General features: G+C 41.3%; 115 protein-coding genes (2 of these 115 cut by a window edge). 61 read left to right on the top strand and 54 right to left on the bottom strand.

Annotated features, from left to right (window positions below):
* Positions 1 to 679: the 3' portion of a Sir2 family NAD+-dependent deacetylase gene (gene cobB, locus MHN79_RS11815; protein ID WP_239173053.1), read on the top strand. Its footprint begins 44 nt before the window's first position; only the last 679 of its 723 coding nucleotides appear in the window; its start codon lies beyond the left edge, outside the window; its stop codon occupies positions 677 to 679.
* Positions 680 to 746: 67 nt separating this feature from the next.
* On the opposite strand, the gene MHN79_RS11810 is transcribed toward cobB, so the two are convergent.
* The 4 genes from MHN79_RS11810 to potA all read right to left on the bottom strand — a co-directional run bounded on the left by MHN79_RS11810 (position 747) and on the right by potA (position 4,833).
* A complete protein-coding gene (locus MHN79_RS11810) occupies positions 747 to 1,784 on the bottom strand; it encodes an extracellular solute-binding protein (RefSeq protein ID WP_114785663.1) in 1,038 nt (345 codons plus the stop codon).
* 307 nt (positions 1,785 to 2,091) lie between these two features.
* Positions 2,092 to 2,856 (bottom strand): spermidine/putrescine ABC transporter permease PotC, encoded by a 765-nt coding sequence (gene potC / locus MHN79_RS11805; RefSeq protein ID WP_239173052.1) that lies wholly within the window; start codon positions 2,854 to 2,856, stop codon positions 2,092 to 2,094.
* Positions 2,856 to 3,716 carry a spermidine/putrescine ABC transporter permease PotB gene (gene potB / locus MHN79_RS11800; RefSeq protein ID WP_239173051.1) on the bottom strand — a complete coding sequence of 287 codons (861 nt, stop codon included), beginning with the start codon at positions 3,714 to 3,716 and terminating at the stop codon, positions 2,856 to 2,858. The genes potC and potB overlap by 1 nt, the downstream gene beginning before the upstream one ends.
* Positions 3,697 to 4,833 (bottom strand): spermidine/putrescine ABC transporter ATP-binding protein PotA, encoded by a 1,137-nt coding sequence (gene potA / locus MHN79_RS11795; protein ID WP_239173125.1) that lies wholly within the window; start codon positions 4,831 to 4,833, stop codon positions 3,697 to 3,699. Before potA ends, potB begins: the two co-directional genes overlap by 20 nt.
* Before the next feature lie 361 nt (positions 4,834 to 5,194).
* Between potA and MHN79_RS11790 the strand changes: the two genes are divergently transcribed.
* The 4 genes from MHN79_RS11790 to ttcA all read left to right on the top strand — a co-directional run bounded on the left by MHN79_RS11790 (position 5,195) and on the right by ttcA (position 8,544).
* Positions 5,195 to 5,998: a hypothetical protein gene (locus MHN79_RS11790; protein WP_239173050.1), complete on the top strand. Its 804-nt coding sequence runs from the start codon at positions 5,195 to 5,197 to the stop codon at positions 5,996 to 5,998.
* Positions 5,991 to 6,824, top strand: coding sequence for a glucosaminidase domain-containing protein (locus tag MHN79_RS11785; RefSeq protein ID WP_239173124.1), 834 nt, complete (start codon positions 5,991 to 5,993; stop codon positions 6,822 to 6,824). The genes MHN79_RS11790 and MHN79_RS11785 overlap by 8 nt, the downstream gene beginning before the upstream one ends.
* A 16-nt stretch (positions 6,825 to 6,840) precedes the next feature.
* A complete protein-coding gene (locus tag MHN79_RS11780; protein ID WP_239173049.1) occupies positions 6,841 to 7,500 on the top strand; it encodes a DUF2987 domain-containing protein in 660 nt (219 codons plus the stop codon).
* Between the two features lie 150 nt (positions 7,501 to 7,650).
* Positions 7,651 to 8,544, top strand: a complete 894-nt coding sequence (gene ttcA, locus MHN79_RS11775; RefSeq protein ID WP_239173048.1) for a tRNA 2-thiocytidine(32) synthetase TtcA — start codon at positions 7,651 to 7,653, stop codon at positions 8,542 to 8,544.
* A gap of 37 nt (positions 8,545 to 8,581) precedes the next feature.
* Here the strand turns inward: ttcA and uspE are convergent, their stop codons facing one another.
* From uspE to ccoN, 10 genes are all read right to left on the bottom strand, one after another.
* On the bottom strand, positions 8,582 to 9,535 hold the full coding sequence (uspE, locus tag MHN79_RS11770; RefSeq protein ID WP_239173047.1) for a universal stress protein UspE: 954 nt from the start codon (positions 9,533 to 9,535) through the stop codon (positions 8,582 to 8,584).
* Between the two features lie 130 nt (positions 9,536 to 9,665).
* Positions 9,666 to 10,415, bottom strand: coding sequence for an FNR family transcription factor (locus MHN79_RS11765; RefSeq protein WP_152430435.1), 750 nt, complete (start codon positions 10,413 to 10,415; stop codon positions 9,666 to 9,668).
* A gap of 90 nt (positions 10,416 to 10,505) precedes the next feature.
* Positions 10,506 to 11,177, bottom strand: coding sequence for a sulfite exporter TauE/SafE family protein (locus MHN79_RS11760; RefSeq protein ID WP_239173046.1), 672 nt, complete (start codon positions 11,175 to 11,177; stop codon positions 10,506 to 10,508).
* On the bottom strand, positions 11,174 to 11,338 hold the full coding sequence (gene ccoS / locus MHN79_RS11755) for a cbb3-type cytochrome oxidase assembly protein CcoS (RefSeq protein ID WP_239173045.1): 165 nt from the start codon (positions 11,336 to 11,338) through the stop codon (positions 11,174 to 11,176). Before ccoS ends, MHN79_RS11760 begins: the two co-directional genes overlap by 4 nt.
* 5 nt (positions 11,339 to 11,343) lie before the next feature.
* A complete protein-coding gene (locus MHN79_RS11750; RefSeq protein ID WP_239173044.1) occupies positions 11,344 to 13,740 on the bottom strand; it encodes a heavy metal translocating P-type ATPase in 2,397 nt (798 codons plus the stop codon).
* The gene (locus MHN79_RS11745) at positions 13,724 to 14,203 is read right to left on the bottom strand and encodes a FixH family protein (RefSeq protein ID WP_239173043.1); all 480 of its coding nucleotides are present in this window, start codon (positions 14,201 to 14,203) and stop codon (positions 13,724 to 13,726) included. Before MHN79_RS11745 ends, MHN79_RS11750 begins: the two co-directional genes overlap by 17 nt.
* An 82-nt stretch (positions 14,204 to 14,285) precedes the next feature.
* Positions 14,286 to 15,272, bottom strand: a complete 987-nt coding sequence (gene ccoP, locus MHN79_RS11740) for a cytochrome-c oxidase, cbb3-type subunit III (RefSeq protein ID WP_160927537.1) — start codon at positions 15,270 to 15,272, stop codon at positions 14,286 to 14,288.
* A complete protein-coding gene (locus tag MHN79_RS11735) occupies positions 15,269 to 15,445 on the bottom strand; it encodes a cbb3-type cytochrome oxidase subunit 3 (RefSeq protein WP_114785677.1) in 177 nt (58 codons plus the stop codon). Before MHN79_RS11735 ends, ccoP begins: the two co-directional genes overlap by 4 nt.
* A gap of 15 nt (positions 15,446 to 15,460) precedes the next feature.
* A complete protein-coding gene (ccoO, locus tag MHN79_RS11730) occupies positions 15,461 to 16,081 on the bottom strand; it encodes a cytochrome-c oxidase, cbb3-type subunit II (protein WP_152430430.1) in 621 nt (206 codons plus the stop codon).
* A gap of 13 nt (positions 16,082 to 16,094) precedes the next feature.
* Positions 16,095 to 17,528 carry a cytochrome-c oxidase, cbb3-type subunit I gene (gene ccoN, locus MHN79_RS11725; protein WP_114785679.1) on the bottom strand — a complete coding sequence of 478 codons (1,434 nt, stop codon included), beginning with the start codon at positions 17,526 to 17,528 and terminating at the stop codon, positions 16,095 to 16,097.
* Between the two features lie 251 nt (positions 17,529 to 17,779).
* On the opposite strand from ccoN, the gene MHN79_RS11720 reads away from it, so the two are divergent.
* The 6 genes from MHN79_RS11720 (at position 17,780) to MHN79_RS11695 (ending at position 21,946) form a co-directional block, all read left to right on the top strand.
* Positions 17,780 to 18,148 (top strand): hypothetical protein, encoded by a 369-nt coding sequence (locus MHN79_RS11720; RefSeq protein ID WP_239173042.1) that lies wholly within the window; start codon positions 17,780 to 17,782, stop codon positions 18,146 to 18,148.
* Between the two features lie 128 nt (positions 18,149 to 18,276).
* Entirely contained in the window at positions 18,277 to 18,927 is a 651-nt protein-coding gene (sctR, locus tag MHN79_RS11715) for a type III secretion system export apparatus subunit SctR (protein WP_239173041.1), read from the top strand.
* A complete protein-coding gene (locus MHN79_RS11710) occupies positions 18,924 to 19,193 on the top strand; it encodes an EscS/YscS/HrcS family type III secretion system export apparatus protein (RefSeq protein WP_114785682.1) in 270 nt (89 codons plus the stop codon). The genes sctR and MHN79_RS11710 overlap by 4 nt, the downstream gene beginning before the upstream one ends.
* A complete protein-coding gene (sctT, locus tag MHN79_RS11705) occupies positions 19,194 to 19,976 on the top strand; it encodes a type III secretion system export apparatus subunit SctT (RefSeq protein ID WP_239173040.1) in 783 nt (260 codons plus the stop codon).
* A 2-nt stretch (positions 19,977 to 19,978) separates the two neighbouring features.
* A complete protein-coding gene (locus MHN79_RS11700; protein ID WP_239173039.1) occupies positions 19,979 to 21,028 on the top strand; it encodes an EscU/YscU/HrcU family type III secretion system export apparatus switch protein in 1,050 nt (349 codons plus the stop codon).
* Positions 21,029 to 21,295: 267 nt separating this feature from the next.
* The gene (locus MHN79_RS11695; protein ID WP_239173038.1) at positions 21,296 to 21,946 is read left to right on the top strand and encodes a two component system response regulator; all 651 of its coding nucleotides are present in this window, start codon (positions 21,296 to 21,298) and stop codon (positions 21,944 to 21,946) included.
* A 72-nt stretch (positions 21,947 to 22,018) separates the two neighbouring features.
* On the opposite strand, the gene MHN79_RS11690 is transcribed toward MHN79_RS11695, so the two are convergent.
* Positions 22,019 to 22,597 (bottom strand): hypothetical protein, encoded by a 579-nt coding sequence (locus MHN79_RS11690; RefSeq protein WP_239173037.1) that lies wholly within the window; start codon positions 22,595 to 22,597, stop codon positions 22,019 to 22,021.
* 232 nt (positions 22,598 to 22,829) lie between these two features.
* Complete coding sequence (locus tag MHN79_RS11685) at positions 22,830 to 25,616, bottom strand: two component system sensor kinase (RefSeq protein WP_239173036.1); 2,787 nt, start codon at positions 25,614 to 25,616, stop codon at positions 22,830 to 22,832.
* Between the two features lie 188 nt (positions 25,617 to 25,804).
* Between MHN79_RS11685 and MHN79_RS11680 the strand changes: the two genes are divergently transcribed.
* From MHN79_RS11680 to MHN79_RS11550, 27 genes are all read left to right on the top strand, one after another.
* Positions 25,805 to 26,194 (top strand): hypothetical protein, encoded by a 390-nt coding sequence (locus tag MHN79_RS11680; protein WP_239173035.1) that lies wholly within the window; start codon positions 25,805 to 25,807, stop codon positions 26,192 to 26,194.
* A complete protein-coding gene (locus MHN79_RS11675; protein ID WP_239173034.1) occupies positions 26,191 to 27,642 on the top strand; it encodes an EscC/YscC/HrcC family type III secretion system outer membrane ring protein in 1,452 nt (483 codons plus the stop codon). The genes MHN79_RS11680 and MHN79_RS11675 overlap by 4 nt, the downstream gene beginning before the upstream one ends.
* A gap of 12 nt (positions 27,643 to 27,654) precedes the next feature.
* The gene (sctD, locus tag MHN79_RS11670; RefSeq protein WP_239173033.1) at positions 27,655 to 28,860 is read left to right on the top strand and encodes a type III secretion system inner membrane ring subunit SctD; all 1,206 of its coding nucleotides are present in this window, start codon (positions 27,655 to 27,657) and stop codon (positions 28,858 to 28,860) included.
* Between the two features lie 12 nt (positions 28,861 to 28,872).
* Positions 28,873 to 29,061 carry an EscE/YscE/SsaE family type III secretion system needle protein co-chaperone gene (locus tag MHN79_RS11665; protein ID WP_160927513.1) on the top strand — a complete coding sequence of 63 codons (189 nt, stop codon included), beginning with the start codon at positions 28,873 to 28,875 and terminating at the stop codon, positions 29,059 to 29,061.
* 29 nt (positions 29,062 to 29,090) lie between these two features.
* Positions 29,091 to 29,438: a hypothetical protein gene (locus MHN79_RS11660; protein ID WP_160927511.1), complete on the top strand. Its 348-nt coding sequence runs from the start codon at positions 29,091 to 29,093 to the stop codon at positions 29,436 to 29,438.
* A gap of 265 nt (positions 29,439 to 29,703) precedes the next feature.
* On the top strand, positions 29,704 to 30,267 hold the full coding sequence (locus MHN79_RS11655) for a secretion protein EspA (protein WP_160927509.1): 564 nt from the start codon (positions 29,704 to 29,706) through the stop codon (positions 30,265 to 30,267).
* Between the two features lie 10 nt (positions 30,268 to 30,277).
* The gene (locus tag MHN79_RS11650; RefSeq protein ID WP_239173032.1) at positions 30,278 to 30,754 is read left to right on the top strand and encodes a SycD/LcrH family type III secretion system chaperone; all 477 of its coding nucleotides are present in this window, start codon (positions 30,278 to 30,280) and stop codon (positions 30,752 to 30,754) included.
* Positions 30,744 to 32,159, top strand: coding sequence for a type III secretion system translocon subunit SctE (gene sctE / locus MHN79_RS11645; protein ID WP_239173031.1), 1,416 nt, complete (start codon positions 30,744 to 30,746; stop codon positions 32,157 to 32,159). The genes MHN79_RS11650 and sctE overlap by 11 nt, the downstream gene beginning before the upstream one ends.
* Before the next feature lie 15 nt (positions 32,160 to 32,174).
* The gene (locus MHN79_RS11640; protein ID WP_239173030.1) at positions 32,175 to 32,780 is read left to right on the top strand and encodes a pathogenicity island effector protein; all 606 of its coding nucleotides are present in this window, start codon (positions 32,175 to 32,177) and stop codon (positions 32,778 to 32,780) included.
* 60 nt (positions 32,781 to 32,840) lie between these two features.
* Positions 32,841 to 33,329 carry a tetratricopeptide repeat protein gene (locus MHN79_RS11635; protein WP_160927501.1) on the top strand — a complete coding sequence of 163 codons (489 nt, stop codon included), beginning with the start codon at positions 32,841 to 32,843 and terminating at the stop codon, positions 33,327 to 33,329.
* 11 nt (positions 33,330 to 33,340) lie between these two features.
* On the top strand, positions 33,341 to 34,339 hold the full coding sequence (locus MHN79_RS11630; RefSeq protein ID WP_239173029.1) for a hypothetical protein: 999 nt from the start codon (positions 33,341 to 33,343) through the stop codon (positions 34,337 to 34,339).
* A gap of 197 nt (positions 34,340 to 34,536) precedes the next feature.
* On the top strand, positions 34,537 to 35,238 hold the full coding sequence (locus MHN79_RS11625; protein WP_160927497.1) for an AraC family transcriptional regulator: 702 nt from the start codon (positions 34,537 to 34,539) through the stop codon (positions 35,236 to 35,238).
* Between the two features lie 9 nt (positions 35,239 to 35,247).
* Entirely contained in the window at positions 35,248 to 35,463 is a 216-nt protein-coding gene (gene sctF / locus MHN79_RS11620; protein ID WP_160927495.1) for a type III secretion system needle filament subunit SctF, read from the top strand.
* Entirely contained in the window at positions 35,460 to 35,765 is a 306-nt protein-coding gene (locus MHN79_RS11615) for an EscG/YscG/SsaH family type III secretion system needle protein co-chaperone (RefSeq protein ID WP_239173028.1), read from the top strand. Before sctF ends, MHN79_RS11615 begins: the two co-directional genes overlap by 4 nt.
* A complete protein-coding gene (gene sctI, locus MHN79_RS11610; RefSeq protein WP_239173027.1) occupies positions 35,755 to 36,060 on the top strand; it encodes a type III secretion system inner rod subunit SctI in 306 nt (101 codons plus the stop codon). Before MHN79_RS11615 ends, sctI begins: the two co-directional genes overlap by 11 nt.
* The gene (sctJ, locus tag MHN79_RS11605; RefSeq protein ID WP_160927489.1) at positions 36,057 to 36,791 is read left to right on the top strand and encodes a type III secretion inner membrane ring lipoprotein SctJ; all 735 of its coding nucleotides are present in this window, start codon (positions 36,057 to 36,059) and stop codon (positions 36,789 to 36,791) included. Before sctI ends, sctJ begins: the two co-directional genes overlap by 4 nt.
* Positions 36,792 to 36,793: 2 nt before the next feature.
* Positions 36,794 to 37,372: a type III secretion system domain-containing protein gene (locus tag MHN79_RS11600; RefSeq protein WP_239173026.1), complete on the top strand. Its 579-nt coding sequence runs from the start codon at positions 36,794 to 36,796 to the stop codon at positions 37,370 to 37,372.
* Positions 37,369 to 38,031: a type III secretion protein gene (locus tag MHN79_RS11595; protein ID WP_239173025.1), complete on the top strand. Its 663-nt coding sequence runs from the start codon at positions 37,369 to 37,371 to the stop codon at positions 38,029 to 38,031. Before MHN79_RS11600 ends, MHN79_RS11595 begins: the two co-directional genes overlap by 4 nt.
* A 2-nt stretch (positions 38,032 to 38,033) precedes the next feature.
* Positions 38,034 to 39,047: a TyeA family type III secretion system gatekeeper subunit gene (locus MHN79_RS11590; protein ID WP_160927483.1), complete on the top strand. Its 1,014-nt coding sequence runs from the start codon at positions 38,034 to 38,036 to the stop codon at positions 39,045 to 39,047.
* A gap of 24 nt (positions 39,048 to 39,071) precedes the next feature.
* Positions 39,072 to 39,503: a chaperone SicP gene (gene sicP, locus MHN79_RS11585; RefSeq protein WP_160927481.1), complete on the top strand. Its 432-nt coding sequence runs from the start codon at positions 39,072 to 39,074 to the stop codon at positions 39,501 to 39,503.
* On the top strand, positions 39,493 to 43,146 hold the full coding sequence (locus MHN79_RS11580; RefSeq protein WP_239173024.1) for a type III secretion system effector BopA family protein: 3,654 nt from the start codon (positions 39,493 to 39,495) through the stop codon (positions 43,144 to 43,146). The genes sicP and MHN79_RS11580 overlap by 11 nt, the downstream gene beginning before the upstream one ends.
* 101 nt (positions 43,147 to 43,247) lie before the next feature.
* Positions 43,248 to 43,610 (top strand): hypothetical protein, encoded by a 363-nt coding sequence (locus tag MHN79_RS11575; protein ID WP_160927476.1) that lies wholly within the window; start codon positions 43,248 to 43,250, stop codon positions 43,608 to 43,610.
* Positions 43,607 to 45,652 (top strand): EscV/YscV/HrcV family type III secretion system export apparatus protein, encoded by a 2,046-nt coding sequence (locus MHN79_RS11570; RefSeq protein WP_239173023.1) that lies wholly within the window; start codon positions 43,607 to 43,609, stop codon positions 45,650 to 45,652. The genes MHN79_RS11575 and MHN79_RS11570 overlap by 4 nt, the downstream gene beginning before the upstream one ends.
* On the top strand, positions 45,636 to 46,955 hold the full coding sequence (locus MHN79_RS11565) for an EscN/YscN/HrcN family type III secretion system ATPase (RefSeq protein WP_239173022.1): 1,320 nt from the start codon (positions 45,636 to 45,638) through the stop codon (positions 46,953 to 46,955). The genes MHN79_RS11570 and MHN79_RS11565 overlap by 17 nt, the downstream gene beginning before the upstream one ends.
* Positions 46,956 to 46,961: 6 nt before the next feature.
* Positions 46,962 to 47,357, top strand: a complete 396-nt coding sequence (locus MHN79_RS11560; protein WP_239173021.1) for a hypothetical protein — start codon at positions 46,962 to 46,964, stop codon at positions 47,355 to 47,357.
* Entirely contained in the window at positions 47,347 to 47,793 is a 447-nt protein-coding gene (locus MHN79_RS11555; RefSeq protein WP_239173020.1) for a hypothetical protein, read from the top strand. Before MHN79_RS11560 ends, MHN79_RS11555 begins: the two co-directional genes overlap by 11 nt.
* Positions 47,786 to 48,613 carry a hypothetical protein gene (locus tag MHN79_RS11550; protein ID WP_239173019.1) on the top strand — a complete coding sequence of 276 codons (828 nt, stop codon included), beginning with the start codon at positions 47,786 to 47,788 and terminating at the stop codon, positions 48,611 to 48,613. Before MHN79_RS11555 ends, MHN79_RS11550 begins: the two co-directional genes overlap by 8 nt.
* A gap of 48 nt (positions 48,614 to 48,661) precedes the next feature.
* On the opposite strand, the gene MHN79_RS11545 is transcribed toward MHN79_RS11550, so the two are convergent.
* From MHN79_RS11545 to MHN79_RS11535, 3 genes are all read right to left on the bottom strand, one after another.
* Positions 48,662 to 49,702: a hypothetical protein gene (locus tag MHN79_RS11545; protein WP_343283928.1), complete on the bottom strand. Its 1,041-nt coding sequence runs from the start codon at positions 49,700 to 49,702 to the stop codon at positions 48,662 to 48,664.
* A gap of 90 nt (positions 49,703 to 49,792) precedes the next feature.
* Positions 49,793 to 51,406 (bottom strand): D-arabinono-1,4-lactone oxidase, encoded by a 1,614-nt coding sequence (locus MHN79_RS11540; protein ID WP_239173017.1) that lies wholly within the window; start codon positions 51,404 to 51,406, stop codon positions 49,793 to 49,795.
* Positions 51,407 to 51,475: 69 nt separating this feature from the next.
* The gene (locus MHN79_RS11535) at positions 51,476 to 53,317 is read right to left on the bottom strand and encodes a carotenoid oxygenase family protein (RefSeq protein WP_239173016.1); all 1,842 of its coding nucleotides are present in this window, start codon (positions 53,315 to 53,317) and stop codon (positions 51,476 to 51,478) included.
* Between the two features lie 365 nt (positions 53,318 to 53,682).
* Between MHN79_RS11535 and MHN79_RS11530 the strand changes: the two genes are divergently transcribed.
* The 3 genes from MHN79_RS11530 (at position 53,683) to MHN79_RS11520 (ending at position 56,922) form a co-directional block, all read left to right on the top strand.
* On the top strand, positions 53,683 to 55,314 hold the full coding sequence (locus MHN79_RS11530; protein ID WP_239173015.1) for a methyl-accepting chemotaxis protein: 1,632 nt from the start codon (positions 53,683 to 53,685) through the stop codon (positions 55,312 to 55,314).
* Between the two features lie 23 nt (positions 55,315 to 55,337).
* Positions 55,338 to 56,510, top strand: a complete 1,173-nt coding sequence (alr, locus tag MHN79_RS11525; protein ID WP_239173014.1) for an alanine racemase — start codon at positions 55,338 to 55,340, stop codon at positions 56,508 to 56,510.
* Positions 56,511 to 56,706: 196 nt separating this feature from the next.
* Positions 56,707 to 56,922, top strand: coding sequence for a hypothetical protein (locus MHN79_RS11520; RefSeq protein WP_239173127.1), 216 nt, complete (start codon positions 56,707 to 56,709; stop codon positions 56,920 to 56,922).
* Between the two features lie 82 nt (positions 56,923 to 57,004).
* Here the strand turns inward: MHN79_RS11520 and MHN79_RS11515 are convergent, their stop codons facing one another.
* From MHN79_RS11515 to MHN79_RS11485, 7 genes are all read right to left on the bottom strand, one after another.
* The gene (locus tag MHN79_RS11515; protein WP_239173013.1) at positions 57,005 to 57,373 is read right to left on the bottom strand and encodes a hypothetical protein; all 369 of its coding nucleotides are present in this window, start codon (positions 57,371 to 57,373) and stop codon (positions 57,005 to 57,007) included.
* Positions 57,374 to 57,602: 229 nt separating this feature from the next.
* Positions 57,603 to 57,815: a YgdI/YgdR family lipoprotein gene (locus MHN79_RS11510; protein WP_239173012.1), complete on the bottom strand. Its 213-nt coding sequence runs from the start codon at positions 57,813 to 57,815 to the stop codon at positions 57,603 to 57,605.
* Positions 57,816 to 58,206: 391 nt separating this feature from the next.
* A complete protein-coding gene (locus tag MHN79_RS11505; protein WP_239173011.1) occupies positions 58,207 to 58,698 on the bottom strand; it encodes a hypothetical protein in 492 nt (163 codons plus the stop codon).
* 159 nt (positions 58,699 to 58,857) lie between these two features.
* Entirely contained in the window at positions 58,858 to 59,376 is a 519-nt protein-coding gene (locus MHN79_RS11500; protein WP_239173010.1) for a hypothetical protein, read from the bottom strand.
* Positions 59,377 to 59,562: 186 nt separating this feature from the next.
* Entirely contained in the window at positions 59,563 to 60,012 is a 450-nt protein-coding gene (locus MHN79_RS11495; RefSeq protein ID WP_239173009.1) for a DUF302 domain-containing protein, read from the bottom strand.
* A gap of 137 nt (positions 60,013 to 60,149) precedes the next feature.
* Positions 60,150 to 60,293 (bottom strand): hypothetical protein, encoded by a 144-nt coding sequence (locus tag MHN79_RS11490; RefSeq protein WP_239173008.1) that lies wholly within the window; start codon positions 60,291 to 60,293, stop codon positions 60,150 to 60,152.
* 199 nt (positions 60,294 to 60,492) lie between these two features.
* A complete protein-coding gene (locus MHN79_RS11485; protein WP_239173007.1) occupies positions 60,493 to 61,020 on the bottom strand; it encodes a Dabb family protein in 528 nt (175 codons plus the stop codon).
* A 257-nt stretch (positions 61,021 to 61,277) separates the two neighbouring features.
* On the opposite strand from MHN79_RS11485, the gene MHN79_RS11480 reads away from it, so the two are divergent.
* The gene (locus tag MHN79_RS11480) at positions 61,278 to 61,817 is read left to right on the top strand and encodes a DUF2726 domain-containing protein (RefSeq protein WP_239173006.1); all 540 of its coding nucleotides are present in this window, start codon (positions 61,278 to 61,280) and stop codon (positions 61,815 to 61,817) included.
* Positions 61,818 to 61,830: 13 nt separating this feature from the next.
* Here MHN79_RS11480 and MHN79_RS11475 read toward each other — a convergent pair whose 3' ends face one another.
* Positions 61,831 to 62,838, bottom strand: coding sequence for a substrate-binding domain-containing protein (locus tag MHN79_RS11475; protein WP_239173005.1), 1,008 nt, complete (start codon positions 62,836 to 62,838; stop codon positions 61,831 to 61,833).
* A 239-nt stretch (positions 62,839 to 63,077) separates the two neighbouring features.
* Here MHN79_RS11475 and MHN79_RS11470 point away from each other — a divergent pair, with 239 nt between their 5' ends.
* Entirely contained in the window at positions 63,078 to 63,410 is a 333-nt protein-coding gene (locus MHN79_RS11470) for a hypothetical protein (RefSeq protein WP_239173004.1), read from the top strand.
* Positions 63,411 to 63,421: 11 nt separating this feature from the next.
* Here the strand turns inward: MHN79_RS11470 and MHN79_RS11465 are convergent, their stop codons facing one another.
* Both MHN79_RS11465 and MHN79_RS11460 read right to left on the bottom strand, forming a co-directional pair.
* On the bottom strand, positions 63,422 to 63,733 hold the full coding sequence (locus tag MHN79_RS11465; protein WP_114785725.1) for a hypothetical protein: 312 nt from the start codon (positions 63,731 to 63,733) through the stop codon (positions 63,422 to 63,424).
* Between the two features lie 85 nt (positions 63,734 to 63,818).
* Complete coding sequence (locus tag MHN79_RS11460; RefSeq protein ID WP_239173003.1) at positions 63,819 to 64,592, bottom strand: transporter substrate-binding domain-containing protein; 774 nt, start codon at positions 64,590 to 64,592, stop codon at positions 63,819 to 63,821.
* 609 nt (positions 64,593 to 65,201) lie between these two features.
* On the opposite strand from MHN79_RS11460, the gene MHN79_RS11455 reads away from it, so the two are divergent.
* Positions 65,202 to 65,384 carry a hypothetical protein gene (locus MHN79_RS11455; RefSeq protein ID WP_114785727.1) on the top strand — a complete coding sequence of 61 codons (183 nt, stop codon included), beginning with the start codon at positions 65,202 to 65,204 and terminating at the stop codon, positions 65,382 to 65,384.
* 103 nt (positions 65,385 to 65,487) lie between these two features.
* Here MHN79_RS11455 and MHN79_RS11450 read toward each other — a convergent pair whose 3' ends face one another.
* Together MHN79_RS11450 and matP are read right to left on the bottom strand one after the other, a co-directional pair.
* Entirely contained in the window at positions 65,488 to 65,799 is a 312-nt protein-coding gene (locus tag MHN79_RS11450) for a DUF3634 family protein (protein ID WP_239173002.1), read from the bottom strand.
* A gap of 10 nt (positions 65,800 to 65,809) precedes the next feature.
* The gene (gene matP / locus MHN79_RS11445) at positions 65,810 to 66,256 is read right to left on the bottom strand and encodes a macrodomain Ter protein MatP (protein ID WP_114785729.1); all 447 of its coding nucleotides are present in this window, start codon (positions 66,254 to 66,256) and stop codon (positions 65,810 to 65,812) included.
* A gap of 168 nt (positions 66,257 to 66,424) precedes the next feature.
* On the opposite strand from matP, the gene MHN79_RS11440 reads away from it, so the two are divergent.
* Positions 66,425 to 68,068, top strand: a complete 1,644-nt coding sequence (locus MHN79_RS11440; protein ID WP_239173001.1) for a Lon protease family protein — start codon at positions 66,425 to 66,427, stop codon at positions 68,066 to 68,068.
* A gap of 91 nt (positions 68,069 to 68,159) precedes the next feature.
* Complete coding sequence (fabA, locus tag MHN79_RS11435; protein WP_239173123.1) at positions 68,160 to 68,678, top strand: bifunctional 3-hydroxydecanoyl-ACP dehydratase/trans-2-decenoyl-ACP isomerase; 519 nt, start codon at positions 68,160 to 68,162, stop codon at positions 68,676 to 68,678.
* Between the two features lie 72 nt (positions 68,679 to 68,750).
* Here the strand turns inward: fabA and rmf are convergent, their stop codons facing one another.
* The 14 genes from rmf to MHN79_RS11365 form a co-directional block, all read right to left on the bottom strand.
* A complete protein-coding gene (gene rmf / locus MHN79_RS11430) occupies positions 68,751 to 68,924 on the bottom strand; it encodes a ribosome modulation factor (protein WP_114785731.1) in 174 nt (57 codons plus the stop codon).
* Positions 68,925 to 69,087: 163 nt separating this feature from the next.
* Positions 69,088 to 70,722 carry a DUF3466 family protein gene (locus MHN79_RS11425; protein ID WP_239173000.1) on the bottom strand — a complete coding sequence of 545 codons (1,635 nt, stop codon included), beginning with the start codon at positions 70,720 to 70,722 and terminating at the stop codon, positions 69,088 to 69,090.
* 6 nt (positions 70,723 to 70,728) lie between these two features.
* Positions 70,729 to 72,648, bottom strand: a complete 1,920-nt coding sequence (locus MHN79_RS11420; protein WP_239172999.1) for an ABC transporter ATP-binding protein — start codon at positions 72,646 to 72,648, stop codon at positions 70,729 to 70,731.
* Positions 72,626 to 72,868: a glutaredoxin family protein gene (locus tag MHN79_RS11415; protein ID WP_239172998.1), complete on the bottom strand. Its 243-nt coding sequence runs from the start codon at positions 72,866 to 72,868 to the stop codon at positions 72,626 to 72,628. The genes MHN79_RS11420 and MHN79_RS11415 overlap by 23 nt, the downstream gene beginning before the upstream one ends.
* A gap of 10 nt (positions 72,869 to 72,878) precedes the next feature.
* Positions 72,879 to 75,002: a bifunctional 23S rRNA (guanine(2069)-N(7))-methyltransferase RlmK/23S rRNA (guanine(2445)-N(2))-methyltransferase RlmL gene (gene rlmKL / locus MHN79_RS11410; protein WP_239172997.1), complete on the bottom strand. Its 2,124-nt coding sequence runs from the start codon at positions 75,000 to 75,002 to the stop codon at positions 72,879 to 72,881.
* Positions 75,003 to 75,517: 515 nt separating this feature from the next.
* On the bottom strand, positions 75,518 to 76,069 hold the full coding sequence (locus tag MHN79_RS11405; RefSeq protein ID WP_239173122.1) for a cell division protein ZapC: 552 nt from the start codon (positions 76,067 to 76,069) through the stop codon (positions 75,518 to 75,520).
* 178 nt (positions 76,070 to 76,247) lie between these two features.
* On the bottom strand, positions 76,248 to 77,258 hold the full coding sequence (pyrD, locus tag MHN79_RS11400; RefSeq protein ID WP_239172996.1) for a quinone-dependent dihydroorotate dehydrogenase: 1,011 nt from the start codon (positions 77,256 to 77,258) through the stop codon (positions 76,248 to 76,250).
* Positions 77,259 to 77,341: 83 nt separating this feature from the next.
* A complete protein-coding gene (locus tag MHN79_RS11395) occupies positions 77,342 to 82,183 on the bottom strand; it encodes an NAD-glutamate dehydrogenase (protein WP_239172995.1) in 4,842 nt (1,613 codons plus the stop codon).
* 188 nt (positions 82,184 to 82,371) lie between these two features.
* On the bottom strand, positions 82,372 to 82,590 hold the full coding sequence (locus tag MHN79_RS11390) for a DUF2835 domain-containing protein (RefSeq protein WP_152430378.1): 219 nt from the start codon (positions 82,588 to 82,590) through the stop codon (positions 82,372 to 82,374).
* Between the two features lie 90 nt (positions 82,591 to 82,680).
* Entirely contained in the window at positions 82,681 to 85,287 is a 2,607-nt protein-coding gene (gene pepN / locus MHN79_RS11385) for an aminopeptidase N (RefSeq protein ID WP_239172994.1), read from the bottom strand.
* A 284-nt stretch (positions 85,288 to 85,571) separates the two neighbouring features.
* Positions 85,572 to 86,234 carry a hypothetical protein gene (locus tag MHN79_RS11380; protein WP_239172993.1) on the bottom strand — a complete coding sequence of 221 codons (663 nt, stop codon included), beginning with the start codon at positions 86,232 to 86,234 and terminating at the stop codon, positions 85,572 to 85,574.
* A gap of 132 nt (positions 86,235 to 86,366) precedes the next feature.
* The gene (gene prc, locus MHN79_RS11375; RefSeq protein WP_239172992.1) at positions 86,367 to 88,382 is read right to left on the bottom strand and encodes a carboxy terminal-processing peptidase; all 2,016 of its coding nucleotides are present in this window, start codon (positions 88,380 to 88,382) and stop codon (positions 86,367 to 86,369) included.
* Between the two features lie 17 nt (positions 88,383 to 88,399).
* Entirely contained in the window at positions 88,400 to 89,029 is a 630-nt protein-coding gene (proQ, locus tag MHN79_RS11370; protein ID WP_114785742.1) for an RNA chaperone ProQ, read from the bottom strand.
* A 99-nt stretch (positions 89,030 to 89,128) separates the two neighbouring features.
* Positions 89,129 to 89,602 (bottom strand): GAF domain-containing protein, encoded by a 474-nt coding sequence (locus MHN79_RS11365; RefSeq protein ID WP_239172991.1) that lies wholly within the window; start codon positions 89,600 to 89,602, stop codon positions 89,129 to 89,131.
* An 85-nt stretch (positions 89,603 to 89,687) separates the two neighbouring features.
* Here MHN79_RS11365 and MHN79_RS11360 point away from each other — a divergent pair, with 85 nt between their 5' ends.
* The 4 genes from MHN79_RS11360 to rsmF all read left to right on the top strand — a co-directional run bounded on the left by MHN79_RS11360 (position 89,688) and on the right by rsmF (position 96,925).
* Positions 89,688 to 91,484, top strand: a complete 1,797-nt coding sequence (locus tag MHN79_RS11360) for an ABC transporter ATP-binding protein (RefSeq protein ID WP_239172990.1) — start codon at positions 89,688 to 89,690, stop codon at positions 91,482 to 91,484.
* A 48-nt stretch (positions 91,485 to 91,532) separates the two neighbouring features.
* Positions 91,533 to 92,792 carry a paraquat-inducible protein A gene (locus tag MHN79_RS11355; RefSeq protein ID WP_239173121.1) on the top strand — a complete coding sequence of 420 codons (1,260 nt, stop codon included), beginning with the start codon at positions 91,533 to 91,535 and terminating at the stop codon, positions 92,790 to 92,792.
* On the top strand, positions 92,785 to 95,418 hold the full coding sequence (locus MHN79_RS11350; RefSeq protein WP_239172989.1) for an MlaD family protein: 2,634 nt from the start codon (positions 92,785 to 92,787) through the stop codon (positions 95,416 to 95,418). Before MHN79_RS11355 ends, MHN79_RS11350 begins: the two co-directional genes overlap by 8 nt.
* Before the next feature lie 82 nt (positions 95,419 to 95,500).
* Positions 95,501 to 96,925: a 16S rRNA (cytosine(1407)-C(5))-methyltransferase RsmF gene (rsmF, locus tag MHN79_RS11345; protein ID WP_239172988.1), complete on the top strand. Its 1,425-nt coding sequence runs from the start codon at positions 95,501 to 95,503 to the stop codon at positions 96,923 to 96,925.
* A 60-nt stretch (positions 96,926 to 96,985) separates the two neighbouring features.
* On the opposite strand, the gene MHN79_RS11340 is transcribed toward rsmF, so the two are convergent.
* Entirely contained in the window at positions 96,986 to 97,822 is an 837-nt protein-coding gene (locus MHN79_RS11340) for a S1-like domain-containing RNA-binding protein (RefSeq protein ID WP_239172987.1), read from the bottom strand.
* Positions 97,823 to 97,913: 91 nt separating this feature from the next.
* On the opposite strand from MHN79_RS11340, the gene MHN79_RS11335 reads away from it, so the two are divergent.
* On the top strand, positions 97,914 to 99,299 hold the full coding sequence (locus tag MHN79_RS11335) for a hypothetical protein (protein WP_239172986.1): 1,386 nt from the start codon (positions 97,914 to 97,916) through the stop codon (positions 99,297 to 99,299).
* On the opposite strand, the gene MHN79_RS11330 is transcribed toward MHN79_RS11335, so the two are convergent.
* Positions 99,268 to 99,747: a DUF4442 domain-containing protein gene (locus tag MHN79_RS11330; RefSeq protein ID WP_114785748.1), complete on the bottom strand. Its 480-nt coding sequence runs from the start codon at positions 99,745 to 99,747 to the stop codon at positions 99,268 to 99,270. The genes MHN79_RS11335 and MHN79_RS11330 overlap by 32 nt on opposite strands.
* A gap of 214 nt (positions 99,748 to 99,961) precedes the next feature.
* Between MHN79_RS11330 and MHN79_RS11325 the strand changes: the two genes are divergently transcribed.
* A complete protein-coding gene (locus tag MHN79_RS11325) occupies positions 99,962 to 101,014 on the top strand; it encodes a 3-deoxy-7-phosphoheptulonate synthase (protein ID WP_239172985.1) in 1,053 nt (350 codons plus the stop codon).
* Between the two features lie 17 nt (positions 101,015 to 101,031).
* The gene (locus MHN79_RS11320; RefSeq protein ID WP_239172984.1) at positions 101,032 to 101,517 is read left to right on the top strand and encodes a YajQ family cyclic di-GMP-binding protein; all 486 of its coding nucleotides are present in this window, start codon (positions 101,032 to 101,034) and stop codon (positions 101,515 to 101,517) included.
* 56 nt (positions 101,518 to 101,573) lie between these two features.
* Here the strand turns inward: MHN79_RS11320 and MHN79_RS11315 are convergent, their stop codons facing one another.
* Positions 101,574 to 102,509: a bifunctional precorrin-2 dehydrogenase/sirohydrochlorin ferrochelatase gene (locus MHN79_RS11315; RefSeq protein ID WP_239172983.1), complete on the bottom strand. Its 936-nt coding sequence runs from the start codon at positions 102,507 to 102,509 to the stop codon at positions 101,574 to 101,576.
* Positions 102,510 to 102,970: 461 nt separating this feature from the next.
* Here MHN79_RS11315 and MHN79_RS11310 point away from each other — a divergent pair, with 461 nt between their 5' ends.
* From MHN79_RS11310 to MHN79_RS11285, 6 genes are all read left to right on the top strand, one after another.
* On the top strand, positions 102,971 to 103,999 hold the full coding sequence (locus MHN79_RS11310) for an amino acid ABC transporter substrate-binding protein (RefSeq protein ID WP_239172982.1): 1,029 nt from the start codon (positions 102,971 to 102,973) through the stop codon (positions 103,997 to 103,999).
* A gap of 64 nt (positions 104,000 to 104,063) precedes the next feature.
* Entirely contained in the window at positions 104,064 to 105,266 is a 1,203-nt protein-coding gene (locus MHN79_RS11305) for an amino acid ABC transporter permease (protein WP_239172981.1), read from the top strand.
* A 1-nt stretch (position 105,267) separates the two neighbouring features.
* A complete protein-coding gene (locus MHN79_RS11300) occupies positions 105,268 to 106,365 on the top strand; it encodes an amino acid ABC transporter permease (protein ID WP_239172980.1) in 1,098 nt (365 codons plus the stop codon).
* A gap of 21 nt (positions 106,366 to 106,386) precedes the next feature.
* Positions 106,387 to 107,133, top strand: a complete 747-nt coding sequence (locus MHN79_RS11295) for an amino acid ABC transporter ATP-binding protein (protein WP_239172979.1) — start codon at positions 106,387 to 106,389, stop codon at positions 107,131 to 107,133.
* Between the two features lie 197 nt (positions 107,134 to 107,330).
* Positions 107,331 to 107,999, top strand: coding sequence for a Bax inhibitor-1/YccA family protein (locus tag MHN79_RS11290; protein ID WP_152430360.1), 669 nt, complete (start codon positions 107,331 to 107,333; stop codon positions 107,997 to 107,999).
* Positions 108,000 to 108,127: 128 nt separating this feature from the next.
* A complete protein-coding gene (locus MHN79_RS11285; RefSeq protein WP_114785757.1) occupies positions 108,128 to 108,457 on the top strand; it encodes a TusE/DsrC/DsvC family sulfur relay protein in 330 nt (109 codons plus the stop codon).
* Here MHN79_RS11285 and yccX read toward each other — a convergent pair.
* On the bottom strand, positions 108,452 to 108,724 hold the full coding sequence (yccX, locus tag MHN79_RS11280) for an acylphosphatase (RefSeq protein WP_239172978.1): 273 nt from the start codon (positions 108,722 to 108,724) through the stop codon (positions 108,452 to 108,454). The two genes, MHN79_RS11285 and yccX, sit on opposite strands and share 6 nt — an antisense overlap.
* 175 nt (positions 108,725 to 108,899) lie before the next feature.
* On the opposite strand from yccX, the gene MHN79_RS11275 reads away from it, so the two are divergent.
* Together MHN79_RS11275 and MHN79_RS11270 are read left to right on the top strand one after the other, a co-directional pair.
* Positions 108,900 to 110,093 (top strand): class I SAM-dependent methyltransferase, encoded by a 1,194-nt coding sequence (locus tag MHN79_RS11275; RefSeq protein WP_239172977.1) that lies wholly within the window; start codon positions 108,900 to 108,902, stop codon positions 110,091 to 110,093.
* An 80-nt stretch (positions 110,094 to 110,173) separates the two neighbouring features.
* Entirely contained in the window at positions 110,174 to 110,527 is a 354-nt protein-coding gene (locus tag MHN79_RS11270) for a DUF2750 domain-containing protein (RefSeq protein ID WP_160927333.1), read from the top strand.
* A gap of 55 nt (positions 110,528 to 110,582) precedes the next feature.
* Here the strand turns inward: MHN79_RS11270 and queC are convergent, their stop codons facing one another.
* From queC to prpF, 5 genes are all read right to left on the bottom strand, one after another.
* Positions 110,583 to 111,275: a 7-cyano-7-deazaguanine synthase QueC gene (gene queC / locus MHN79_RS11265; RefSeq protein WP_239172976.1), complete on the bottom strand. Its 693-nt coding sequence runs from the start codon at positions 111,273 to 111,275 to the stop codon at positions 110,583 to 110,585.
* Positions 111,276 to 111,289: 14 nt separating this feature from the next.
* Positions 111,290 to 111,958 (bottom strand): 7-carboxy-7-deazaguanine synthase QueE, encoded by a 669-nt coding sequence (gene queE, locus MHN79_RS11260; RefSeq protein WP_239172975.1) that lies wholly within the window; start codon positions 111,956 to 111,958, stop codon positions 111,290 to 111,292.
* A 161-nt stretch (positions 111,959 to 112,119) separates the two neighbouring features.
* A complete protein-coding gene (locus MHN79_RS11255; protein WP_239172974.1) occupies positions 112,120 to 112,596 on the bottom strand; it encodes a GNAT family N-acetyltransferase in 477 nt (158 codons plus the stop codon).
* 90 nt (positions 112,597 to 112,686) lie between these two features.
* Positions 112,687 to 114,564: a propionyl-CoA synthetase gene (locus MHN79_RS11250; protein WP_239172973.1), complete on the bottom strand. Its 1,878-nt coding sequence runs from the start codon at positions 114,562 to 114,564 to the stop codon at positions 112,687 to 112,689.
* Between the two features lie 60 nt (positions 114,565 to 114,624).
* Positions 114,625 to 115,343, bottom strand: partial view of a 2-methylaconitate cis-trans isomerase PrpF gene (gene prpF, locus MHN79_RS11245; RefSeq protein WP_239172972.1) — the 3' portion only. The gene runs 466 nt beyond the window's last position; 719 of the gene's 1,185 nt are visible here — the last part of the coding sequence; the start codon falls outside the window, past its right edge — the gene reads right to left on this strand; it ends in the stop codon at positions 114,625 to 114,627.

The following is a 115,343-nucleotide window of genomic DNA, read 5'->3' as shown; positions in this document are numbered from 1 at the left end:
AATCTCAGCAGAATCTGGGATTCAAACTTTCAGAGCTCAGGATGGCTTGTGGGAAGATCATCGAATTGAGGATGTTGCAACGCCTGAAGGGTTTGACCGTGATCCAGAATTGGTGCAGAAGTTTTATAACCAAAGGCGTGCAAAGCTACAAGAAGATTGGGTTAAACCTAACCCCGCTCATCTGGCTCTTGGGCGTTTAGAAAAAGAGTTAAAGGGCAGAGTAACAATCATCACGCAAAATATTGATAATCTTCACGAAAGAGCAGGAAATAAAAACATCATCCATATGCATGGTGAACTCTTAAAAGCAAGATGCAGTGGGTCGAATCAGACAGTTGAGGAAAAAGGGGACATTCATACTGGTGATTTATGTCATTGTTGTCAGTTTCCAGTTCAGCTCCGCCCACATATCGTTTGGTTTGGAGAAATGCCATTGAGAATGGCCGAGATATATGAGTCTCTAGAAAATGCAGATTTATTTATATCAATAGGTACTTCAGGGGTGGTTTATCCTGCGGCTGGTTTTGTTCATGAAGCAAGGGCAAACGGTGCCTATACGATGGAATTAAATCTAGAGCCAAGCGCTGTTGAAAGTGAGTTTGAAGAAAAACGTTATGGTAAGGCGAGTATAGAGGTGCCAAAGTTGGTTGATGAATTACTGAAAGCTGATGAGCTATAGATATAGTAACACTGAGTAAAAAAAGCGGCAGTAGCCGCTTTTTTAATTGAGTAAGCAAACCGGACTATTAGTTGCTTACTTTTAGTTTTTGGAAGTACTCGTCATAAATTACACTTGCTTCGCCGACATCATCTGTCCAAGTACCACTTTCCATAGCGGCTTTTGGTGGATAAATATTCGGATCATTAGCAAATTTCTTCGGCAATAATTTATTCGCAGCAGCCACTGGTGTTGGGTAACCAATCTCTAGCGCAATTTTTGCTGCATTTTCTGGGCGAATAAGGAAGTTTATCATCTTATGCGCAGCTTCAATATTTTTAGCGCCTGATGGGATAGATAGGCTATCCATCCATAAAACAGGCCCATTTTCTGGCCAAATAATATCAATAGGTGCGCCTTCTTGGCGTGCCATATATGCAGAACCATTCCAAAGCATACCAAGAGACACTTCTCCTGCTAGGTATGGGTTTGCAGGAAAGTCAGAGTTAAACACCAATACGTTTGGCATAAGCTTCTTCAACTCCTGATAAGCTGCTTTAATTTCATCAGGGTTGGTTGAGTTTGGTGAGTAGCCAAGTTTAGCTAATGCCATATGGAATACTTCTCTAGAGTCATCCATGAGCATCAGTTGGCCTTCCCATTTGCTGTCCCACAAATCATCCCATTTAGTGATAGAAGATTTGTCGAGCATGTCCGAATTGATGGCAATACCTGTCGCGCCCCAAATATAAGGGATAGAGTAACTGTTGTCTGGGTCGAAAGGTTTATTTAAAAAGTTGCTATCAAGACCAACATAGTTGGAAAGCTTCTTATGATCGATTTTCTGCAACATACCTTCTTTACGCATTTTGGAAACAAAATAAGTAGAAGGAACGACTAGATCATAGCCAGAGCCTTGGGTCTTGAGTTTGGCATACATGCTTTCATTTGACTCATAAGTTGAGTAGATGACTTTGATGCCTGTTTCTTTGGTAAAGTCCGTTAATACTTCGCTAGGAATGTACTCAGACCAATTGTAAAAGTAGAGCTCTTGATCCGCAGCCATTGCTGGAGATGCGATTAAAGACGCGGCGCATAAAGCGCTAGAGAAAAATTTATTTTTCATTGTTATTAGTTTTGCCTTTGAGTAATTTGCCAATGAGGCGTTTATAAAAATTAAGCCTAATTATGAGTTGATTGTACAATCATCTCGGCCAAGGATTATATCAATCAAATCACTGAATAGGCATAAAATGAATCTAAATTATGAGAAATGACAGTGATTTTTTATGCATCAGTATAAATATGAAAGTTTGCGTTTAGTTTTTATCCATATAGTACAATCTATGCCATTTATTGGATTTGATTTATATGTTCATATAACCACCAAGTAGCTATAACCACCAAGTAGCTATAACTACTTGGTAGTTTAACTATTTTTGCCTTGCCAAGCATTGAGAAATAGCCACTAAGGTTAGAGATATTATCAACATGATTGTTGCTAAAGCATTGACTTCTGGCGAGATCCCGACTTTTACCATGGAGTATATCTTCAATGGTAAAATCTCATATGTTGGACCTGTTACGAATGAGCTAACGATAACGTCGTCTAACGAAAGGGTGAAACTTAGTAGCCATCCCCCAGCGACAGCTGGTTTGGCGAGGGGCAACAAGATTTGCTTGAGAATAATCCATTCATTTGCCCCGAGGTCTTTTGCAGCCTCGAGCATTTTAACGTCAAACCCATTTAATCGACTGTAAACAGTGATCACGACAAAGGGTAAACAGAACGTGATATGTGAAACTAATAAGGTTAGGAAGCCTAATTGAGCGCCTAAAAGTAAAAATAGCGCTAATAAAGATATCGCCATCACAATGTCGGGTGACATCATAACCACGAATAGCAATCCATTAACCAAAGGTTTTCCTTTGAACGAATAACGAAATAGTGCCACTGCAGTAAGGCTACCAATAATGGTGGCTGCGGTTGCTGAAAAAACCGCAACATTAAGTGAATGCCAAGCGGCTTGTACTAGGCTGTCGTTGTTTACCAGTGCTTGATACCACTTGGTTGTAAAGCCTCCCCATTTGATACCGAATTTACTTGCATTAAATGAGTTGATTATCAACACAATAATCGGTAGATAGAGAAAGGCGTAGACCAGACTGAGGAAGCCAAACTTAATACTTTTCTCCATTAGTCTAACTCCACGTTTTTATTCAATAGTTTGCCTGCCCGATAATAGGCATAAAGCATTATCGCCATCACTAAAGTAAGTGAAATACTTGTTGCGGCACCAAACGGCCAGTCTCTTGCGTTAAGTACTTGGCTTTTGATGACATTACCGATTAAGAGGTTTTTTGCACCTCCGAGTAAGTCAGAAATATAAAACATTCCTAATGCTGGAAGAAGAACTAGTAGACATCCACCAATAATACCCGGCATGGTAAGCGGTAGAATGACTTTGGTAAAAGTATGAAATTTATTGGCACCAAGATCTCTTGCTGCTTCTATGAATGTCCTGTCTAACTTTTCAATGGTGGAATAGAGAGGCAGAATCATAAAGGGAAGCAGGATATAGATAAGTCCAATCATGACGGCTGCTTCCGTATACATAATACGAAGCGGTTTATCAATAATGTCGAGAGCCAGTAAAGACTTGTTCACAATTCCTTGTGTACCAATGACGATCTTCAGCCCATAAGTACGAATTAAGGAATTGGTCCAAAAAGGAACAATGACTAAGAATACCATTATGGGACGTATTTTGACTGGCATTGATGCCATTATGTACGCAAATGGATAGCCAATAACTAGACACAATATGGTCGCAACAGACGCCATATAAAATGAATGCCAGATTACTTTGGCGTAAAGAGGGTCGAGTAGGCGCGTGTAGTTGCTGAATGTTATCGTCAGATCAATGAGATTTGATTCATCGCGAGTGAGGAAACTTGTGCCTATGATCATGATGTTGGGGACCATTACAAATAGAGTAAGCCACCCAATCACAAGAAAGATAATTGCACTTTGTAGGTTAAGTTTCTTGCTTATCATCTAGGACGACCTCCCAACTCTCAACCCATGTAACCGACACTTTTTGTCCGATAGAATGATCGACATCTGGATCGTCCTCATTGAAGAACTCACTGACCATTACACGCATTCCAGATGTTAGCTGAACGATTGAATCTAAAGTCATACCTTTATAAGTGCGTTCCAAAATATGGCCGACAATGCCTTTTTGTTCTGATTCACTTATTTCTTCAAGACGTAGATCTTCCGGACGCAAAAGAACCTTGAGTGCATCTCCTTGATGAGCGGTATCTTTATCGTGATAAACAATCGACTCGACACCTTCTATTTTTGTCAATACACGTTTTTCGTCTAATCGCTCGATCATAGTTGCTTCGAAAACATTTATTTCACCAATAAACCGAGCAACGAAGAGATTTTTAGGTTCCTCATAAATCTCCTTTGGTGAACCGTCTTGCTCGATGACACCATCACGTAGCACTATGATGCGATCTGACATCGACAATGCCTCTTCTTGATCATGAGTGACAAAAATAAATGTGATACCTAGCTGGCGTTGAAGTTGCTTTAATTCCACCTGCATCTGCTTACGCAGTTTGTAATCTAGAGCAGACAGTGATTCATCTAGCAACAGAACTTTAGGTTTATTGACTACTGCGCGGGCGATTGCGATACGCTGTTGTTGCCCTCCCGAGAGTTGATGGGGCTTGCGTTGTGCAAGGTTATCCAAACGTACCATTTTTAACGCTTCTATCACTCTAGAGTGTATGTCCGAGCTAGGCACTTTTTGCATCTTTAGCCCAAATGCTACATTTTCGTATACTGTCATATGAGGAAATAGGGCATAACTTTGGAAAACAGTATTGACGTGTCTTTTCTCGGCAGGAATTTGAGTGACATCTTGCTGGTCGATGATAACCTTTCCCTCATCTGCATCTTCAAAGCCTGCAATCATTCTGAGGACGGTTGTTTTCCCGCAGCCCGACGGCCCTAATATAGTAAGAAATTCACCATGGTTTACATCAAGGTCAAGGTTTTTGATAATTTGTTTACCATCGAAACTTTTATTGACCCCGCATAATTGGATAACGGGCTTTGTCTCAAGTTTTTTATTGTTCAACGTCTGTTTTTCTCCCAGTGGTCAACAGAAATTAGCCAGTAGTTACAAAAGTTAGAGGGGCGCATAATAATAAGCCAGAGTATGAAATCAAAGTGTTTTCTCATATCTAACCCCTAAAATTATGTATGTGTAACTAGGGCAAGTAAGCCATACTTTGATAATGAAGATCTGCTGCTTCGTTGATGACACATGTTTAAGGCATTGTTGGTAGTTATCGTTTTTGGCTAATTATCAATCATTTGGTCTTTAAATCAAGCAGATAAAGAAAATTAGGCTGTGGATAAAGTGAGGTTTCGGTATAATGCTATAAACTTTTAATCCAACTGCACTTGTCAGTAAACTTACATCAGCAGGCGTGGACTCGGCACCGGAAACGTTAATGAACAATGGTATAGAAAAAGATTTTAATTTGGGTGGGAGTGTAGAAAGAGCACTTTCAGGAAAGTATGAGCTCAAGGCAGGTGCTGTTCTCAAAGAAGCATGGGAACATACAATTAAAAACTTTCTTTCATTTTCACCTAGCATACTTTTGTTGATAGTCGCTCAAGTAGTGATTTTTTACGTAGCATTGAAACTACAACTTGGTGATTTATCGATCATTACTGATATATTGACCAAACCAGAAGAAGTTAATCCTGGAATTGTTCAAGCAATTTTCATTGCTAATTTTAGCTATGAAGTAGTTAGCGCCCCTGTTGTAGCAGGTGTAAGTTTAATGGCGATGAGCCATGCGGCTGGTCTGTCGACCAAACCGCGGCATATTGCAAAGGGACTGCAATTCACGATTCCTGTGATTATCGCGACAATATTTAGTTTGCTTGCGCAGCTCGTCGCCGGGATGATTCTGCCGTTCTTGTCCATGTACTTGTCACTTGCATTTAGCAATGCGGTTTTGCTAATTTGTGAGAAACAAATCCCCCCGATGCAATCTTTGTTGCTATCCTTACGAGCGGTTAATAAAAAGATTTTTGTCCTTGCCGGAATATATTTATTGGTCGTATTTATGTTCATTCTTGGGGCTGTGTTCTATGGTTTGGGCTTAATCTTGGTTATCCCTTTTTACTTTCATATCAAAGGTATTATCTACAGAGATATGTTTGGTATCAGACTAAAAGTTGTGACAACAGATGGGCCAAGCGATGAGGACGATAATGACGGCAATTCACAAGTGTTCAATGCGTAAAAGTGAGCTCGTTGCTCTTACTGCGGCTGGCGTAATAGCTGGTTGTAGCTTCTATGACTATGAAAAGCGTCAACCTCCCAAAATTCAGCATACCACGCCAGCAATTCAACCGATTGCCTCGCCAAGTTTTGACGCTTACTCTATTGGTAAGGCGCCAGACTTTGCATCTATTGAGAATGTAACAGCAAAAAAAAGAGCGTTTTTTGACTACTTGCGCCCAGGAATTGCTTATGAAAATCAACGTGTTTTGAATGAACGTAACCGACTTGATGCTATCAGAGGTGACTTTGTTGCTGGTATGGTTTCTGATCGAGATATTGAGTATGCGGAGACTTTATCCAAACGGTACAGGGTGAAACTCGATTCATCTGGTATTGATCAGCAATGGCTTGATCAGATGCTTCATCGTGTTGACGTCATCCCTGAAGCTTTGGTCTTGGTACAAGGTGCTAATGAGTCTGCCTGGGGCACCTCTCGCTTTGCAACTCAGGCTAATAATTACTTTGGGCAGTGGTGTTATACTGCTGGTTGTGGCGTTATTCCACTGAAAAGAGGTGAGGGCATGACTCATGAAGTCGCTAAGTTTAACTCAGTACAGGAATCGATAGAAGGCTATTTTATGAATGTAAATCGTAATAAAGCCTACGAGGAGCTTCGAGAAATACGTTACCAGCGACATATGCGTGGCGAGAGCCTGACAGATACATCGGCGGCCCTCGCTCTTACACAAGGATTACTGAAATATTCCGAAAGAGGTGAGGAGTATGTCAAAGATCTGCAGGCAATGATAAGGCACAATCAGTCTTTTTGGAAAGACAGCGAATAATAAGCTAGCCATTGAAATGAACAAACTATTTTTTACCCTGTCCCTTGGGGGATTACTCTCGTTGTGTGCATTACCGATACAAGCTCAAGAATACATGTTCACTTACTCAAAACTATTTACCCATCTAAAGCAAAATACTAAGCAAGGCCATGAAGATGTCAAAGTAGGTTTTTTCTTTCTCAATGCAGAAACAAAACAAAATTGCACTATTCAAAAAGCTTGGATGGAAAAAGAGCAACACTATGAAGAACTAAAATCCACTCGCTATCACGAGTTGATAGTACCCGTAGACAATAACCTCAAGTCAGCCAACCCTTTAGTTTTTGTTCAAACTCCTCAGAATGAACGATGCGACTTTTCTATGGTCGTCATGACTAAGCAGCCATTAAGCGGCAAAGTTTCTTATACAGACGTGGAGAAGTTAATGCCTCAAATGCAAACTATGCTTGAAGATTTAGGCGGTATGTTTGCTAGTTGGTTCACGCCCGATGTTGAAGGTGTGACTATGGAATTTGATAATCAACTTAATGGACAAGTAGAGTTTTCCAATGGTGGCAAAAAGCCGATTGTCAATGGTAAAGTGCAAGTTGCATTATCAGATATAGGTAAAGGAGGCTCCATGATGCTTCCGCAAGAAACCAGTCGCGTCTTACCTTATTTGCCCAAGGCAAATTAGTTCTATTCACATTGTTATCTTGGAGCATGCTAACTACTCCTATGGTTGGGACAGATAAGCATTTCATACTGATGGAAAAGTGCGTATAATCCTGCCCCCTAGTAACAGCAAAGACATTTTATAGTTACGATAGTTATTTGTGAGTTGGTAATGAATCAGGTAGATACAAGAAAAGAAACGCTAGAGTATAACAAGCTTCAAAAGCGTCTTAGACGTAATGTGGGTAATGCCATCACGGATTACAACATGGTGGAAGACGGAGATGTTGTCATGGCATGCATTAGCGGTGGAAAAGATTCTTTCGCTATGCTCGATATTCTATTGCAGTTACAAAAATCGGCGCCTATCAAGTTTGAAGTAATTGCTGTTAATCTCGATCAAAAACAACCTGGTTTTCCAGAACACATTTTACCTGAGTATTTTGAAACTTTGGATATTCCCTATTATATCGTTGACAAAGATACATACTCAGTCGTTAAAGAGAAAATACCGGAAGGTAAAACTACTTGTGGTCTTTGCTCTCGTCTACGTCGTGGCACATTATATTCATTTGCTGAAAAAATAGGTGCAACTAAAATTGCACTTGGTCATCACTTGGATGACATCGTTGAGACGCTTTTTCTTAATATGTTTCATGGTGCGAGATTAAAAGCAATGCCTCCAAAATTGCGTTCCGATGATGGTCGTAATGTGGTTATTCGTCCTTTAACATACTGTCGTGAGAAAGATCTAATTAAATATGCTGGGCATAAAGAGTTTCCTATTATCCCTTGTAATCTTTGTGGGTCGCAAGAAAAACTAGAGCGTAAAGCGGTTAAAGCCATGCTCATTGAGTGGGATAATAAGACTCCAGGCAGAGTAGAGAAAGTATTCAAGTCTATCCAGAATGTTAGTCCTAGTCAGCTCGCTGACAGAGAGATATTTGATTTCGTTAACCTTCCTTTATCTCGAGATGGAGACAGAGAAGAATATGAGTTTACGGAAGCAACTGTGTCTTCTACAAACATCGATGAATCTATATTTATTGACGTAACCAATATATAGTGCAGTAAGGCCACTTAATGAGTGGCCTTAATATAAATCAAGTGCCTGTCTTAGGGTCAAGTGGACTTATATAACCATTAGGTTTTAGAGCTAAGACATCACAGTTAATTTTGTCTATGACATGTTCGGCCGTATTACCAATAAATACAGCGGATAAGCCAGTGCGGCCGGTTGTTCCTACAATAACCATCGCAGCGTTTAGCTTTGTTGCAGATTCCGGTATAACATCTTCTGGCAGCCCTTGTTCAACGACGGTTTGTTGCTCATCATAACCATGCTTTTGTCGTAATGCTTTCATTGCAGTTAGGTGGTGGCCACGAACCGCATCAGTATAAGTATTGGGATCAAACTCAGGGAGCTCTATGGTTATATTCGCAGGTGTGACAGGGTAGGCATTGACTAAATAAGGTTTGGCCCCTAAACGTTCACTTAAGCTATTTAATTGTTCCACCATACTGTCATTAAGGCCAAGATGGGTGTCGTTTTCCGAACCAACGTGGACAGAGGCGAGTATACTGGCATTCTCCGGCCAGTCTGAGTTCTTCACTAGCAATACAGGTGAAGGGCACTTACGCAATAAATGCCAGTCCGTAGGGGTGAATATGACTGATTCTAAAACGTCATGTTTTCGAGTTCCTTTGATTACAATGTCGTGATTGCCGGCAAAGGTTTCGGCGATGATCGCCTCATAGGGACGGTTGTGCCAAACTACTTTTACATCAAAGTCTACATTTTGATTTTGCTCTGTGTATGGCTTGGCAACCTTATGCATCCACTGTTCGCGTTGTCCTATCACACCACGGCGCATAGCATCACGCTCATCAACAGACAACATTGATGTCATATCGTAGGAGAAATCATAGATCGACAAAAAGAAACACACTTTACTACGAGAACGACTTTGAGCCGCAAGTTGCATGGCGCGAGCCAAGGCTGGCTGTTCATCTTTGTTGATGTCGGCAACGACAAGTATTTTATTATAGATACTCATAGTAACTCCTTAAGTGTAGGGAGAGTTATATGATTAATGTAGCGCAGCTAGTGAAAGATTTTTAGCAAAAGAGTGGTATAGAAAGCAAAAATATGACGCAGCTCAGTTTTGAGCTACGTCATTGAACTTATTAGGATTCTGAAGATACACCTGCGAGTTCCATAAGAGTATCATGGTCTAGGATAGTGATATACTTACCTTTTACACTCAAAATTTCCGACTTTTGAAAGCGTCCTAGTAATCGCGATATGGTTTCAACAGTTAACCCAAGGTAATTACCGATATCTCCTCTTGTCATCGTAAGACGAAACTCTCTCGGACTAAATCCTCTTTGGGAAAATCTTGTTGATAGGTTATATAAAAAAGCCGCTAGACGTTCTTCTGCATTCTTTTTAGAGAGTAGAAGAATCATATCTTGGTCACCCTTAATTTCGCTGCTCATCAAACGCATGATCTGCTGTCTAAGCTTGGGCATTTTACCCGATAGATCATCAAGGGTTTCGTATGGGATTTCACATACCATAGATGTCTCGAGCGCTTGAGCAAAGCTTGGGTGAGAATCTTCTGTAATAGCATCAAATCCGACAAGATCGCCTGCTAAGTGGAAAGCAGTAATCTGCTCATCCCCTTGCTCGGTTATTGTGTAACTTTTGATAGTCCCTGAGCGAATGGCGTAGAGAGATTTTAAACTATCTCCCGCTTTAAACAGTTCCTGTCCTTTTTGTATAGGCCTTTTTCGTTCAATAATTTGATCGAGTTGGTCTAGTTCGTTTTCATTGAGAGTGAAAGGTATGCACAACTGACTGATACTACAGTCTTGACAGTGAATTGCACAACCACCGGATTGGATACGTTTTGTCGCAGGCTTTTCAGGAATCATAACAAACTTCACAAATTGATATACATCAACATTTTAGCACTCATTGTTTGGAAAAGGTAGTAGAATAAACCTACAAAAAACAAGAGCATATCAACTTGCTGATAGTAAGGTTATTGTTTGTTGAACGGTATAGAGTCCATAAAGCAAAATGATGACAGCGCCAGATTGGCGAAGGAAATTGGATTTTTGGAGTTTGTTTGTGTGACTGACACCGATACCGATAAATAACATGGCCGGCATTGTCCCCAGACCAAATGCCACCATAATAAAGGCACCATTTAATGCACTGCCTGAAACCGCTGCCCAAGTCAATGTAGAATAGACGAGTCCACACGGAAGCCATCCCCAGACTAAACCGAAAGGAAGAGCATAAAGAGGGGACTTTAGTGGTAAGAGTGATTGACCAGCAGGGGCTATCCTTTTCCATAGCTTTTGACCCAAACGCTCAATATAGACCAAGCCGTGCCACCATTTACCTATGTAACAAGCGAGTAGAATCATGAACAGGGCGGCAATTAACCGTAACCAAGTCAGTGATTGGTTAACTTGGCTAAATTCTGCGACAGTAGAAATAGCGCCGCCAACAATAGCACCTATAACACCGTAACTCGTCAGTCTACCTAAATTATAAAAGATAGGGACTAGGACTGATTGTGAAGGAGCGTTGGAACTTAGCAAAGATGCAATACCACCGCACATCCCCATACAATGTCCAGCCCCAATTATGCCGATTAAAAATGCGCCGAGCCAGTCAGGTGTCATTTAGGAGTGTTCTCATCTTCGTTGTCGTCTTCGAACAAAATATTATGGCCCTGACGTTCCAAGTCTTCAAACTGCTCGCTCTTTACTGCCCAGATAAAAATGGCGATTGCAACACAGACTAAAACAATGGCTATCGGGATTAAGATATAAAGGCTTTCCATGATTACTAACCTTGTTTTTCTTTCAGCAAACGAAGAGAGTTAGATACTACTATAATCGAGCTTGCAGACATACCAATAACAGCAAAATATGGGGCAACTAAACCAGCGACGGCTAGCGGAAGGATGAGTGCATTGTAGCCAAGTGACCAAGCTAAATTCTCGCGTATTATATTACGTGTCTGTAATGCCAAGTCTCTAGCTGCCAATACTCTGTCCAATTGATCGCCAAGTAGGACCATATCTGCCGATGCCTTCGCTGCATCAGTGCCTCCGCCCATAGCGACTGACAAATGAGCGCCTGCTAAAGTTGGAGCGTCGTTAATGCCGTCGCCAAGCATCATGGTAATTTCTGTTTTATCTAAGCTGTTAAGATAGTTGAGTTTATCTTCTGGTTTTGCCTCAGATACTACTTTTTTAATACCAATTTCATTGGCTGTTAGCTCGGCATTTTGATGTGAGTCTCCTGTAAGAAGAGTGACAGAGATTCCTACTTGCTGAAAGCGGTCAATAAAGGCTTTAGATTCCGCGCGAATTGGGTCTTGATAAGTAAATGTCGCTATGTGCTCACCGTCTAGAGACATGTAAATTTGGTTAGGCTTAGTGGTGTGATGAGTGTTTAGAACAAAGGAAGCACTACCTATTTTGACTATGCTTCCATGGTAGTTGCCTACTAGGCCAGACCCTATAATATTCTCAACATCCGACACATGAATATTGGGGTTTCTATAGGTGTCGAATGCTCGTGCTATTGGATGATTTGCATGAGACTCGATTGAAGAAGCTATCTGTGAAACTTCAATTTCTGAAAGAGAGGAGAAAGTTTGTATATCACTAATCACTATCTCTCCATGGGTTAAGGTGCCAGTTTTGTCTATAACGAGATGGTTGACCTTACATAGGGTCTCAAAAACATGACCTTTGCGAAGAAGTATCCCCAGATTTCCTAACCTTGATGTCGCGCATGTTAGGGCAGTAGGTGTTGCCAATGAAAGCGCGCATGGGCATGTTGCCACTAGAACAGATAGCATGATCCAAAATGCATCATCTGGCTTAGTTTGGTGCCAATAAATCCAAGTGCTGGCTGCTGTGATGAGAATAACAGCAACAAAGTAACGCGCCACGACATCAGCAATTTGAGCAATTCTAGGCTTTGATAGTTGAGCTTCATCCTGAAGCCGTATAATACTAGAGATCATTGAATCTGCTTTTGTTGACGTGACTTCAAGCTCAAATGATTCTTCGCCATTCATGGTGCCCGCATAAACATAGTCATCCACATTTTTGACTACAGGAATGGACTCGCCAGTCAACATGGACTCATCAATATGTACTCGACCTAGCACTATCTTGCCATCTGATGGAATATTTTCACCGGGTAAGACACGAACACGATCACCCACTTTGAGCGTTTTTACCGGAACTTGCTCACCATCTAATAGTGTGGCCATGGCTGGGATGAGTTTAAGCAAGTTACCACTTGCCGCTGCCGCTTTTCTCCTTGCACGCATCTCTAGGAACCGGCCAAGAAGCAGGAAAAAAGCAAACATAGAGATAGATTCGAAAAAAACTTCTCCAGACTCTGTTACAGTAGCGATTAGACTTGAGACATAGGCAAAGATCATAGCCAAAGATACAGGAACATCCATGCCCAGAGTTTTTCCCTGAATACTTCTCCATGCGTTGATATAAAAAGGCAGTGCGGAATACAGCATCACAGGCGTAGCAAAGATTAAACTCACCCAGCGGAAGTAATTTTTGAATTCCGGCTCTAAATCCCCAAACACTTCTAGATAAAGAGCAACAGCCAGCATCATGACTTGCATTGTTGCTAGCCCCGCAATACCGAGCCTATACAAGTACTGTTTCATCTGTTTGTGATAGGTTGCTTCTTGCTTGTCTGCCTCAAAAGGTGCAGCCTTGTACCCGAGTCTGTGTATGGCAGATAGTAATTCACTAAGTTGTGCTTGAGCTTTATCCCAAACCAAAACTGCTCTATGAGTTGTAGTATTGACCCGCATAGACACAACGCCGTTTTGTGATGCAAGTTGTTTTTCAATCAGCCATGCACATGCAGCACATGACACACCCTCTAGTGACAACGTCACCTCGGAATGTTGCTCTTTATGGCGTACAAACTCCGATTGCACCTCTTCATTGTCGTAGTGGATTAGAGTTTGGAGTTGCTCAGGTATTAACTCGGCTTTTTGTGCAGGGGTGGTTCGATATTGGTAATAAGACACAAGGCCACTATCGAGAATCGTTTGCGCGACGCTTTCGCATCCGGGGCAGCACATGACTCTCTTTTGGCCTAAAATTTCAACGCTGAAATTTGTATTATCTGGTACTTCTTCTCCGCAGTGGTAGCACGGAGAAGGTAAGGTGAGGTTATTTTGTGAGTTCAACGTTGGCCTCAGTAGGGAAGGTCACTCGCCCTTGGATAAGCCATTGCTCATCATGGGGTGTTAATTCAATAAACCAGGGCCCTTGGAGTGACTTATCAAGTGTAAGCCTGTATTGCCCACCTGCGTCTGATGTAAGTAGTTTAGTAAAATCTCTATCGGGTAGGGTTCGATGAGCGAACAAGGCTGTTATCGCTGGGTAATGCTTGAGTTGACCTTTGTTAAAACTGATCACTACATCATTATTTTCTGAGGACACAGTCGCGGATAGCTCAAGATCTCTTGCGACATTAATCTTTGAAATGTCGATATTTATAGCTTTGCCCTTCTTATAGTAATCTTCAGTTACGAGAGACACCGAGTTGTTTGAAAAAACAATCACAGTGATGATGGTCCAAACTACAACTGTCATTGGCAGTATAATTAAGAACCAGGGCCAAAACTGCTTATACCAAGGTTTTACCATAAAAAAGCTCGCACATATCTAAAGACACTAGAGTTAATCTACAAGAAAGGCAGCCCCTAAAGAAGGGGCTGTTATTGAACACTTACTCTTTTTCAGAATCTGAGTTGCTCAGACTCCAAACATAAGAAGAAACAAGCTGGATTTTATCCTCGCCAAGAATGTCTTTCCAAGCGGGCATTACACCCGACCGGCCATTCATTAGCGTCTCGGTTACATCAGCGCGAGAACCTCCATACAACCAAACTTGATCGGTTAAATTTGGAGCGCCGACTGCTGGGTTACCTTTACCGTCTGTTCCATGACAGGCTGCACAAACGACAAAGCGAGCTTTGCCTGCTTCGGCTTCTCGTGCATTGACCGAGCGCCCTGATAGGCTAAGAGTATAGCTAACGACTTCTTTAACGCCTTGTTCACCCAAAGCATCTTTCCAAGCCGGCATTTGTCCTACACGGCCATGCAAAAGGGTAGTAACAATCGCTTCTGGTTCACCACCATAAAGCCAGTCGTCATCAGTTAAATTAGGAAAGCCTTTTTGGCCACGTGCATCTGAGCCATGACACTGAGAGCAGTTTTGCAAGAATAAACGCTGTCCTACTTTTAACGCCTCTGGGTCTGCTGCAATTTCAGGTACGGAGCGTAATTGCTCTCCGCCATCTACGTAGGCGAGGCGTTTAAATGCTTTTCCAAAGTATGCATCAGCATCGTCTAACTCTTTGGCATATTGAACAAGACGTTTATCTTTCTGCGCTTCAGCTATAGATGCTTTAGATTCCTCAAGCGTTGTCACAGTTTGGTCAGAACTCTGCCAGCCAAGTAAGCCCTTAAAGCTTCCCATGCCTGGGTAAAGTGCAAAGTATATCGCCGCAAATAGAAACGTACCGACAAACAAATACGTCCACCATTTAGGCAGTGGGTTATTTAATTCACGAATACCATCATATTCGTGACCCATATCTGCGCCTTCTTCAATGCCTGTTTTGTCTTTAAGGCACCAAATCAATATCGCAGCACAGCCTACTAATGTACCGACTGTAATGATGATTATCCAAAGACTCCAAAATGTCGTCATTGTTTAGTCACTCCTTGTTCTTTAGAGGGTGTTTGCTCTTCATCAGCAAAAACAAGGTTCGCAGCTTCTTCAAAACGGGCTTTACGGCTTTTACCGAACGCCCACCATACTACGCCTATAAAACATACGAACAGCACTATGGTCCAAATACCGTGAATAGTACCTATATCCATAATCTCACCTCTTGCTTACTTCATTGCGTGACCAAGAGACTGAAGGTAAGCAATGATGGCATCCATCTCTGTTTTACCTTCTACATCTTTTGACGCATTTGTGATTTGTTCATCTGTGTAGGGAACACCAAACTGATCACGGAAAATTTGCATCTTCTTCTGAGTGTACTTACCATCCAGTACATTATCAGCTAACCATGGGAATCCTGGCATATTTGATTCTGGAACCAGCTCTCGTGGGTTGATAAGGTGAACTCGATGCCATTCGTCAGAGTAGCGTCCACCCACACGAGCTAGATCAGGCCCTGTACGTTTTGAACCCCAAAGGAATGGATGCTCCCATACACTTTCACCCGCAATAGAGTAATGACCGTATCGTTCAGTCTCAGCTCGAAATGGGCGAACCATCTGGCTATGACATACGTTACACCCTTCGCGGATGTATATGTCCCTACCTTCAAGTTGTAGGGCAGTGTATGGACGCAAGTTCTCAACGGGCTCTGTTGTTTGTTTTTGGAATATAAGCGGTGTTATTTCCACAAGCGCACCCAAGCTTATTGCAAACACGATGAGAATCGCTAGAAGCCCGACATTACGTTCAACAATTTCGTGGCGATTACTAGAATTAGAACTCATTCTTTTCATCTCCTTATGCTGGGTGCGGGACAGCTTTTAAGCTATCCTTTGGTGCAGATACTGTTTTGTACGTGTTATAAGCCATGAGCAGCATCCCTGTAAGGAATATGGCGCCACCAAGGAAACGTACAAAATAGAACGGATACGACGCTTGTACAGACTCAACAAAACTATAGGTTAGTGTTCCGTCTGAGTTAACAGCTCGCCACATCAAGCCCTGCATTACTCCCGAAATCCACATCGCAACGATATAAAGAACAGTACCGATTGTTGCAAGCCAGAAATGTGCATTGACCATACTCACGGAGTACATACGTTCTTGACCAAATAATCGTGGAACTAGGTGGTAGACAGAACCAATGGACACCATAGCAACCCAACCAAGCGCCCCTGAGTGAACATGTCCTATCGTCCAGTCGGTGTAGTGAGATAGCGCGTTGACCGTCTTGATTGACATCATTGGGCCTTCAAAAGTGGACATACCATAGAAAGAGAGTGAAACGATAAGGAATCTCAGTATTGGGTCATAGCGAAGCTTGTGCCACGCGCCGGAAAGCGTCATGATGCCGTTAATCATGCCACCCCATGAAGGAGCGAACAAAACAAGAGACATCACCATACCGATTGATTGTGTCCAGTCAGGCAATGCGGTGTAGTGCAAATGGTGCGGACCGGCCCAGATATACAATGAGATAAGTGCCCAGAAGTGAACGATAGAAAGGCGATAAGAATAAACAGGACGTTCAGCTTGCTTTGGGACAAAATAGTACATCATACCGAGGAAACCAGCAGTCAATAGGAAGCCTACAGCGTTGTGCCCGTACCACCACTGTACCATGGCATCGACAGCACCAGAGTATATTGAGTAGGACTTAGTCAAAGAGACGGGGATAGCCATACTGTTTACGATATGAAGGACAGCGACCGTAATGATAAAGGCACCAAAGAACCAGTTAGCTACATATATATGGGATGTTTTACGTTTGACTAGCGTTCCAAAGAACACTACCGCATAAGAAACCCAGACCAAGGCTATGCCAATATCAATCGGCCACTCTAACTCTGCGTATTCTTTGCTGGTAGTCATTCCCATAGGTAGCGTTATTGCTGCTGATAGAATAACGGCTTGCCAACCCCAAAAGGTAAAGGCAACGAGAGGGCCACCAAATAGACGAGTTTGGCAGGTACGCTGCACAACATAGTAAGATGTTGCGAACAGTGCACTAGTACCAAACGCAAAAATAACCGCATTAGTATGCAGAGGACGTAAGCGACTGTACGTCAACCACGGCGTATCAAAGTTTAGCTGTGGCCAAACTAATTGAGCGGCAATCAAAACACCAACGCCCATACCGACAATGCCCCATAAAATTGTAACTAGGGTAAATTGGCGGACGACCGTATAGTTGTAGTTTTGTTCAAGCTGCTTTTCTTGGCTCATTTGCATGCTTCCAATTTTTTAATTAACTACACTTTACTTCCAACACGACTCATGTCGTAATGCCACCCAAATCATCTAGAAAGTTACTACTAAACAACTGGTTAAACTTCCTTGTGGATTTTGAAAAAAGTGGCATTTTCAGCCGGCAACTATACTGCATTTAGTATATCAATGACAGTGTAGTACCCTTACACTTGGTCTGGTATTGACCTTTTATTCTAAAACTTTGAAGTTTGTTACACGGAGAAGACTACCGCATGGCAGCCGAAAAACTTACCCCTGGTCGTTTTGCCCAAATTATCATCATGTTAACCCTTTTGGTTGCAGCGTTTACATGGCGTACTTTGGATTACGACAAGCAGGATAAACTCGAGTGCAATTTAACCCCAAAGTGTACGGTTAATATTAATGATAGTTCTCTAATTGCTTATTTAGAAGGCGCTAAGTTAATCATAATAAAACCAACAGGCGGTTGGACAATGATCAACCCAGATCAATCACTGGGAATAGAAGAAAACGAAACGACTTGGAAAGTTCCAATTTCTACAAATCAAGTTATTGAATTTTATTTCAAAAACAAAAATTCGGCGGACCCATTAAAAGTCTCTTTTTTCGTTAAAAATTAAAAGTAACTGGGGTGTTTTCAAAATATTCAAATGATAAATTTAGACTGAATTAATCTCAGGTCCTCACCTGATATTATAAAAGTGCCATATGTAGCAGACTTATACTCTGAGTGTAAGAGGAGATACGTATGGCCTTACTGGACAACCCGATTCAACTTATCGTTGTATTATTCTGTCTATCTTTACTGCCGTTATTTGCAGTCATGGGGACATCGTTTTTAAAACTGTCAATTGTTTTCTCGATGCTGCGAAATGCGTTGGGAATCCAGCAGATCCCACCCAATATGGCAATATATGGTTTAGCTTTGATCTTAACCATGTTTACTATGGCTCCTGTTGGCTTAGCTATTCGTGACAATCTAATAGCGCATCCTATAGATTGGAGCTCTCCTGACCTTTTCACACAAGTGTCCAGTCAGATAATTGCTCCGTATCACCAATTTTTAAGCCATAACACGAGTGAAACACAAATTCAGTTTTTTTCTAAGGTAGGACATGATATTTGGCCTGAACAGTACCAAAATGAACTGTCCAAAGATTCGCTTCTTGTCATGGTACCCGCATTTACTTTAAGTCAGTTAATTGAAGCATTTAAAATTGGTTTCTTGTTATATCTGCCGTTTGTTGCCATTGACTTAATTGTGTCCAACATATTACTCGCGATGGGTATGATGATGGTATCACCAATGACAATAGCTCTGCCGTTCAAACTACTTATTTTTATACTTATGGGCGGTTGGGATAAGCTTATTGGTCAGCTTATGGGGTCTTTCTCATGAATGAAGCTGTTATCGTCCACTTTACCTCAGAATTACTATGGCTTGTGCTGATACTTTCTATGCCAGTTGTGCTGGTTGCGTCAGTAGTAGGGATTCTAGTCAGTTTATTCCAGGCTCTTACTCAGATTCAAGACCAATCGTTACAGTTTTTGATAAAGCTCGTCGCTGTCTGTATTACTTTAGCTGTCAGTTATCATTGGATGGGTAGCACATTGCTCAATTATGCTGGACTCGCTTTTGACCAAATTGGTTACGTAGGAGGCTAGATGTCTGCCCTGAATGAATATGTACCAATCCTTGCTCTATGCATGATGCGTCCATTAGGTATGATGTTGATGCTGCCACTTTTTAAAGGCGGGGCGATGGGAAGTGGGCTTATTCGTAACGCGCTCATTTTAATGTTCGCGCTTCCTGTTATACCTATGATGCAAGCCCATCCTGCTGATTTTTCTTCCAAGCCGTTGGTTGAACTTATTTGGGTTTATGGTGAGGAATTACTGATAGGCCTCATTGTGGGTTTTTGTGCGGCAATCCCCTTTTGGGCAATAGATATGGCTGGTTTTGTCATCGACACCATGCGAGGCGCTTCAATGTCGACAGTGTTGAATCCACTAATGGGACTGCAATCTTCGATATTTGGTATGTTGTTTACTCAAGTTCTAGGCGTGTTATTTCTGGTGACAGGAGGGTTTAACGCTCTGCTTACTGCTCTATATCAGTCGTATTCTTCGCTCCCGCCTGAGTCAGTGTTGTCATTTAATAGTGAGCTACTTATCTTCATTGGTCAGCAATGGCAAATGATGTCAGACATGTGTTTAAGTTTCGCTTTGCCTGCGATGGTTGTAATGATTTTGGTCGACGTTGGTCTAGGTCTTGTTAACCGCTCAGTGGAGCAACTCAACGTATTCTTCTTATCAATGCCTATCAAAAGTATTCTGGTTGTTTTCCTACTGCTGGTAAGTATGCATTTTGCTCTTTCTCATTACCTTACTCAAATCAATCAGTTTGAAGGAAAAATCTCTACTTTATTCCAGCTAATTAAGGGATAACTATGGCCGAAAAAACTGAGAAACCCACACATAAACGCCTAAAAGACGCTCGTAAAAAAGGCCAAGTTATAAAAAGCACTGAAATTGTAACAGGGCTTCAAATGGCGGTGATTCTTGGTTATTTTGTCGTTGAAGGGCAGGGAATGATGGACGCAGTCTGGAAGATGATCGAGATTTCAATCAACTCGATAAACCTTCCAATCAAGATTGCTGCCGAGTCTGTGCTGGCCGCGTTTGTTTTTATTATGCTCCGTTTTATGGCTGGGCTGGTTGTTATTCTTGTAATCACAGTGGTCATCAGTTGTATGGCCCAAACTGGCCCAGTGTGGGCATCAGAAAGCCTCACTCCAAGTTTTAATAAAATTAATATAATTAATAATGCTAAGAATATTTTTTCAATGAAAAGTGTATTCGCGTTATTAAAAAATATACTTAAAATTTTAGTTTTGACGGTAGTTTTTTATTACCTACTTCATCAACATGTTAACATGTTTCAATACTTACCTTCTTGCGGTGCTGAGTGTGGTGTTACCGTGACTTTCACTCTGGTGAAATGGCTTTGGGGCGCATTTTTAATCTGTTACTTGGTGTTTGCAGTTGCAGACTATGCCTTCGTGCATTTTCAAACAATGAAAGAGTTGAAAATGTCTAAAGATGATACGAAGCAAGAATATAAGGAAACTGAGGGTAACCCAGAAGTTAAACAAAAGCGCCGAGAGCTCCAGAGAGAAACAGCAAATGGCTCGCTTATGCAAAATGTTAAAAAATCAACTGTCATAGTTCGAAACCCAACTCATATTGCAGTCTGTTTGTACTATCAAGCTGATGAAACGCCTCTACCTGTGGTTTTAGATAAAGCACAAGATCATATGGCGCTTCATGTGGTAGATATGGCAGAAGAACACGCCATACCAATGGTAGAAAATGTACCGCTGGCAAGAGCCTTGTTTAATCAAGTTGAGTCTGGTCAGGTAATTCCTGAATCCTTATTCGAACCTGTAGCTGAGCTACTTCGAGTAGTAATGAATGTATCCTATGATGGTGATGACTAAAGTGTTTATGTCCTAAACGTTATTTGCTCCAACGCCAGCTTAAACATGTCAAATACTACAATCATGCAAAAAGAAGGCCCAACCATTGTCTAAAGTTTGACCGTTTTGCGGCTTTCTTTCATCATTGGTACCAATTTACATCACTTAAATGAAAAACATTCTTGATAACTTCCCACTGAGTGTTAGATTAACTATCAATAGCATCAATAAGTTCATAACCGTTTAGTTATAATAAATCTAAGTCCTATCGGTTTATGGATGTGGAGGATGACAATGACATTTGGTGAATACACTCAGTTAAAGATTTTGGTTGTAGACGATCATGATCTCATATTCGATGGTTTAAAGAGTTGTCTTGCTCCTTACCCTAACTTGGAGTTGGTTGGTTTTGTGACGGACGGTTTGAGCGTCTATGAGGAGTGTTTGAAACACAAACCAGATATGGTTTTTATGGATCTCAATTTACCTGGTATGTCTGGTGTAGAAGCAATACGACAATTACGTAAACGCTGGCCTGACATGATGATTATTGTGTTAACTGCCTTTGAAGAGGAAAGGAAAGCCCGCGAAGCTTTAGATGCTGGCTCGAATGGTTATGTGCTCAAAAATGGGTCAAAAAGTACGTTACTTGCGGCGATTAAAAGTGTCACTAGGGGGAAAAACTTTTTAGATCCCGCGTTAGATGCCAAACACATCGAGGCATTAAGCCTGGTTGAAGAAGGCGATATTCCCGTTTTAACACCACGTGAAAAGCAAGTGCTTAAACTTATCTTCGAAGGTAAACGCAACCGTGACATTGCAGAAGCGTTACTGATTGGATTAAAGACGGTAGAAACCCATCGAATGAATATAATGCGTAAACTTGATGCACACAACGTAGCAGATTTAATGAAGTGGGCGCACAGGATGGGTATTTAGGCCTGTTGCTAATTGTTAATCACTGACCGCTACCAAGTGAAAATGGTAGCGGTTAAGTCTTTATTGGTACACTTAAATTCCTTGTGAGATTTGTTGGCAAAGAAGTCGTATGTTTCCTGTTTTTTTGTCATATTCATAGTCAGGAATAACCAATGGTAGTTTTGACAACTTCAAACCCTTTGATTTCCCTCCCCACTTAATAGGCCTACCTGTCGTGTCATAATATACTTGGTTTTCATAGTCGATAAAGCCAGGTTGCCACCCGTCACCCAGATAACTCAAGTCTGCTGATTTATCATACCATTCATGACTAATCAGAGTTACTATCGCTCCATTTATAGGGCTGCGGTCCCAAAATACAAAATACTCTGGAACAACTGAACGCTCTGCTACGGAAAAATATTTAAGCGGGTATCTATCTTTAGGCCACCAAGAAGGATACTTTTCATCAAAATTACTACCCACATGGTTCTTTGCCTTAATAGCTTCCATCTCACTCCGTCTGTAGACGTTGACTCTTAGCTCTCCCTGCTGAACTCTCACCATTTGACCAGCTTCCAATCTGTTGGATTGAATAACGGTCTCTGAGCAATATTCTAAATTCACAGGTGTACCATGCGTGATAAATGCGACAAACACTCCCGCTAACACTAATAATCTTTTAATAACAATTCCTTAAATCTAATACCTCAATAAGTCGCGAGTAGCGTTACCACTAAACTAAACCTTGCCATCGTAAACACAAAAACCAGTGAATGGAATGAAAAATTCCAAGCGTGCGGGATTAAGTTTTTCTATTTATCTAATTTTTCATTAAGTGATCAAAGAACAATAAAAATTAAAGTAAATACAATCCGCAATCATATAAAAACTAACCAACGTGTTATTTATTGTTGTACTTTTCTAGAGCATTGATTAACAGAGAAAACTCTTCATCAGTTATTTGTTGGCCGCTTTCAATTTGATGCTCTAGAGTGCTTACCGTATCGAAAACATTGGAAGCACCGGCAAGTCCTGCACTGCCTTTTACATTGTGTAAGATGTCTTTAAGCTCAGACCAATTCTTATCAGCAAAGCTTTCCCTTGCAGCATTGGCCATTTCTTTAAAGTGGTTGGTAAGGCGTTGGGTAAATTCGCCTTCATTAAAATCCATAATGGGAGTGTCTGATTCCACATTAATGTCTGGTTGCATGTCGCGATCTATTTGAATTTCTGCTGCATGCTCTAACACTTTAGCGAGTTCTTTCATAGAGACAGGCTTGGTTAGGTAGCCGTTCATAAGGTTTATCGAATTATCATGCTCTGACGGATTAGCGTTTGCAGTCAGGGCTATGATTGGGCAGTCGGTATCTAGCGTTGTTTCGCTTTCTCGCCAAAGCTTGGTCGTCTGATAGCCATCGATCTCTGGCATCCTAATATCCATCAATACCAAATCGAATACATGCTGTTCACTGTATTGTAGCGCCATCTTTCCGCTGCTGGCACATGTCACTTCTTGGCCCAGCTCAATCAGCATTTTGCTCACTATGTCACGATTGGTTTCAACGTCATCGACAAGTAACACTTTTAGTTTCCATGGAATCATTTCTTTTGGATTTGTATGCGTGTTTTGTGTGGAAATACCATGTTGCAGTTCGTATAGTCGTTTCCATAAACGCCAAGGTAAGTAATGAAATTCTTCGCTTTTGAGTGCATCAGAGTCACTGGAAATGCAATGACCGCCCCATGCTTGAATCTGTGTGTGAAGTGCTTCAGGTGCTTCAATACCTGCTTCTTTAAGGCGTAGAAGCATTCCAGGGTCATTCAGAGGCATTTTGAAGATAAATTCTGAACCTTTACCATATTCACTTGTTACTGTAAGACTACCGCCCATTATATTTGCCAGTTTACGTGAAATAGGCAGGCCTAAACCTGTTCCAACCTGATGCTGTGAAGATTGTCGGAAAGGTTCAAATACTTCATTGAGCTTATCTTCTCGAATTCCTGGCCCTGTATCTTTGACACAAAACCATAGTTGGTTATCTATGACATCAATAGACAAAACAATCTCACCTTGCTCAGTGAACTTTGCCGCATTACCTAACAAGTTAACTAAGATTTGTCTAACGCGAATAGGATCAAATGAGCTGGTTTCTGGAGTGTTTGAACTGACAATAGTTTTTAGCTGGATTGGTTTATCTATAATGTAAGACTGTATGGTTAACATAGCCTCATCTACGATTTTAAGAAGCGGGTTATCGCTAATATTTAATTCAATTTGGTCTGCTTCTATACGCGAAAAATCTAGCAAGTTATTAATAATGCTTAATAATGATTTAGCGCATGTATAAGCTGTGTTTCTAAGATCAGCTTGCTGGTCACTTAAAATAGTATTTCGTAATAATTCCAACGAACCAATAATACCATTAAGCGGTGTTCTTATTTCGTGGCTAATATTCGTAAGATGCTCACTTTTTCTAGCCGTTGCTTTTTCTGCGACCTGTTTAGCGTGCGCTAACTCAACCGTTCGTAGCTCAACTTTCGATTCTAATTCATCGTAGCTCAACTTGATTGTATCAAGTAGCATGTTGTAGGCCCTTGCAATGTCTCCGAGTTCGTCTTTTCGGGATTCAGATAAGCGCCTATCGAAGGTTGGCTGTCGATCGCTATTAATGATGTCTACAAAACTGCGAATGGGGTTAGCAAGAGACTTTCTCAATATGACAAGCATAATAATGGTCATAAGGCCGAAGGATACGAGAGACCACTTAAGTTCATTATAAAATGGTGCATAGGCCAGCTTTTCAATTTTAGACTTGGGTATTAACGAAATTTGATGCCAGTTTGGGCCATCAATAAATTTACTCACCACATAAAAGTTGTTGATTTGATGAAACTTAGGTTTACCTTTGACAGCACTAGCACTCTGGTTATAGTCAATAAACTGTTTCAACTCTTTCTTTATCGTGTCATTTATTCCTATTTGACCAAATACAGGGACAATATCATCTCGGGTGATAAATAAATTGATGTCATCTTTGGCATAGACATTGGAAACTGTGAGTACATCTTCAATATTAATCGCAAAGCCAACCTGACGAGCCAAACTATTATTGGGATCCAGTGTGTAACTCAGCAGAATGTAAACACTGTTGCGTTCGCGGTCATACTTAGGCTCACTCCAGCGAAAACCCTCTTTGGCCGGACGCTTAGCAAGGTCAATAATCTCTTGAATTCTCTGCTCTTGATGTTCCCGTTCTCGCTCGGATGCAGAGTAAATTGAGACATGTTTATTCGGCTCTATGATAAAGGAGTCAACATAGCGTTGCTGCCCAGCAATACCGAATGTTTGCAGAGCCCAGAGTTTTTTATGGTCAATATCCAAAGTTTGTTTTCCAATATTAAATTGCCTGGCAACCAGTTCAATATTGGGATCAATCCTTAACGTTTTAAATTGCTCGAGTCTCTGTTCAAATTGCTGTGTATCTTCCATGGCTTGTTGAAACAAGCTTTGATTCATCTGAGATCGAATCTCTCCCATTTCGTTATAGCTTTTGAGTGTTTGATTGAGAGTGCCTTTATAGGTGTTATCAAAGGCGCTGATTTGAATTAGGACCCATAAGCCAATAAAAACAGAAACAAATGCGACGGTGAGCTTGGTTACGAGAGAGGAGTTCCAGCTAGTTTTCATATCCAATCCTAAGGCCGTAGAGATTCATTTTTCTAGTTCTACCATAGCGCGAATAACTGCCTAAGGTCCACCTTTGCCGTCGAATGACAAGCGTAGATTTGCATCAATTTCAGATTAAGGTGTTCACCTGATAGCGAGTAATCATTGAACAAATGATAATGATCTCATATTCAGAAAAGAGGTTTTCAATGTTCGATCGTTTACTAGCAATGAATTACATCGATACGGCTGATTTGCCTGCAAATAGTCATTGGCAAGCCCGTTGCGCTGGTCGCTTAGCTCGTTGTATTACATCGGAGTACTATTTCACGTTCGGAATACTGATAACACCTCCAAACGAACGCAGTTGGTTAAGACAGGCGACACTTGTGTTGGCAGCATGTGAACAGGGGCGCGACTGTGCACTTGAACAGCGTGGAGAGGAGTGGATTTTGTGGTCGTACTACCCAAATGAATTGGATGATAAAGAGCTTACTACGTCAGTACAGTTGCAGTTAGCTCTCATCCACTATTTGGAAAGAGATATGCTCAAATCAACCCTCGTCACTAAACCTCGTCTCTGGAGGAAAAAACTATGAAGAAGTTATTATGTTGGTTGTTGCTTTTTACCATGAACTTTGCTCACGCAGCACCTATATCCTCAGTGCAATGGCATGGAGAGCCCTTTGTTTTTTACAGTCGTGGGACACCATTGAAATCGGTTATAGAAGATGTGGGTAAAAACTATGGTATTCCCATTGATGTTAGCAATCAAGTTACCGACACATTTAGCGGCCAGATAGACGGTAAAACACCTAAACAGATTCTAACCATGTTGGCACAGCGCTACGGCTTAGTTTGGTACTATGACGGCGATTTGTTGCATGTTTACAAAGCCAGACAAGTTACCAATGAAATCGTTTCTCTTACGTCTCTTTCTAACGATCAAGCCGTTCGTTATATCGCCAAAGCCAATCTTTTGGATAAAGTGGCTTGTGAGGTCACCTCTATCTCTGGGCTTCATGCATTGCAGGTTAATGGTGTGCCTGCCTGTGTGACCTCTGTGACTAAATTTGTAAAACAGCTTGATACTGACTCGCAGCAAAACGCTAAGTCACAGAAAGAGGTGCGTATTTTCCCTTTGAAGTACGCATCAGCAACAGACAATGTATATCGTTATCGTAGCCAAGATGTCACCGTACCTGGTGTCGTATCCGTATTGAAGCAAATTGATCAAGAAGATAGCTCACAGCCAAAAGAAGAAACAACAAGTTTTTCGGCAGATTCAAGACAAAATGCTGTGATCGTAAGAACTAACAAGCAAGACATGACTATGTACGCGTCCTTGATCAAGCAATTGGATATTACGCCAACCATGATTGAAGTTTCAGTCACTATCATTGACGTCGATACCTCTGATTTCAATCAATTGGGTATTGATTGGTCCGCAGCTGCCAAGATTGGTGGGGGGAGTGTATCGTTCAACCAAGGAAGTCTAAGTAGTGACAATTTCTCTACGGTAATTGGTAACACAGGTAACTTCATGGTTAGGTTAAATGCCCTGCAACAAAATTCTAAAGCAAAAGTGTTATCAAGGCCCTCAGTCGTGACCTTGAATAATGTTCAGGCAATATTAGATAAAAATGTCACTTTCTATACCAAAGTTGAAGGTGAGAAAGTCGCTAAGCTCGAATCTGTAACAACGGGTTCTCTACTTAGAGTGACGCCCAGACTTGTTAATGAAAACCATCATAAAAAAGTGATGCTGTCACTTAACATACAAGATGGCCAGCAGTCTAAACCACTGAGTAATAAGGACCCATTGCCTCAGGTTGAAAACTCAGAGATTGCAACTCAGGCGACGTTAAAAACGGGAGAAAGCCTTTTACTCGGTGGCTTTGTTCAAGATAAAGATCATACAGTGGAGAACAAAATTCCACTTTTGGGTGATATTCCTTTAGTAGGCGGACTTTTTAGAAGCACTGATCACAGTAAGCAGAGCGTAATGCGATTGTTTCTAATCAAAGCTGAACCCGTTAATCAATAACGAGGACCTATCATGGAAGCAAGTATTAAACTTTTATGGCTCACAGGCCCAATGCAAGGGAGAGAGTTAAAACTCCCTTCAGGCGACCTTTCTATGGGGCCTAGTGGTGACATCATGGTCCCAATTGATCAACCTGATGCGATAAGCCTTAGCGTTGATGATAAAGGAGTGATGGTGAAGGGTAATGTGGCTACATGGGTAAATGGCAAAAGAGCGAATCTTGCAGAGTACTTACCTCTTGGCCAACCCATAGAATTATCTGGGGTCGGGTTTATTTTAGGCCACTGTGAACAAGAGTTAACTTGGCAAAAATTGCCTTCGCATTCCACTAAAAAATCTGGCCGTTTGAGCAATATCTTTTTGTTTGCAACCAGTTTGTTTGCTCTGGTAACCATGTTAGTTGTGCTAATGCTTCCGGTTAAAACGGTACCTGTCTTTAACCCTAGGTTATGGCTACAAAGTCAGCTCAATGTGCCTGCACTGCATCAGGTAGACGCGAGTTGGGGAGCGGATGGTATTGTGACTCTCACAGGATATTGTGATAACTCAGCCTCAATGGCCAAATTAAAAGAGGGACTTAAGCAACATTCCATTCGCTTTAATGCTAAAGCAGTATGTACGGACAAGTTAGTCGGTAGCGTCGAGTCTATTTTAAGTGCGAATGGCTACCAGAATATACATGTGGCACCAACTCGTCGTATGGGTGAAGTTAGGATTTCAGGGGCGATTCAGTCGGGTGATCAATGGGATAAGGTCACAACAGAGTTGGAACAGATTCAAGGGTTGAAGCATTGGCAAGTGGCGAATGACATGGGCGGATATGTTCATAAGTTTATTAGTGCGCTACGTGAGCATAATTTATTGAATGGTGTCATGGTTGAGCGTCGCCAAGAAAGCATACTCGTTACTGGCCAACTAAATGATGATGTTCGTAGCCAAATATACCAAGTCAACAAAGACCTTATGGTTAACACAGGTCAAGTTGTTGATGTTCGATTTGAGAATATCCCTATTAGGGACAATTTAACTCGTTATCTATCTGGCCAGATCGTTAGTTTTGGCGGTAATGCAAGTCACCCATTTGTTGAGCTAAGCAATGGCAGTCGTCTACAAATCAATAGCAAGCTGGAAAATGGTTATGTTGTTAGTCATATCGATTTAAAAGGATTGGACTTAAGCCGCGATGGTGAAGTCATCCATATTCCATTCATTTTATAAGTAGGAGGCACTATGGCACGTATTACAAACCTAGAGACATGTTTAAAAAATGATCCGCAAATCAAAGATGCTCTGATTAGTCAGCTGGATCGCACCAAATCAGATCTGAGTAATGAACCACATAAAAATATCCAAACATTAAATGGAGCGATTGACGCTGCAAAAGATGTTATTGGCATTTTAGCGAAACGTTATAAGTAAGAATATTAGACCCTATATAGGAGGTAATTATGGACGCATTTGAAGATATGAAAGCTGTGATGAATGCATTAAATGACCGCAGAGGAGCACTTACTGAACAAATTCAGGAATTTGAATCACTACAAGGAGAGATTCAAGAATTAATGGGACGAGCTAATCATGATCCAGATGCTAGGGAAAAGCTTAACAAGCTGAATCAGATGTTCCCAGAGGGTATGTCTTCACCCCAAAAAGAAATAATGAAAAAAGTGACGCAAATAGAAGATGGTTTTAAAGCGTTACAACAAGGTTTTATGGCTTTAGGAGAAACTGAAGCATCTAAACCTGACGATCAGCCCACAGTGCGAAAAGTAAAAGGCATGAAAAAATACATGTAATAGTGATAAATATCATATTACAAAGCATTTCATTTTTATAACCGACACAAGAAAACATTGTGTCGGTTTTTTTATATGTCTTATGTCAGTTTTTAAGACATCTCATTTATCTGGTCATACCAGAGTTATAAGGTACCAGTAAACATTAGGAATAATCGCTTTACTCAAACGTTAGAATGGAACAACAAACTGAGATGATAAATGGTGAACTCCAAATTTACACCCCAGCTTGTAGTAACAAACTTATTAATTTGAGGTAAATATTATGAGCGAATATATTTCAAGCAACACTGGACCAAGTATTCATGAAGTAAACGGCCCTAAGAATGACTACACATCAGAATCAAAAGATGGTGGATTCTTCTCATTTGGCATTGCCACCTTATATGACTTTATGAGTACTGTCTTTGCATTGGGTCAACAAAAATTTGAAGAGATGCAACTTAAATCTCGAGTAACACGTGATGCTCAAGAAATGGCAAACCGCGTGGATGAAAAAATTGCCGAAGCGGCTAAAGAAGGTGATAAAGCGACCCGTCAGCTTCCAGAAGATGTGATTAATTACATGAAACAGAATGGGTTTAAGGTAAGTGGTAAATCTATCGACCAATATCTTCAGGAAAATGGTCCTAACCTTGACCAAGGAAAACTTCAAGCTGTCAAAGCAGCACTAGAAACCGTTTCAAATCGTGCTTCTGATTTCGTCACGCAGGCACAGCTAAAAATACAAAAACTGACACAAAATGCCAATATGATCACCAGTTTGATCAGTAGCTTACAAACCATGATCAAACAGCTTTGTGACACTATTTTCCAAGGCATTCGATAGGAGGAAAATTATGAAAGCGAATGATTTTTCTTCTTTGCAAACATTCCTTCAGCAAGGTGGCTCTCTGAAAATGTTGGCTGATATCAATCCTAAAGATCTAGATATTCTTTATCGATATGGCACTCAGCTCATGAATTATGGAGACTATGAGGGAGCAAAGCGTATCTTCTACCTATTGATGAAGATTGATCAATGGAACTTTGACTACTTTTTCTCCCTTGGTACCTGTTGCCAACAGCTTGGAGAACATGAAGAAGCCATATTCTGTTTTGGCCGAGCTGGAATCGTTAACATCGAAGATCCACGCAGCCCTTATTATGCCGGAAAAAGTTATGGTGCGCTTGGCAATATAGCTTATGCCATCAAATCATATAAAGCAGCCTTGCGGATATGTGACTGTCATGGTGAAGGTGTATGGGCGGATGTAAAAGATAATTCTCACAAAGCGTTAGCAAATTTGACGCAGGAGGTCTGTTATGAGCAGTAATATCAATATTGATAATAATTTCGCAGTGCAGCCTTCATTTGATCTTGGAGGTGTGGATTCTCCTAAAATACGAGCGCGATTACCGGATTCTCGCTCCTTTACACAGCTAGAGCATACACCAAATAAGGGCCAACTAGTTAGCTTAGAAGAGGCAAACCAAGCACTTGAACGTGTGACAAACCAGAAAGTTTCTGTAAGTCATATCGAGCATGCATCTATGAGTGACATTGCTCTTCTCGTCGCCAGTATTGGTATTGAAGTATTTACCGATACCGCAAAAGCATTGGCCAAATCAAGCCAGCTAAAGACAGATACTCAGGCGGTGTTAAATGATAAACGAGTAAAGGAGTTTCAAGAGCAATTAGCAAAGCATATTGAGCAATCGGAGAAAGCCCATAAAGGCGGTATTTTTGGTGCCATATTTGACTGGATAGTCGGTGCTGTTGAGGCTGTCATTGGTGTGTTTAAGCTTATCGAAGGTGCAGCACGTATTGCGGTTGGCGATGTGGTCGGTGGTGCAATGGATATGGCCAGTGGAGGCGCATACCTTACCGCAGGGATCGCTGGCATGGTCAAAGCCGCTGCCGAAACAGCGATACTATGTGGAGCAGACAAAGAGAAATGCCAACAGGTTATTGATGTTGCCGGTAAGGTTCAATTAGGAGCCGAGGTAGTTGGTATGGCTCTGGATATTTTCCAAGCAGGGCGCGCTATATCTGCAACACGCTCTATTGCTAAAGGTACCGAAACCGCGATGACAGAAGCTGCTCCTAAGCTAGTTGAAAGTATCGGCAAAGGCTCAACTAGTGAAGTGGCAAATATTGCCCAGCAGATAGGCAGCCAAGTCTCGGAGCAAGTTTCAGAGCAGGTTGCAGAGCAGCTTATGAAAGGAGCAACTCAAGCGATTGAACAGGTCGCAGAGCAAGGTGGGCACATCGCCCAATCACTGACAGAGGCTTTTAGCAAAAGTGCAATTGAAAAATTTGTCAGCCAAGCAGTAGAAAAAGTTGCCGTTTCGGCGATGGAGAAAGGCGGCCAAGTTACTGCTGAACAGATTACTAAAGAGGCGGTCAAAGCGGTTCGTAACGAAGTTATAAGCCGTGCTATCAAAGCTTGTACCTATACATCATTGGAGTTGATTCGAGCTTCTGCTGGTGCGGGTAAAGCAATCACTAACGGTGTGATAACAATTGAAAAAGCCAAACTACAGAAACAAATTGAAGATCTCATTATTAAGCAGAATTTCATGGAGTTTTGTTATGACTGGCTTGGTGAGAACAAAAAACAAGTCAATGAAAGAAATCGTAGTGAACTGGCTAAAGCGGGCGAAGCTGTTGATGGTGCCACTAAGGTGATCAATGAATCAGCAATGTTACAAACTCGCATTATCAATGCATCTGTTTAGTTAAGGGGAATTATTATGAGTGGAAATTTATCAACTTTGAGTACGAATACGCTCACAGCGACTGAGTCAGCGAAACCATCCGTTTCTACATCCTCAGTGCCAACTGAAAGTAACATAGAAGACATGATCGGTCAGATCAACGAGCTTGGTACTCAGCTAGCAAAGATAACAAATCAAATTCTTCAGCTAATGAGGGAATATTCTGCCCAGCAAAGATCTCAGCAATATGACATCCAAGAAGCGTCACTAAATGATAAAAGGGATGGCATAGAGAGAGCAAAAGATTCAGGTATTTCAGCTGGAATTTTGCAAGCGCTATCCGGGTTTATTGGGATAGCTGGTGTTGGTGGGACCAGCCAAATAGGAGAGGCAGCTACTCACTTAAGCCAAGCAATGAGCAAAAGTGTTGAAGCTGCTGGCACTATGGCCTCCGCATCGATCACTAGAGATGCTGAAATGGACAAGATAGCTGGCGATTTTAAAGCGATGAATGCGCAAGACTATATGAAAGCATTAAATGAGTTAGTTGAAAAGGCTCGTCAGATAGTCCAACAGATGAACGCGATGCTTAAGGATTTGGTCGAGCTAAATGAAAAGTTAACTTCAGCTGTACGCAATTAATATCAACACTAATATGAGAGTATCGTGTCAATGATGCTCTCACCAAACAATGGAGATTCTATGATAAGTAACAATGCTTTTTCTATCGATATCAATCGATTAAAAAAATCAATAGATAGTGTTATTAATGGACATAAAACACTCGCTCAATTGAATAATATCGATGAAGAAGCTTTAGTGAATATTTACAAAGACGCTTTGGATAAGTATTACAGCGGCAATATGGCCGAAGCTATAACGCATTTCACATATCTTGTTATGAATAATCCGTGGCGTAGGGAATATATATTCGGATTAGCCTCGACGTTACATGCGCTAGAGCAATTTGAAAATGCATTGATATTTTACGGCTACGCTACTTTGATGGATGCATGTGATGCTGGAGTTACGTTTAGGATTGGCCAGTGTTATCTATTACTTGATAGAACAAACGAAGCATCCGATGCCCTCCGAACAAGTATTAAGCAAAGTTTTCTGTCACCAGAGCAGCCTGAGATAAGGCAACTTGCTCAGTCGCTTTTGGATGAAATTCACCAATATAACCAATAGGAGCGAAATTAATGGTTATGCCTCTAGAAGTCGCGAATTCTAGACTATCTCAAGTCAATAGTTATAGTGATGCTAATGTATCAAAAGATACTGAGTTTCATAAATTTGATGTTTCCCAAGTGCCTTTATCAACATACTTGGACCCCGCAGTTTCTGCCAAGCAAGAAAAGGATCTATCTCTCATAGATTCTCATCTGTCACACACCCATGAACTTATGGAAAAGTCTGCGCAATTGTATCAACAAGCTGAAAAAGCTGGCGTAGATGTAGCTAAAAGTACGTTTTTTAAAGAGTTATTTAATGTCGTCATTGCTGGTGCTGGATTAGGGCTAGCGGTAGCGGCGACTGTCATTAGCGGTGGTTTAGGGATCCCTCTTACCGTAGCAGCAGGCATAGCATTAACACTTGCAGTTTCAGATGCCGGGTGTGCATATCATAATTGGAGTAAGGCGGAAAACGGAGAGCAAGGTTTAAGAATGGGGTCAGATACTCTCTCGAACCTTGTTTATGCGCTTTTGGATAAAATGGGAATGCAGGATGAAAGAGCAGAGCATTGGGCACGAGCGAGTTCAGCCACACTTAGATTAGGTTTAACAATAGGTACGCTTTATGCGGGTACGGTTTCTGTTCCATCAAGCCTAGGTGCTGCAACCAGTGCTATATCAACAACTAAAATGGCGAGACTCGGTATCTCTGCCACAGGTAATGAAATGCTAGGATTTCATCTGGGCAGTAGCAAGATTAACCATGATAAGGCAAAAGCTGAGCTTGATGCTCACAAAACAGAGGTTGCTGTGAGTTTTCGTGATTCTATGCTGACAATGAGAGAGGCACTACACAAAAAAGATACGAAAGAACTTGCTGAAGAGAATTTAAGATTGCGAATTAAGATGGATCCACAACGAGAACAAATGGAACGACTGAAGCAAAAAGAAGATCAGTTTGAACAACTAAGAGCCATGAAGAGGGAGCTTGATTCGATACCTTATCTAGCTCCTTTGACAAGTTAATAGTCAATGGCATGATTTTGCTTTTAGGTCCCTGATTTGTTAGGGACCTTCTTATACATACTTCATGAGTTAATTAATATTTTTCTGTTTCTCATTCCTGTCCCCATCCACCCCACTAATTCAGGTGAAGACCTGATACCAGATATTGCTTGACCTTGGCAAACTAACCCTAAGCTAAGAAATAGAAGGTCATTGATATGAAAGCACTGCAAGTCGTATTGTTTAACAAACAGGGTCATATCGATTATCAAGGTCAACGTACAGAAATTGACGCAAACCAACTAGTCATGGTGACAGAGGAGGCTGAAATACATGCAGCCTCCCGCAGTGACTGGCTGAGCATCTTTTTTTACCCTGGTGAAATATGCCAAATTTATCACTTGCTCACCGATCTTATTAATCAGAACTATGTTGATGATCACAGGGTAAATAAATCAGTAAAAGCAGTACCTATATTTGACGAGTTGGTAAATGTAATTAAACAGCTCCACACAGTTAGTAAGACCGTCATGCTTCGGTTTGTTTTTACCTATTGTCTAGAAATCGATAAGCCGTATTTCTCAAACTTATTGAATCGATATGCTGATCCTAATGACAAGATATTCGAGTTTGTAAATAAACACCTTTACGAGCAATGGTCCGTGACACGTTATGCTGAATTACTTCAGATGGATGTGACCAAATTAAATACAGCATTTTACAAATATTATGGTCAGTCGACCAAGGCATGGATTACCGAGCAACGCTTAAGTTATGCAAAGCAAACGATTCTGGAAACAAACCGAAAGATAGCAGATATCGCGTTTGATTCAGGTTTCAGTAGCCACTCACACTTTATAGGGGCATTTAAAAAACGCTATCACTGCAGCCCCTCTGATTTACGTGCAGGAAAAAGATAGGAGTTTGTTATGGACCTCAATGCCATTATCAATGAGATGTCTCTAAAATCGGCTCAGTCTGCACAAGACTTAAAATCGAAGATGTCTAAAGCCGATCCTAATAATCCGGATGAAATGCTGAAAGCTCAATTTGCAGTACAGCAATATTCGAATCTTATGGGTTATGAGAGTGCTTTAATAAAAGCTGTTAAAGACATGGTACAAGGGATTATTTCGAAGATATGAAAAGAACAGATAAACAACTGCTTGTTGAGGCAGCAATTGCAGCTGCTAATCATCGACTAGAAAAACAGGCTCTGAGCATTCTAGAAGCGTTCCCCAATTTAATTGAGGATGAGGAAGACAGGTGTATTTGTACCAGTTTGATTTATTTTGCATTGGACAAAAGATCTCAAGCAATACGAACACTTAATGGCTTACATACACCTAGAGCTGAGGGGTTACGGTTTCTTTATTTGTCGTCTTCAAACAGTGTCGACACAAACACAATATGTTCACTTATAACCGGAGGTTGTGATGGAGATTAGTGCAATTGCAAAAGCAGTAGGCAACACGCTGGAAAAAACCACTGAGACAGTCAACCCAGACGAAGTATTAGTGGACAAATTTAACCAGATGATGAAACAGGACGCTAACGAAACATCAAGATTAAGTGCATTAGTTGATACGCAGCCAAACTCTGCGGCCTCAGTAGGTATATCACCAGAGCAAGCTATTGAGAGCCAGAAATTAGTTACACGATCGCTAATAGAAGTGGACCTAGCAGCTAAAACTGCAGGTAGTCTTTCTCAGTCGATCAATAAATTGGTGACAATGCAATGAAAAAATATAGATGGCTAACTTTAATTTTAGCGCTTCTATTAACCGGGTGTAAGGTTGAGTTGTACCAAAACCTACCTCAGTCAGAAGCCAACCAAATGGTGGCATTATTGATGCTTAATCACATCGACGTGAATTCAGATATCGATGCTAAAACAGGCAAAGTAACGCTCAAAATAGAAAAAGATCAGTTTATCAATGCAGTAGAGTTGTTGAGACAAAATGGTTACCCAAAAGCGAATTACGTTGATATTGAACAGCTTTTCCCATCAGGGCAACTGGTTTCTTCTCCTGCTCAAGAAGAAGCGAAAATGAGCTATTTGAAAGAGCAACAGCTAGAGCGAACATTATCAAATATGGATGGTGTGATTAGTGCGCGTGTTTCTATTGCACAAAATGTTAAAGGTACGTCAACTAGCCACTCTAACATAACTGATAAGTCTGCTGCTGTGTATATAAAGTATTCACCAGAAGCCAACTTAAGCAGTTCTGAAACACAAATTCGTAATCTGATAAAAAATGCAGTTCCTGATCTTCAGTACGAAAACATCAGTTTGTTCTTACAACCTGCTGATTTTCGTTACCAACCTACAGTGCAACCGAGCTCTTCTTCTGGCTGGGGGGACATTCAAAATTGGATTGCTGCAAATAAAACGCCAGTTACCGTTGGTCTGGGAAGTGTGTTTATAGCGGGTGTTGCCTGTTTAGCTATAAGACGCAGAAGGGAAGATTAACTATGGCGATAGACGTTATTCAGTTGAACAAAACCATTCGGAATATAAGCCCCAGACTGCATTCTGAGTGGTGGGAGAAACTTGAACTCGACCATTGTGAAGGCCTAATAACAACGAATAGCTTAGTTGAACAACGATTGGATAACGTAATATTAAGCCGCGCTGGTTTGGAAGGTGTTTGGTTGATAGAAGATTTAGACGTCATTCAAAAATGGTTGGCAGTGATGAATAAACTTCCGCTGCTGCTGATCGCTGCTGGCTTAATCAGCCAGAACTGCCCTGAGTATATTTGGGATAGTCAATATAGAGAGGTCATGCAGACAAAGCTGAGTCAGGAGCAGATTGATCAGCTCATTGCATTATGGCCACATGCAACGCATCCACCCATGTGGTTACCAGATAATATGTTATCGAAAGCTGAGTATTATTCTGCGAGTGCTTTGTTTCACTATTGGAGAGGTCATCCTTTTGCGGGGATCTTGTCACTTAGCTTACCCATAATGGAACCTCCTATTAAATTGTCTGAAATCGAAGTAGAGGACGTTATTAATTGGATGTTCAGATTGGAGAGATTCTTATGAAGCCATTTTTTATTTCAGCGACATGCTGTGAGCTTACAAAAGTGGGAGAGACAGTTTCTAGACAAGCGATCAACTCTGCCATTCACTCTTCTCAAAGTGAATCTAAAGCTCGTGCGCGAATCGCTGCAATTGTGCGTCGTGCAAGGTTAAAGAGAGACCAAGCGCATGACCAGGCGGAGAAAATCATACAGGATGCATATAAAGAAGCTCAACGATTACAGGAAGCGTGGAAAGAAGAAGCTCAGCAAAGAGCCACTAGTGACGCTGTCACTTGGTTGCTAGACAAAGAAAAAGTTGAACGAAGCTTGATTGACAACCTTAAAGAGCGAATCCGTCAACAGATGCGAATCGTGATAGAAAAATGGTCGAGCACACAAGATATCAGTCAGTTTATGATCAAAAGACTAAGTGATCAGGTTGCACTCATGAGCAATCAACATGACCTAACACTTTTTGTTCCACAAGAGCGCTATTCAGTGATGGAAGACGTATTTGGCGAGCAATTAAACGTTAAAGTCAAATCTGAACTGCATGGCGCTCAAGCCGAGCTCTCGTCAGAGTATTTGGTAATCCGATTAGATTTAGATTTGCAATTACAACTTTTGCTTGATTCTTTCTCAGAAAATAAAGCTTTACAACAGATTGCCAGTGGAGATTAACAATGAGAGTCGATGCAAACATACACGCGGAACTTCATGCTTTTTCACAAACTCAAACCAATTCAGCAGTGGCCACTGAATCGACAGCATCTCTTGCTAGTGCAGCGCTTGCTGAAGTAAGGCAAGAAGCTTTGGAAGAAACAATGGAAGGTTTGAGCCTTGGTTTAAGCAGCATGATGAAAAAGCTCAATCTAGAGAATAAGCCTAAAGATTTGATGCTTAACGGAATGGAAAAGGTTCTCCAGCAAATGGACAAGATGGCGTTGGAGTCAATCAATCGTATGACTGAGCAATTGTCTCAATTTAAAACAGCCAGCCAGATTTTCACTGCATTAGACCAGTCAGGACTAGATAAAGGCAAAGTTGCATTGATTTTGACCTCTTTACTCAGCTTTAAAGGTCTATCCTCGGCAATGAAAAAAGAGCTAAAAGCACGTTTGAGAGAAATATTGGATGAAGAAGGCATTGAGCTTGAAATTATCGCAGCTTCTCACGGTATGAACATTGATAAAGAAGGCCTTAGAGCACTTCGGTTGCTGTATCAGAACGCTAAAAGAGGTGAGCAAGGCTTAGCTCATTGGTTTGAGTTACTCAAACAACACCGAGATCGACGTCAATACATCCGTATTCTTATTCGTTCTATGTCTGAACCACTTGATGAGGGTCAAAAGCGTGATGATATGACTATGGTCGCCGCAGCAATAAAGGATCTCAAACGATTACTGCTTTTTTTGACTTTTGAAGATCATTGCGGCGCTTTAGCTCGTGCTATGGAGTTAGAGCACTCATCAGTTATGTCCATAACAATTGAATTACTTGAACAGTCGTGGGTTTATCCCGATGCCTTGTCGGTCATAATCGAAAGACTTGGTTTGGCTTGCGAACGTAAGGTCATTTTCCTGCGTCGATGGAAAGACTTGATGGCAGTTATGTCAACAGCATGTTACCGCGACCCAGAACAAAAAGAGCATGTTCAGGAAGCAATGCTAGAGCTTTTAGACAGATGGAATGATTAATTAATAGCTTGGGAGAAAACGCATATGAATCATGAATTAGCACTAAATAGACTTGGTGAGCAACTAGGTTTACCGCTTGAATTTGATCAGTCTAATCAATGTATGTTGTTACTCGACAGTCATCTTCTTATTTCCATTAGGCCAAAAAGCGAAGGCTGGATTGTGACATGTCTGTTGACCAAAATTGAACCAGAACATGAGGATATGCTTCTAAAGCAAGCATTATTGGTAAACAACAAGCTCCATCAGATTAATGCTGGTTACATCTACTTTGAAGATCACAGTAAGGTAATACTCTATGTTACGCGACTAGAAAACGTTGAAAATACAGAAGAAATTACTACAAAACTGACAGAAGTGATAAATCGGTATGAAGAATTACAAAGTTTATTCCACTTGCAAGAGCTTACAAGTGAAGATGTTATTCTATTGAGAGGTAGTAAGCATGACTATTGAACTTAACCAATTTACGCAGGGTGCCAGCGATAACCCCCTTGTTTTGTCAGATAGCCGTGCAGGCAACCCTATAGTTGTAACTGCCCAATTGGGTTTTGCAGAAAAGGTATTGCAATGGATTAGTAACGTACCTTTGCTTAATAATTTACCTGCGGTCAAAGACTTTATTCGTAGTCAAACGGAAGAAAACCAAAAAGTACTGTGTGTGTTTATTAATGCGCTAGCTCATGAGCATAGTGAAGAGGTAGCTAACAAGATTGCTGAGCAAATGGATCTCAGCGGAAGGAAACCCTTAAGTGTCCGAGTAGTCAAACAATTAATGAATGACTCCATCGAGAAGAACAGGTCAGCTAGAGAGGATCAAGTTACTAACTCAAATACTGACAAGTCCGTAGAATCGAACTTAACAGAGAGTGTAGGACTAGGGTGTGAGGCTTCTCTATCTTCTTGTCTAGATGAGCAAGGAAATAAGCTCCTTGAATGTAAAGCTCCTCGTATTTTACCAGTGCCGAGTTCCTTATCTTATATGAGCAGTTTTTTTTACAGTGAAACGGATGCTATGAAACAGCTTCAAAAAGAAGTGAATACATACAACAATATCCTCAAAGCTTCTGCTCCATATGGTGAATTGGAGCCGCTTTGTGACTTGTTTGATGAACCGCTTCCAGAGACTAGTGTCAGGAAACATCTAGACGCATTTTCCGCCAACGTAGCGCAACTTCGCGAAGCGTTACAAGCTATAGAACATGCATTTCAAAATTTGACAGAAACCGAGTCTAATCAAGTGAAACAATTCAGTGAACTCTTAGGTTTGGAGACTGAACTACTCAGCGAAAATAAGACCTTAGTCGATAATTACCGGACAGTTTGGGAGGCTAACTCCAATGAGTATAAAAACTTCCAACAGTTTTACTCCTCATGTTCACAGGATCTTAAATTGAAAATGACTCCCGAATTAAAACGCTTATGTTTTGACCTTGTTGTAGACTCTGAATCAATAGATAAGAAAGGGTTAATTCAACGTTTGCCAGAAAAACTTGCTCAGTATGCTTCGGATATGTCAGTGGTTAATTTGAGAACACTTTCTGAACTACTTGCTGAGAAAATGCCTGATTTGGCCGACGATGTAAAAACCGCGTTTCCCAAAGCAGAACAAAAAGCACAGCTTGGTGCTATTTTACTGATAACAGATGCCTTAAATCAAAGCCAAAGTCAGTTGAGAAAGGAGAGTAATGGTATAGATGAGCGTCTAGATCTCACGGGTAAACTAGGTAAACTAAGTCAAAATGCAAGCGTTTTTGAACGCGATTTCAAGCAGTTCATAAAAGTGGATTCTCACCAAGACGATCAGTTTGTTGCAACATTGTGGGCGACAACTGGACAGCAATGGTTGATTGCAAAAAATAACACATTAATTCCAGACAAAATTGATGATTATGACGATCTTGACCTAAGTGACTCATTAAAAAACGAGCTGTTACAAAGCTCCCCAAGCGATGATATACGTCAGCGCGCTGAAAGTGTTATACAAGCTCAACATCATGCTTCGTGGCTAGATCAGAGAAATACCATCACTTTCGAACACAACAATCATGCTGGGATTGATCTCTATGCAGATATAGAAGCTGGACGTTTAGCAGATAATCTAACCAAAAATCTGCCACGTTATTCTGACTATATAGAAGAGAAACTGTCAGCATTAGAAAATTATGTCTCAGCCCTCGAGGCCTTTTTACCTGACGCTAAATTAGTCGGCAGTGAAACGGAACGTCTAGTAGAATCGGTAATTAAAGATACAGTAGCACAGCGAGATCAGTTCAAGGATCTAAAATTACACTGTGATGCTGTCCAACAAGTTCACGATACAAAAGTACTTTTGAGCAATAAACTGGCTCGCATAGACACTATGTTAGATAACTCGATCGTCTCTATAAGGCAACGACTTAATCTACAAGGATTCCTCACATTCTTACCCTCTTTGAAGACAAACAATGAGAAAGTCAGAGAGTTGGTTAAGGAGCGAAATAAACTACAAACTGATTTAGATCAGCAAGAGCTTGCTCCACTTAAGTCTAAGATAGATTCACTGAATGATGATATCCGACTTCTTGATTACGAGTATGAAAAGCAATTACTCGAGTTAACAAGGTTTGATCGCAAGATAGAGCAAGAAAAGGATTATCCTGGTGATAGTGGAAATAGCCTAGAGTCTTGGTCTGCTTGGGTCAAACAAAACGTTACTGGTAATTTATCGAGTGATTATCGGCCCAATATGAATATGCTGCTTCTCGATCGACAAATGGCTAAAGCGGGCATAAATGGTTACAAAGAAGCCTATCTATCACTTTTTGCATCATCAGTCTCTGGTAAAGTAGAGATTAGTCGTGAAGGTGTCAAAAAGGCATTGGTCGATTTGCATCGCTGGGCGATGTCTCATCCATTAGAGTCACAAGCTCTCGCTGGTAATTTAAATCATGTTTTCCAGATCGTAACTAGTAACAGTGTTCTTTTTGGTTCGGATGTCGCTGCGATGGCAACAACTATCTGGAGTACAGGTACGGTAGAAAATCAGGTAAAAGATATTCTTCAAGGTCGCCGAGAGTTTCTACCTAATCAAGAATCTTTATCTATGACTCCAGAGATGATCGCGCTATTGAATCTTGCCCAAGGTGCGCCTTATGTGGCTGCTGCAATGAAAGGGCTTGCCGGAGGTGGGCTTATGGCAAATGGTGCTGGAGGCCTTGCTTCTGTATTGATGCCTAGCGTTGCTGTTGCTGAGCCAATGGCAAGAGTACTCTTTAGTGTTATACAAACATGGTCTGAAAATAAAGCTGCGACTATAGTGACACAACACAGAACCACAGAAATAATGGTTAATGCTCTCATGAGGGGAATAATCGGCCAAGGCAGTTTTAAAGACCGAGCTCAAGCCATGGCCACTTATACGATGCAGCGCCAAGCGCTACAAGATGTAGGGACGCTTTCTCGAGATTGTTTTGAAACCAATAAAACAGGAATGATCAAACGAGCTTGGCTAGACGCTAAAAATACATGGTCGGAAATGAATTGGAAAGCCAGAGCCTTTACCATAACTACAACTGCAGCAATATCAATTGGCGCTGCTGCAGTTGCTGCGATTTCGGTGATATCGATCGTCGGCACAGGAGGTATTGCAATTGCAATTGCCGCTCTAGCTGGCCTCGGTGCTATGTCTGTCGGTGGGTTCTTTGCTAGGACAATGATCAACCTTATTGCGGCTAGCAACTTTTTAGGCATGAACGACGCAAACCAAAGAACTAGAGAGAAAATGACTCAGCAGCGTATAGATGAAGCGCTAACACGATTGGAAGAGAGAACAAACAATAGTCGATTAGTTGAATTGCTTGGAGATTCGATAAAAGACAGTGGTAGGTCGCTCAACTTTACCAATATGTCCATTGAGCAGCAAGAACAGGCATTACAGGGAGAGCTTATCAATGCTGCTAGGGCTTCGACCGAAAAGCTTGATAGTCGCTATAAGCAAACACGAGAAGAAGAAATTGCGGTAGCTCAAAGCCTAACTGGTAACACCATCGAAGAGAGTGAGTGGTATAAAATCTATGATGATTTCGTAAAATCCATAGCAAAATACGCAATTAGCTAAAAGCCCATAAATAGAGCGAGGAGTAAGTATCAGGTGTATACCTGATACTTTCCAGACTCAAATCACGCCATTATGTCTATATAGGCAAAATAGGAGTGATTATGGACCTGCAAGTGTTAAGAAACGTAGAGCAACTGGTTTCTTTACTTCGGCTTCCTCATACAGAGGTAGCTGAGATCCTCGAGATACATCAATCCCCTTATGGTCTTAGACTAGAAGTTATTGACGATCGTTTAATGTTGACTTCATGGTTAATTGACATCAATAACCTCGACTTGGGAAAGGCGCTAAAGAGAAACCAACCTGAACGTTTTAAAGGTCTACCTCAGCGCCTGTTCACCATCAAAAATCAACTTTTTATAAGTACACACTGTCCACCTAAGTTTGATGCACGGCTTTGGTTTGAGGTATGCAAAAAACAACGTGAGTTTCTCATGCAATTAGCAGGGGAGAATAAGTTATGACAATCGCAACTCGTTGGCTGGCTAAAGTGGCTGGTAGGCAAGATGTTATTTTAAGTGCCATGTTGGTTGTTGCCGTCTTTATGATGATTCTGCCATTACCAACGACATTAGTCGATGTATTGATCGCTCTAAACCTTGGCATGTCCATCATCTTACTGATGATTGCAATATACATTCGAGATCCTCTTGAGTTCTCGGCATTTCCATCAATGTTATTGATAACGACTTTGTATCGTTTGGCGTTGACCATCAGTACTAGTCGACTGATTTTACTGCAGCATGATGCTGGTGAAATAGTCTACACATTTGGTGATTTTGTTGTGGGAGGTAATCTTGCTGTTGGTATTATTATCTTTGCCATTATTACGATAGTTCAGTTTATTGTTATTACGAAAGGCTCAGAGCGCGTAGCTGAAGTAAGCGCAAGGTTTTCGCTCGATGGTATGCCCGGTAAACAAATGAGTATTGACGGTGACATGCGTGCTGGGATCATTGATGCCAAAGAAGCAAAACGCCAGCGTTCCGTCGTACAAAAAGAAAGCCAGCTTTACGGTGCTATGGATGGAGCAATGAAATTCGTTAAAGGCGATGCCATTGCTAGTGTTATTGTCATTTTAACTAATATATTTGGCGGTATTGCGGTTGGTGTTTTGCAACATAATATGTCTGCATCAGAAGCAGTTAATACCTATGCAATATTATCGGTTGGTGATGGCTTGATTGCTCAGATCCCTTCGCTCCTTATTTCCATTACAGCAGGTTTAATCGTCACACGTGTTCCTGGAGAGACAAAAAGCAACCTAGCTAATGAACTTGTTGAACAAGTGTCACGTCAACCTTCTTCTTTGCAGATGGCTGCTGCAGTGATGTTTGTTTTTGCGATTATTCCAGGTTTCCCATGGTTTGTATTTGCACCACTCGGGTTGGCTGTGTTGGGCGCGTCTTTCTGGATTATGAAGAAAAACTCTGCCAAAGAACAAAACCAAGGGTTTGTTTCTCAATCGGGGCAAGAAGACTCTACAGACCAAGAAATGACGCCGGGTGCTATGCCGCTTATGCTGGCAGTTGGCAGTGAAATACCACAAGAAAATATCGTTAAATCACTGCATAGTCTTCGTTGGAACTTGTTCGAAAACCTTGGGTTACCTATACCTGAAATTCAGATCCAAATGCTAAAAAATGGCAAAAACGAAGATATTGAACTCTTCCTTTATCAGGAGCCGATCCTAACGCTGCATGTTCCGAGACAAACGATTTTAGCATTAGCCAAAATCGAGGGACTAGAAGGCGAACAAGGTAAACTGGTTTTCAATCAGCAAACGCTTTACTGGTATTCATCAGAACATGCTGACGAGATAAGCGCTAGTGGGACAACTTTTTATCAAGGCAATGAAATTATCAACTACATTGTTGAGACCGCGGTACTACATTTCGCCAAAGAATTTATCGGGGTGCAGGAAACACGCTATTTGATGGATTCGATGGAAATGCGTTATTCAGAGCTAGTTAAAGAGCTGCAGAGGCTTTTACCAGTAAGCAAAATCACTGAGATACTACAGCGCCTTGTGGAAGAAAATATTTCTATTCGGGATCTTCGAACAATATTTGAGACCTTGGTTGAGTGGGCATCGAAAGAGAAAGACACCATTATGCTCACAGAATATGTACGTGTTGCTTTAAGAAGGCATATAAGACGCAAGTTCACAGTCGCTGAAGGCTGGATTCCTATGGTTTTAATTGGGGATGGAATAGAGAATCAGATTAGAGAGTCGATACGTCAGTCGGCGGTTGGCGCTTATAGTGCACTTGAGCCGGAAGATGAGCAACACATAATCGCTTTGATTAAAGATAAGGTACCTGAACATATTCCATGCGTGGTTTCTACATCCTTAGATGTAAGGCGGTATTTACGTAAAATTATCGAGTCAACAATGCCCATGACTCCTGTACTTTCATTCCAAGAAATTGGTGAAGATGCAAGTATCAAGGTTATAGCGAGGGTTGATACGTTTGGGGAGGCTCCTAATGCAATTGCCGGATAGTATTCAATTGACAGAAAAACTCGAGAAAGAGCTTTTCCCAGATCTGCCAGACATTAAACCTTTTCGCAGGTTTGGAAAAATTCTTGAAGTTACGTCGACATTAATTCGTTCAACGCTTCCAGATGCAAAGCTTGGAGAGCTTTGTTTGATAGGTGATAGCCTGCATGCAGAAGTTGTTGCAATTAAAGGGCAGCAAGCCTGGCTTTCTCCATTTAAAAGTACAAATGGTATTGGGGTTGATATGCATGTTGAGCCGCTGGGGCATGGGCATAGAGTCAAAGTCGGCCCAGAGCTTTTGGGACGAGTGGTTGATGGCTTAGGTCGTCCAATGGATCAAGGAAACTGGTTTGGCCAATGGCGCAACAACCAAGGTAGTGCACCAAACCCGCTCAAGCGAAAACTTATTAGTAAAGTCATGCATACTGGGGTTAGGGCGATCGACTCCACGTTAACGCTAGGGGTAGGCCAGCGTGTTGGGATCTTTGCCGCTGCTGGTGGCGGCAAAAGTACTTTACTAGGGATGCTTGCTGGAAACTGTGATGCTGATGTGATCGTTCTGGCATTAGTCGGTGAACGAGGCAGAGAAGTTCGAGAGTTTATTGAATACTGTTTACCCCCTGAAGTAAGAAAAAAAACCGTGCTCGTGGTTGCTACTTCTGACAAACCACCACTTGAGCGAATGAAAGCCGCATTAACCGCGACAACTATTGCCGAGTTTTTTAGAGACCAAGATAAAAATGTTCTACTTATGGTTGACTCAGTGACTCGTTTTGCTCGAGCAGCTAGGGAAATAGGCCTAGCGGCAGGAGAACCGCCTGTAGCTAACGGTTTTCCACCAAGCGTGTCTGTATATTTAGCGTCGCTATTAGAGCGTGCAGGGCCTGCTCCCCTTGGCAGTATTACCGGTATATATACAGTGTTGGTTGAGGGCGACAACATGAACGAGCCTGTTGCAGATGAAGTTCGCTCAATTTTAGATGGCCATATTGTTTTATCACGAAAACTTGCCGGAGCGGGGCATTATCCTGCTATCGACGTTAATGCTAGTGTAAGCCGAGTAATGGATCAGATTGTGACTGCTCAGCATAAAACTGACGCCAAGCATTTACGCAACCTGCTTGCTTTATATCAAGAAGTGCAGTTGTTAATCCGTGTTGGTGAGTATCAGCGAGGACAAGATCTTTTAACTGATGAGGCTGTTGATAAATTTGCTGAGATAGAGCGTTTTTTATGTCAAGACACCAGCGAGATGGCCCCGTTTAATGACACGTTAAGTAGTTTAAATGGTTTATGTACGAGATAGCGACTAATGATTCTTACCGCTAAAGAAGCAAGCTTTATTAGGCAGCTTATCTCTATTCGTAAGAGAAAAGAAGAAAAACTGCTAGCTCAGTGGCGCAAGTTAGATGAAGAACAAAACAAGGTTAAAGCGGAACGAATACAGGTTTATCAATTATGGTCTGAGTCTAGAGCAGCACTTGTTGATTCAGAGGTGAATGACAATCTACTTACTCGTAACGAACTAAATCAACTCGTCAGTGATAAACATAGCCAATATACACAAGAGCGATCGAAAGCCGAATCAATAATTTACTTGGACAAACGCATAGCCCAGATCGAGTGTGAGAAAGCAGAGTTGATTCGTCAAAAAGCTCTACTGATTAGGGGACAAGAAAAGTTAAAAGGGGTCCTTAATGAGCAATAAAATTGAACAAATATCCTCACGTCACTGGCGCGTAGAGGGTGTAACACCGAGGCGAGATGCTGATCCTGAGTTAAGGCAAAAATTTGCTAATTTGTTCTCCAATAGAAATGACATTGAGCAAAACGCCAAAAATAACGCTCATTCAACAGGACTATTGCCTTCAATCGTACACCAGTTGTCTGAGGTTAATCGTGTGGTTACATGGAAAAATGCGGAAATATTTAGGCAAGAAAATCGCCTGACATTTCGCTTGTTGAATGGTCCTATGACAGGGTTAACGATTGTCGCCTCATGGCAGGCTCAGGTAGTAACACTACAGCTAAAACCTAAAGACCAAAAGCAGAGCGAAGCAATCAATCGCATTGCTCCAAAGTTTAGTAAGCATTTATCTCAATCAAAAATACCGTTTCAGCTGGAGATAATGAAGTATGAATAATTTGATAGATTTCGCACAAGTCATAGGTTCTGGCTTGAGTAATAAGCAGTGTTATCTTTCACTTCAACGAGTGAATCAGCAGGAAGGTACGTTCTGGTCGTATCGGGCAGACAATACCAGTGGTATATGGTGCAGTAAACACGAATGGTCAGCAGGCATTGAAGTAACTTCATCTTTAACCACTATACCTGATGATCTGTTACCCACTATGGTTGCAGCGCTTTTTTCTGTAGTAGGTATCCCATTTGTAAGGGATATCAATACTCAAGGGGAAGATCGTCAATTACCGAATAATATTTACCCTGTTGTACAATGTAATGGATATCAATTTGTTCTTGTTGGGTTTTCGGCTGCTTGGATAAAACGTCTAACGATAGGTTGGGAGAGTTATCTAGCACCACAAGTGACCGTTAGTGTCCCTTTGATCGCAGGTTATCTTACCGATACAAAACCTATATTTAATGGTCAAGGTGTATGGCTAAAAGATGGCCATAACCCAAATAAAGGTTGCGCTATTTTATGGTGGGGAAAACCAGTAGCAAGTGTCCAATACAAAGAAGGAAAGACTTGGTTTGTGAACGATACGTATCCTTCTTATTCGCTACCTGATAAGACTAGCTACGTTAAGATTGCGAGTCTTGATGTAAGCTTGCAAGATTTACTAAATCTTGAAAATGGAAATACATTTGAAGCAGATTTAGTTTGTGAAGCACAGAGTAAAATTATCTCAGACAACCAATGTGTCACTAAAGGGGAATTGGTTGTCAGCCCTGATGGAGTGGTTTTCTACGCTAATGATTCATTTGAAATCTCAGCATAGCAACCCAAGTGAGAAGAAGCGGAAAGAGCACTTTCCGCTTTTATCTGTTTATTTAGGTAAAGCGTCACAATAAAATGGACCACTGAACTCCAGTAATGCTTGGTCCATAGAAATAGACTCTTCGAGTTGACCAAACTCATATAACGAAAATTGAACATTTGCGGTCATCGACTTCATATATTTTTGCTCTCCACCAAAGATAATTACTGAGGGAAACTCTAATGGGTAAAAATCCTCAAGTGGCGATTTGACTTCCATAACCATCTTGTGTTTTATCTTATTCATTTCCAGCTTAAAATAACCGACGCAAGAATCGTATTCGCGCTTTACTGATAAGTTACCAATAGCAGGGTAGAAAATAAGGTCATATTTATCCGAAATGTATCGACCAGCCCATAGTTCAATGTTTGATGTGCCAATCTTAGCACCTGTAAACATATAATAGAGCTCATCAGATAAGCCCATACTATATATCATTCCTGCACTTGATTCCTTATCGTACCATCCTTTGTCTACTTGGGCGTAACCGGAGCCAAACAGGGAACGTGAGTTGTCTGAGAAAGTGTATTGTATCGGTGTCCCTACGGTATAAAGAAACCATTTACCACCCACACCGGGAATTTCAGGTATGATGCCAAATGGTGTTTGTCCTGGATTGGAACCTCGCCAATAATGAGAATGTTCACCATCCCACCTCATGGTAAAGTTGAAGTCATTATAATGGACTTCTAATTGATCTTGGTTTGCCGTCACTATACCGGGTATCTCATAGTGAAACTGGTTAACATCATCAAACCCTTTTAAGATGAGTTCATCTCGAAAAATATCGTATTTGACGGTTTTTCCATTAAGTGGTGTGAAAGCCAGATGAACGTATGCTTTAGGTGTTGGAATAGTAAAATTAGGGGCAATATAAGTTTGTAAGCTTATCTTAAAATAGCCCACATCTGGCACTGCCACATTATAGAACCATTGTTCTGCCCAAGTTTTATCAGAGCTCGGTACATGAGGTTTAAGATCATCTAATGTTGTTGCATTAAGTGCAGAGCAAAATAAAGTACATAGAATGGCAATGATCGACGGTATCATTTTGAGAGTCATAGTCAAACGTTCCGTGTAGTTCAATTAGGTTTTATAGGCTGATGTTCGGCCGTAATGAGATACGGCCGAACGTCGTGGTTATTTGCGGCAGATGCGAGCTTGGGAGAAGTAAAGTCCTTCCTTACACTGCGTACCAGACTGACAGTGTTCATCCGTTTGGCAATAACATTCGCCTCGAACATTACACCCTGGTGTTAAGTAATCTTCCATAGGAATACTGCCACTCACTCTTTCCCAGAAAGGATTAGTGAATACATTGTGTGGGTCCAGTTCTGCTTTCGCCTGTAAAAACTCTGGCCACATAGGGAATCGAGAAGGCATATCTTCAAATATAGCCACAGAATTTTTCCCCCAATGAGGACGAGCGTTATATTTACGCAATGACATCTGTTCAATCTCTAGATTGACAAAGTAATTCTTAGGTTCTTTTTTACCTTCTTGTCGCAGAGTATATTCAATGCCAACGAATGCACTTTCGCGTCCAGCGCTCATTCCAAGGTAGCTGTCTGAAGCTTTTCCAAATCGAAAGTAGATACCGTTTAGAGGAAAACAAGTTCTGGGATGTTCTGCAACAATCTTTCTTACATCACTTATCCAATCAGGAAGTCGCTCTATATCAATCGCAACTTCCTGAAGTGCGATAGGGAGCCTATCCCAAATGCACTTGTTTGGATCTTTGCATTTAAAATATTGCATTTGGTCAGAGTAACCTACGGGGTTATCAACCTTTTTTCCTGAAATACTATCTCTGAAGTAAGATTTTGCCCTAGCATTGTAACGTGCGGTTGCAGCTAGGCATTGCAAGCCTGTTCCTGGGAACTCATGAGCAGCATTGAATAACAACCCGAAGAAAAACTCTTCGGCATCGGAAACATCGGCTTGAGCATTATATGCCTGCCCCTCGGTATCCAATGGTACTGGATTGTAGAGTGTGGTGGTGTAGCGGCCCAGCCCTGGAAACCAAGCAATATTCGCAGAATAATTGTTCCGAGCGATATCTAATACTTTGTCTTCCAACCCAGAATCATCACGATACCCTGTCACTTCTGCTTTGACTTTGAATGCTTCTTCAAAAGCAAGTGTGACTTCTACAACAACGCCCAAGACGCCTAAGTTGACCCTTGCCGCATCTAATAAATCACCACTTAAAGTACGAACATTACCTTCACCATCGACAACTTTAAGCTGCGTTACATAATCGGCAAGCATGTTACTGGGCTTTTCTAGGGTCGAGCCATGCGTACCACTTCCCAGCATGCCTCCAACAGTAAATATGGCTAATTCTGTAACCATATTTATTGCGTAACCTTGCTCGCGAAGGAAATCATTTAAATCATTAAACCTCATTCCAGCTTCAACAGTTACCAGCTGATTATTTGCATCAAAGTGGACGATTTTATCCATATTTCTTAGGGTAAGTTGTATCTCTCCATCGCCTGCACATGCAGCATCAATTTGGCTAGCAAATTTACGATTTCCAGTCATAACCTTCTTGCCACGCAAGAGCGCGTCTCTCACAACCTCTTGGACTCCTTCAATCGAATTCGGGTCGTAAATAGCTTCTGGGTAACAGGTTTGAGTTCCTTGGTAATTAGAAATTTCATTTTCTACTTCTGCATTTTGAAGAGCATAGGCTGTCCCTAATGCGGTCAGTATTAACGTAGTACTTAACGCTAAGGTTTTAATCTTCATTAAATATTCCTTTTTTAAAGCTTAGTTCCATTAGGCATTTTCAACTTCAAACTTAACGTTATGAAAACATCAGCCAAATCTGGGGAGGATCTGCTGCTCAATCACTTGACGAACAGCACGACGATGCTTGGGAGCTCGATGTGTAAAAAACTCTGCCACTTGCGCTTTATAGGCATTCATGGGTCTCGGACCTATACTCGGTACCCAAAGTGCATGGTTTGTGGTGGCAAAGTTCAACTCTGGATGTCCTAATATAGCTAATGGACCTTGGGCTAGGTTTTGAGCATCAAATAGCCATATCTCTTTACCGTTACCAGACGGATTGGTTGGGTGTTTACGGACAACTGCCGTAAATACATAGCCTTCGTCTTGTCCATAGCTGTTTGGTTTACTCATAAACTGTGGGGTTCTCATCACACAGTCCGCAGGAAACTGATAAGCATCTGTCACCGACATTTGGCGGCAATCCATGTGTATCAATGCAGAAGGTTGATCTTGTTGAGGTAATGAATCGTTGCTAAATAGACGGTTAGGGTAGTCCTTGTAAGCATCTGCAACGCGCTCAATGACATGTCCTTTCCGATATCCCACAGCGGCCCAATAAATATGTTCAAATTGTTCGGGGAATTGGAAGTGGCCACGATAAGCAGGATCGTTCATATCCCAGAATAGCTGATCATCTCTAATCAATCTAAAATCACCGGCAATCTCACTGACCGAGTTACTTTTGACCTGTAGACGAGCACGCACAAGGCCACCGACATCGACTGGAGCAGCAGGGTAACCAGATAGACTGCTACTTACTCTTCCACCAAAGACAAGTTTATCTCTATTGTACTGAGGCTCAGACTTGTCCATGGCACCTAAGTATTGCCCATAAATCGTAATTTCATCATCATGGTCATCGTAGTTACACATGACATCTGAGGTATCGAAATTCAGCTCAATATAGTCAGCAGTGACAATGTCACGTCCTTCCAAGAGATCTTTTTTACGAATCACCCACACAGGTGTTCGATGCTGTTGGGCATATACAGACCGAATACCTATCATTCTGAGAGGTTCTACTTGAGCCGCCGTCTCGAAGATAAGTATATGGTTCCGAGTTACACCCAAAGAGTGGGCCGTTGCTGCAATATATGCCGGTCGTCCATCTCGGCCTAGTATATCCCATCCCTTAAGTTCACTTTGCTTGTCCCATTTAAGAAGACGGATGAAACCATTTTTCGTTCCAGTATTTGATATGTTACCGCCGTAGTTAATGGTAAAGCATTCATCTGAATCAAGATCAAAGTAGGGATGTCCAGTGGTCCGCACTTGGGGGAATAACCATTTGTCTGGGGTGAAAGCATCCATCCATGGAGGAAGGCTGCTTTGCCATTCGTCATAGTGCCCAATGGGAGTCACCAAATCTAATGTCACTGCATCAAATTCGTACGGCACGCCACCTTCGTAACTCAAAGCAAATCGATTATCACCAAGGTGATTTGGAGCAGTATTACAATAATTTACGAACCCCATTGTAGGGCTATGATATGCCATGCCTCCGAGTAAGTTAAACTTATCAGGCCAATAATCAATATGTTGCTGCATAATAGCTGAGGGGGTGTCGATCATTTTACGGGTAAATGTCGACTTGTCTGAAGAAAAATCGATTCTACTCAAGGCACCGCGACCGCTAGGACTTAGATGATCATTCTCGAGGGGAATACCTTCAGCAAAAAAAACATGGCCAGTAATATCAATTGGCATCTGACCGTAAAGTAACTGTAGTTCACCACTAGAAGGCGTTAAGTTGGCGCGCATGATGGATTCAGGAAATAATGAGCTGTCCGAACCTGTGGAAGCAAACAATTGGCTAGGCATACAGGCTGCTCCAGCTAACCCTTTTAGAAATGTGCGTCTTTGCATGTTATCGCTTCTATATTTTCTAGGAATACAATTGACACTAGGAGAAATTTACAGCTCCCATTGGAAAAAGTAGGGAACTATGAAATGTGATCGATAAGTATTGAAATTTCTTCAGTAATTACACAGATTTAAGTCAATAAAAATGTATATTTTTGAGTATCCTAGCGCCAATCAGTAGTTACGCTGTCACTAGTTTCTCTCTTCAAATATGCATAAGATTCGCTATCCCCATTATCCTTGTCTATCTTTACTGAGTGTTTGGTTATTAATGAGTGGGTGAGTTTTCCCACTCGCCATTAGGGTATAAGAGTACGCTTCAGGTGCTTGCGTGAAGGATAAAAGCACTTGGACAAGGTAAGTGACTTATGTATATCAAAAACCTTTCGATTGGTAAAAAAATTGCTTTTTCTTTCGGAATTATTGCAGCAATGAATTTGGGCTTTGGCATCATGATTCTGAGCGAACTTCGAAACAACAAAGCAGAGCTTCTCAACTTCACTGACGACACATTACCTGCGGTAGAGCAGGTAGATTTTGTTCGAGACAAAATGTCTCTTTGGCGACGTGCTCAGTTTGCTGTATTTGCGATGAGCGACCAAAACAAAGTTCAAACTACAATCGCCTCAAATGAAAAAATAAAAGAGCAAATCAACACCGAACTCGCCGCTTATGGAAAGACGGTTTGGCCCGGTGAGGAAGAACAAACATTTAATCGTCTACAAAAGAAGTGGCAGGGCTACCTCAAAACCATGGATTCGTTCGACCAAGCGATGAAGAACATGGACAAGGAAACTGCTTATCCAATTCTTGCAAACTCGCTTAGCGATTTCGAATCAGTAGAAGCAGACATCAATATCTTAGTGGGCATTCTAAAAGGTGCGATGAATAGTAATCGAGAGCATATTCTATCGTCACTAGATAGCCTGAGCAATGTGGCTATGGTGATCAATGCTCTGATTGTGATTGTCATGGTTATTATCACTATGTTCCTTACCAGAATCATATGTAACCCGCTTGCCGCTGTTGTTAAACAAGCCAATGCGATCGCAGAAGGTGACCTATCCAGAACTCTTGATCGCTCTCGGCTCGGGAGTGATGAGCTAGGAGATCTTGCAGACGCATCTTTCAGAATGCAGCAAAACTTGAGAGAACTGATCAATCAAAGCGTCACCGTTGTACAAGAACTGGGGAGCGCAGTTGATGAAATGACTCAAGTCTCCAACAAGTCCGCTCAAGAAATGCAAGACCAGCAGTCTCAGGTCACACATGTGGCTAGTGCAATGAGCCAAATGAAATCGTCGGTGGCTGATGTTGCACACACCACTGAAGTTTCAGCCGAACAAGCAAACGAAGCTAATGGCAAAGTGAAAGAAGGGGCTCGCAACACCCAAACAATGGTTCAATCTATTGAAAATGTTGCAAAAATCATCGGCGAGGCCGGTGACAATGTTGCTGAGCTTGAGCAGCAATCTAACCAAGTTAATACCATAGTCGATGTTATTCGAGACATTGCCGATCAAACAAACCTACTTGCTTTGAATGCAGCAATTGAAGCCGCGCGGGCAGGGGAGTCTGGGCGAGGTTTTGCAGTAGTTGCTGATGAAGTCAGAACACTTGCAGGAAGAACTCAAGATTCAACAAGCGAAATTACCAGCATTATAGAAAAGCTACAAGCTATAGCCAGTCAAGCGAAGGAAACAACCGACCGCTCTCGCCAACAGATAGAAACTTGTGTTGAACAAGGCAACCAGTCAAAAGAACTCATGACCGCTATTAATGAATTTATATCAGGTATTGCTGACATGGGAACCCAAATCGCGAGCGCATGTAACCAGCAAGACAGTGTCGCAGAAGAACTAAGTTCAAATATAGAAAGTATACATTTGTCAGCTCAATCAGTGGCTGAAGGCTCCGTCAGTACGGCAAAAGGGTGTGAAGAACTAAGTAGATTATCTTCATCGTTACAACAGGCGATGGGTAAGTTCAAACTCGACTGAGTTGTATATAAGGAGAACCTTGTATGGTGTTTAGAGTCACGTTAGTTTCACTTGCAGTAGCTTCTGTGCTTTTTCCGCTTTCAGGTAATGCTGCGAGAGTTATATTACCTGAAACGCCTCCGAGTATGACTCAAGTTAACCAATCTAATTCTTGGTTAGAAATCAGTCTCGGACAGTTTAGACAAAACATGGCGCAGTTTCGCTCTCATTTACATTCAAACACAAAGCTGTGTGTAGTGATGAAAGCGGACGCCTATGGCAACGGAATCAGAGGTCTAATGCCAACGATCCTAGAGCTTAATGTGCCATGTATTGCAATTGCGAGTAATGCTGAAGCTCGAGCAGTTCGAGACGGAGGATTTAGAGGCCAGCTTGTGCGAGTTAGATCGGCTGATATAGATGAAATTAAGCAAGTCCTAGATTTAGATGTTGAAGAGCTCGTAGGTAGCGCGCACCAAGCAAGCCAAATTAAAGCACTTAACCTAGAAAAACCAGTTAAGGTTCATTTGGCATTAAATGATGGTGGCATGTCACGCAATGGCATTGATATGACAACAGAAGCGGGCAAGCTAGAAGCGGTGGAACTTGCTAACAGTGAATCTGTTGAAGTTGTTGGTATCATGACGCATTTTCCCAATTATGATGCGGAAGAAGTCAGAAGCAAACTGGCTGAATTTAAACAAAGTTCTTCTTGGCTAATCGAGAACTCAAAGCTGGACCGAGACAACATCTTATTACATGTATCGAACTCATTTACAGCGCTTAATGTACCAGAGGCTCAGTTGGATATGGTCCGACCCGGAGGCGTTCTGTATGGTGATTTACCAACAAATCCAGAATACCCATCCATCGTGAGCTTTAAAACCCGTATTGCGTCATTGCACCACGTACCAGTCAATTCCACGGTGGGATACGATAGTAGCTTTACTACAAAACGAGACAGTGTTTTGGCCAACTTGCCAGTCGGATATTCAGACGGATATCCAAGAAAAATGGGTAATGCAGCTTACGTCATTGTTAACGGTCAGCGAGCGCCTGTCGTTGGAAAAACATCAATGAATACATCCATGGTAGATGTAACTGATATTAAAGGTGTTTCTACAGGCCAAGAAGTAACATTATTTGGGAAACAAGCAAAAGAACAGATTACCATTGGTGAGTTAGAAGAAAATGCAGACTTGATCTTTCCTTGGTAAATGGGTTATGTTGAATGCAACAGACACGTTGTAAGCATATAGACTAGGAGTGCAGATGCACTCTTTAGTATTGGACACTTAATTTAACATAATATACATAATGCGCACTGGTAATGTAGGTGCAATTTAGGTTTGAGCCATTTTAAAATGTCCTCTTATGCTTAATGAACACGCTGAGCTTTGAGGAACTCAACCGATGCTAATTCCCATGAGTGACCGAGACATTAATCGTTTTAAAGTGCTGCAAGATGTTCGCGAACGCCGCCTTCGTCAAGTTGATGCAGCCGGCGGCATACTCAACATCAGCCCTCGACAAGTTGAACATCCTTGGGGTTTTGTGGCCAAAGAACTCAACATGCCCGAGTGGAGCGTTAAGCAATGCAAAGAGTACGCAATGAAAATACGCCGCTAGCGGCGACAATGAGCAATCCCCTCACCCACGTTTTGCGCGGTCTAGGCCTTCGACAAACCACTCAACAATAAGTGTCTGTAGTTCATGGCTTGGACCTCTTGAACTCGCCAATTATCTTATACTTTGGGGCCTCAAAAGAGAAAGAGTTCCCAGCGGCTATATTTTGTTGTATGCGAACAAGGTTCTGATCATTAATCACGAGGCTGCTGACTAAACGGTAGGTGTTTTTGCTACCTTGTACTTCAGAGATCTTCGTTGTGACTTCAATTTCCTCCGCATCAGAACCAATAATAAAAGTACCCTCGCGGTCGCTTAGCAAGGTTAGTTTTGGTGCAACAAGCAATTTATCATTTTGATAGATTTGGTAAGAAACTAAATAAGGTGCGCTGTCTTGTGCCAGAGCCAAACCAGAAAATAGTAATGATACTATCGCAATTGTCAGTTTTTTCATCTGACTCTCCAACTAATTAGATTGATACGCTTCAAATAGTAGAAAAACGTCTATCGGATATGTTCCCATGAAAAACTTTTCAAGAAACTAGATGTGCCAAAACTCGTTGAGTTTGTTGATCCAAATCCTTCCATTAAGGACTTCGATTTATACGAGTTTCTTAAAAAAACACGACGAATTCAAATGATAATGAAAGCCCAAAAGCAACTTTGCTTTTGGGCTGTGTCTATTACAAGTCGTTAACCTTTAAAACTTCATTTTTATTAATGGTTTGGGTTTTTCCAGCCACGTCTTCATACTCGTAAAACCCGGTATCTTCGTTATATGAAACTTCATCAGGTGTATCTAATGTGGTTCCATCTTTTAACACGATTTGCTGCGGAGAGGCACAACCAGCTAAAATAACCAATGAAAAAGCCGTAACAATCGTAGTTTTAAACATTTTTATACTCCATAGAACTCTCAAGTGTCATTACTTCCATTTGCTGTTTTCATGTCGCTAATAGAAAACAAGCTAGCCTTATCTTAAGACTAACCTTGCTATAGAAAGTCAACACGTCGTAAGTTGGACGTTATGGTTATGTTTGAGGCTTTGACATATACGTAATCGAGAAAAGGAGCCTTTCCCCTACTTCGTGTTTTTCGAGATGGCTGTATGAGATTAGTGCTGGCCATGACCATCTAGTATTAGATGATTATGCGGTTTTGTGTGTTAGAAAATCCTCATTAAAAGATTCTTGTGTACCCACCTTGAGTAAACTTTACCGCAGAAAACTGGATTTCATACGTATTGCTTAATTTTAGCTTCGTGAAACTAGCAACTCGGTCTTATGTTATGTTGATAATCCTTGCAACCAATACTTGATCGTTTTCTGCACTTCTTCTAGTTGCAAAATAATTGAATTTGTTTCGTCTACCTCTCTATCCGTTAATGCTCTAGATTGATAGCTTTCCTCAAAGCTGTTTAGGCTTGCTAATGTTATCTGAGAATCAAATTCAAAGCCTTCTTCAGGCGTCATTCCCTCCAACTTTTTAGCTAATTCTTTAAGCCCCTTTAGTAGAGATAAGGCAATTGGGTCATCTGGGATATTGCTAAGTATGGTCAGTATAATACTGGTTTTTAACTTGACTAGCAGGAGCAGTAAAATGAGCTGCTTTGAGTTCATGGCGAGTCTATTCATTAACGCCAGAATCAAGTCTATTTGATCGAAACCTTTCTCAGTTTGTTGAATGACTTCTGCATTCAAATAGCTTTTTTCCGGAGCTGAATCACTAGATATCGTGCTATGATCGCTAGCAGATATAGGGAGAATATGGTTGTTCATGAGCTGTTGGTCACTTAAAAATATCTATTGGAATCATGATATAAAAGCAATTCTGACACACAAGTGAATAAACATGATTGGTTTGATTCAATCATGAAACTTGGTCAAAAATTCAAAAAATGTTGCAGACTCTCGCTTTATTCAGGTGCCGGCTAGTCTTTATTTAAACATCTTTAGAACACCAACAAAGTCATTCAACTTCTTACCATTTTTATCTAGGCTCTGAAATACGCCCTCTACTCCGCCAGGTTTATTGCTTGTACACGATTGCTGAGGTTGTTTTTCTGCCTTTCGAGCCGCTGCTTTAGCCGCTCGTTTTTTCTGATAATCCTCAGACTGTTGAGCCAAGGCTTTTGTTTGAGCAAATGGCCCCTTCTTTTCTTCCTTTTTCTGGCCAAAAACAGCGGCACGGGCTTTTGCATCACGCTCAACGCGTTGTTGATGCCGACTAGGCTCTTTTCTCGCAAAATTATCTGCACCATTCCCCTTACCTGTAACAATGAGAGAGAAGCTTCTTTCTTCACTCATTTCGTTCATACATACATGAGGATTTGAAGTTTTAGAAATATCGACGTTCTTCACTGATGCAATAGTATTGCGTAGGCTTTCTACAGACTCTGTGCTGCTACTTGAAGGATCTAATGACAGTTGAGGATTTAAATTAATTGAGCTAACCATAACACGATTCCAATACGTTATACTGGGATTGCTTCTTCCTGAAGCGTGGCTAGTCATATTGATATAAAAAACAATAAAAGTATCTGTATTTTACCTTATGTCACAAGTTTTCACGTCTGAACGCTAATTCAAATAAATTAAAGGCTAATCATTCACTAGCCTTTTAATTCAACTTCACATAATTGGTTACTTGGCTGCTTGGCTTGCCAAGTTGTTTAGTACGCCGTTTATTTTTGCCAGGACTTGGTCACAGCCTTTCATACCATGACGATCCTTCAAATACATAGGGTTGTTATAGGCAATCCAAGTTTTACCTTGTTCATCCTCATAAATGAGCGCTTTTTGTGGAAGGTCTATAGCGACTTCTTGACTGCACTGCATAAGCTTTGTGCCGACTTTCGGATTACCAAAAATAACCACTTGTGTAGGTCGAAGTTCCATACCGACTTTTTCAGCATTAGTTTTATGGTCCACTCTGGCGAAAACGTTAAATCCTTTTTCTTGAATGGTAGTGACAAATTGATCCGCTGTTTTGGACACTGAATGTTGGCTTGACAGTCTAATAATACTGTCTTCTGCCAATGCAGAAATTGAGCACAAACTGGCACTTAACAAGATAGTTGCAACTTTGAACATAGATTAACTCCCTAGATAGTTTCTACTTTGAACTCTTAGCATTACCTGAATTATACTTGGACGCAATGCTCGATTTTCAACCTAAGCTACTCAGTCACAAAAGCCAGATTTCTCTGGCTCTATTATGCTTAATCGAATTAACTGATCCTATCCCAAGGCCCAGCAGCAAACGAAGTCGTTTCACTTCTAATGATACTTCCATCTTTACTCGTAGAATGTTGAGCAAAAGAGTAAGAGCTGGTTAACAATGCTGAGATGGCGATTATTTTAAGTAATTTCATAGATATACATCCTCACTTTCTTATTGGTATGAAATATTAAGGACACTAGTATCATTAAACAGTAGCTCCCTAAATGTATGCCATCGCCGACTTGGATAAAGATCACTGATTAAACATGTGCTGAAACTAAATTTAAAAAATATAACGCAATTTATCATCAAGCTGCGATCTCAGCTTGATGATGTTATATTCATTGGCGCTATAGTTGATAATCAAATACCAAAACTCCGACATATTTACTTCCATCGGAATTTTTTTCGATTTTTAAAAACGGACCGACAAAGTCCTTGAACTTTTGGTGGTTAGCATCAAAATATTTAGGGTCAGAGATTGCGGGTGTGCCTACGTAATAGTTGAGATCCCCTTTTGACGCAAAGCTTACAGTAAATGACAAGTCATAACCCTTTCCCTGCCCTTCTTTACTTATGTTCCCTGAACCTACCTCAATGTTTTTTATGTAGGGTTTGCCATCACGCTTTGAGCTTTTCAAAGCAAGAAAGCGGTCAATAATTTCTTTTTTCTGTGCTTGAGTCACATCATCTTTTAGATCAAAAAGCACGATGTGTCTTGTTGTGCCTTCTAGATAGTCTGATTTAGTTTCATTCGCATAACTTTCTACTGGAATGGTTTTAGGGCTGCTTGCATATTCATCTTGATTAGAGGTCGTGTGAGCGAGACTGAAAAAAGAAAATGTACTCAAAATAGTTATAGCCAAAGTGTTTTTCATCCGAGTTTTCCTCAACTTATTACATAGACACGTTAGTGACCTGGCATTCGTATCAATAATTTCACTCTAGCTAAAAAAGACTCTTATTTCGTTAAACTGCTTCAGAACTAGCTATAAAAACCTTATTAAAATTATGTCTTATTTTGAGCGATATTTAATAACCGCAACTTGGGTTATAAATGCATTGGTGACCATAACTAAAGGTGTTTAAATAACCACATTTATTAGGTTTTAAACTAAGTTGGGAAATAGAAGTCATGCTTTTACTTATTCTTATTGTCTTTGTTGCAGCTGTGATTCTTGTCATTTCGTTGTTTACCCGAACTAAGCAAATCCCAATAGATAATTCTCAATCAAGTATGCCTGTGACTTACCAATATGACTCGCGTGCATCAATTGCAAGTCCGGAGGAGCTCGAGTTTTACCGCGCGTTATCCGTCGTTGTAAAAGGTAGAGATGTGATTTTTACTAAAGTCAGCGCTGCCGATTTAATGTTGCCAAGAAAAGGCCTATATAGCGGTGGTGATAGGCAGAGAGCTTATAACAAATTATCTCGAAAACATGTTGATTTCGTGCTTTGTGATCCTATTACATTAGAGATACGGACCCTCATACAGTTAGACAGTGATAAGAAAAAAACGAGTAATGAAATAAAAAACTATGTCGAGAAAGCGGCAAAGACTGCTGGTTTAACAACAAAGCGTTTCTGTATCGAGAAATCATATGACTACGATGAAATAGAGAAAGTACTCTATGGAGAACACGCAATGCTTAACAAAATGTTCGCGACGCGCTGAAGGTAATGATTCGTTAATTTTTAGTACAGGTCTGGTAGTTTTCCTGATTACAGTACGTCATTGGAATATATTGTATTTCTTCCACTGGTTTTTGGGTGGCGAGCTTATAAAGAGTGAGTAACGCTTGTCTGCCCATTTCAAAAGGGTTTTGACCAACGTTTGCGTGAGCAAGTCCATCTTTTAAATACACTAGTTGCTCGTCGGCGGTATCTGCAGTGATGATAATAATTTCTTTGTCGCTTATAGCCTGCTTGTATGGTTCGACAACATTGCGGTAAGTCGTTAGAAACTGACTCCACCCACCAACCGCAACAACCGCATGGATATCTCTTTGTTTATATGAGTTGAGTACATTTTTTAGGTCCTCCAACGCCTGCTCAAAAGAACCAAAATTGTAAAGTGGTTTAGTTGGCTCCGTCCAACCTTCGTGTCCCATCAAGCGCTTGCCCGGTGAATGTTCGTATTCCCTGCCAGATAAAGCGGAGCGCACCCCCATAACCCGCAGATTTAAATTTGGAGAGTCAGAGCGACCAGATTGAACTATCACGTTACCTCCATTTGGCATTTCAGCTTTCAACGCTTCACCTAAGGCTTTTCCGAGTTCAAAATCGTTAGTGCCAATATAAGCAGCTCTTAAATTGGGATTGCGGGTAACAGCTTCTGTTTCAAAGTCCGAGTCATATGTTACGATTGGAATGCCAGCAGAGAGTGCCTTTTTCATACTGTTATCTAGAATGAATGCTGACTGAGCAACAGCAATCGCAATACCATCTACTCCTTCTGCAACAAGTTCGGCAATGATCTTGTCTTGTTTGCGAACATCAACACCTTTGGGACCGCGGAAAATGCACTCTACATTCCCCAACTCTTTCGCTGCTGCTTCACACCCTTCTCTACTAGCTTGAAAAAATGGGTTATTTTCTTCTTTGGGGACAACAGCAAACTTGTATTGTTTGGCTCCTACCGTTTTGACCATAAACAACGACAGACATAAAACTACAGCAAATTTCATCCCAAGCATGATGCTAAACCTTGTCATCTAGTTAGATAAAGTTTGTATTAACTTCATAAACCTTAGTCCATAACGATGAGGTTTGGAATAAAGATCAATCTGCATGTCAGGGTATTGTCATGAATGTGAATATGAGTAATGATCGCTTTTTGATATTCAATTCTTTTGATAGAGTCCCAGTATATCTCAACTCTTAGCGCTATATGGCTGGTTTACTCATGACTAGCCCCTGCTTAAGGTAAATGTGAATGAACGTAAAAACACCTCCAAGTCGCAAGACAATCGCTTGCGAAGACCACTTAATTATTTGGATTTGGGAAAACTTTATGCGTAATCATGGGCTAGATGAAGATACAATCTTGAATAACTTGATGGCACTGGGTGATTTGCTTGTTGAAGTTAGACAAGAAAATGCAGGCTTTTTGTTACCTAGCTCTAACCCAGATCTTGTTTGTGACGCGGTCAATCAAACAGTGACCAGTGGGGAGGCTTTTTATCAAGAGCACAAATATTTTGTCGAAGAAATACAAGGTATGATTGATACTCAATCCGGAACATCCCTACCCAAGATTCATGTATAAACCAACACTCTTTATTGTGTTGTTATCTTGTCGATGTTGTTTAGCGAACAAGACTCTGTGCCAGATGGAGAAGTGACGATCATTTTTTGAAATCCAATTACCAAGTTATGCTGGACTGTACCACTTTTATAAGTAATGATTTCGGCATTGTTTATTTCTCGTGCTTTCACATCTTTTTTCCCATCGGAAGTCACACAAACCAAAGTACAACCTCCCATTTTACATGAGATTTTACTGATAAATTCTATGTTTGGATTATTTGCGGCTAAAGCCGAAGCGGCGATAAGCGACAGAGCTGTACTTGCAATGACGTTGACCTTCATTAATTTTCCTTTTGCATTTCCACTTCACAGGTAATGAATATTACTGTGTGAACATAATAGTCACAATAATCAAGAAACTTTTAAGTCAGTTGAAATATTTTGGCCCTGCTTGCCTAGTAATACTGTCTCGTACTACTTCTATCTGATCCCAAATGTCTTTCGCTGTTTGAGGATTAGCTTCTAGAAACTGTTCGCTTAATACTAAAAAGTAGTCTTTCGTTTTTATCGCTGGATTAACTTGCTCTATATTCGTGATCCCCTGAACTGAGAGAAATTGTTGAGCCATAGTATCTTGTACAGCGATAACAGGCAGTCGCCCGAGTTTTAGCATACTAAACAGCTGCTCAGTTGTTTTTACTTCATGAACCTTAAGCTGTTTATTCTGCAAGTCCTTCACTATTGAATACCCAAGATGTGCGCCAATTTTATAATCAGATTGAGCAAAGTGCTCTCCATCCCAATCCACAGCTTGTCCTTCCAATGTATAGAAATAATATCCAATCGTGGCGATACGCTTTGTACCATCCGGCTTATCCTCTTTCATTGGATAACGAGCGTATTGAGCACGTTGAGTATTATAGGAAAAGATAAACCCACCATCTACGTTTCCAGCAGAAACCTCCTCTAATACCCGCTTGCCGGGCAGACGAACATACTCAATATCAAGATTTAAGATTTTGCCCACATGGTTCAGTACATCAAGAGCAAGTCCAGGAGGTTTGGCTACATTCGTTCCATTACCCAATTGGAATGGGTAAGATTCAATATCGGAATAGGCCAATTTCAGAGATACAGACCATACCTCGACAGGAAGGATCAGAAACACAAACATGCATAGGTTCGAAGTTAAACGCGTCATACTCACTATTTTCGTTTGTATAATACCCTACCAAAGAATAGAAAACTTTAGCCATACTTGTTAGTACCATTCGATGAGTTTCTATTATCCCTATTGCAACATACCACTTTTTTATAAAGGTAAAATAAAAAGAACCGGCTCCAGAAGAGCCGGCCTGTTACCCGAAACAGCAAACGTAAGGCTTGGGATAACACCCAAAGCGTGAACAAGTTAACAAAATTTTTGTATTATGAAACATAGATTTACCATGTATGTGATAAATTTCGAGTTATTAGTGCTAGTTATGGATAATTGAGTATTTAAGTGTTTTCTATTTGTATATTTTGTTGTGTTTTTTTTAACTTGATGTTTGTTTTTATGGTGTTTTAAAGTGGCGGTTGGCTCATAAAATCAGTCATTTAAAAAATGTAACGGCCATAAAATACAACTTTGTATATCGATAGAGGTAAATTTGTCAAAACATCTAAATCTGTAATGCAGTTGCGATTCTCGTGCCACTAAGTCTGTAACTATAGTTAATCTTAGGTTGCAGTTTTAGCAGGTGTATCGAAAGACTTATAGCAGTATTGTTAACAATAGGTTCACTACTAGTTAACAAGAGAGGTCGAGATGAAAGTACTTATTCAATATACTCAGACTGGAAAATATCGAGATCAAGCATGGGAAGCATACACTTTGAGAGCTAAAGGCGACTTACACGCAGTAACACCTTCGTATGCTGCTCAGCTAATTAAACAAAACAAAGCCCACTTATTCACAACTGAGGATTCAGACATAGTTATTGAGTCATAGCATGAAATGGCCAACCCGTTAGCGACCTTCAAATAAATGGCCGCTAACAGACCACTAATGCAGCTCTCATAAGATCTACGTGTGGTCAATAAAAGTAAATAAATTAGCGTGAGTGCCGCTTTCCTTTCGAAAGAAAGCTTTGATGTGGAAATACGTTTCTAATTCTTTGCTGTGTGGCTTTCGGTATGTGTTTTGAAAACACAAGTTTTGTCCCACTTCTTTGTTGATAAACCTTTACTTCACCATCAAATGGGGTACGCTTGGCGATATCCATGACATTATGTCTGAACGTTGCCGGAAAATGCCCTTTCTGTTTAGATATCTGTCCCGATTTAAAGTGAATAAGTAATACAGGCCTGTCCACTGCCACGAGCCAAAAAACCAGTATTGCAGCAGCCAAAATTACATATAACATGTCTTCTCCCTTAGTCTAACAGTTTACTCAAATCCTCTTTTAAACTATTTACCGCTTTACTTGCCTTCTCACTTCTTGACGCTTCAGACAATAAGTATTCAATAGCATCAGACAAGGTACAACCAAGTTCGTTGGCGCGGTTAGATAACTTTTCCCACACACGATAATCAAGATCTATCGACTTTTTCTTAGTATGCACTTGCTCAGCGTTAAAATGACGCTTGCGTTTCGCGCGTATCGCTTGCTTGAGTTTGTTATCCAATTCTTCGGATAAATGCTGTTCAATCCATTGAAGTACTTTTGTTGGGTCTGACTCGATCTTTTGTAGGTCGTTTACGGCCGCAATAGCTTGGCTAGAATCGATATGGCGTGTGATGGACTCTCCATTTTTCCATTTGCTGATCAGATAGTTCCATTTCCAGCCACATTCTAAATTTTCAAGTTGTTGGTATTTCATGGTTAGGTTAGTTCCACTTCAACTATAGTTACAGCGTAACCCAGCTCTTTGTGAGTTACAATATCAATTATAGAATTAATCGACTTAGATCATTAGATAAATTTGCAGTGTAATCCCGAGTGGTTTTTTATATAATTCGGAACCTTACCAAGAAGATGAATAGCGCAGATGAATCAAGAAAGCTGGAAAGCAGTTACACCGCAATATACAGAGTTTGATGACGTAATTTCCAATTTTGAAAGTTTACCCGAAGTCAATTTTCTAGATATACAGCCACGTCTTAAGCAAGCCCTTTCGACAGTTGCGGTTACACAAGGCTTTAACCGAATTCTGATTGTTAATTCTCCCGACAATGCTTTTTATCGCACCAGCATTCAAAGGTGTTTATCAAAATTGGTTGATAAACCTGTCCTTAGCACAGAAAGTATCAATATTGGTGATTTACTAGGTACGTATTCCTGCAACGAAACTGGTGAAATTACAGGTAAAACTCAAGGGTTGATTGAAAAAGCGAATGATGGTTTTCTCATAATATCTGCAAATACCTTACTAGCGAATCCAAGTAGTTGGCCGATTTTTAAATCTATTTTCTTGGGTCAGGCATTCAGCCCTGTTTCTGTCACCCCTAAACATATTGCTAGCCAAATCCCTGTACATTCTTGGTCACTAAAACTCATCGTCGTCGGCAATCGCGACCAAATTGCTGATTTGGATTTCTTAGATGAAGATCTTTATCGTGGCATCGCTAATTATACAGAAATAGAACATGACATTGCAGTGACCGAGCAATCTATAAAGCAATACCTGGGCTATTTATCATCCTTGGTTAAAGAGTTTGATCTACCCTCGCTGTCTTTTGAAGCAATACATAGGTTAATGGTTGCAGGAGCACGATATAGCGAAGATCAACGTTATATGCCGATAGAGCCATTGTGGTATCTATCTATTTTTCAAGAAGCCCGTTTAAATACAAATGGTGACATTATCGATGAGATGGCGATCGATAAAGCCCTTGAAGCTAAGTATCAAAGAGAGTCATATCTACCAGAGAGAGCACTCTCTGATATTTTAGATGGACAAGTGATCATTGAAACACAGGGTGAATGCATTGGTCAGGTTAATGGACTTACGGTAATTGATGTATCAGGGCACCCTTTATCATATGGAGAGCCGGCTCGAATATCCTGTGTAATACATTTTGGGGATGGAGACATCTCTGACGTTGAACGTAAAGCGGAACTTGGAGGAAACCTCCACGCTAAAGGCATGATGATAATGCAGGCTTTTGTCTCAAGTGCTTTAAAGCTCGAAGAGCCACTTCCCTACTCCGCTTCTGTCGTTTTTGAGCAATCATACTGTGAAGTAGATGGCGATAGTGCAACATTAGCGGAATTATGTTCTTTTGTTAGTGCTTTATCTGAGTACCCGATTAATCAGCAGATTGCGGTGACCGGTGCTGTTGATCAGTTTGGGCGAGTTCAAGCTGTAGGTGGACTCAATGAAAAAATTGAAGGGTTTTACCGAGTTTGTAAGCATCAAGGTTTTACAGGTAAACAAGGTGTTATTATTCCCAAAACTAACTTGAAACACCTCGCATTAAATAAAGAAGTTGTTGCTAGCATTAAAAGTAACGAGTTTCATATCTGGTCAGTTGAGACTGTAGATGAGACGATACCAATCATTATGGGCAAACCTTTTCGTGGTGATGATGAATCGAGCGTCATTCATAAGATAGCCCAAAGAATAGAAACCTATGAAAAACATGAACATCCACTAGGAATTGTGGAACGCATCAAAAACTGGTTCGTTTAGAGCAAACATTGTTCGTATTCATACTGATCGGAGTTGTTTAGCGTACACCTGTTCACTAAGATGCTGCTATCAAAATTTGGAGTGATTGATGATGCAAAACAAACGTGATTCTTATAACCGTGATGATCTACTAGCCTCTAGCCAAGGTGAACTTTTTGGCCCAGGCTATCCACAGTTACCAGCACCTAATATGCTGATGATGGACCGCGTAACTAAAATGTCTGAAACTGAAGGTGATTTCGGTAAGGGCTTAATTCTGGCAGAGCTTGATATTACTCCAGACCTTTGGTTTTTTGATTGCCACTTTCCAGGTGACCCTGTAATGCCTGGCTGTTTGGGTTTAGATGCAATGTGGCAATTGGTTGGCTTTTTCCTTGGATGGATTGGCGGTAAAGGTAAAGGTAGAGCTTTAGGTGTTGGTGAAGTCAAATTTACCGGGCAAATTCTACCGACGGCAAAGAAAGTCACCTACGAAATTCATATGAAAAGAGTCGTTAACCGCAAATTAGTTATGGGCCTTGCTGACGGGCGTGTTCTGGTTGATGGTAAAGAAATATATGTAGCTAAAGACCTAAAAGTGGGTCTCTTCCAAGACACCTCTTCTTTTTAAAAGATCGTTTAAGTTAAGAACAATAAAAGCCCCAATAATTGGGGCTTTATTTCGTATGTGGATTGTGTAATTTTATTTGTAGAGACCAGAGTGTCTATCTTCCCTGGCATCGCGCCAACCACCAAGCCAATGAGAGCGAGCATCCATCTGTTGGTATGGACATGAGTCCGTAGAGCGGCCATTTAGACCAGCTTTATACCCTTGTGATTGAGCCCTCTCCATGCGGTCACGCTTTTGTCTCTTCATAGTGTCGTCCTCATACATATCGTTTTTCTAACGTACTACTATTAACTTTTTGTGGAGTTTTTATTACCCCACACATAAGGATCGCTCAAATTTTCGCCTTTCTCAAGGTGTAAAAAAGCACAGATCCAAAAAATTGAACCTGTGCCTAAGAAGGAAATTTTGTTTACTTTCTACGGAACCCTAGTAACCCAATGACTACTAAAGCAAACCAACCTAATGCACCACCTTGACGATCAATGTTTGCTGAACGATAGCTACGAGATTGAATATCAGCACTTGTTGCATTTTCGATTGGAATAAGTTTAACCGCGACCATGGTTTCGACTCCTATTCTCCCGCCTTGGCAATAAGAATCCATTTCTGTCGTATCATAACCATTTTCACACTTTCTCGCTGTTGCAGAAATAACGCCGGCATCATTGATATCTGTAGCTTCGAGAATACGGTATGTATTATTGTTGGAAGAGACAACACCATCATTGGTCAAATCATCCAGTATCCAGGCTTTGTTATCAAAGATCGCTCTACGAGTTGACTCTGTGCCAGTCTCATCAAGTGGATAGATAAAGCCCCTCTTTTCTCTCTCCGTTCCATCCCTCTCTCGTTCTCTACTGATGTCAATACTCCCAACCACTTCATTAAATTTATTGATTGAGCCTATAGTACCGCCAGCGTTGGAGAAAAAAATACCGCCACTAAAATAATTGGCCGTTGGTGAGTTTCGAATATCGGATATATAGAATAGTCGATTTTGTGATACTCCGTTCTCTGGCTTCCCTCCCGAACGTTTAGCACTTCCGACAGCGACAAAGTTCTCATTTAAAGCTGAAACAACAGAGTTGCTGTATATAAGCTCTGAGCCACCTGTAGCTCCGGAAACCTGCTTACTGCTGACAAATTGAGATAGATCCGAAGTATCTAATTTAAATACTGTCGCATCCATTCTTTGGTTTGCATAGGTATTGTAGCCTACCGCCCAAAAATCAGTACCGGACACATAAAAGTCTCTGATACTTGCTTGCCCTAAAGTATTACCATTCTGAGTAACACCATCTTTACCGAAATTTAGCTCACCTTGTAACGCGCCAGAGTTATTCCATATCGCAGCCTTTGAAATAGAGCGGGTTCCATTATCGTTAGTTGCTTGCGATCGTAAAATACTACCGACAGTATATGTACCATCGGATTTCCATGCTTTAGTTTCAATAGCGCCACTCGGTATAACTAAATCTGTGGTTCCTACAAACGCCACATTTCTGGTTGTACCATTTCTTTTGTTTCCAATCGGCGTGGTACCCTCTAGATCATTTATTACAGCATTATCATCGCTAATACGGCTGGAACCTTCAACGAATGCTATTGAATTAGCGTAATTTCCGTTAAGCTCATTCTGATAACCACTCCATCTCTCTTCTGCCCAAGATGAACATGTCTTATATCCCAGCTCGTTGTTACAATAGCTCTCAAATTCTGACTGACTGTCGGGGTAAACAAAGGAGTTATCCATTGCAAATGGTACTTCTTCTCTATAACTTATCCCTTCTTTCCAATTACGGGTCTCTGCTGAGATTTTAAATCCAGCGCTAGTGCAGGCGCCACCGAAACATCCAAGGGTTGCATTAGGATTTGTACCTTGCTCAACTGCAGTACCGTAGTACTCTGTTGTATAACCACCTAATCCGTGGGTGTTATCTTTGGACTCATCGATCTCTACAATATTGTAAATGGCAGCATTGACGGAAAAAGAGCCCATCAGGGCCAGAGTAACAGATGACAGCTTAAAAATAGTCTTGCTCATTTGGTATTAACTTTCCTGTTGCATTGCTTCTAACGCTTCCCAACGCTCAAAAGCAATTTCAAGCTCCTGCTCTAAAGCAGCAAGCGAATCTAAAATAGGTTGTGTTTCATCAATTGGCTTTGAGAAAAACTCTGGAGAATTGACCTTCTCTTGGGTTAACTCTATATCAGCCTCTAGCTGTTCCAATTTTGCTGGTAGTTCTTCAAGCTCGCGCTTAAGTTTATAAGATAACTTTTTAGGCTTACTTGATACTGGTTTTGTTTTAGCAGATTGATCTTGGTCTGTTTTAGTAGGAACCGATATTTGCGCGCTGCTGCGTACCTTACGGCTTTGCTCTCGCTGCTGCTGTGCGTCGTGGTAACCACCTACAAACTCTTCTATCTTTCCCTCACCTCCGAAAATCCAGCTGGTCATTACCGTGTTATCCACAAACTGACGGTCATGGCTGACTAAAAGTAACGTACCCTGATAATTGGCAAGTAAATCCTCTAAAAGTTCCAATGTTTCAATATCGAGATCGTTGGTCGGCTCATCCAATATTAGTAAATTATTAGGTTTCAATAAGATACGAGCAAGCAGTAGACGATTTTTTTCACCCCCAGATAAAGCTTTAACAGGAGTTCTTGCTCTTTTGGGGGCAAAAAGGAAATCTTGAAGATAGCTTAATGCATGTCGCTGACGTCCGCCAACCATGACCTCTTGTTTACCATCGGCCAAGTTGTCGATGACAGATTTTTCAGGATCTAAAACTTCTCTATATTGATCAAAGTAGGCAACTTCTAATTTTGTGCCGCAATGCAACCTACCAGAGTCAGGTTTTAAATTCCCTAACAAAAGTTTGAGTAAGGTACTTTTACCACAACCGTTTGGACCAATAAGTGCGATACGATCACCACGCATGATATTGAAGGAAAAATTGTTAACAATCGATTTCCCATCAATATCAAAGCAAAGGTTTTCTGCCTCGAAAACAATCTTTCCGGAGCGAGAGGCATCATCTATTTGGATTTGCGCTTTACCCTGAACATCTTGACGATCTTTACGCTCTTCGCGAAGCTTTTTGAGCGCCCTCACCCTACCTTCATTTCGGGTCCTACGTGCTTTGATACCTTGTCGAATCCACACTTCTTCTTGTGCTAGCTTTTTATCGAATTCTGCATTTTGCATCTCTTCTACGCGTAGCATTTCTTCTTTTTCAACAAGGTAATTGTCATAATCACCAGGAAATGACGCAAGTTGTCCACGGTCTAGATCGACGATTCGTGTTGCCATAGATTTAATAAAAGCGCGATCGTGTGAAATAAAGATAATAGAACCACGAAAATCTTTAAGAAATGTTTCAAGCCACTCTATCGTCGTTACATCAAGGTGGTTAGTTGGCTCATCTAGTAGTAACACATCTGGATCACAAACCAAAGCTCTTGCTAGTGCAGCCTTACGCTGCCAACCACCTGACAAATCAGTCAGGTTAGCATGACCGTCTAGCTGAAGAGCACCTAATACATTTTTGATGCGGTCTTCAAAACGCCAAGCCCCCGAGTGTTCCAGTTGCTCTTGTACTCGAGAAAGTTTATTAATGTTTTGAACTGTCGGCTCATTGGCCACTAGATCGAGGAGATCTTGATAGATCTTAAGCTGTTCTCCAGCTTCTGATAACCCTCCGGCTACAAAATCAAAAACCGTACTTTCTTGATTACGTGGTGGATCTTGTTCTAAACGTGAAACAGTGACATCTTGTGTAATAGTCAGTTTACCATCGTCGAGAGTGACTTCTCCCGCCAATACTTTCATTAATGTCGACTTTCCTGCCCCATTTCTGCCCACTAAACATACGCGTTCATTTTCTTGAAGTGAAAAGTCAGCTTTATCAAGCAGAGGGCGATCGCCGTAAGCTAATAGCCCACTATTTATGGTAAGTAATGCCATTATTGTTTAACCATAGTTGTAGTTGTTGTACGTCGAATGGCCATTCAAGCTCTCTATCATCGATACTTAGCACTGGTATTGTGACGCCGTAACGTGAAAATAGCTCATCGTTGGTCGCAATATCGATGATACGAATCAAATGATCTACTCCTAGTTGTTGGCAGAGCGCGAATGCCATTTCACAAAGGTGGCAACCTTCTGTGCTATATAAGGTAATCATTGAAGTCCTGTTAGTCACTGTGCGAAATTACCCAGCAGTTGTGTATATGCTTATTACGAGCAAAGTCGAGTGGCAAAGTTTGTGAAGAAATATTCTTTGCCTCAAGCTTTAGCTCTCTTATTCCATCGATATCCATTTTAAACTGGCGCTTGTTGTTAGAAAAAACAATCATTCCTTCAGGACGCAAGAGTCGTTTGAGATTTGTCATTAACTGAATATGATCGCGCTGAACATCGAACGTCTGCTGCATTCGTTTGGAATTTGAAAATGTCGGTGGATCAATAAAAATTAAGTCAAACTGAGAGTTTGCATTTTCAAGCCACTGCAGGCAATCTGCTTGCTCATATTTGTGTTGGCGGCCTATTTGACCATTCAATCGCATATTTTCTTGAGCCCATTCTAAGTAAGTATTCGACATGTCTACCGTTGTTGTCGACTTGGCGCCACCGCAAGCAGCATGAACAGTGGCAGAACCGGTATACGCAAACAAATTTAGAAAATCTTTGCCCGCCGCCCATTGGCCAATTTTTCTGCGAGTTAACTTGTGATCAAGGAACAGACCAGTATCAAGATAGTCGTGCAAATTGACAATCAAATTAACTCCGTATTCAACAACGTTCATGGTCTGTGACTGTTGAGATAGCTTTTGGTACTGGGAGCGCCCTTTCTGCTTTTCTCTTACTTTTAAAATGACCTTATTAGCCTGAGTCCCAGTAACTTGAATTGAAGCACGTATAATATCAGTCAATCGACGCTTCGCTTTTTCCTCGGGAACATTTTTGGGTGCAGCGTACTCCTGTATCACTAGATGGTCTAGATATACATCAATCGCTACGTTGTATTCAGGAAGATCTGCATCATAAATTCGGTAGCAATCGAGTTGCTCTTTTTTGGCCCACTTTGCAATCTTACTGATATTTTTCTTCAAACGATTGGCAAAATCAGGAGCAACAACCATATCAGTTACAGCGTCACCATCGATTGAGCGCTCTTTGTTAGAAATATGGTAATTCTTTTGCTGACAAGGTAATGAACCATTATTAAGTTTGTACTGTTTGTCTGCCCTCATACGCAAACAGCTAAGCAACTCGTCCGAACTAGAAAAAATTGAAGCGCTGCAACCTTTAAACTCTGATTTCAGTTGATTTCCAAAGGCGGTATAAAGCGCAATCAAACCAGGGTGAGTACCGAGTCTTTCACCGTAAGGAGGGTTAGACACAATCGTACCAGAACTGAAATCCATTGGTCGCTTCAGCTCAGCTGCATCTCCCACCTCGAAACAAATAAGAGACTCAACACCTGCCCTGCGCGCATTATCTCTAGCAGTTTGAATTACACGCGGGTCGTTATCATAACCATAAATCTTAGCGTCAAGTTTATTGACACCTTTTCTCGCTTGAACAGAGGCTTCTGCTTTTACTTGTAGCCATACGTCTGACTCAAAATCTTCTAATACTTCAAAGCTGAACTTCTCACGTTTTATTCCCGGTGCGATATTCGCTGCCATCATCGCTGCTTCAATAACAATTGTGCCTGAGCCACACATCGGGTCTAACAGCGGTGTTTTCATATCCCAACCAGAGCGCAAAAGAATCGCTGCTGCAAGTGTTTCTCTTAAAGGCGCCTTACCTGATTCAGTTCGGTAACCTCGTTGGTGTAATCCCCCACCAACCATATCTATTCCAAGCAATGCTTTATCTTTATGGAGGCGTACATGAACCCTGAGATCTGGCCGATCTTTACTGATCGATGGTCTTGGTAAGCCTTTTTTGCTAAACGTATCAACGATAGCATCTTTAATTTTCATCGCACCATACTGGCTATTACGAATCTCTCGGTTAGTTCCTTTAAAATCAACGATAAACTTGTTGAAACTGTTAAAGTGTTTAACCCAATTGACCGCTGAACTTGCGAGATATAAATCCATATCGTCATTACAAGTAAACTCTGAGAGTACGCGAACAAACCGAGAAGCTAAACGGCTCCATAAGCAGCAGCGATAAATTTGTTCGTTAGAAGCTTTAAACTTCACTCCAGCTTGAACTGGCTTGGCGTTGTCTATCCCTAGCCTACTTAACTCTTCAACTAACAGGTTTTCTAGCCCATTGGACGTAACCGCAAGATATTGATGCATAGTGTTCTTAGATAAATGGAAATCAACCAAGGATTATACCTGTATAGCGGCTATATAGTTAGCCAATTCCGCCCAAATATTGTAATGAAATCCCTGATCGCATGAAACTTGCTCATAAATTTCTGCACATCCGCTACGCGTTTACTGAAGGTCAAATGCTTTAACATAGATAGTATCTGTGAGATACCAACGAAAAGTTGTCAGCATCTTCAACTTACTTTTAATTCAAGCTGTCTCTTCCTTCAACTAACATCACATCAATAGTGCATCACACGAATGTATATTTATTCATTTCCAAATTGGTATATACCAGGACCTTATGGTTCTGAAATTTAATGACAAAATGACGCTAATAGAGGAATAAATGATGATTTATCACTTAAAAGTAATGACAAAGAAAAGATTTTTGCTAACAAAATTAGTGATTATTTAGGAGAAAAATAACCTATTTGTGATCGTAGATTAAAAAAATGTCGGCAATAAGCCGACCGGAATAAACGAAGGGAACAAGTATATTAACTCACGAGGGCGATGGCGTGCACACCATTTGACAGAGTATGGTTCGCAGTAGACATTCTGTCATGCATTACTTTAATCGCTTGGCCAAATTTGAGTGATTTTACCCCATCCAAGATAAACCTATTTTGACAGACGAGCGAGCACAGACTTGCACTATCCCCTACTTCTAAAACGATAAAGTAACCTTCACTATAATCGTTCGATAATTGTACAAAATCGCCCTCTTCAGGCGTGTAGCCACCATCGCTAGCTGGATTGAAAAACCAGCTCTTTGGTTGAACTGGCTTATGAAAACGTTTAGCTGCTGCACAATATAGAGCCAGTTCTGCTTGTCTGGGTTCCGAAAGGTTGAGAAGAGATATTTGTTCTCTGTAAGTTTGGAATGCAGATGCATCGTCAACTGAGAACTCGTTGATACCAATTGCACAATCCACGATCAATTTTTTTGACAGGTTGGTTCTGAATATGATGTCGTCACCTAAGTCGAGCATTAAATGCTGCTCCGCATCATCATAGTACCAAGTCCATTTATCGCTCGGTTTAAGTATCATAACCATCTCGTCCAAATTTCAATCTTCTTAAGTGTGCTGTCGCCTACTCTAAGTACTGCTTATCAAATTTTATGTACTATCTATTGAAAAAAAAGAGGAAATGACATGTCATTTCCTCTGTAAAAAACGAGTTAAATATTCTTAATTTTAATGTGACGGCGTCACATCGTGTCTTTTATAAATTTTTCACTATGTCACGAACAAGACTAGGTCCATGGTAGATAAATCCAGAATACACTTGGACTAGTTGTGCTCCAGCCATCATTTTTTCTTTTGCAGCCACATAAGAATCAATACCACCTACTCCAATTACGGGAATTTGATCTTTAAGTTTCTGATGTAAAAGGCGAACAACCTCTGTGCTTCTTAGTTGAACAGGACGACCACTTAGTCCCCCTACCTCATTAGCATGTTTCATTCCCTCGACAATACTGCGATCAAGAGTTGTATTTGTTGCAATCACCCCATCAATATTATTTTTGATCAGAGAATCACATATCTGCGTTACTTCCTCGTCACTCAAATCCGGAGCAATTTTAAGTGCTAATGGCACGTATTTATGATGTTTTTCCGCAAGTTCTGACTGCTTTAGTTTTAGTTCAGATAAAAGATCATCTAGAGCTTCACCATATTGAAGTGAACGTAACCCTGGAGTATTTGGAGAAGAAATATTGACCGCTATATATCCAGCATATTGATACACCTTTTCCATACAAATAAGGTAGTCTTCTGCTCCCTTCTCTATTGGTGTATCTTTATTCTTTCCTATATTAATACCTAGAACACAATTAAAGTTTGCTTTCTTGACATTCTCTACAAGGTTATCGACTCCTCGGTTGTTGAATCCCATTCGGTTAATAATTCCTTCGGCTTCAACTAGACGAAAAAGGCGCGGCTTTTCATTACCTGACTGAGGCCTAGGTGTGACAGTACCAACCTCAACAAACCCAAATCCCATCGCATCAAAAGCTTCTATGCACTCACCATTTTTATCTAAGCCTGCAGCAAGGCCTACTGGATTGCGAAATGAAATACCCATACATTCGACCGGCCGATTGGGTAGTTGTTGACGATATAAAAGATCGAGAGGAGTACCAGTAAAACGTTTGAAGTTTTCGATTGCGAGATCATGTGCCTTTTCGGCATCAAGTTGAAAAAAGCCAGCTCTGGCTAGACGGTAAAGCATTGTGCCTCCGATAGAAAAAAGCCCCGTACAAACGGGGCTATATTATTTACTGTTTTACCGCATAATTCAACGAAATATGTTTGTTACTCGTTGGCCGCGCAATTTAAGTTGAGAAGCATAAGCTCTCGCAGAGCAACTGAGAACTTCGCAAATTCATGCACCGAGCCTACTTTGAACTCATTGAGAATATTTTCCCATCGATGTAAGGATATTTCGTTTGTCGAAATCCAGTCATCGAGAGCTTTCATCACATCGAGATCTTTTGGCGCACAGTGGCAATTTAGAACCTGCCCCGTAAGCTGTCTTTGCTGCCAATCTAAATCTTCTCTAAAGGCTGCACGCGCAAGTGCCTGCCAATTATTATCAACAGCTTGAGCATTGATTTGGTTTAGGAACCAATGCAATGACAACCTGTCACCTAAATGGAAGTAAAGCTTGGCAACTTGTTCAACCGAGATACCAGTCTCTCGAGCGACAGTAGAGATATCAAAGACTGAATACAAACTAGATAAGCGAGATACGTAGATAGCGATATCAGGTGTAATACCTTGATCAATCCATGATTGAGCCATCTGCTTATGTTCTTCAACTTCCGCTGGGACAAGAATATCATCCAACTTAGCATTGATAATGTCTACATCACCTTGGTACAACTCAACGAGTGCTTTAACACATTGTCGCCCTGTTCTATTACGCAACACCCAACGTGACAATCGTCTCATTGTTCTGCGCACATAGAACATCATATCGTACTGAGCATCTGTTGAAGCCTTATTGTCGAGAGCACGTAGTGAAGTTAACACCTTATCTAAACCGAATATTTCACGACAAGCAGCGTATGCATTAGCAATATCGACAATATGCGCTCCAGTTTCCTCTTGCATACGAGTTACATAGTTACAACCCATTTCGTTAACCATCTGGTTAGCAAGGGCTGTCGCGATGATCTCTGCTCTTAATGGATGATTATCCATTTGCTTGATATAGTTACGGCGTAACTCTGTAGGGAAATAATTGACCAGCTGCTGAGCATGATAGTCATCATTAGCGATATCATCATGCACCAGATCTTCTTTAAGAACCATCTTTCCGTAGGCAACAAGAACCGCAAGCTCCGGGCGAGTGAGAGCTTGGCCTAACTTCTCTCTTTCAAGAAGAGTCTCATCATCAGGAATATATTCTAGAGCACGATCCAAATGGCCTGCTTTTTCCATATCATGAATAAAGCGGATTTGCTCTTTGACAAGGCCTGTACCACGCTGTTCTGTTACTGATATCGATTCAGATTGGCAATAGGCATCATCTAGTACAATTTCACCTACTTCATCTTCCATCGATTCTAGGATTTTATTGCGTTGTTTAACAGTCAGGTCACCATTGGCTACGAGTCCATTGAGGAAGATTTTAATGTTGACTTCATTATCTGAGCAATCCACTCCGCCAACATTATCGACGAAATCGGTGTTTACACGGCCGCCAGTAAGCGCATACTCAACTCGGCCTAGCTGTGTCATACCCAAGTTACCGCCTTCACCGACTACTTTAGCTCTCAGATCTCGACCATCAATACGTAAAACGTCATTAGCACGATCGCCTACGTCTGTATGAGTCTCATTCACTGATTTAACATAAGTACCGATACCACCATTCCATAGTAGGTCCACTTCCATTTTCAGAAGCTTCTTAATTAGATCGTTTGGTGCCAAAGACGTTTTCTTAGTACCAATCATTTTCTGAATTTCTGGCGTAAGAGTAATGGACTTAGCCCGACGAGAGAAAATACCCCCACCTTTTGAAATAAGCTTAGTGTTGTAATCTTCCCAGCTAGAGCGCGGTAACTTAAACAAACGATCTCTTTCTTTCCAGCTTTTGGCTGAATCAGGATTTGGATCGATAAATATGTGTAGGTGGTTAAACGCAGCTTGTAAACGAATGTGTTTTGACAACAACATACCGTTACCAAACACATCACCAGCCATATCACCAACACCAATTGCAGTGAAATCAGTAGATTGGCAGTCAATACCCATTTCTCTGAAATGACGTTTTACTGACTCCCAGCCGCCTTTGGCTGTAATACCCATAGCTTTATGGTCATAACCATTAGAGCCACCTGATGCGAAGGCATCACCAAGCCAAAAGTTATATTCTTCAGATACTGAGTTTGCTAAATCAGAGAAAGTAGCCGTACCTTTATCTGCCGCTACCACTAGATATGGATCGTCTTCATCATGGCGAACAACGTTCTTCGGTGGAATAACGTCACCTTCAATAATGTTATCAGAGACATCCAGTAGTGCTCGAATGAAACGCTTGTAACAACGTTGACCCTCAGCAAAAATCTCATCTCTACCACTCAGATTGTGTTGGCGTTTACAGACAAATCCACCCTTTGCCCCAACAGGAACAATGACGGTGTTTTTAACCTGCTGTGCCTTAACTAGCCCGAGGATTTCAGTACGGAAATCTTCTTGACGATCCGACCATCTCAAGCCACCACGAGCAACCTTGCCACCTCTTAAGTGAACACCCTCAATATCAGGTGCGTAAACAAATATTTCGAACGCAGGAACAGGTTGAGGGATCTCCGGAATTTCACTCGGCTTCATTTTTAATGAAAGCCATGGCTTAGTTTGTTTGTTAGCGTCAACTTGATAGTAGTTGGTTCGTAACGTAGCCGTGATCATCTCCATATAACGACGAATGATACGATCGTCATCTAGGCTTTCTACATGATCCAGCTGCTCTGTCATTGAGTTGATCAGCTCTGTTTGACCTTTCTGACTACCCTTATATTTGGGATCAAACCGCTTGGTAAACAAAGCTACCAAGCCTCGTGCCAATTCCGGGTAATGACTGAGTGTTTCCTCAATGTAGTGTTGACTAAATGGGAAGCCAACCTGGCGCATATACCTAGCATAGGCTCGAAGAATAGAAATTTCTCTTCCCGTTAGCGATGCACCCAAAACGAGTCTATTGAAGCCATCGCTTTCAAGATCTCCGGCCCAAATTGCTGCAAACGCTTGCTGGAAACGATCTCTAGCTTCGCGCAGATCGACATTTTTCTCGCTCTTATGAAGCATAGAAAAATCAAGAATCCAGTACACATGACCATCAGCTTTGCGAACCTCATATGGCGATTCACCTATGACTCGTAAGCCAAGGTTTTCAAGCATCGGCATTACGTCAGATAGGTGGATTGGCTCATCACGGTGGTAAAGCTTCAACCTAACTGATTTTGAATCTGAAGCCAACTCTTGTGGACGATAGAACAGCATCCCTAGTCGATTTTCATCACTCAAAGCTTCAATACGTTCGATGTCTGCGACTGCCGATCCCGGTAAGACATCTTCCTTATATGAGCGCGGGAATGCGTGCAAATACTCTTTAGCTAGAGGAAGACCTTTACTTTCACCAAAGTTTGCCACGATAGCGTCAGAGAGACGATCGTCCCAAGTTGAAGATGCTTCCATTAGGTTTTGCTCAATCATTTTCACGTCGACATCCATGTTGTTGTTATCAACACGGACAATGTAATGCGTCCGAGCCAATGGGCTCTCGGAGAAATAGGTAGTGAATTCAACTTCATTATCACAGCCAAAGTACTGCTGGAGGATTTGCTGTGTTTGACGTCTAAGTTCAGTGTTATAACGATCTTTAGTGACGTATACCATACAACTAAAGAAGCGACCAAAAGGGTCCTTGCGTATGAAGAGTCGTAGCATGTCACGGTCTTGCATTTGCACAACACCCATACCAACTTCTAACAAATCATCTTCATGAGCCTGCAACAATTCATCACGTGGATAATTTTCTAGGATATTATGTAATGCTTTAAATGCGTAAGATCCTTCGCGATACCCACTTGAAGCGAGAATACGTTCAACTTTCTCTCTAATAAGAGGTATGCTTTCAACACTCTGGTTATAAACGGCTGATGTATACAGCCCTGTGAACCTATGTTCACCAATAACTTTTCCATTCTTATCGAATTTCTTGATACCAATATAATCGGTATAGGCTGGGCGGTGGATACGTGATGGAGTGTTGCCTTTTGTCATTATCAGCAAGAATGGCTTTTTGGCTTCGAGACGCGCAGAGTCTGGGAAATCAGATAACTTAACGCTACGAACACGTTCAGTGTTGGCGAATAGCCCTAATCCTTTGTCTGCTGTCGGCCGTAACTCTGTATCACCATCTACATTGACTAAATCGTATTCTTTATAACCCATAAATGTAAAATTGTGATCACCTAACCAGCGAAGAAACTTCACTGTTTCTTCATATCGATCACGCTCTATCTTCACAAAATCCTTATTAGCCTCAACCTGATTGGTCACCTCTTCAAGCTTTTCAACCATGAGTAACCAGTCATGGACGACTAGTGAAGTATCTGTAATGATTTTTTCCAATTCTTCGCGTAGCGAGGTCATGGTTTCTTTTGAGCTTAATCGATCGACTTCCATATGGAACAAGGACTGAAGCGCCCCTTTCCCTTGGTTAATCGCAGTAATATCACCTGCTTTACTTCGCTCAATCTGCGTTGGACCATGAAGCATTAAATGAGAAGCCAAATCCAGTCGGCTCAATGCCATTTTCACGGAATCTACTAAGAAAGGTGTGTCTGGCACAACAATTTCAACAATAGTGTGGGTGGATTGCCATCCTTGACGACTTACAGTTGGGTTAAACACTCGTACAGAGACTTCGTCGGCTTTCTTTTCATTGATATGGTGCCAAAGGCTAATAATCGCACCATACAGATCAGATTCATTCCTTTCGACGAGGTCGTCATGCGAAATATTGCTAAATAAATGCTGAGCAAGTTGAGTGACAAGGGGTTGATGAGCAAGCTCGAGTTTGTCTTGAATCAGTTTGTAGACCTTTTCAAGCAGAACCGGCATCAAAGTTTCACGCGCGGTCATAATCACACTCCACAATTAGAATTTTATATATTTTTGAGGGCTGTTGTAAGCATAGTGCTTAACACGGGTAATGCCGCTTTATTGTAAAAGCTTTATTGATAAATGGTTAATTCTTTTAAGAGTGGTAGGAGGTGAAATGTTTGATAATGTGACTAAGGTTCTATTTAAAGTCTCATAGAATCAATTGTTCACAGCATTTCCAACTTTATAAACTTATTGTTTTGGTCAGTTGTCAGGCGAAAGCGCCCATTAAGACCTATTTGACTAAGAAATGGACGAAATTTAGTGGCGGGCAGTTGCAATCGTATCCCATTGTCTGTGGTCACAAGAACATTGCTTGCGATCCCATTATAGTGTGCCAAGAAGGATTGATACGAAATGTTTAGCGAGAAATAGTACTGATTCATTCTTCTTTATAAACTTAGTGAGTATTACGAGTTTTGGTAATGGGCTTTGGTAGTAGCAGTGTGAGTACTGCTACTACCTTATTTTACAGACTAAGAGTCCAGTGCCTTATTGACTTTCTCGAATAAGTCCTTGGCAAGATTATCAAGAGATTTTAGTCGTTCAAGCTCCCGTCTCATGAGTGCTTGTCTCGTTTCATCATATTTTCTAAACTTAAGCAAGGGGTCAATTAATCGAGAAGCGACTTGAGGGTTACTCGTGTTCAACTCTTTAATTATCTCTCCAGCAAATTGGTACCCTTCGCCAGTTATTGAATGAAAATGAACAGGATTCATATTTAAAAACGAACCGATCAGACTTCTCGTACGATTAGGGTTTTTAAGACTAAATGCGGTGTGGTCCATCGTCGATTTAATGACTTCCAATGCATTCTCAGCAGGGTTGGATCCTTGCAAAGCGAACCATTTATCCATAACCAACCCATCATGCTGCCACTTTCCACTGTAGTCAGTCATCAGCTTTTCACGACAATCTAATTGAGCATTATTCGCTGCGCTCATTGCTGCAATGGTGTCTGTCATATTGTTCGCAGAAAAGTATTGCTTCTCCACTAGGCTGTTCCCGAGCTCAGTATGAGCCAGATAAGAAAGTGCTATGTTACGTAACGATCGCTTTCCTATTGCCCCATGTGAAATCGTATAGTCAACATCTTTTAGGCTGTGATAAATTGCAGTTAATTCATCTTCAAGCGTATTAGCTAGCTTCACCTTAATCGCTTTTAATACAGTAGCAATTGCGTCTACGTCAATTTGGTCATACCAACCTGATACTTCATTGTGGCTTGGAAGAGCCATAATTTCGGCTATTAAGGCTGGTTCCAAGGTATCAGAAAGCAACACACCTCGGAAAGCATCGATCAAAGACATGGGTAATTCAATCTCTGTTCCTGTTTGAACAGCGTTTACATTACTGCGAATATATTTCGCGAGTAACATTTGGCCTGCATCCCATCGTGAAAAGTCATTGCTAGCATGCACCATTAAAAAAGTCAGCTCTTCATCGCTGTAGTCATATTCCAAGATAACAGGAGCTGAAAATTCACGTAGTAATGATGGTACAGGCTTCTCTGATACATCCTCAAAGACGAAAGTCTCTTTTTCTTTAGTAACATTAAGGATATTCTTAATACCCTTCCCGTTACGGCGTAACTCAATGGATTGACCATTAGCAGCGTAAAGTTCTATATCCAATGGAATGTGCAAAGGTTGTTTATTTTGCTGATCATGGGTGGCAGAGGTTTGCTGCGATACTGTTAATGAGTATGTCTGCTCTGTTGAGTCATAGTCACTCTTAATTGATACTATTGGTGTGCCGGATTGACTATACCATAAACGAAACTGCCCTAGATCTACACCTGATGCGTCTTCCATAGCTGCTACAAAATCTTCGCATGTTGCCGCTGTCCCGTCATGACGTTCAAAATACAGTTTCATTCCTTTTTGGAAAGCCTTTTCACCAAGCAAAGTATGCATCATTCTAATCACCTCACTGCCTTTTTCATAAACGGTAAGGGTATAGAAGTTATTCATTTCAATAACTTTTTCTGGACGAATAGGATGCGACATTGGGCTCGCATCTTCTGCAAATTGAGGGCCTCGAATAATACGAACATTATTGATTCGATTAACAGCCCGAGAGCCTAAGTCTGAAGAAAACTCTTGGTCTCTGAATACGGTAAGTCCTTCCTTCAGACTTAACTGAAACCAATCTCTACATGTGACGCGATTTCCCGTCCAGTTATGAAAATATTCATGGCCAATAACAGCTTCAATGCCAAGGTAATCTGTATCAGTCGCTGTTTGCTCATTTGCGAGAACAAACTTTGAGTTAAACACATTCAATCCTTTGTTTTCCATAGCCCCCATATTAAAAAAGTCCACAGCAACAATCATATAAATATCGAGGTCATATTCAAGCCCAAACCTTTCCTCATCCCATTTCATCGAATTAATCAGGGATGTCATTGCATGAGGTGCTCTATCAAGATTGCCCTTGTCTACAAAGATTTCAAGATCAACCTTACGACCTGATTTAGTAGTGAATGTATCGCGAAGAACATCAAAATCACCTGCTACTAATGCAAACAAGTAAGCGGGTTTGGGATGTGGGTCTTGCCACTGAACCCAATGACGCCCATTATCTAGCTCACCTTCAGCAATTCGATTACCGTTGCTGAGTAAATAGGGATAAGTTGCTTTATCAGCAATGACTTTCGTTGAGTATGTTGCAAGAACATCAGGACGGTCCAAATAATAGGTAATTCGCCGAAAGCCTTCTGCCTCACATTGGGTACAAAAAGCACCGCCAGACTTGTACAAACCTTCTAAAGCTAAATTGTTTTCAGGATTAATTTCAGTAACTATCTTTAGTTCAAATTCTTCAGGAAGCCCTGAAAGAGCAATTCCACCTTCTAGTTGTTCGAACCTAGTCCACTTCTCATTGTTTACATCAAGGCTGACTAATTTGAGTTGTTCACCATCGAGGTAAAGAACGTTGTCTTGTTTTAATTGCTTTACCTTAGACGTTGCTGTCACTACAGTATTATGGTCATAAAGGTCAAAAACTAAATCGATGCTAGTGATTGTGTGTGATGGCGAAGTGTAATCTTTACGGTATTTGGCTTGAGGTGTATGAGCCATGTCGAAATCCTTCTAACTAAAACGCAATAATGTGAATAGCCTGCCGGCAAGCGATAGGAAAGTTTGGTGCCCTCTAATGAAAAGCAAACTCCAGAACGTCTTCGCTTGGACCAATTATGTTAGCGAAAGAGCGTAAGTGAACTTAAAACCGACTATAAGTATATCTGTGTTGAGCACTATAGATTTAAACTCTTTCATGGACTGTTAGCTTAACCCTATACCGATAAAAAAACGAGGTATTATGTGTTAATACCTCGTTCACGTTTAAACAATATGAGAGTGACTCATCGTACCCGATTAAGCACGGCGTAAAGCGCACCTTCCTCCATTTCCAAAGTGAGTATATCGCTATTTAAACTATACCGAGTTTCATGCTCACCATTTTCATAAAGCAAAACTAGGTGCTCGCCTTCTGTATAATAGACACCTTTGTGTATCGCTTCATCACCTTCGCTATTACTCACTCTGAACATAAACACAAAATCCGGTTGCAAAATCAAGTCCATTTGCTGGACTTCACTCGCGACAAACTCATGCCCGCTTAATGTTGCACTGGACCACATGCCCGCCAAAGCATTGGACAATGCTTTTGTAAATACAACCCCGTTCAGGTTGAGCATATTATGGTTGCTGGAATAATTGTAAGTTTGGGGCTCTGAAGTATTTAACCCTAGAATAAGCGTATCTTCATTCGCCGTGTACAACCCTTCCCAATGATCAACTGAATAATCACGCTTTTGGATATCAATTTTAAAGCTGTAGTTAGAATCTAGGCTCAATTTAATGGCTAAAAAGTTTTCTTCTGACTGCTCAGGATTAGGGTTAACCAGATACCAATCGCCAAGTAAAAAAGGTTGGTCAAACTGTGTTAAGTCACTGTTATCGCGTACTTCATTAGCAAGACAAGACAGACTTATACATGTAAGTAAAACGCCAATCCATCTCATAGTGCACCTCGCTCTTTTCTTTAAGCTTAGGCTGAGAAGCACAAATATGCGAAAATCAAGATCTAGCTCACGCTAAAGATGAAAAAAACGAGCTTATAAAAAGCTCGTTTTAGGTGAAAAACCACCATAAGATTAAATCGATTTTTTAGAAGATTCTTTCAGAAGATCGACCATTATAGCAACTGACTCATCAAGATAAACGTCTGGAGCTTCATAATCTTTAGGAACATCGTCAAGAGACTTAAACGCCTTCTCCCCCAATGTGATTTGTCTTTGATTAATTCGCGCTAAACGGTCATCATCAGCCTTGTCGCTTTCCTGCTTGCGCACTTTTTCGCTTAGGGACAATGTATTATCATCCTTTTCAGCTTTATATCGTGCAATATCTTCAGCTATAAATTTAAACTCAGGTTCATTGGCAACGCGCGTTTGATGAAGTGCACTAAGCTTCTTGATGAGTTTTTTGTTGCGCTGTAGTTCTTTGTAGTTGGCTTTGTCTATGCTGTCCCAAGGCAATGCGTTATCTTCAACACTCTCGCCGGTCTCGCTATGCTCGATTGGTGTAGGATAAGCAATGTCAGGAACAACGCCTTTATTCTGAGTGCTCCCACCATTAATGCGGTAGAATTTCTGGATTGTATATTGAACGTAACCCAACTCTTTATCAAACAAATCATAAATATGATTGAGAGAGCGATGCTGTTGCACTGTGCCTTTACCAAAGGAGTTCTCACCAAGAACGATCGCTCTTCCATAATCTTGCATTGCAGCTGCAAAAATTTCAGAGGCCGATGCACTATAGCGATTAATGAGAACGGTCATTGGGCCATCGTAGCTAATCTTTCCGTCAGTATCACTATTGACATTGACTCTGCCATAACTGTCCCTAACTTGAACAACAGGACCACTGGTAATAAACAGACCTGATAAAGATGTCGCTTCAGTGAGCGCGCCACCGCCATTGTTACGCAAATCTACAATGACACCATCAATACCTTCGCTTTTCATCTCAGTGATCAGCTTATCAGTATCTTTAGCTAGGCCAACGTAGAAGCTGGGTACTTCTAATACACCAATTTTTTTGCCATCTTTTTCGATAATTTCCGACTTAACTGCTCTATCTTCGAGCCTGATTTTATCGCGAACTATGGTTACCACTTGAGCTTTGGCATCTTTTCCTTCAGGCAAGATTTGCAGGTTAACTTTAGTACCCTTTGGTCCTTTAATTAGCTGTACCACATCATCTAAACGCCAGCCGATTACATCAACAATGTCCTCACCATCTTGCCCAACGCCAATAATACGATCACCTTCATCAAGCTGCTTACTTTTCGATGCGGGTCCGCCTGCGACTAAAGAACGGATAACCGTATAATCATCCGTCATTTGCAACACAGCACCAATGCCTTCCAAAGATAAATTCATTTCAGTCTGAAACTGTTCTGCGTTTCTCGGAGAAAGATAACTTGTATGAGGGTCAACTTCTCTAGCAAATGCATTCATATATAATTGAAATGCATCCTCATTGTGGGTCTGGCTGAGGCGCTTTAAAGCATTGTTATAACGCTTGCCTAGAACATCTTTTATTTCATTCCAATCTTTGCCAGTAAGCTTTAGGTTTAGAGCATCATACTTAACACGTTTTCTCCAAAGTTCATCTAACTCTTTGGTGTCTTTCGGCCAAGCCGCTTTGCTTCGATCAAGCTCAATACTTTCATCAATATCAAACTTCATCTCTTTGTCAAGCAAAGACAGCGCATAAGCAAAACGCTCATAGCGACGTTTCAAAGACATATTATATACGTCAAACGCGACCTGATTATCTCCAGACTTGAGTTGCTCATCCAAGTTAGTAGCTAACTTCTTAAACGACTTAATATCGGCTTGAGTGAAAATATTACGATTGAAATCTAAGGACTCTAAATACCTTTGGAATATGGCTTCAGAAAATTCATCATTCAAAGCGAAATGTTTGTAATGGGAGCGAGTAAAGCGGGAGGTAACACGTTTACTTGCAGTAGAGTGCTGCGCTTCTGGCGCTAGCACTGGAAGGTCGTCTAAAGCAATATTGGCTTTAAGAGCGTATGCTGAGGAAGCTGCTAACCATAGGCTAGCAGCAATCAGCGACAATTTTGAACGGCATTTCATGCGTAGGAGTATCTCCTTTATGCGCGTAGGTGCTCCGCTTTTACAACCATTTGCAGGCCGTTAGGCAGTTGAACACGCACATCTTCCTTATTGATTTCAACTATAGTCGCAGCCATATTACCTTTGCCCATATTGACGTTAACTTGATTACCTATAGTAATCTCTTCTACTGTCAGAGCCCTTGTTTCTTGGGGTTTGCTGGCCTTATTTACATTATTTTTTGGTGCACGACGGTTCTGTGTTTTCTTATTAGCCGGTTTTGCTTTGGCTTTACCTTCTTCTCTCGCTTTCTGAGCCTGCTCTTTACGACGAGCCTGAACTTTGGCTTTGCTCTCAGCTAACGCTGTTTTGGCATGTTCAACATGTTCTTCATCTAACTCCCCAGCAGGATTCCCATCTAGGTCAACACGAACAGCACCGGGCTTAACACCATGGAGATAACGCCATGAAGAAGTATACTGTCTCAATGCTGCACGAATCTGTGTTTTACTCACTTTCGGATCGTCGGTAAGACGTTCCGCAAGATCTTGAAAAATACCAATTTTGAGCGGTTTTGCTTCACCTTCTAAAGTAAAGCACTTAGGGAAACATTCAGCAATATACGCAATCACTTCTTTGCTATTTTTTAACTTTTCAGTGTTTTCCATGAGGGGTCCTGGTTAATGCGGTGTCTTCCGCGAGCATTCAGATAAATATTTCAGGTATTATAGTGACCTAAAAACGAAAAACCACCGTCAATAATGAATTTATGCACTGATAGCGTGTGAATTAAACAGCTTTTCTACTTCACTCATCAAAAATGTTAAGCCTTGTTCATCAATTTCACCAAAACGGCTTAACACAGGACTATCTATATCAAGAACCCCGACTATCCGCCCATCTATATAAAACGGTATAACAATTTCTGAGTTACTCGCTGCATCACAGGCTATATGTCCCTCAAACTGATGAACATCACTTACCCTTTGTACTGAATTCTGCTCTACTGCCACTCCACAGACCCCTTTTCCAATTGGAATTCTCACACACGCAGGTTTACCTTGAAATGGGCCTAACACTAAGTCTTCATTTCGTACCAGATAAAAGCCTACCCAATTTATGTCCTCTAGCTCCATGTTTAGCAATGCGCTGAGGTTTGATAGGTTAGCAACCAAGTCCTTTTCAGATTCAATCAGCGCAATAGCTTGCTTGGTCACCCTTTCATATTGTTCTATTTTCATAGTAGTCTCCAATTTTAAAAAGACTTGGCTTAAGAACCAAAGTACAATTAATCTAACATCATCAACGAGAAGCAATATCGCTATCATGGATGAAAGAGCAAACACAATTAGCCGCTCTTGGCTAATAACTCAAGTAAAAAAGCACAAGTCGCGGCTAGTTGTCGCAAATTTTATTGCGATAGGTGCCACTCTGTTGAGTGTGCCAATTCCCCTACTCATGCCGCTCATGGTCGATGAAGTGTTGTTAAATCAACCAGCCAAGGGCATAGAGGTAATGAACCTTGTATTGCCTACTTCACTTCAGACGCCTTCCGGATACATATTTTTGACTCTTGGGCTTGTAATAATCATGCGGACCATGAGTCAAGCACTAAATATTCTACAAAGCCGACAATTTACGCTTGTATCAAAGAGCATTACATACAAGATGCGCAGCAAAATGCTCGACAAGCTTGGTCGTATAAGTATGAAACAATACGAAACGAGAGGTAGTGGAGGAATAAATGCTCATTTAGTCACAGATGTTGAAACCATTGATAAATTCATTGGTGCGACCCTAAGTAAATTTCTGATAGGCGTGCTGACTGTAATGGGTACAGCTGGGGTGCTTCTTTGGTTAGAGTGGCGCCTTGGGCTCTTTATTCTTTTGGTTAACCCTATTGTTATCTACTTCTCCCGCAAGTTAGGCAATAAAGTTAAACACCTGAAGAAAAGAGAAAACCAATCCTTTGAGCACTTTCAAAATAGATTGGTGGAGACCCTAGATGGTATCTATCAGTTACGTGCCGCCAATAAAGAACGAGATTTTCTTACTGAATTAAAAAAAGATGCGAATCAGATTCGGTTGGATGCAGATAAGTACACATGGCAATCGGAGGCCGCTGGGCGTCTCTCCTTTCTCCTATTCCTTCTTGGTTTTGAGCTATTTCGCGCTATCGCCATGCTAATGGTTTTGTTTAGCGATTTAACTATTGGCCAGATTTTTGCGGTATTTGGCTATCTTTGGTTTATGCTAGGTCCTGTTCAAGAGCTGCTTGGTATTCAGTTCTCATGGTATAGTGCAAAAGCAGCGATACAAAGAATTAACTCTCTGCTGTCATTGGATGAAGAACTGCGCCCAACCAGTACAATCGACCCATTTAAACCTAATTCTCAAGTAGAAGTCAGTATCGAAAATGTTAACTTCTCATATAACGAGGAGTCTAGAGTTCTAAACCATCTTAACCTCCACATTCCAGCAGGAAAGAAAGTAGCACTCGTTGGGACCAGTGGAGGTGGAAAGTCGACACTAATTCAACTACTTCTTGGGGTTTATCATCAAGATTCAGGCATCATAAGATTCAATGGTAAAACCACTGAAGAAATAGGGTTTGATACCATTCGAAAAAACATTGCCGTTGTATTACAACAGCCTATATTGTTTAATGACACTTTAAGGCATAATCTTACTCTAGGCTCAGACTTTGAAGATGCGGCGTTATGGAATGCATTAGAAATCGCGCAACTCGATAACGTAACAAGTGAATTAAAAGAGGGGTTGGATACACCAGTTGGGCGCAATGGTATTCGTTTATCTGGTGGTCAGAAACAAAGGTTAGCGATTGCACGTATGCTGTTGTCTAATCCGAAATTTGTTATCTTGGATGAAGCAACATCTGCGCTTGATACTTCTACAGAATCGGCCCTTCATCAAGCGCTAACTGAATTTTTGGATGGCCGTACAACCTTAATTGTTGCACATCGTCTATCTGCGGTGAAGCAAGCTGATTTGATCTATGTTTTAGAAGATGGGCAAGTTACACAAGCAGGAACACATGTTGAGTTGGTTAAGCAAGAAGGTCTGTATCAAACTTTATATGGAAATGTTCAATCGCACGCCTAAATCAAGCCTCTACACTTATGTAAGGATAAGACAGTGTGCTCTCAACTTATAGACGGTAACAATGAATCGGCTGAGAATGCGTCACACATCCGTTTGTGCCATGGTTGCGAGCTTCCTATCAACCTTACCCTTTTGGAGAAAGGCAAAAGTGCATACTGCCCTCGATGTGGCACACATTTATATCGAGGAGGCTCCCCCTCTCTCTCCGGTAATCTAGCGTTGGCCATCGCGTGCCTTTTGCTTTATTTTCCGTCACATTTTTTTCCTTTCATAAGCATCCGGTTGTTCGGTGTTATGATACCGGCCACCTTACCATCAGGTATTTATACTTTGTTTAACGAGGGGTTTATTTTCCTTTCTTTACTCATATTTTTCTGCAGTTCTATTGCTCCATTTTTGCTATGTGTTTCTGTTGTTACCGCTCATATAGGATTGAAAAGCAAACAGTTTAAGCTTTTAAAATACTCTTTATATACTATTAGACATCTCAAAACTTGGGTAATGATCGACGTGTTTCTTGTAAGTATCGCGATCTCTTGCTTTAAACTCCAAGACCATTCGGATATCTATCTTGGCACCGGTTTATATGGCTTTATCATGTTACAATGTATGACACTGTTACTCGTCACACGAGTCGGTATCCATAGTTACTGGGAAAAATATAAACCGGAACGAGATTATCATTTTAAAATGCGAGAACTTCACTGTCTCCATTGCCACCTTTCACAACCTTATAGCGACGTTTGTACACGCTGCAAAAAGCCTATTTTTCGTCGTAAACCGCATTCCATCAAAACAACTTGGGCATACATAGTCGCGGCAAGTATTGCAATTTTCCCCGCAAATTTGATACCCATATCCATTCTAATAACCAATGGACGACGCATCGAAGATACTATCTTTTCAGGGGTTGCATCACTAGTAAAAAGTGGTATGTGGGGAATCGCTTTGATCATTTTCGTTGCTAGCATAGCAGTTCCAGTAATAAAAATTTTGGGTCTCAGCTATCTACTCATTTCAATTCAGTTCAAAAGACACTTACTCCGGCGCCAAAGAATGGCTATTTATTTCATTATCAAATGGATAGGAAGGTGGTCAATGATGGATCTCTTTGTGATTTGCATTATGATGGCAGTCATTGATCGTGGCCAAATTCTCGACTTTAGCCCAGGCTTTGGCGCGGTTGCATTTGGCTTCGTCGTTTTACTAACTATGTTTGCCACAGAAAGCCTCGACCCCCGACTTATTTGGGATGAAGGTTCGATGAAGTCTGAAACAGACCGAAGAGAAGAAATATCAAATGGCTAATTCAACTCAAAATTCGCCTTCGTACTCACCTGATGTCAAACGCAACAAAGGTATGTCACCTTTGTGGTTACTCCCAATCCTAGCGTTGATCTTGTCCGGTTGGTTAGTATTAAAGGCGATAAATGATGCAGGGGAACGTATTCAGATACATTTCTCGGATGCACAAGGCTTGGTTGCAGGTCGAACTACAATACGTTATCACGGACTCGAAGTAGGTATGGTTCGAGACATCAAACTATCAGACGACCTTAGCAACATTTACGTAGAGGCTGATATCTATCCCGAGGCAACGAAACTTCTCTCGCAGGATACCTTGTTTTGGATGGTCAAACCAACCGCAAGTTTATCTGGTATCTCTGGCCTAGACGCACTGGTCTCTGGTAATTATATTGCTATTCAACCTGGCGATGAATCGTCTGAGCCGCAAACAGAGTTCACCGCTTTAGAACGTCCCCCTGCCGATATTCGTGCACCAAGTGGCCTCAATATTACCCTGCGGGCTGATGACTTAGGGGGAATATCTATTGGATCGCAAATTGTTTATAGAAAGATTCCTATCGGAGAAGTATACAGCTATCAATTAGATGGTAATGAAAAAAATGTTCTCATCCATGCGTCAATTCAAGACGAGTACAGAAGTATTATTACCGATGAAAGCCGCTTTTGGAATGTCAGTGGTTTAGGTGCAACCCTCGGGGTTCAGGGGGTTGACCTCAAATTAGATAGCTTGAGTTCTTTGATTGGAGGTTCAATAGCTGTTGACTCTCCTGATGGAGGGGAGCCCGTTTCAGACAACAGTCGATTTAGACTTTATCCCGATCTTAAGACTGCTGGTCGAGGAATACCAATAAAAATAACACTACCAGATGATAATAAGATAAGCCCTGCTGGTGCACCTATCATGTATCGCGGTATCGCCATTGGGCAAATCACTGACTTACAATTCAGTAACGGAAGAAAGGATATTGTTGCGCTTGCCGCCATTGAGCCTGTGTTTTCCGATATGTTAACTACTGGTAGTCACTTTATTTTAGAAGAAGCGAAAGTATCGCTCTCTGGCATCGAGAATGTGACCAACTTGTTAAAGGGCAACTATTTAACACTAATTGCAGGAAAAGGAGAGAAATCCCGCTATTTTACCGCTCTTAAAAAAGACGAATTTCATCAGAAACAACCAAATTCGACCTTTATTACACTGATAGCAGAAAGTTCTTTTGGGCTGGAAGTTGGGGTCAATGTTCTTTTCAAAGGTATATCGGTCGGTGAGGTTACGAAAGTCTCTTTAGTCAAAAACAAAGTTCACATCGCTCTTCATATCGACAGCGACTACGCGTCACTTATAAAGTCAGAGAATCGATTCTATGTGACTGGTAGTGCTACTGCAGAACTTACGGAGTCCGGGCTAAATGTTTCAGTCCCTCCGGCAAAACAACTGCTAACTGGCTCGATCAGTTTTACCAGTGAAGGCACTCGCTCTTCGAAGAAACAGTACACGCTTTACCCTAGCCAGTCACTTGCTGAGCTGGCTCAATATAATGTTTCAGGCTCTGAGACTATCACATTATTTGCGGAGCAATTACCGCCGGTAAACAAAGGGAGCCCCCTACTCTATAAAAATCTCAAAGTCGGTCGTATCTCTGAATTCAATCTTGTGAAAAATGGTGTTGAAGTAAAAGTAAGTATAGAAAAACAATACAAACATTTATTAACTGAAAATGCTGTGTTTTGGAACTATTCTGGCGTAGAAGTCGACGCTGGTCTCCATGGTATCAACGTCAAGGCTGCTCCGCTAAAATCGCTTATACAAGGCAGCATCGCATTTGATTCAATTGCGGGGGTAGAAAATAAAAGTGGGGACAAATGGTTACTCTACGAAAATTTTAAAACTGCCAGAACATATGGCCGAATTATCACCCTAGTAGCCAAAGGCGAAAATCACATATCTAAGGGAACCAGTGTTAAATACAATGGTATAAAAGTGGGTGAAGCCGTATCTGTCACACCAGATTTTAAGCAAGAAACGATGACAATTAAACTCCGTTTACTGCCAGAGTACGCTGATACTCTCGCTAAAGAGGACAGCTATTTTTGGATTGCACAGCCGACTTTAGGGTTAAGCGGGGTTAAAAACTTACAAAATTTCTGGGCTCCAGCAATCAATGTGAAGCCAGGAAGCGGAAAAGCCACATTCAAGTTTAATCTTCATAAGCAACCTTCAGATAGTGACGGAATAGCATTTACGCTTCAGAGCGAAACACTAGGCGCAATCACTATTGGTACCCCTATTCTTTTTCGGGAAATGGAAGTGGGAAGGGTGATTCAGGTAGGTCTCGGTGAATTCGCTGATCGAGTGGTATCTACGATTTCAATATCTCCTCAATATGCTTATCTGATAAGAAAAAATAGTGTTTTTTGGAATACTTCTGGTGTTGATGTATCTATTGGCCTAGGTGGGGCCAATATAAAAGCAGGTACAATCGATAGTATTATTAAAGGTGGCATAACCTTCTCTACACCGGATAATGTCCCTCTTCAGCCGATAGCCGAGAGTGGCCAATCTTTCTTTTTAAACTCAACTCCTGAAGAGTCATGGAAAATGTGGCGAATGCCCATACCAAAGCCATAGAATCAAAAACGCAGTGTTAAAAGCTGCGTTTTTTTGGTTTAATTCGTTATCATTTTTACTATTTTGTGCACGAGATATTACTTTGCATCAAAACACTTATTTACCTGAAGAATTCTTACGCGAAATGCAGGCTATTATGCCTAGCGGGCATGATGTTTCCGACTTTGCAGCCGCTTGCAGGCGTCCACTTCGTAAAAGCATACGTGTTAATACGCTAAAAATTTCTGTCGATGCGTTCTCTCAACGTGCATCTGATAAAGGCTGGCAGTTATCACCCATTCCATGGTGTGATGAGGGCTTTTGGATTGACGCTGATGAATCTATTACACCGCTGGGTAATACTGCTGAACATATGTGCGGTCTATTTTATATTCAAGAAGCCAGCTCAATGATGCCTGTATCAGCTCTGTTCAACAATCTAGAAGATGAATGTCGTACCATTCTAGATATGGCTGCAGCGCCTGGCTCTAAAACCACACAGATTGCAGCAAAGATGAACAATGAAGGCGTGCTTGTCGCAAACGAGTTTTCATCCAGCCGCGTTAAAGTTCTGCATGCCAATATTGAGCGATGTGGTGTACGTAATTCTGCTCTTAGCAACTATGATGGTCGTGTGTTTGGGGGATGGCTGCCAGAAAGCTTCGGCGCCGTTCTTATTGATGCTCCATGCTCTGGCGAAGGGACGGTACGTAAAGACCCTGATGCGATGAAAAACTGGAGCAAAGAGGCAGTATTAACCATATCTCAGACCCAGAAAGATTTAATCGAAAGCGCCTTTCATGCATTAAAACCAGGTGGAGTAATGGTTTACTCGACTTGTACACTCAGTGTCGAAGAAAACCAACAAGTTTGTCTTCACTTGAAGAATACATTCCCTGATTTAGTCTCTTTTGAATCCCTATCCTCGTTGTTTTCGGGTGCAGACAAAGCGATTACCGAACATGGATTCTTACATGTATTCCCACAAACCTATGATTGCGAGGGGTTCTTTGTAGCCAAAATCAAAAAGCTTGGAAGAACAACACCCCCTAATGTAAAAAAACGCCTAGGAAAATTTCCATTTGAAAAAGCATCCAACAAGATAAAACAAGAGGTTGCCCATAAACTTTATAAAAGTTTGAGTATTAAACTTCCCTCCCAATCAGATATATGGCTCAGAGATAAAGATGTCTGGTTATTCCCGAGTGCTCTGGAAGAGTTTATCGGCGAATTTAGGTTTTCAAGAATGGGAATTAAGATAGCTGAGTCTCACAAAAACGGCTATCGATGGCATCACCAAGTAGCAACCACCCTAGCATCAGGGGAAGAACCTAACTGTATTGAATTGACGATTCCTGAAGCCAGAGACTGGTTCATGGGAAGAGATGTTAGACCGGAAAATCAATCAGGTAAAGGAGAGGCCATTATCAAACTTGGCGATGACGTAATAGGCCTCGGAAAATGGGTCGGAAATCGATTGAAGAATGGGTTGCCAAGAGAGCTTGTACGCGATAAAAACCTATTTTAACTTGTTCTTACCCACTAGGTTGTATCCAAAACCTAGTGGGTCTCTCTGTAAAACGCTAGGTTAAGAAATCAGGCGAATTCCTTGCTCTTCAATGGTAATTTTTCCTTGTTTATACAACCCACCGATGGTTTTCTTAAACGTTCCTTTACTTGTTCGAAACGTCGAAAAGATACTTTCGGGCGACGACTTGTCGTTTAAAGGCAAAAAGCCCCCTTTCTTTTCGAGTACATCAAGGATCTTTTCACTCAAATCATCCATTTTGGCAACCCCTACTTTCTGTAAAGTAAGGTCAATTTTCCCATCTTCTCGAACATCTTTGATGTATCCTTTTAACCGCTTCCCAACGAACAACTTACCAAAAACATCAGATTTGAAAATCATACCCCAATGTTGACCTTCAACAATAGCTTTAAAACCCAGATCACTTCGCTCAGCGATGATCAAATCAACTTGTTGATTGCGTTGATAGTTGGCTGGTGTTTTATCTAACCACTTATTAAATTTAGTGGTTCCAACAATACGACCTGAAGCCTTATCGGTATAGACATACACTAGAATGTTTTGCCCTGCTGAAAATCGAGTTCGCTGCTCACTAAATGGAATGAGTAGATCTTTGTCTTTAATCCCCCAATCAGCAAATGCTCCGATACTACTGACACCTTCTATTTTCATCAGCCCAAACTCTCCTACTTGGGCTATCGGCGATTCAGTGGTCGCTACAAGTTGATTGTCCGAATCAAAGTACAAAAAAACATCTATGAATTGACCAATTTCAGCACCTGATGGAGCAAATTTGTTTGGCAGTAAGCTCGTACCGTAATCACCTGCATCAAGAAATAGTCCGAAATCTGTTTTTTTGACGATTTCCAAGTGATTTATCTGTCCAACTTTAATCATTTCAATGGTCTCTTACTAAATTTGAGGTCATTATAGCGAAACTCTGTTATGCTTTCGCGAGATAAAGAGAATTTTTTCAGGAGTATATTCTTTGATCACCGTTGATAAGCAGGACGGCATCACTCTTAAAATTTCCCATTCAATGGCTTCATCAAAAAAGTCAGACCTTGACCTCTATTTTTTCGTTCCGGGAGAACTAGGTTTAACACCTAATGTGCTTAAGGAAAATGAAATTTATTATGAATCCATTATACAGAAACGTGCTTATTTCAGTGACAAAACACTCTTACCTTTAGTGCATAGCCGGCTTGCAAAACGAGGCAGACTTTCCTCAACCCAATATCGTGTCAGTATTAGTTTGTTCGCTTATCAATATGTTATAGCTCTGGACAATGCCGTTAATGAGCTCAACAAGCACAATAGTGAGGCCGTTACTACAGAAGAAGTGGATGAAGTGATAGAGCTTGCTCTAGACATTTTAAAAAAACTTAGGCGGAGTATTCCGTATGAAGAAAGTCAAAAGCGTTACTATGCGAATATAGATAACTATTTATCATGGTACACAGGCCAACGCTTTATGTCTTTGATTGCACACATGCCACGAGAAGCCGACTATAAAACAATCAAAGAAAGATTGCTCGCCATTGTAGAAAAGGAAGCAGCACACCGAAAACTAAACAATTATAATTCGAAAAATGTACGTGACGACGTAACAAGACTAAGTAATAAAATGCGTCTGCTTCGCCGTTTGATTGAACACCCAGTCGTTTTAAAAGCAAAAACCCAGTCACTAGGTAAAAACATGAAACGTGTTGTTAAGGGCTCTGCAACCGGCTTTGTCATGGTGTTCGTTACTATTACAGCAATCTTAGCCAGAGACTACTGGGGGGAAATAACCGTCTCTTTCATTATTTGGATGTCTTTTGTGTATGCGCTTCGTGAAATATTTAAAGATGACCTTCGAGACGTGTTATGGCGGTGGATCAGAAAAGGACGCCCAAAATGGAGAAAGTATTATCTCGATCCCACCACAAACAAAGCCGTTGGTCAGAAGTTAGAATGGTTAGACTATAGAAGCTTGCAAAAGCTGCCTGACCGGATACAGACCATACGTAAGAAGCGAGTGGTGCAAAGAGAAGAGCAGGTGCTTCACTATAGAAGCGAAACTGAAATGTCTACGTCCAAGTTTATGAGTGGTTACGAAGAAACACGTGAGTCCATGATGCTCAGCATGCGCCCTTTGATGCGACTTATGGATAAAGGCTCAAACAAAGTTTACACCCTCAACAACAATCAGGTGAGTAAAGAGGCGGTTGAAAAACGGCATTTAATTAATCTAATTGCGAAAGAAGATAATCATAATGACGAACCGACTTATTACCGATGGAAAATAGTCTTAAACAGAAACAAAATTGTCGCAATTGAGCAAGTGGATCTCGACACACCTACCCTGCCACTTTCTTCAACGACAGAGTAAGAAGAAATTCCGCCATAGGCTCATCACCATGCAGCTTGGGGCAAATGGCGGTTATTTTAACCTGTTGATTGACTCGTTGGCCTGTTGCAATTGTCTCATCTAACATTGCGTCAATTAACTCTCCATCATGACATAAAAAGTGTACATCACTCTCTGGCCTTTTAAGAAACTGTCCATCTACTGCTTTGAATGCCAATGAAACTTTATGCCCTCTTGACTGCGCTTTGCTCATTGCCATAAAACCGCCAGCGACATCAGCCCCCACGGCTAAGACGCCAAAATACATACTGTTGAGATGATTTCTCGTTTTTCTCTTAAGCGGTATTTTTATTTCTACGCTTTTTTCATTGAGCTGCAATATTTTTGGACCACAAAGCCATATGAGCGGAACTTTGAAAAACCCAAACATTTTGAGATAGATATTGGCTTTATCGAGAGAAGAAATCATGCAGCTGGTCCGATGTCATGTTGTACTCCACTTAGTTGATAACGAATCCGAACCAATGTCAACAAGATGTTAATATTACGTATCATAATGATGAACTGAGCGCAGCAGGCCTTATGCGGAGCAGCACAACTTCAAGAATATTATGCTAAAGGTTTATTAGTCATGCTGTTTCCGTTATCTTTAACCCTTCGCGATAAAAATAATAGGCGAGTTTATGCCAATTAAAACCGATGAGTTAAGAACCCAACCATTAGGCCCAATGCCAACACCAGCAGAGCTTGGGAGCGCACATCCAATTACTGGAGATGTCGCAGAACGCGTTGCTAAATCTCGCCAGCAGATCGAACAGATTTTGACAGGTCAGGACAAGCGATTATTGGTAGTTGTGGGGCCTTGTTCAGTACACGACACACATGCAGCCCTTGACTATGCCAAGCGTTTAGCAGAGGTTAAAGAAGAGTACCAAGACGAGTTGTTTATCGTTATGCGTACTTACTTTGAAAAGCCACGCACTGTTGTAGGATGGAAGGGCCTTATTACAGATCCAAATTTGGATGGCTCATATGCTTTAGAGACTGGGCTTAACAAAGCACGTAAGCTTCTACTCGACATAAATAAGCTTGGGTTAGCAACTGCGACTGAGTTCCTTGATATGATTACAGGCCAGTACATAGCTGATTTAATCTCTTGGGGAGCTATTGGTGCGCGGACCACAGAATCTCAGATACACAGAGAAATGGCCTCCGCGTTATCTTGCCCTGTAGGGTTTAAGAATGGGACTAATGGCAACGTAAAAATATCTATCGATGCTATCCGAGCATCTCAAGCTTCTCATTACTTTTACTCGCCGGATAAAAACGGGCGTATGACAGTATACCGTACTAGTGGAAATCCATATGGGCATGTAATTCTGAGAGGTGGTGATGACGGTCCTAACTATGATAGCGATTCTGTAAACTCAGCATGCCAACAATTAGCAAGCTTCAATCTTCCAGCTCGTCTTGTCGTTGACTTCAGCCATGCCAACTGTTTAAAGCAACATAAGAGACAATTAGACGTCACAAAAGATATTTGTGATCAGATTCTATCTGGTAAAGACCAAATTGCTGGTATCATGGCCGAAAGCTTTATTGTTGAAGGCAACCAGTCCATGAAAGACATAGATAACTTGGTATACGGCCAGTCTATTACAGACCCATGTTTAAGCTGGGAAGACACAGTCAAGATGCTGGATTTGCTGGCGAATGCCGTTAAATCACGTGGATAAACATAGAGGAATAAGTAATGCCATCTTTTGATATAGTATCTGAAATCGACACTGTTGAGCTTAGAAATGCAGTCGATAATGCCTCTCGCGAATTATCTACGCGTTTTGATTTTCGAGGTGTCGAGGCCTCGTTTGAAATGCAAAAAGATGAATCGGTAAGGCTAAATGCCGAAGGTGATTTTCAACTTAAACAGATGCGAGATATTTTACGTTCTCACCTTACTAAAAGAGGTGTTGATGTTAATGCTATGGAAGCCAAAGATGAGGAAGCGTCGGGCAAAAAGTGGCATCAAATTGTTATGTTCAAACAGGGAATCGAAGCTCCCATGGCCAAAAAAGTCGTTAAAGCGATTAAAGATGCCAAACTTAAAGTACAAGCGTCTATTCAAGGTGAGAAAGTACGTATTACAGGAAAGAAAAGAGACGACCTTCAAGCTACGATAGCTATGATTCGAGACGCGGATCTCGGCCAACCTTTTCAGTACGAAAACTTCAGAGACTAAATACAACCAATTGAGAACACTCCAAGTGCCTAGCGAAGTGCTTGGAGTGTTAGCCTTCATACGCTACCCGGTCGAATATGTAGATCCCCATTAATAAGAAGTTTATAGTCAATTGCTTCAGAAGGAATAAATACAACAACACGCATATTCTGTTTTCGTCCAATAACTAGCCTCTCAGATAGATCAACTTCGTTCTCATACATATGTCTCTCGGCATCTCTTCGACTCAGCTCTAGGAACTCATCAGGACAAAGAGGACTATACAGAACTTGTTCCGATTGCTGCATCAAGCGCAATGCTTTTATCGGCAGCAACTCGACATCATTGCCAAACTCTACCCACGTAATAGACCCTTGAAATTGAATTTCACTGTCTAAGAGTTTGGAATATTCAGCTTCTAATTGGAAACGTTCTGTTGCATTTTGAACATTGGTACGGGCAAAAAACACTTCCCAGAATTTACGTCGGAGGTCAACTGCAGGTAGACGCTGTTTAATATCTCCTCTTTTCGACAAGCCAAAGTCTGCTAACAAAGATAGGTTGAATGCCAAACTTGATTCTAGCTGCTCTCTAATATTGCGAATAAGAACAGGCGATGCTCCTCCGCTTGATATAGCAATCTGAATTCTGCCACGAGTAATCATTGAAGGTGTAATAAAGTCACAATAAGGCTGATCATCGACGACGTTAACCAAAATCCCCAACGCTTTGGCATCATCATAAACTCGGTGATTAAGTTCAGGGTTATCCGTTGTGGCCCACACTTGAAGGTATTTCTTATCCAGTATTTTTTTAGAGTAGAAATTTTGAATCCAGTGGCATTCATTACGCTCAACTAAACGTTGTAAATATAGGTCAATTTGTGGAGAAACAATGGATACATTTGCACCTGCACGAATTAGGCTGTCAACCTTGCGACAAGCTACTTCACCCCCTCCTACTACCAAAATCGGTCTGTCTCTGAGATTCATGAACAGTGGAAAATATTGCATTTCTATCCTTAGGCAAACTTACAAGCTATTACACAAGATACTATCAAAAATGTGATACATAAATACAGAGATTACTTAACAGTGCAATAGATAGTGCTAGATACCGTCGAAAATGCAACGTTATTAATTGCCAGTATCCCGTATGGTAAAATTTATTACTGTTAAATTCGTATATTGGCAACATTGTTTACCTTTGAACTATTAATGTGAAGTTTCACACTACACCGAGTTGATTAATATTTAATCATTAAATTAGGTCTGAGATAAGTAACTTCACAGAATAATCTCTTTTAAATGATATATTTGAGAATTTACCAATCCTTACCTATTCTTATAAATGGTTGATTTATATACAAGTCGTTTTTTTAGATGATTTGACAATAACCATTGATAAACAACACATTTTCATTCGTTGTGATAAGTGGTACCTAATTAACATGGATCATACAGGAAGGATTCAAATGGCAAACAAACTCACATTTATTGCTTCATTAGTAGCGGCTTCGACTGCTCTGATGTCTACGGGCGTCTCTGCTGCAGATACTACCCTAGCCAAAGTGACGAAACAGGGTTTCCTAACTTGTGGTGTCAGTACAGGTTTACCTGGGTTTTCTAACCCTAACTCAAAAGGCGAATGGGAAGGTATTGACGTGGAGTATTGTCAAGCATTAGCCGCCGCCGTTCTTGGCGACAAGAAAAAGGTCAAATATGTCCCTTTAACCGCTAAGGAACGCTTTACTGCCCTTCAGTCTGGTGAGATTGATGTTTTATCACGCAACACCACGTGGACATTACACCGAGATACCGCGCTTGGCCTCAATTTTGTTGGCGTCAATTACTACGATGGTCAGGGTTTTATGGTGAAAAAAGATCTGGGCATCAAAAGTGCGAAAGAGCTCAATGGCGCGTCAGTGTGTGTTCAATCTGGTACAACAACCGAGCTTAATCTAGCAGACTATTTTAGAAATAGTGGAATGTCGTATAAGCCAGTTGTTTTTGATACCGCTGCACAAACTTCTAAGGGTTTTGATGCTGGTCGTTGCGATGTATTAACGACCGACCAATCAGGGCTTTATGCGCTGCGTCTAAACCTTCAAGATCCAGCTTCTGCCATGGTTTTACCCGAAATTATTTCGAAAGAACCACTAGGTCCAGTAGTGCGCCAAGGTGATGACCAGTGGTTCAACATTGGTAAATGGACTTTGGCAGCTATGATTAATGCTGAGGAGTATGGCATTACATCCAAGAATGCAGAAGAAATGTTAAAGTCAAAAGACCCTAACGTTAAAAGGATCTTGGGTATTGAAGGGCCAAAAGGAAAAGGTCTTGGCATACGTGACGACTGGGGGTATCAAATTGTAAAACAGGTCGGGAATTACGGAGAAAGCTTCGAACGCACTGTTGGTAGCGGCTCCCCACTGCAAATTTCTCGTGGTGTTAATGCGCTGTGGAATGCAGGTGGGTTCATGTACGCACCGCCAATTCGCTAGTAGGCAACCAAAATGGGCGGTACTGCCGCCCTTTTTATAACCAAGGGATTGAGGCCATAGCTAAATGAAACATACTAATGCCAATGAGCCTAGCGCGCAAAGCCAGAATTCGAAAACTAACCTTTTTTATAACCCCACATTTCGGTCAGTCGTTTTTCAGATCATCGCCATCATCGCGTTGTTTTTTTTCTTTTACACAATCGTTAACAATGCTCTTACCAATCTTGAAGCCCGTGGTATCGCGACAGGGTTTGGCTTCCTAACTCAGGAAGCTGGATTTGGGATAGGTTTGTCACTGATTGAGTACAACGAAACTTTCTCATATGGTCGTACTTTCGTTGTCGGGCTTTTGAATACCGCCCTAGTCTCTGTACTCGGAATCATTTTAGCCACAGTGATTGGCTTTATTATGGGCATTGCCCGTTTATCCTCTAATTGGTTAGTAAGCCGTTTGGCGGCCGTCTACATAGAAATTTTTCGCAATGTGCCACTACTGTTACAAATATTCTTTTGGTATTTCGCAGTACTTCAAGCACTGCCTTCCGCTAGACAAAGTCTCAGCCTTGGAGAAGCAATATTTTTAAATGTACGCGGCCTATATTTTCCGGCCCCTGTGTTCGAACAAGGTGCATCCATTGTCGGAATCTGCTTTGCTCTGGGGATAGCTAGCTGCCTTTTCATCAATATTTGGGCAAATAACAAACAAAAATTAACAGGGCAACAGACCCCGATGGGTCGTATCGTGTTTGGGTTAGTTTTTGTATTTCCTGTCGCTGTGTACTTTCTTATGGGCTCCCCTATTTCAGCAGATTATCCGAAGCTACAAGGGTTCAATTTTCAAGGAGGAATAAGTATTATCCCTGAATTAGCCGCGCTTCTGCTAGCTTTAAGTATTTACACCGCCTCGTTTATCGCTGAAATAGTTCGTTCGGGAATTAATGCCGTCAGTCATGGTCAAACAGAAGCCGCCATGTCTCTTGGCCTTCCCCGTTCCAGAACGCTTAAACTCGTCATCGTACCGCAAGCACTGAGAATCATCATACCGCCATTAACCAGCCAATACCTTAACCTTACCAAAAACTCATCATTGGCGATGGCGATTGGCTACCCCGATTTAGTGTCAGTATTCGCAGGGACAACCCTCAACCAGACAGGACAAGCGATAGAAATCATTGCTATGACTATGGCAGTCTATTTATCGCTCAGCCTACTGACATCTGCGCTGATGAATATTTATAACCGTAAAGTTGCTTTGGTGGAGAGATGATATGAAGATACATCAATTTCAGCCAGATTTACCACCTCCTGCCAATACTGTGGGGCCAATAGGGTGGATGCGAAAAAATCTATTCAATGGTCCGGTGAATTCTATAGTTACTTTGATTCTCGCTTACATCGCGATCTCCCTCATTTGGAACATTTTCAATTGGGCAATTTTACAAGCCGATTGGATAGGCTCGACTCGAGATGACTGCTCTCGAGAAGGTGCTTGCTGGGTGTTTATCAGCGTGCGTTGGGAGCAATTTATGTATGGCTTCTATCCTCAAGAGGAGTTATGGCGTCCGCGTTTATTTTACGCAACCCTAACCATCTTCACTGTTCTGCTCGCTTATGAAAAAACGCCTAAACGACTATGGATATGGTTGTTTTTTGTTAACATTTATCCCTTTATCATTGCCGCCCTACTGTACGGCGGCGTATTTGGACTTGAGGTCGTTGATACTCATAAATGGGGTGGGCTTTTAGTCACACTTATCATTGCGTTGGTGGGGATTGTTGTATCATTACCCATTGGAGTTGGTTTGGCCCTTGGCCGGCGGTCAGAGATGCCTATCATTCGAAGTATTTGTACTGTTTACATTGAAATTTGGCGTGGTGTTCCTCTTATTACAGTGCTCTTCATGGCGTCTGTCATGTTGCCACTATTTCTTGCTCAGGGCTCAGAAACAGACAAACTCATACGTGCTCTGATAGGGGTAGTCATGTTTAGTGCGGCGTATATGGCAGAGGTAGTCAGAGGTGGGTTACAGGCCATACCGAAAGGCCAATACGAAGCAGCTGACGCTCTCGGACTCAGTTATTGGAAAAAAATGGGCTTGATCGTATTGCCTCAAGCATTGAAAATCACGATCCCCTCGATAGTGAACACTTTTATTGGCCTCTTCAAAGACACCAGTTTAGTTCTCATTATTGGAATGTTTGATGTATTGGGTATAGGACAAGCAGCCAATACTGATCCACAATGGTTGGGGTTTGCGACTGAAAGTTATGTTTTTGTCGCATTGGTTTTCTGGATATTTTGTTTTGGCATGTCTCGATACTCCATTTGGCTGGAAAACAAACTCCATACTGGCCATAAACGATAATTTAATGCTCAAGGATATGTTATGACACAGCAGGGTTTGATGATTGAGATTAAGGACATGAACAAGTGGTACGGGGAGTTTCACGTACTCAAAAACATTAATCTTAGTGTTAAAAAAGGCGAAAAAATCGTGATATGTGGTCCCTCAGGGTCAGGAAAATCTACAATGATTCGGTGTATCAATCGACTTGAAGAACATCAGAAAGGCCAAATTATTGTATCAGGAAACGAACTCACCGAAGATCTGAAAAATATTGAAGCCGTACGCAGAGAAGTCGGTATGTGTTTTCAACACTTCAATCTATTCCCTCACCTCACCGTACTCGAAAACTGCACTTTAGCACCTATCTGGGTCAAAAAAATGCCAAAAGATGAGGCTAAACAAGTCGCTATGAAGTACCTCGAGCGAGTAAAAATTCCAGATCAAGCAGAGAAATACCCTGGTCAGCTCTCCGGTGGACAGCAACAACGCGTGGCGATTGCGCGATCATTATGTATGAGCCCACAAGTTATGCTATTCGACGAACCCACTTCGGCACTCGATCCAGAAATGGTTCGCGAGGTGCTTGACGTTATGGTTGAATTAGCAGAAGAAGGTATGACTATGCTATGTGTCACTCATGAAATGGGGTTTGCTAAAGAAGTTGCTGATCGCGTTATCTTCATGGATGCTGGTGAGATCATTGAAGAAAATAACCCAGTTGATTTCTTTGAGAACCCTCAATCTGATCGTACTCAAAACTTTTTGGCCCAGATTCTAAGTCATTAGTGTTGTTTGAAAAATTAGAGCATAGGTTGGTGTGGTTCTCATATAAATCAATCTGTTATATTGTGTTACATCTTTCTTGATACATTTTTGTGTAATTCATATAGAATTTGTTGTAATGAATATACAGTTAAGGCTTGATCTTTTCATAGCTTAACCCCATAAATGTAGCTATAAACATAACCCTTACGAGGACTATTATGAACAGCCCTATGTTTACACGTTCTACAAGTGCAACTAACACACTTGAGATCAATAAAACCCTGAAGAACACTTATTTTCTTCTTTCCATGACTTTGGTCACTAGTGCCATTGCAGCGCTTGCAACAATGGCAATGGGCCTTTCTCCTATGATGGCACTTGTTATGCAAGTAGCAGCTATCGGTATTCTTTTCTTCGCTCTACCAAGAAGCATCAACTCATCTATGGGTATCGTATGGACATTCGTGTTTACAACATTGATGGGAGGCGCTCTTGGCCCAATGCTGAACCACTATGCGTCTATTCCTAATGGACCATCGATCATTGCTCAAGCACTAGGCCTAACGGGGATGGTATTCCTTGGGTTGTCTGCTTATACAATCAGCAGTAAGAAAGATTTTTCTTTCATGCGCAATTTTCTTATCGCAGGACTGATTATTGTCATCGTAGCAGCAATCATTAATATCTTCGTTGGCTCTACTCTAGGTCAGCTCGCTATCAGCAGTATGTCAGCGCTTGTTTTCTCTGGTTTTATTTTGTACGACACAAGCCGTATTGTTCGTGGTGAAGAGACTAACTATGTAAGCGCAACAATTTCTATGTATCTTAACATCTTGAACTTGTTCACTAGCTTACTAACGATTCTTGGCATTATGAATGATGACTAATTACTAGACAAATTATGCTTTGTTACGGCCCAGAGGTTGAATCTTCTGGGCTTTTTCTTTTTACATGTTGCGAAACGCCGCTGAGCTGAGCTACCCTATCGACTCTACAACACCAAGAATTGAATGACATGTTTGAGTACAAAGGCAAAACCGTTCACACCGACAACGAAGGATACCTTCTTAACCATACCGATTGGGAAGAAGGTATGATTGCGTTGCTTGCAGAGCAAGAAGGCATCGAACTGACTGAAGCGCATTTAGAAGTGGTTCACTTTGTCCGTGCTTTTTACGAAGAGTTTAATACTTCACCTGCGGTAAGGATGCTGGTTAAAGCAATGGAAAAAGCGCATGGGCCAGAGAAAGGTAATAGTAAGTATTTATTCAAGCTCTTTAAACAAGGCCCAGCCAAACAAGCAACAAAATTGGCAGGCTTACCAAAACCCGCAAAGTGCCTATAAAATATCAAAGTCTGTAATTAGCTGATAAGGTATACACTCCGACTCAACGGATTCTACCGACGAAGTTTTAGGCCCGTTTTGTAACCATTGTTCCATCTCAACCATTTTCTGGCTATGTCCACAAATCACCACTTCAACCTGTCCATTGGTGAGGTTTTTCGCATAGCCTGTTAAGCCAAGTTTCATAGCTTTCTGAGATGTGTGATAGCGAAACCCGACGCCCTGTACACAACCACTTATGAGAAACCTTTTGCACTCAAAATCCATAATGATATACCTATACAATGTACTGTTATAGTTAATCGACCTCGTAACTTTCTAGCAAAATTATAAAAGGCTTTATTCAAATAAGCATATTCCAATCCTAACTGGTGGTTTTGTTTGATTTTCTTATAGACTTCCACCACAATACCCGACCTTTAATATTCAAGTGAGCAACATCATGACCCCAGCTATTTATCTAGAAAAAGGCCGAGAAAAGTCGCTAAAGCGCAGACATCCTTGGGTTTTCTCTCGAGGTATAAAAAAAATAGAGGGTGAACCTTCGTTAGGTGAAACAGCGGATGTTTTTGCTCATGATGGAACTTGGCTGGCAAAAGCTGCCTACTCTCCACACTCGCAAATTCGTGCAAGAATTTGGAGCTTTGAGAACCAAGAGATAGATTTAGATTTTTTTGTGCAGCGGATCCAGCAAGCACAAGTACTTCGTCAGGATATTATTGAGCGAGACGGTCTTACAGGCTATCGCTTAATTGCCGCTGAATCTGATGGGTTGCCGGGCATTACTGTCGATAAGTACCAAGATTACTTGGTATGTCAGCTATTGAGTGCCGGTGCCGAATACCAAAAAGACACTCTGATCAGCGCTCTATTAACTGTGTTTCCGGAACATAACATATATGAACGCTCAGATGTTGCGGTGAGAAAGAAAGAGGGACTAAGTGAACGCGTTGGTGTGTTACGTGGTGAAGAGCCTCCAGAGTCCGTTGTTATTGAAGAAAATGGCATTAAGATAAGTGTAAATATTAAGGCCGGCCATAAAACAGGATTCTACCTCGACCAGCGCGATAGCCGCCAACAGGCCATCAAATATTGTAAAAATAAGGAAGTGCTCAACTGCTTTTCTTACACAGGTGGCTTTGGTTTATATGCATTGAAAGGTGAGGCAAAACGCGTTATCAACGCTGATGTATCTCAACCCGCACTGGATATGGCAAAACACAATGCCGAAATTAACCAGATTGATATTTCGAAAAAGCGTGCCGTTTTTCTCAACGCGGACGTATTTAAGTTGCTGCGTGAATATAGAGATCAGGGAACAAAATTCGATGTCGTGATCATGGACCCGCCCAAATTTGCCGAGAGCAAAGCACAACTCAATGGGGCATGTCGGGGCTATAAAGATATTAATATGCTAGCTATGCAAATCTTAAGAACGGGTGGAACACTGCTAACTTATTCTTGTTCTGGGTTAATGGACCAAGTGCTTTTTCAAAAAATCATTGCCGATGCCGCGGTTGACGCTGGTCGACAGGTCAAGTTTGTTGAACGTTTTGAACAAGCGGCCGACCACCCAACAGACACAGCCTGTCCAGAAGGGTTTTATCTAAAAGGCTTTGCCTGCAAGGTCATCTAGACAGAAAATCTGGTTTTTTATTTAGCTTTAACGATAACAGTGCTACCCTAATCCATAATTACCATGAAGAGAAAAACGCGATGAGCAACTTAACTTCTGACATTCAAGCGAACCTAGAGCTTTTTGTAGCGGACACCAAACAGAACAATTTAGTTTGGGGGCTTCGTAACGAAGAAGGATGGCTATCATGCGACTCCACTGAGTTTGAGAATAGCGAAGTTATGCCATTCTGGTCGGCAAAGGAAGATGCGCAAGCGCACAATGTCGAAGAGTGGGCCGATTTTGAGGTATTAGAAATCCCACTCGATATTTTCGTCGAAGATTGGTTACTCACTTTATCAGAAGATGGTGTTTTAGTTGGTACCAACTGGAATGCACAATTGGAAGGTAAAGAAGTTGAACCTGCTGAATTGGCAAAAATGTATCTAGGTTAAATAAGCTACTTCAAATTGCCCTCATAGATTTTATGAGGGCACATTTATATAGTTTTTAGACAGGCTGCTGCTTTTTAACCAAAGAAGCCATAATAGCCTCACGGTCATTTAGGTAATCCTCTAATCCTGCTTTTCTGAGCCCACACGCAGGACAGTCTCCACAACCATCACCAATGACACCGTTATAACAAGTTAACGTTTTCTCTTTCACCAAATCGAGAGCCTGGCACTGATCTGCAAGCGCCCAAGTTTCCGCTTTATTTAGCCACATCAAAGGAGTAGAAATTTTTAACTGGTATTCCATACCTTGTGCAAGAGCCGTATTCATGGCTTTAACAAAACTGTCACGACAATCAGGATAGCCAGAGAAATCTGTTTCACATACCCCTGTAATGATAGTGCTTGCGCCAATTTGGTATGCGTAAATACCCGCAAGTGTTAAAAATAAAATATTACGACCGGGTACGAAGGAGTTTGGTAAACCATTGTCCTGCAGCTCATGAGAGACTGGAATGTCATCTCGAGTTAGCGAGCTAATCGCCAATTCATTAAGGAGACCGACGTCCATAACTTTGTGAGCCGTGACCCCCAGCTCTTTAGCTAAACTTTGGGCGACTTCGATTTCTAGTCTATGCCTTTGTCCGTAATCGAAAGTAATAGCATGAACTTCATCAAACACATTGAGGGCCTGAACTAGGCAAGTCGTAGAATCTTGCCCTCCACTGAATACGACTACAGCTTTTTTCATTCTTCTTATGTCCTTTAAGCAATGTTCAAATATTTGTGGGATTGAATTGAAAGTCGCCAGTTACGCTCGATACAGGTATTAATACAAAGTTGAGTTGCTCGAGGTTTCTGGCTAATGGGTTGCAGTGCGATCACTGTGGTCTCTGGCACGCTGGCTCGCACTATTAGCTCATCTAAGTGTTCAATATCTTTGGTTGTCCCTACCGGATGTTTGATCTCATTGGCTCGTAACAATGCACTATCCAGCACAGGAAGCTTTCCTTTCATCGCTACTTTTGGTGACACTGTCACCCAGGTCTTCTCGCTGGTTAATACCTCGGATGTACCACTGGTCTCCACTTGGCAACTGCATCCAATATTTTCAAAGGCTTCAGTGAGTGGTTGTAAATCATAAATACATGGCTCTCCACCTGTAATCACGATATGCTTAGCTTGGTAACCCAATTGATGATATTGATCGATAATGTCAGAACTGGCAGCACTGCACCATGTAGACGAGTCCTTTGTTTTAGTCAGAATTTCATTTAAAGGGCGCTCGTCTTGAGGGGTTGCGTCCCAGGTATGCTTAGTATCACACCAAGAGCAACCAACAGCGCATTCCTGTAGGCGAATGAATACAGACGGTACCCCCGTAAATACACCTTCACCTTGTATGGTTTCAAACATTTCGTTAATTTTGTACAACTTTATCTCAGCCTAAATCATCATCTGTGCAATGCCGGACCGAGACCTTAAATGACTGCAACACGAAGGTCAACTAAATCAGAATGAGAAAAAACCACAATCTTTTTGTGTTGTGTTTGTCACGTATCGCCAACAAATTGATTGGCCGAGAAAAAGCAACGCTAACTGATTGGTTTTCGTAACCAGTGAATATGATTTTGGAACGCTAAACCCTTGTATAAATCGAGTGCGACGCGGTTAAAGCCCCATACCTCGACAAACACTTGTTTGACGCCATACTCATCAAAACGATGTTCCAAATCATGATATAGCTGTGTCGCAATACCAAACTTTCGCATTTCAGGCATGACATAGAGTTCATCTACACTTCCCATCTGAACCGGCTTACTCACACTTGAGGTTAGCTCACAAAAATGTCCTGTAATAAAGCCAAGGATGCAATCGCCGTTGCAAGCAACCAAGACTAAACAATCGGGCGAGTTGATATAACGAGTAATGCTTTTTTCCTGCTCTATCTCTTGAGCGGTTTTAAAGTGTTCAGGGCATTGGTGATGGTGCTCATCATGAAGCCTGAACATTAATTCATCGAGCTGTTCTACATCCTGAGTTTGTGCAACTCGAATTGTGATGTTTTTCATAGCCCACCTTATATAAAATAATCACAGAGCTTAGTACACCAAGTAGCTCAATATACTAAAGGCTACTTGGTGGTTATACAATGCGTTAATCTAGCGCTCTAGTATTTTCTCTATTTCCACTAAACTATTTGGATCGTCAATTGTAGAAGGAAGGGTATACTCTTCCCCATCGGCTATCTGTCGAATGGTCTTTCGCAAAATTTTACCCGACCGAGTCTTTGGTAAGCGCTCAACCACCAAAGCTTGCTTGAAACAGGCAACCGCACCAATTTTGTCTCGTACAACATCAACAATTTCGTCTTCCAGTTGATTGTCATCCACTTTAACCCCATCCTTGAGCACCACAAGGCCCAAAGGCAATTGTCCTTTTAATTCATCGCTGACCCCCACTACGGCGCATTCTGCAATAGCTGGATGTTCAGCAACCACTTCTTCCATCTCCCCTGTTGATAACCTATGCCCTGCGACATTAATTACGTCATCAATCCGGCCCATAATGTACAAGTATCCATCACTATCAAAATAGCCGCCATCGCCACATATATAGTAACCGGGAAATACATTTAGGTAACTAGATTCGAACCTTTCATGATTGCGCCATATCGTAGGCAGACAACTTGGGGGTAAAGGACGCTTGATGGCAATAAAGCCTTGCTGATTAGGCCCTAAAACCTCTCCTTGTTCATTAAGTATTTCGATGTTGTAGCCTGGTACTGGTTTAGTTGATGAGCCAGCCTTAACTTTCATGGGCTCAAGTCCGATAGGGTTTGCGACCATAGGCCATCCCGTCTCGGTTTGCCACCAATTATCAATGATGGGTTTACGTGTTTTTTCTTGTGCCCAAGCTAAAGTTGGAGGGTCAAGCCTCTCACCAGCCATGAAAATTGTGTGTAGCTTGGATAAGTCATGTTTTTCAATATGGACACCATCAAAGTCTTCTTTCTTTATCGCACGAAAAGCGGTGGGAGCAGCAAACAAAACATTGACTTTATGTTCTGCGCAGACACGCCAAAATGCACCAGCATCCGGCGTTTTTATTGGTTTTCCCTCATATAAGATAGTTTTACAACCATGGATCAAAGGTGCATAAACAATGTATGAATGGCCTAGTACCCAACCAACATCGGAGACGGCCCAATAAACGCCATCTTCAGCAACATTATAAATCGCGCTCATAGAGTACTTGAGCGCAACAGCATGACCACCATTGTCCCTTACAACCCCTTTAGGTTTACCTGTCGTTCCGGATGTATAGAGTATATATAAAGGGTCAGTAGCCAAAACGGGAACACATGAGTGAGGCTGGGCTTTCTCAACTTCTTGCTGCCAATCTAAATCATAAGGATGAGCTAACTCTGCTTGACACTCAGGGCGCTGGAACACAAATACTTTTTCAGGCTTCCAATGACTTTGTTCAATCGCTTTATCGACAAGAGGCTTATATGGAATCACTGTCGTGAATTCAATCCCACAAGAAGCCGTCATAATGGTTTTGGGCTGCGCATCATCAATTCGAACCGCAAGTTCATGGGGAGCAAAACCACCAAACACCACGGAGTGGATAGCACCTAGTCTTGCGCATGCCAGCATAGCCATTGCGGCCTCAGGGATCATAGGCATGTAAATAATCACACGATCGCCTTTTTCTACCCCTTGACTAGCAAGCATGCCAGCAACTTTCGATACTTGGTCTCGTAACTGATTATAAGTGTATTGGCTTTTATTTCCTGTAACCGGAGAGTCATAAATTAGAGCGACATTGTCACCCCGACCCTGCTCACAGTGATAATCTAGTGCCAACCAACATGTATTGAGAACACCATCGGTAAACCAGCGTTCAATGCCATTATTATCAAGCTCTAAAATCTTGGTAGGTTTTTTAAACCAATCAATATTGTTCGCTTGGCTTTGCCAAAAAAGTTTGGGATCTTCCTTGGCCAATAAATATTCTTTCTGATAGGCAGACATAACGTATCCTCCCGTATGTCCAGATAGGATTAAGGCCTGTAGTGACTTAACAGGCTTACTTTAAAAAGTATCGGAAGGAACACGAACAAAACCTTCCATAATGATTCGCGCACTTCGGCTCATCACTGCTTTTTCAACAACCCAACCTTTTTCATTGTGACTGGCAATAGCACCAACTTTTAGTACACCAGACGGGTGTCCGAATGTGATTGAGTGCTTTTCACCGCCACCAGCGGCCAGATTAACAAGTGTTCCTGGGACACATGAGGCTGAAGCAATGGCTACCGCAGCCGTCCCCATCATGGCGTGGTGTAGTTTCCCCATAGATAGGGCTCTAACAAGTAAGTCCACATCGCTTTCAGAAATGTATTTACCATTTGATGCGTGGTAGCTTTTAGGCTTAGAAACAAACGCTATTTTGGGCGTGTGCTGATGGTTTTCTGCTTCCTCAATATTGCTTATGAGCCCCATCTTCAATGCCCCATAAGCTCGGATCTTCTCAAACTTATCCAAAGCATTTAAGTCATTGTTTATTTCATCTTGAAGTTCAGTCCCCGTATAACCAAGGGAGTCGGCTTGCATAAATATGGTTGGTATGCCCGCGTTTATAAACGTAGCATTGAATGTACCAATCTCTGGCACATCGAGATCATCGATTAAGTTTCCTGTCGGGAACATATTACCTTTGCCATCTGCAGGTGACATAAAGTCAACAGGAATTTCTGCCGCAGGAAACGTCACTCCATCTAACTCAAAGTCACCAGTTTCTTGTACTACTC

It is taken from the genome of Vibrio sp. Of14-4 (assembly GCF_022347625.1).
Taxonomy (GTDB): Bacteria; Pseudomonadota; Gammaproteobacteria; order Enterobacterales; family Vibrionaceae; genus Vibrio; species Vibrio pristinus.
The sequence above is the reverse complement of the archived record's forward strand: the minus strand, read 5'-3'. Positions and strand labels throughout refer to the sequence as shown.

Bases quoted from the DNA above. Each gene is read 5' to 3' on its own strand.
- MHN79_RS11630 (WP_239173029.1), top strand. From the start codon at position 33,341: ATGGTTATGCCTCTAGAAGTCGCGAATTCTAGACTATCTCAAGTCAAT.
- MHN79_RS11635 (WP_160927501.1), top strand. From the start codon at position 32,841: ATGATAAGTAACAATGCTTTTTCTATCGATATCAATCGATTAAAAAAA.
- MHN79_RS11490 (WP_239173008.1), bottom strand. From the start codon at position 60,293: ATGAAATTACTTAAAATAATCGCCATCTCAGCATTGTTAACCAGCTCT.
- MHN79_RS11520 (WP_239173127.1), top strand. From the start codon at position 56,707: ATGCTAATTCCCATGAGTGACCGAGACATTAATCGTTTTAAAGTGCTG.
- MHN79_RS11285 (WP_114785757.1), top strand. From the start codon at position 108,128: ATGTTTGAGTACAAAGGCAAAACCGTTCACACCGACAACGAAGGATAC.
- MHN79_RS11455 (WP_114785727.1), top strand. From the start codon at position 65,202: ATGAAAGTACTTATTCAATATACTCAGACTGGAAAATATCGAGATCAA.
- MHN79_RS11550 (WP_239173019.1), top strand. From the start codon at position 47,786: ATGAATAATTTGATAGATTTCGCACAAGTCATAGGTTCTGGCTTGAGT.
- MHN79_RS11735 (WP_114785677.1), bottom strand. From the start codon at position 15,445: ATGGATATAGGTACTATTCACGGTATTTGGACCATAGTGCTGTTCGTA.
- MHN79_RS11500 (WP_239173010.1), bottom strand. From the start codon at position 59,376: ATGGTTAGCTCAATTAATTTAAATCCTCAACTGTCATTAGATCCTTCA.
- MHN79_RS11360 (WP_239172990.1), top strand. From the start codon at position 89,688: ATGGATGAAAGAGCAAACACAATTAGCCGCTCTTGGCTAATAACTCAA.
- MHN79_RS11315 (WP_239172983.1), bottom strand. From the start codon at position 102,509: ATGCAATATTTTCCACTGTTCATGAATCTCAGAGACAGACCGATTTTG.
- MHN79_RS11530 (WP_239173015.1), top strand. From the start codon at position 53,683: ATGTATATCAAAAACCTTTCGATTGGTAAAAAAATTGCTTTTTCTTTC.
- MHN79_RS11320 (WP_239172984.1), top strand. From the start codon at position 101,032: ATGCCATCTTTTGATATAGTATCTGAAATCGACACTGTTGAGCTTAGA.
- MHN79_RS11555 (WP_239173020.1), top strand. From the start codon at position 47,347: ATGAGCAATAAAATTGAACAAATATCCTCACGTCACTGGCGCGTAGAG.
- MHN79_RS11625 (WP_160927497.1), top strand. From the start codon at position 34,537: ATGAAAGCACTGCAAGTCGTATTGTTTAACAAACAGGGTCATATCGAT.
- MHN79_RS11570 (WP_239173023.1), top strand. From the start codon at position 43,607: ATGACAATCGCAACTCGTTGGCTGGCTAAAGTGGCTGGTAGGCAAGAT.
- MHN79_RS11270 (WP_160927333.1), top strand. From the start codon at position 110,174: ATGAGCAACTTAACTTCTGACATTCAAGCGAACCTAGAGCTTTTTGTA.
- MHN79_RS11600 (WP_239173026.1), top strand. From the start codon at position 36,794: ATGGCGATAGACGTTATTCAGTTGAACAAAACCATTCGGAATATAAGC.
- ccoN (WP_114785679.1), bottom strand. From the start codon at position 17,528: ATGCAAATGAGCCAAGAAAAGCAGCTTGAACAAAACTACAACTATACG.
- MHN79_RS11650 (WP_239173032.1), top strand. From the start codon at position 30,278: ATGAAAGCGAATGATTTTTCTTCTTTGCAAACATTCCTTCAGCAAGGT.
- MHN79_RS11655 (WP_160927509.1), top strand. From the start codon at position 29,704: ATGAGCGAATATATTTCAAGCAACACTGGACCAAGTATTCATGAAGTA.
- MHN79_RS11710 (WP_114785682.1), top strand. From the start codon at position 18,924: ATGAATGAAGCTGTTATCGTCCACTTTACCTCAGAATTACTATGGCTT.
- MHN79_RS11310 (WP_239172982.1), top strand. From the start codon at position 102,971: ATGGCAAACAAACTCACATTTATTGCTTCATTAGTAGCGGCTTCGACT.
- matP (WP_114785729.1), bottom strand. From the start codon at position 66,256: ATGAAATACCAACAACTTGAAAATTTAGAATGTGGCTGGAAATGGAAC.
- ccoP (WP_160927537.1), bottom strand. From the start codon at position 15,272: ATGACGACATTTTGGAGTCTTTGGATAATCATCATTACAGTCGGTACA.
- MHN79_RS11675 (WP_239173034.1), top strand. From the start codon at position 26,191: ATGAAGAAGTTATTATGTTGGTTGTTGCTTTTTACCATGAACTTTGCT.
- MHN79_RS11680 (WP_239173035.1), top strand. From the start codon at position 25,805: ATGTTCGATCGTTTACTAGCAATGAATTACATCGATACGGCTGATTTG.
- MHN79_RS11695 (WP_239173038.1), top strand. From the start codon at position 21,296: ATGACAATGACATTTGGTGAATACACTCAGTTAAAGATTTTGGTTGTA.
- MHN79_RS11330 (WP_114785748.1), bottom strand. From the start codon at position 99,747: ATGATTTCTTCTCTCGATAAAGCCAATATCTATCTCAAAATGTTTGGG.
- MHN79_RS11535 (WP_239173016.1), bottom strand. From the start codon at position 53,317: ATGCAAAGACGCACATTTCTAAAAGGGTTAGCTGGAGCAGCCTGTATG.
- MHN79_RS11590 (WP_160927483.1), top strand. From the start codon at position 38,034: ATGAGAGTCGATGCAAACATACACGCGGAACTTCATGCTTTTTCACAA.
- MHN79_RS11420 (WP_239172999.1), bottom strand. From the start codon at position 72,648: ATGGCATTACTTACCATAAATAGTGGGCTATTAGCTTACGGCGATCGC.
- prc (WP_239172992.1), bottom strand. From the start codon at position 88,382: ATGAAATGCCGTTCAAAATTGTCGCTGATTGCTGCTAGCCTATGGTTA.
- ccoO (WP_152430430.1), bottom strand. From the start codon at position 16,081: ATGAGTTCTAATTCTAGTAATCGCCACGAAATTGTTGAACGTAATGTC.
- sctT (WP_239173040.1), top strand. From the start codon at position 19,194: ATGTCTGCCCTGAATGAATATGTACCAATCCTTGCTCTATGCATGATG.
- MHN79_RS11780 (WP_239173049.1), top strand. From the start codon at position 6,841: ATGAACAAACTATTTTTTACCCTGTCCCTTGGGGGATTACTCTCGTTG.
- uspE (WP_239173047.1), bottom strand. From the start codon at position 9,535: ATGAGTATCTATAATAAAATACTTGTCGTTGCCGACATCAACAAAGAT.
- MHN79_RS11720 (WP_239173042.1), top strand. From the start codon at position 17,780: ATGGCAGCCGAAAAACTTACCCCTGGTCGTTTTGCCCAAATTATCATC.
- MHN79_RS11745 (WP_239173043.1), bottom strand. From the start codon at position 14,203: ATGGTAAAACCTTGGTATAAGCAGTTTTGGCCCTGGTTCTTAATTATA.
- MHN79_RS11785 (WP_239173124.1), top strand. From the start codon at position 5,991: ATGCGTAAAAGTGAGCTCGTTGCTCTTACTGCGGCTGGCGTAATAGCT.
- yccX (WP_239172978.1), bottom strand. From the start codon at position 108,724: ATGGATTTTGAGTGCAAAAGGTTTCTCATAAGTGGTTGTGTACAGGGC.
- ccoS (WP_239173045.1), bottom strand. From the start codon at position 11,338: ATGGAAAGCCTTTATATCTTAATCCCGATAGCCATTGTTTTAGTCTGT.
- MHN79_RS11380 (WP_239172993.1), bottom strand. From the start codon at position 86,234: ATGAGATGGATTGGCGTTTTACTTACATGTATAAGTCTGTCTTGTCTT.
- sctE (WP_239173031.1), top strand. From the start codon at position 30,744: ATGAGCAGTAATATCAATATTGATAATAATTTCGCAGTGCAGCCTTCA.
- sctR (WP_239173041.1), top strand. From the start codon at position 18,277: ATGGCCTTACTGGACAACCCGATTCAACTTATCGTTGTATTATTCTGT.
- MHN79_RS11415 (WP_239172998.1), bottom strand. From the start codon at position 72,868: ATGATTACCTTATATAGCACAGAAGGTTGCCACCTTTGTGAAATGGCA.
- MHN79_RS11470 (WP_239173004.1), top strand. From the start codon at position 63,078: ATGAACGTAAAAACACCTCCAAGTCGCAAGACAATCGCTTGCGAAGAC.
- MHN79_RS11340 (WP_239172987.1), bottom strand. From the start codon at position 97,822: ATGATTAAAGTTGGACAGATAAATCACTTGGAAATCGTCAAAAAAACA.
- MHN79_RS11700 (WP_239173039.1), top strand. From the start codon at position 19,979: ATGGCCGAAAAAACTGAGAAACCCACACATAAACGCCTAAAAGACGCT.
- rlmKL (WP_239172997.1), bottom strand. From the start codon at position 75,002: ATGCATCAATATCTTGCGGTTACGTCCAATGGGCTAGAAAACCTGTTA.
- potB (WP_239173051.1), bottom strand. From the start codon at position 3,716: ATGATAAGCAAGAAACTTAACCTACAAAGTGCAATTATCTTTCTTGTG.
- rmf (WP_114785731.1), bottom strand. From the start codon at position 68,924: ATGAAGAGACAAAAGCGTGACCGCATGGAGAGGGCTCAATCACAAGGG.
- MHN79_RS11275 (WP_239172977.1), top strand. From the start codon at position 108,900: ATGACCCCAGCTATTTATCTAGAAAAAGGCCGAGAAAAGTCGCTAAAG.
- MHN79_RS11425 (WP_239173000.1), bottom strand. From the start codon at position 70,722: ATGAGCAAGACTATTTTTAAGCTGTCATCTGTTACTCTGGCCCTGATG.
- pepN (WP_239172994.1), bottom strand. From the start codon at position 85,287: ATGGCTCATACACCTCAAGCCAAATACCGTAAAGATTACACTTCGCCA.
- MHN79_RS11440 (WP_239173001.1), top strand. From the start codon at position 66,425: ATGAATCAAGAAAGCTGGAAAGCAGTTACACCGCAATATACAGAGTTT.
- MHN79_RS11495 (WP_239173009.1), bottom strand. From the start codon at position 60,012: ATGTTCAAAGTTGCAACTATCTTGTTAAGTGCCAGTTTGTGCTCAATT.
- MHN79_RS11395 (WP_239172995.1), bottom strand. From the start codon at position 82,183: ATGACCGCGCGTGAAACTTTGATGCCGGTTCTGCTTGAAAAGGTCTAC.
- alr (WP_239173014.1), top strand. From the start codon at position 55,338: ATGGTGTTTAGAGTCACGTTAGTTTCACTTGCAGTAGCTTCTGTGCTT.
- proQ (WP_114785742.1), bottom strand. From the start codon at position 89,029: ATGGAAAACACTGAAAAGTTAAAAAATAGCAAAGAAGTGATTGCGTAT.
- MHN79_RS11390 (WP_152430378.1), bottom strand. From the start codon at position 82,590: ATGAATCAGTACTATTTCTCGCTAAACATTTCGTATCAATCCTTCTTG.
- MHN79_RS11505 (WP_239173011.1), bottom strand. From the start codon at position 58,698: ATGAACAACCATATTCTCCCTATATCTGCTAGCGATCATAGCACGATA.
- sctJ (WP_160927489.1), top strand. From the start codon at position 36,057: ATGAAAAAATATAGATGGCTAACTTTAATTTTAGCGCTTCTATTAACC.
- sctF (WP_160927495.1), top strand. From the start codon at position 35,248: ATGGACCTCAATGCCATTATCAATGAGATGTCTCTAAAATCGGCTCAG.
- MHN79_RS11480 (WP_239173006.1), top strand. From the start codon at position 61,278: ATGCTTTTACTTATTCTTATTGTCTTTGTTGCAGCTGTGATTCTTGTC.
- MHN79_RS11305 (WP_239172981.1), top strand. From the start codon at position 104,064: ATGAAACATACTAATGCCAATGAGCCTAGCGCGCAAAGCCAGAATTCG.
- sicP (WP_160927481.1), top strand. From the start codon at position 39,072: ATGAATCATGAATTAGCACTAAATAGACTTGGTGAGCAACTAGGTTTA.
- MHN79_RS11540 (WP_239173017.1), bottom strand. From the start codon at position 51,406: ATGAAGATTAAAACCTTAGCGTTAAGTACTACGTTAATACTGACCGCA.
- MHN79_RS11615 (WP_239173028.1), top strand. From the start codon at position 35,460: ATGAAAAGAACAGATAAACAACTGCTTGTTGAGGCAGCAATTGCAGCT.
- MHN79_RS11475 (WP_239173005.1), bottom strand. From the start codon at position 62,838: ATGCTTGGGATGAAATTTGCTGTAGTTTTATGTCTGTCGTTGTTTATG.
- pyrD (WP_239172996.1), bottom strand. From the start codon at position 77,258: ATGCTTTACCGTCTAGCCAGAGCTGGCTTTTTTCAACTTGATGCCGAA.
- MHN79_RS11290 (WP_152430360.1), top strand. From the start codon at position 107,331: ATGAACAGCCCTATGTTTACACGTTCTACAAGTGCAACTAACACACTT.
- MHN79_RS11545 (WP_343283928.1), bottom strand. From the start codon at position 49,702: ATGATACCGTCGATCATTGCCATTCTATGTACTTTATTTTGCTCTGCA.
- MHN79_RS11325 (WP_239172985.1), top strand. From the start codon at position 99,962: ATGCCAATTAAAACCGATGAGTTAAGAACCCAACCATTAGGCCCAATG.
- MHN79_RS11295 (WP_239172979.1), top strand. From the start codon at position 106,387: ATGACACAGCAGGGTTTGATGATTGAGATTAAGGACATGAACAAGTGG.
- MHN79_RS11665 (WP_160927513.1), top strand. From the start codon at position 28,873: ATGGCACGTATTACAAACCTAGAGACATGTTTAAAAAATGATCCGCAA.
- MHN79_RS11250 (WP_239172973.1), bottom strand. From the start codon at position 114,564: ATGTCTGCCTATCAGAAAGAATATTTATTGGCCAAGGAAGATCCCAAA.
- MHN79_RS11790 (WP_239173050.1), top strand. From the start codon at position 5,195: ATGAACAATGGTATAGAAAAAGATTTTAATTTGGGTGGGAGTGTAGAA.
- MHN79_RS11510 (WP_239173012.1), bottom strand. From the start codon at position 57,815: ATGTTTAAAACTACGATTGTTACGGCTTTTTCATTGGTTATTTTAGCT.
- MHN79_RS11450 (WP_239173002.1), bottom strand. From the start codon at position 65,799: ATGTTATATGTAATTTTGGCTGCTGCAATACTGGTTTTTTGGCTCGTG.
- MHN79_RS11760 (WP_239173046.1), bottom strand. From the start codon at position 11,177: ATGACACCTGACTGGCTCGGCGCATTTTTAATCGGCATAATTGGGGCT.
- MHN79_RS11810 (WP_114785663.1), bottom strand. From the start codon at position 1,784: ATGAAAAATAAATTTTTCTCTAGCGCTTTATGCGCCGCGTCTTTAATC.
- MHN79_RS11575 (WP_160927476.1), top strand. From the start codon at position 43,248: ATGGACCTGCAAGTGTTAAGAAACGTAGAGCAACTGGTTTCTTTACTT.
- MHN79_RS11640 (WP_239173030.1), top strand. From the start codon at position 32,175: ATGAGTGGAAATTTATCAACTTTGAGTACGAATACGCTCACAGCGACT.
- potC (WP_239173052.1), bottom strand. From the start codon at position 2,856: ATGGAGAAAAGTATTAAGTTTGGCTTCCTCAGTCTGGTCTACGCCTTT.
- MHN79_RS11580 (WP_239173024.1), top strand. From the start codon at position 39,493: ATGACTATTGAACTTAACCAATTTACGCAGGGTGCCAGCGATAACCCC.
- MHN79_RS11350 (WP_239172989.1), top strand. From the start codon at position 92,785: ATGGCTAATTCAACTCAAAATTCGCCTTCGTACTCACCTGATGTCAAA.
- queC (WP_239172976.1), bottom strand. From the start codon at position 111,275: ATGAAAAAAGCTGTAGTCGTATTCAGTGGAGGGCAAGATTCTACGACT.
- MHN79_RS11685 (WP_239173036.1), bottom strand. From the start codon at position 25,616: ATGAAAACTAGCTGGAACTCCTCTCTCGTAACCAAGCTCACCGTCGCA.
- MHN79_RS11255 (WP_239172974.1), bottom strand. From the start codon at position 112,596: ATGAAAAACATCACAATTCGAGTTGCACAAACTCAGGATGTAGAACAG.
- ttcA (WP_239173048.1), top strand. From the start codon at position 7,651: ATGAATCAGGTAGATACAAGAAAAGAAACGCTAGAGTATAACAAGCTT.
- MHN79_RS11595 (WP_239173025.1), top strand. From the start codon at position 37,369: ATGAAGCCATTTTTTATTTCAGCGACATGCTGTGAGCTTACAAAAGTG.
- MHN79_RS11515 (WP_239173013.1), bottom strand. From the start codon at position 57,373: ATGAAAAAACTGACAATTGCGATAGTATCATTACTATTTTCTGGTTTG.
- MHN79_RS11365 (WP_239172991.1), bottom strand. From the start codon at position 89,602: ATGAAAATAGAACAATATGAAAGGGTGACCAAGCAAGCTATTGCGCTG.
- MHN79_RS11565 (WP_239173022.1), top strand. From the start codon at position 45,636: ATGCAATTGCCGGATAGTATTCAATTGACAGAAAAACTCGAGAAAGAG.
- MHN79_RS11465 (WP_114785725.1), bottom strand. From the start codon at position 63,733: ATGAAGGTCAACGTCATTGCAAGTACAGCTCTGTCGCTTATCGCCGCT.
- sctD (WP_239173033.1), top strand. From the start codon at position 27,655: ATGGAAGCAAGTATTAAACTTTTATGGCTCACAGGCCCAATGCAAGGG.
- MHN79_RS11300 (WP_239172980.1), top strand. From the start codon at position 105,268: ATGAAGATACATCAATTTCAGCCAGATTTACCACCTCCTGCCAATACT.
- MHN79_RS11660 (WP_160927511.1), top strand. From the start codon at position 29,091: ATGGACGCATTTGAAGATATGAAAGCTGTGATGAATGCATTAAATGAC.
- MHN79_RS11460 (WP_239173003.1), bottom strand. From the start codon at position 64,592: ATGACGCGTTTAACTTCGAACCTATGCATGTTTGTGTTTCTGATCCTT.
- MHN79_RS11560 (WP_239173021.1), top strand. From the start codon at position 46,962: ATGATTCTTACCGCTAAAGAAGCAAGCTTTATTAGGCAGCTTATCTCT.
- MHN79_RS11485 (WP_239173007.1), bottom strand. From the start codon at position 61,020: ATGAAAAACACTTTGGCTATAACTATTTTGAGTACATTTTCTTTTTTC.
- fabA (WP_239173123.1), top strand. From the start codon at position 68,160: ATGCAAAACAAACGTGATTCTTATAACCGTGATGATCTACTAGCCTCT.
- MHN79_RS11765 (WP_152430435.1), bottom strand. From the start codon at position 10,415: ATGATTCCTGAAAAGCCTGCGACAAAACGTATCCAATCCGGTGGTTGT.
- sctI (WP_239173027.1), top strand. From the start codon at position 35,755: ATGGAGATTAGTGCAATTGCAAAAGCAGTAGGCAACACGCTGGAAAAA.